This is a genomic window from Streptomyces sp. NPDC098789, assembly GCF_044759975.1.
Classification (GTDB): Bacteria; Actinomycetota; Actinomycetes; order Streptomycetales; family Streptomycetaceae; genus Streptomyces.
The window spans coordinates 57,136-169,049 of record NZ_JBIWAJ010000016.1; the positions used below are offsets into that span (position 1 = coordinate 57,136).

The 111,914-nt window shown below is 71.6% G+C and carries 111 protein-coding genes and 2 riboswitches (2 of these 113 only partly in view); of the genes, 67 read left to right on the forward strand and 44 right to left on the reverse strand.

Going from position 1 to position 111,914, the window contains the following annotated elements:
* From lipA to ACIQWR_RS28510, 3 genes are all read left to right on the forward strand, one after another.
* On the forward strand, positions 1-831 hold the 3' portion of the coding sequence (gene lipA, locus ACIQWR_RS28500) for a lipoyl synthase (protein ID WP_404015189.1). It extends 117 nt beyond the left edge of the window; 831 of the gene's 948 nt are visible here — the last part of the coding sequence; the start codon falls outside the window, past its left edge; it ends in the stop codon at positions 829-831.
* A 276-nt stretch (positions 832-1,107) separates the two neighbouring features.
* Positions 1,108-1,305, forward strand: coding sequence for a hypothetical protein (locus tag ACIQWR_RS28505; protein WP_214937012.1), 198 nt, complete (start codon positions 1,108-1,110; stop codon positions 1,303-1,305).
* Positions 1,306-1,315: 10 nt separating this feature from the next.
* Positions 1,316-2,017, forward strand: coding sequence for a DUF4191 domain-containing protein (locus ACIQWR_RS28510; protein ID WP_404015192.1), 702 nt, complete (start codon positions 1,316-1,318; stop codon positions 2,015-2,017).
* 129 nt (positions 2,018-2,146) lie between these two features.
* Here the strand turns inward: ACIQWR_RS28510 and ACIQWR_RS28515 are convergent, their stop codons facing one another.
* The gene (locus tag ACIQWR_RS28515; protein ID WP_354383732.1) at positions 2,147-2,614 is read right to left on the reverse strand and encodes an RDD family protein; all 468 of its coding nucleotides are present in this window, start codon (positions 2,612-2,614) and stop codon (positions 2,147-2,149) included.
* A 185-nt stretch (positions 2,615-2,799) separates the two neighbouring features.
* On the opposite strand from ACIQWR_RS28515, the gene glnA reads away from it, so the two are divergent.
* Positions 2,800-4,209, forward strand: coding sequence for a type I glutamate--ammonia ligase (glnA, locus tag ACIQWR_RS28520; RefSeq protein ID WP_404015196.1), 1,410 nt, complete (start codon positions 2,800-2,802; stop codon positions 4,207-4,209).
* Positions 4,210-4,230: 21 nt separating this feature from the next.
* Here the strand turns inward: glnA and ACIQWR_RS28525 are convergent, their stop codons facing one another.
* From ACIQWR_RS28525 to ACIQWR_RS28535, 3 genes are read right to left on the reverse strand one after another with little or no spacing between them, the layout of a single operon-like run.
* Positions 4,231-4,527: a tyrosine-type recombinase/integrase gene (locus tag ACIQWR_RS28525; RefSeq protein ID WP_404015606.1), complete on the reverse strand. Its 297-nt coding sequence runs from the start codon at positions 4,525-4,527 to the stop codon at positions 4,231-4,233.
* The gene (gene xerC / locus ACIQWR_RS28530; RefSeq protein WP_404015631.1) at positions 4,431-5,324 is read right to left on the reverse strand and encodes a tyrosine recombinase XerC; all 894 of its coding nucleotides are present in this window, start codon (positions 5,322-5,324) and stop codon (positions 4,431-4,433) included. Before xerC ends, ACIQWR_RS28525 begins: the two co-directional genes overlap by 97 nt.
* The gene (locus ACIQWR_RS28535; RefSeq protein WP_404015198.1) at positions 5,299-5,787 is read right to left on the reverse strand and encodes a helix-turn-helix domain-containing protein; all 489 of its coding nucleotides are present in this window, start codon (positions 5,785-5,787) and stop codon (positions 5,299-5,301) included. Before ACIQWR_RS28535 ends, xerC begins: the two co-directional genes overlap by 26 nt.
* Before the next feature lie 93 nt (positions 5,788-5,880).
* On the opposite strand from ACIQWR_RS28535, the gene ACIQWR_RS28540 reads away from it, so the two are divergent.
* The 9 genes from ACIQWR_RS28540 to ACIQWR_RS28580 all read left to right on the forward strand — a co-directional run bounded on the left by ACIQWR_RS28540 (position 5,881) and on the right by ACIQWR_RS28580 (position 12,003).
* Positions 5,881-6,066: a helix-turn-helix transcriptional regulator gene (locus ACIQWR_RS28540; RefSeq protein ID WP_404015201.1), complete on the forward strand. Its 186-nt coding sequence runs from the start codon at positions 5,881-5,883 to the stop codon at positions 6,064-6,066.
* Positions 6,063-6,368 (forward strand): hypothetical protein, encoded by a 306-nt coding sequence (locus ACIQWR_RS28545; RefSeq protein WP_404015204.1) that lies wholly within the window; start codon positions 6,063-6,065, stop codon positions 6,366-6,368. Before ACIQWR_RS28540 ends, ACIQWR_RS28545 begins: the two co-directional genes overlap by 4 nt.
* Complete coding sequence (locus ACIQWR_RS28550; protein WP_404015205.1) at positions 6,365-7,243, forward strand: bifunctional DNA primase/polymerase; 879 nt, start codon at positions 6,365-6,367, stop codon at positions 7,241-7,243. The genes ACIQWR_RS28545 and ACIQWR_RS28550 overlap by 4 nt, the downstream gene beginning before the upstream one ends.
* Positions 7,240-8,649, forward strand: coding sequence for a phage/plasmid primase, P4 family (locus tag ACIQWR_RS28555; protein ID WP_404015208.1), 1,410 nt, complete (start codon positions 7,240-7,242; stop codon positions 8,647-8,649). The genes ACIQWR_RS28550 and ACIQWR_RS28555 overlap by 4 nt, the downstream gene beginning before the upstream one ends.
* Before the next feature lie 170 nt (positions 8,650-8,819).
* Positions 8,820-9,077, forward strand: a complete 258-nt coding sequence (locus ACIQWR_RS28560; protein WP_404015210.1) for a hypothetical protein — start codon at positions 8,820-8,822, stop codon at positions 9,075-9,077.
* Positions 9,078-9,271: 194 nt separating this feature from the next.
* The gene (locus ACIQWR_RS28565; protein WP_404015213.1) at positions 9,272-9,646 is read left to right on the forward strand and encodes a hypothetical protein; all 375 of its coding nucleotides are present in this window, start codon (positions 9,272-9,274) and stop codon (positions 9,644-9,646) included.
* A gap of 85 nt (positions 9,647-9,731) precedes the next feature.
* Positions 9,732-10,217 carry a phage terminase small subunit P27 family gene (locus ACIQWR_RS28570; RefSeq protein WP_404015216.1) on the forward strand — a complete coding sequence of 162 codons (486 nt, stop codon included), beginning with the start codon at positions 9,732-9,734 and terminating at the stop codon, positions 10,215-10,217.
* A 9-nt stretch (positions 10,218-10,226) separates the two neighbouring features.
* Positions 10,227-10,505, forward strand: coding sequence for a hypothetical protein (locus tag ACIQWR_RS28575; RefSeq protein ID WP_404015217.1), 279 nt, complete (start codon positions 10,227-10,229; stop codon positions 10,503-10,505).
* Positions 10,506-10,773: 268 nt separating this feature from the next.
* Entirely contained in the window at positions 10,774-12,003 is a 1,230-nt protein-coding gene (locus tag ACIQWR_RS28580; RefSeq protein WP_404015220.1) for a phage major capsid protein, read from the forward strand.
* A gap of 62 nt (positions 12,004-12,065) precedes the next feature.
* On the opposite strand, the gene ACIQWR_RS28585 is transcribed toward ACIQWR_RS28580, so the two are convergent.
* Complete coding sequence (locus ACIQWR_RS28585; RefSeq protein WP_404015222.1) at positions 12,066-12,296, reverse strand: hypothetical protein; 231 nt, start codon at positions 12,294-12,296, stop codon at positions 12,066-12,068.
* 233 nt (positions 12,297-12,529) lie between these two features.
* Positions 12,530-12,898, reverse strand: a complete 369-nt coding sequence (locus ACIQWR_RS28590; protein WP_404015224.1) for a hypothetical protein — start codon at positions 12,896-12,898, stop codon at positions 12,530-12,532.
* Between the two features lie 100 nt (positions 12,899-12,998).
* Between ACIQWR_RS28590 and ACIQWR_RS28595 the strand changes: the two genes are divergently transcribed.
* Together ACIQWR_RS28595 and cyaB are read left to right on the forward strand one after the other, a co-directional pair.
* Positions 12,999-13,844, forward strand: a complete 846-nt coding sequence (locus ACIQWR_RS28595) for a helix-turn-helix domain-containing protein (protein WP_404015227.1) — start codon at positions 12,999-13,001, stop codon at positions 13,842-13,844.
* Positions 13,845-13,863: 19 nt separating this feature from the next.
* Complete coding sequence (cyaB, locus tag ACIQWR_RS28600) at positions 13,864-14,421, forward strand: class IV adenylate cyclase (RefSeq protein WP_404015230.1); 558 nt, start codon at positions 13,864-13,866, stop codon at positions 14,419-14,421.
* A 939-nt stretch (positions 14,422-15,360) separates the two neighbouring features.
* Here cyaB and ACIQWR_RS28605 read toward each other — a convergent pair.
* The 6 genes from ACIQWR_RS28605 to ACIQWR_RS28630 all read right to left on the reverse strand — a co-directional run bounded on the left by ACIQWR_RS28605 (position 15,361) and on the right by ACIQWR_RS28630 (position 18,523).
* Positions 15,361-15,798 carry a DUF6907 domain-containing protein gene (locus ACIQWR_RS28605; protein WP_404015233.1) on the reverse strand — a complete coding sequence of 146 codons (438 nt, stop codon included), beginning with the start codon at positions 15,796-15,798 and terminating at the stop codon, positions 15,361-15,363.
* Positions 15,799-15,803: 5 nt separating this feature from the next.
* The gene (locus tag ACIQWR_RS28610; protein WP_404015235.1) at positions 15,804-16,187 is read right to left on the reverse strand and encodes a hypothetical protein; all 384 of its coding nucleotides are present in this window, start codon (positions 16,185-16,187) and stop codon (positions 15,804-15,806) included.
* 354 nt (positions 16,188-16,541) lie between these two features.
* Complete coding sequence (locus ACIQWR_RS28615) at positions 16,542-16,832, reverse strand: HNH endonuclease (RefSeq protein ID WP_404015238.1); 291 nt, start codon at positions 16,830-16,832, stop codon at positions 16,542-16,544.
* Positions 16,833-17,049: 217 nt separating this feature from the next.
* Positions 17,050-17,361, reverse strand: coding sequence for a hypothetical protein (locus ACIQWR_RS28620; RefSeq protein WP_404015240.1), 312 nt, complete (start codon positions 17,359-17,361; stop codon positions 17,050-17,052).
* Positions 17,361-17,738 carry a DUF6907 domain-containing protein gene (locus ACIQWR_RS28625; RefSeq protein WP_404015243.1) on the reverse strand — a complete coding sequence of 126 codons (378 nt, stop codon included), beginning with the start codon at positions 17,736-17,738 and terminating at the stop codon, positions 17,361-17,363. Before ACIQWR_RS28625 ends, ACIQWR_RS28620 begins: the two co-directional genes overlap by 1 nt.
* Positions 17,735-18,523 (reverse strand): DUF6907 domain-containing protein, encoded by a 789-nt coding sequence (locus ACIQWR_RS28630; RefSeq protein ID WP_404015246.1) that lies wholly within the window; start codon positions 18,521-18,523, stop codon positions 17,735-17,737. The genes ACIQWR_RS28625 and ACIQWR_RS28630 overlap by 4 nt, the downstream gene beginning before the upstream one ends.
* Before the next feature lie 212 nt (positions 18,524-18,735).
* Between ACIQWR_RS28630 and ACIQWR_RS28635 the strand changes: the two genes are divergently transcribed.
* From ACIQWR_RS28635 to ACIQWR_RS28645, 3 genes are all read left to right on the forward strand, one after another.
* A complete protein-coding gene (locus ACIQWR_RS28635; RefSeq protein ID WP_404015248.1) occupies positions 18,736-18,960 on the forward strand; it encodes a hypothetical protein in 225 nt (74 codons plus the stop codon).
* 262 nt (positions 18,961-19,222) lie between these two features.
* Entirely contained in the window at positions 19,223-19,480 is a 258-nt protein-coding gene (locus tag ACIQWR_RS28640; RefSeq protein WP_404015251.1) for a type II toxin-antitoxin system Phd/YefM family antitoxin, read from the forward strand.
* Positions 19,477-19,734, forward strand: coding sequence for a Txe/YoeB family addiction module toxin (locus tag ACIQWR_RS28645; RefSeq protein ID WP_404015254.1), 258 nt, complete (start codon positions 19,477-19,479; stop codon positions 19,732-19,734). The genes ACIQWR_RS28640 and ACIQWR_RS28645 overlap by 4 nt, the downstream gene beginning before the upstream one ends.
* A gap of 103 nt (positions 19,735-19,837) precedes the next feature.
* On the opposite strand, the gene ACIQWR_RS28650 is transcribed toward ACIQWR_RS28645, so the two are convergent.
* Positions 19,838-20,491: a TetR/AcrR family transcriptional regulator gene (locus ACIQWR_RS28650; RefSeq protein ID WP_404015257.1), complete on the reverse strand. Its 654-nt coding sequence runs from the start codon at positions 20,489-20,491 to the stop codon at positions 19,838-19,840.
* A gap of 86 nt (positions 20,492-20,577) precedes the next feature.
* On the opposite strand from ACIQWR_RS28650, the gene ACIQWR_RS28655 reads away from it, so the two are divergent.
* Entirely contained in the window at positions 20,578-21,348 is a 771-nt protein-coding gene (locus ACIQWR_RS28655; RefSeq protein WP_404015260.1) for an SDR family NAD(P)-dependent oxidoreductase, read from the forward strand.
* Positions 21,349-21,359: 11 nt separating this feature from the next.
* Here the strand turns inward: ACIQWR_RS28655 and ACIQWR_RS28660 are convergent, their stop codons facing one another.
* The 6 genes from ACIQWR_RS28660 to ACIQWR_RS28685 form a co-directional block, all read right to left on the reverse strand.
* Positions 21,360-21,878 carry a DUF4240 domain-containing protein gene (locus tag ACIQWR_RS28660; protein ID WP_399266845.1) on the reverse strand — a complete coding sequence of 173 codons (519 nt, stop codon included), beginning with the start codon at positions 21,876-21,878 and terminating at the stop codon, positions 21,360-21,362.
* Between the two features lie 155 nt (positions 21,879-22,033).
* On the reverse strand, positions 22,034-24,718 hold the full coding sequence (aceE, locus tag ACIQWR_RS28665; RefSeq protein ID WP_404015264.1) for a pyruvate dehydrogenase (acetyl-transferring), homodimeric type: 2,685 nt from the start codon (positions 24,716-24,718) through the stop codon (positions 22,034-22,036).
* Between the two features lie 213 nt (positions 24,719-24,931).
* On the reverse strand, positions 24,932-25,555 hold the full coding sequence (locus ACIQWR_RS28670; RefSeq protein ID WP_404015607.1) for a GntR family transcriptional regulator: 624 nt from the start codon (positions 25,553-25,555) through the stop codon (positions 24,932-24,934).
* Positions 25,556-25,741: 186 nt separating this feature from the next.
* Positions 25,742-27,535 carry a 2-oxoglutarate dehydrogenase, E2 component, dihydrolipoamide succinyltransferase gene (gene sucB, locus ACIQWR_RS28675; protein ID WP_404015267.1) on the reverse strand — a complete coding sequence of 598 codons (1,794 nt, stop codon included), beginning with the start codon at positions 27,533-27,535 and terminating at the stop codon, positions 25,742-25,744.
* 58 nt (positions 27,536-27,593) lie between these two features.
* A complete protein-coding gene (lpdA, locus tag ACIQWR_RS28680) occupies positions 27,594-28,982 on the reverse strand; it encodes a dihydrolipoyl dehydrogenase (protein WP_330330062.1) in 1,389 nt (462 codons plus the stop codon).
* A gap of 338 nt (positions 28,983-29,320) precedes the next feature.
* Positions 29,321-30,850, reverse strand: a complete 1,530-nt coding sequence (locus ACIQWR_RS28685) for a leucyl aminopeptidase (protein ID WP_404015270.1) — start codon at positions 30,848-30,850, stop codon at positions 29,321-29,323.
* 396 nt (positions 30,851-31,246) lie between these two features.
* Here ACIQWR_RS28685 and ACIQWR_RS28690 point away from each other — a divergent pair, with 396 nt between their 5' ends.
* The 5 genes from ACIQWR_RS28690 (at position 31,247) to ACIQWR_RS28710 (ending at position 38,044) form a co-directional block, all read left to right on the forward strand.
* Positions 31,247-33,235: a hypothetical protein gene (locus ACIQWR_RS28690; protein ID WP_404015273.1), complete on the forward strand. Its 1,989-nt coding sequence runs from the start codon at positions 31,247-31,249 to the stop codon at positions 33,233-33,235.
* A 248-nt stretch (positions 33,236-33,483) separates the two neighbouring features.
* A complete protein-coding gene (gene pelF, locus ACIQWR_RS28695) occupies positions 33,484-35,010 on the forward strand; it encodes a GT4 family glycosyltransferase PelF (RefSeq protein ID WP_404015276.1) in 1,527 nt (508 codons plus the stop codon).
* Positions 35,007-36,539 carry a hypothetical protein gene (locus ACIQWR_RS28700; RefSeq protein WP_404015279.1) on the forward strand — a complete coding sequence of 511 codons (1,533 nt, stop codon included), beginning with the start codon at positions 35,007-35,009 and terminating at the stop codon, positions 36,537-36,539. The genes pelF and ACIQWR_RS28700 overlap by 4 nt, the downstream gene beginning before the upstream one ends.
* Positions 36,540-36,566: 27 nt before the next feature.
* Positions 36,567-37,217: a spherulation-specific family 4 protein gene (locus ACIQWR_RS28705; protein WP_404015281.1), complete on the forward strand. Its 651-nt coding sequence runs from the start codon at positions 36,567-36,569 to the stop codon at positions 37,215-37,217.
* Positions 37,214-38,044: an endo alpha-1,4 polygalactosaminidase gene (locus ACIQWR_RS28710; RefSeq protein ID WP_404015284.1), complete on the forward strand. Its 831-nt coding sequence runs from the start codon at positions 37,214-37,216 to the stop codon at positions 38,042-38,044. Before ACIQWR_RS28705 ends, ACIQWR_RS28710 begins: the two co-directional genes overlap by 4 nt.
* Before the next feature lie 18 nt (positions 38,045-38,062).
* Here the strand turns inward: ACIQWR_RS28710 and ACIQWR_RS28715 are convergent, their stop codons facing one another.
* From ACIQWR_RS28715 to cobU, 5 genes are all read right to left on the reverse strand, one after another.
* On the reverse strand, positions 38,063-39,289 hold the full coding sequence (locus ACIQWR_RS28715; RefSeq protein WP_404015287.1) for a sensor histidine kinase: 1,227 nt from the start codon (positions 39,287-39,289) through the stop codon (positions 38,063-38,065).
* Between the two features lie 6 nt (positions 39,290-39,295).
* On the reverse strand, positions 39,296-40,033 hold the full coding sequence (locus ACIQWR_RS28720; RefSeq protein ID WP_404015610.1) for a hypothetical protein: 738 nt from the start codon (positions 40,031-40,033) through the stop codon (positions 39,296-39,298).
* Positions 40,034-40,035: 2 nt separating this feature from the next.
* Positions 40,036-41,904 (reverse strand): phosphatidylglycerol lysyltransferase domain-containing protein, encoded by a 1,869-nt coding sequence (locus tag ACIQWR_RS28725; protein ID WP_404015290.1) that lies wholly within the window; start codon positions 41,902-41,904, stop codon positions 40,036-40,038.
* Positions 41,905-41,987: 83 nt separating this feature from the next.
* Positions 41,988-43,091: a nicotinate-nucleotide--dimethylbenzimidazole phosphoribosyltransferase gene (cobT, locus tag ACIQWR_RS28730; RefSeq protein WP_404015292.1), complete on the reverse strand. Its 1,104-nt coding sequence runs from the start codon at positions 43,089-43,091 to the stop codon at positions 41,988-41,990.
* 164 nt (positions 43,092-43,255) lie between these two features.
* A complete protein-coding gene (gene cobU, locus ACIQWR_RS28735; RefSeq protein WP_404015294.1) occupies positions 43,256-44,467 on the reverse strand; it encodes a bifunctional adenosylcobinamide kinase/adenosylcobinamide-phosphate guanylyltransferase in 1,212 nt (403 codons plus the stop codon).
* A gap of 117 nt (positions 44,468-44,584) precedes the next feature.
* Between cobU and ACIQWR_RS28740 the strand changes: the two genes are divergently transcribed.
* On the forward strand, positions 44,585-44,797 hold the full coding sequence (locus tag ACIQWR_RS28740) for a hypothetical protein (RefSeq protein WP_399266857.1): 213 nt from the start codon (positions 44,585-44,587) through the stop codon (positions 44,795-44,797).
* A gap of 85 nt (positions 44,798-44,882) precedes the next feature.
* Here ACIQWR_RS28740 and ACIQWR_RS28745 read toward each other — a convergent pair whose 3' ends face one another.
* Both ACIQWR_RS28745 and ACIQWR_RS28750 read right to left on the reverse strand, forming a co-directional pair.
* Entirely contained in the window at positions 44,883-45,641 is a 759-nt protein-coding gene (locus ACIQWR_RS28745; RefSeq protein ID WP_404015297.1) for a class I SAM-dependent methyltransferase, read from the reverse strand.
* 50 nt (positions 45,642-45,691) lie between these two features.
* Positions 45,692-46,291: a DUF3043 domain-containing protein gene (locus tag ACIQWR_RS28750; protein ID WP_354383710.1), complete on the reverse strand. Its 600-nt coding sequence runs from the start codon at positions 46,289-46,291 to the stop codon at positions 45,692-45,694.
* Positions 46,292-46,563: 272 nt separating this feature from the next.
* On the opposite strand from ACIQWR_RS28750, the gene ACIQWR_RS28755 reads away from it, so the two are divergent.
* Both ACIQWR_RS28755 and ACIQWR_RS28760 read left to right on the forward strand, forming a co-directional pair.
* Positions 46,564-47,349, forward strand: a complete 786-nt coding sequence (locus ACIQWR_RS28755) for a PspA/IM30 family protein (protein ID WP_404015300.1) — start codon at positions 46,564-46,566, stop codon at positions 47,347-47,349.
* A 13-nt stretch (positions 47,350-47,362) separates the two neighbouring features.
* On the forward strand, positions 47,363-47,641 hold the full coding sequence (locus ACIQWR_RS28760; protein ID WP_404015303.1) for a hypothetical protein: 279 nt from the start codon (positions 47,363-47,365) through the stop codon (positions 47,639-47,641).
* Between the two features lie 177 nt (positions 47,642-47,818).
* Here ACIQWR_RS28760 and ACIQWR_RS28765 read toward each other — a convergent pair whose 3' ends face one another.
* The gene (locus tag ACIQWR_RS28765; RefSeq protein ID WP_399266860.1) at positions 47,819-48,637 is read right to left on the reverse strand and encodes a hypothetical protein; all 819 of its coding nucleotides are present in this window, start codon (positions 48,635-48,637) and stop codon (positions 47,819-47,821) included.
* Between the two features lie 105 nt (positions 48,638-48,742).
* Here ACIQWR_RS28765 and ACIQWR_RS28770 point away from each other — a divergent pair, with 105 nt between their 5' ends.
* The 3 genes from ACIQWR_RS28770 to ACIQWR_RS28780 all read left to right on the forward strand — a co-directional run bounded on the left by ACIQWR_RS28770 (position 48,743) and on the right by ACIQWR_RS28780 (position 53,910).
* The gene (locus tag ACIQWR_RS28770) at positions 48,743-49,552 is read left to right on the forward strand and encodes an adenosylcobinamide-GDP ribazoletransferase (protein WP_404015613.1); all 810 of its coding nucleotides are present in this window, start codon (positions 48,743-48,745) and stop codon (positions 49,550-49,552) included.
* Positions 49,553-49,881: 329 nt separating this feature from the next.
* A complete protein-coding gene (locus ACIQWR_RS28775; protein WP_404015306.1) occupies positions 49,882-50,604 on the forward strand; it encodes a response regulator in 723 nt (240 codons plus the stop codon).
* 132 nt (positions 50,605-50,736) lie between these two features.
* Positions 50,737-53,910, forward strand: a complete 3,174-nt coding sequence (locus tag ACIQWR_RS28780; protein WP_404015308.1) for an efflux RND transporter permease subunit — start codon at positions 50,737-50,739, stop codon at positions 53,908-53,910.
* A gap of 77 nt (positions 53,911-53,987) precedes the next feature.
* Here the strand turns inward: ACIQWR_RS28780 and nadA are convergent, their stop codons facing one another.
* Positions 53,988-55,175 (reverse strand): quinolinate synthase NadA, encoded by a 1,188-nt coding sequence (nadA, locus tag ACIQWR_RS28785; protein WP_404015310.1) that lies wholly within the window; start codon positions 55,173-55,175, stop codon positions 53,988-53,990.
* Between the two features lie 325 nt (positions 55,176-55,500).
* Between nadA and erpA the strand changes: the two genes are divergently transcribed.
* Positions 55,501-55,857, forward strand: a complete 357-nt coding sequence (gene erpA, locus ACIQWR_RS28790; protein ID WP_214949940.1) for an iron-sulfur cluster insertion protein ErpA — start codon at positions 55,501-55,503, stop codon at positions 55,855-55,857.
* A 90-nt stretch (positions 55,858-55,947) separates the two neighbouring features.
* Here erpA and ACIQWR_RS28795 read toward each other — a convergent pair whose 3' ends face one another.
* Together ACIQWR_RS28795 and ACIQWR_RS28800 are read right to left on the reverse strand one after the other, a co-directional pair.
* Positions 55,948-57,531, reverse strand: a complete 1,584-nt coding sequence (locus tag ACIQWR_RS28795) for a hypothetical protein (protein WP_404015313.1) — start codon at positions 57,529-57,531, stop codon at positions 55,948-55,950.
* Positions 57,532-57,618: 87 nt separating this feature from the next.
* Positions 57,619-57,855 carry a hypothetical protein gene (locus ACIQWR_RS28800; protein WP_404015315.1) on the reverse strand — a complete coding sequence of 79 codons (237 nt, stop codon included), beginning with the start codon at positions 57,853-57,855 and terminating at the stop codon, positions 57,619-57,621.
* 132 nt (positions 57,856-57,987) lie between these two features.
* On the opposite strand from ACIQWR_RS28800, the gene ACIQWR_RS28805 reads away from it, so the two are divergent.
* A complete protein-coding gene (locus ACIQWR_RS28805) occupies positions 57,988-58,962 on the forward strand; it encodes a carbohydrate kinase family protein (protein ID WP_404015318.1) in 975 nt (324 codons plus the stop codon).
* Positions 58,963-59,005: 43 nt separating this feature from the next.
* Here ACIQWR_RS28805 and ACIQWR_RS28810 read toward each other — a convergent pair whose 3' ends face one another.
* A complete protein-coding gene (locus tag ACIQWR_RS28810; protein WP_404015321.1) occupies positions 59,006-60,391 on the reverse strand; it encodes a cysteine desulfurase/sulfurtransferase TusA family protein in 1,386 nt (461 codons plus the stop codon).
* A gap of 294 nt (positions 60,392-60,685) precedes the next feature.
* Between ACIQWR_RS28810 and coxB the strand changes: the two genes are divergently transcribed.
* From coxB to ACIQWR_RS28830, 4 genes are all read left to right on the forward strand, one after another.
* Positions 60,686-61,675 (forward strand): cytochrome c oxidase subunit II, encoded by a 990-nt coding sequence (gene coxB, locus ACIQWR_RS28815; RefSeq protein WP_385780881.1) that lies wholly within the window; start codon positions 60,686-60,688, stop codon positions 61,673-61,675.
* Positions 61,672-63,402: a cytochrome c oxidase subunit I gene (ctaD, locus tag ACIQWR_RS28820; RefSeq protein ID WP_399266868.1), complete on the forward strand. Its 1,731-nt coding sequence runs from the start codon at positions 61,672-61,674 to the stop codon at positions 63,400-63,402. The genes coxB and ctaD overlap by 4 nt, the downstream gene beginning before the upstream one ends.
* A complete protein-coding gene (locus ACIQWR_RS28825; RefSeq protein WP_330330035.1) occupies positions 63,399-63,797 on the forward strand; it encodes a cytochrome c oxidase subunit 4 in 399 nt (132 codons plus the stop codon). Before ctaD ends, ACIQWR_RS28825 begins: the two co-directional genes overlap by 4 nt.
* Positions 63,798-63,912: 115 nt before the next feature.
* On the forward strand, positions 63,913-65,160 hold the full coding sequence (locus ACIQWR_RS28830; protein WP_404015325.1) for an Ig-like domain-containing protein: 1,248 nt from the start codon (positions 63,913-63,915) through the stop codon (positions 65,158-65,160).
* 147 nt (positions 65,161-65,307) lie between these two features.
* On the opposite strand, the gene ACIQWR_RS28835 is transcribed toward ACIQWR_RS28830, so the two are convergent.
* The gene (locus ACIQWR_RS28835) at positions 65,308-65,709 is read right to left on the reverse strand and encodes a hypothetical protein (protein ID WP_404015328.1); all 402 of its coding nucleotides are present in this window, start codon (positions 65,707-65,709) and stop codon (positions 65,308-65,310) included.
* Between the two features lie 176 nt (positions 65,710-65,885).
* Here ACIQWR_RS28835 and ACIQWR_RS28840 point away from each other — a divergent pair, with 176 nt between their 5' ends.
* From ACIQWR_RS28840 to ACIQWR_RS28865, 6 genes are all read left to right on the forward strand, one after another.
* On the forward strand, positions 65,886-66,506 hold the full coding sequence (locus tag ACIQWR_RS28840) for a heme-copper oxidase subunit III (protein WP_354383694.1): 621 nt from the start codon (positions 65,886-65,888) through the stop codon (positions 66,504-66,506).
* A 76-nt stretch (positions 66,507-66,582) separates the two neighbouring features.
* Positions 66,583-67,392: a c-type cytochrome gene (locus tag ACIQWR_RS28845; RefSeq protein ID WP_404015330.1), complete on the forward strand. Its 810-nt coding sequence runs from the start codon at positions 66,583-66,585 to the stop codon at positions 67,390-67,392.
* Complete coding sequence (locus tag ACIQWR_RS28850) at positions 67,389-68,447, forward strand: Rieske 2Fe-2S domain-containing protein (RefSeq protein ID WP_385780896.1); 1,059 nt, start codon at positions 67,389-67,391, stop codon at positions 68,445-68,447. The genes ACIQWR_RS28845 and ACIQWR_RS28850 overlap by 4 nt, the downstream gene beginning before the upstream one ends.
* Positions 68,444-70,072: a cytochrome bc complex cytochrome b subunit gene (locus ACIQWR_RS28855; RefSeq protein ID WP_404015334.1), complete on the forward strand. Its 1,629-nt coding sequence runs from the start codon at positions 68,444-68,446 to the stop codon at positions 70,070-70,072. The genes ACIQWR_RS28850 and ACIQWR_RS28855 overlap by 4 nt, the downstream gene beginning before the upstream one ends.
* A gap of 146 nt (positions 70,073-70,218) precedes the next feature.
* A complete protein-coding gene (trpD, locus tag ACIQWR_RS28860; protein WP_404015337.1) occupies positions 70,219-71,283 on the forward strand; it encodes an anthranilate phosphoribosyltransferase in 1,065 nt (354 codons plus the stop codon).
* 116 nt (positions 71,284-71,399) lie between these two features.
* A riboswitch (SAM riboswitch) is annotated at positions 71,400-71,516 on the forward strand.
* A gap of 225 nt (positions 71,517-71,741) precedes the next feature.
* Positions 71,742-73,145 carry an aminotransferase class V-fold PLP-dependent enzyme gene (locus tag ACIQWR_RS28865; RefSeq protein WP_404015340.1) on the forward strand — a complete coding sequence of 468 codons (1,404 nt, stop codon included), beginning with the start codon at positions 71,742-71,744 and terminating at the stop codon, positions 73,143-73,145.
* A gap of 671 nt (positions 73,146-73,816) precedes the next feature.
* On the opposite strand, the gene ACIQWR_RS28870 is transcribed toward ACIQWR_RS28865, so the two are convergent.
* Positions 73,817-74,098: an Lrp/AsnC ligand binding domain-containing protein gene (locus ACIQWR_RS28870; RefSeq protein WP_352215145.1), complete on the reverse strand. Its 282-nt coding sequence runs from the start codon at positions 74,096-74,098 to the stop codon at positions 73,817-73,819.
* Entirely contained in the window at positions 74,095-74,817 is a 723-nt protein-coding gene (locus tag ACIQWR_RS28875) for a rhomboid family intramembrane serine protease (protein WP_404015343.1), read from the reverse strand. The genes ACIQWR_RS28870 and ACIQWR_RS28875 overlap by 4 nt, the downstream gene beginning before the upstream one ends.
* Before the next feature lie 173 nt (positions 74,818-74,990).
* Here ACIQWR_RS28875 and ACIQWR_RS28880 point away from each other — a divergent pair, with 173 nt between their 5' ends.
* From ACIQWR_RS28880 to ACIQWR_RS28910, 7 genes are all read left to right on the forward strand, one after another.
* Entirely contained in the window at positions 74,991-75,230 is a 240-nt protein-coding gene (locus ACIQWR_RS28880) for a hypothetical protein (RefSeq protein WP_351040472.1), read from the forward strand.
* A gap of 44 nt (positions 75,231-75,274) precedes the next feature.
* Complete coding sequence (locus ACIQWR_RS28885) at positions 75,275-76,639, forward strand: NYN domain-containing protein (RefSeq protein ID WP_404015616.1); 1,365 nt, start codon at positions 75,275-75,277, stop codon at positions 76,637-76,639.
* A gap of 252 nt (positions 76,640-76,891) precedes the next feature.
* Positions 76,892-77,923 carry an NlpC/P60 family protein gene (locus ACIQWR_RS28890; RefSeq protein ID WP_399266877.1) on the forward strand — a complete coding sequence of 344 codons (1,032 nt, stop codon included), beginning with the start codon at positions 76,892-76,894 and terminating at the stop codon, positions 77,921-77,923.
* A 241-nt stretch (positions 77,924-78,164) separates the two neighbouring features.
* The gene (locus ACIQWR_RS28895) at positions 78,165-79,202 is read left to right on the forward strand and encodes an NlpC/P60 family protein (protein ID WP_404015346.1); all 1,038 of its coding nucleotides are present in this window, start codon (positions 78,165-78,167) and stop codon (positions 79,200-79,202) included.
* A gap of 119 nt (positions 79,203-79,321) precedes the next feature.
* On the forward strand, positions 79,322-80,446 hold the full coding sequence (locus tag ACIQWR_RS28900; RefSeq protein ID WP_404015348.1) for a hypothetical protein: 1,125 nt from the start codon (positions 79,322-79,324) through the stop codon (positions 80,444-80,446).
* A gap of 19 nt (positions 80,447-80,465) precedes the next feature.
* Positions 80,466-81,608, forward strand: a complete 1,143-nt coding sequence (locus ACIQWR_RS28905) for a glycosyltransferase family 4 protein (RefSeq protein WP_404015351.1) — start codon at positions 80,466-80,468, stop codon at positions 81,606-81,608.
* A gap of 146 nt (positions 81,609-81,754) precedes the next feature.
* Positions 81,755-83,371, forward strand: coding sequence for a GMC oxidoreductase (locus tag ACIQWR_RS28910; protein WP_404015354.1), 1,617 nt, complete (start codon positions 81,755-81,757; stop codon positions 83,369-83,371).
* 50 nt (positions 83,372-83,421) lie between these two features.
* On the opposite strand, the gene ACIQWR_RS28915 is transcribed toward ACIQWR_RS28910, so the two are convergent.
* Positions 83,422-85,218: an AMP-dependent synthetase/ligase gene (locus tag ACIQWR_RS28915; protein ID WP_404015356.1), complete on the reverse strand. Its 1,797-nt coding sequence runs from the start codon at positions 85,216-85,218 to the stop codon at positions 83,422-83,424.
* Positions 85,219-85,458: 240 nt separating this feature from the next.
* On the opposite strand from ACIQWR_RS28915, the gene ACIQWR_RS28920 reads away from it, so the two are divergent.
* From ACIQWR_RS28920 to ACIQWR_RS28945, 6 genes are all read left to right on the forward strand, one after another.
* The gene (locus ACIQWR_RS28920) at positions 85,459-86,286 is read left to right on the forward strand and encodes a metallophosphoesterase (protein ID WP_404015359.1); all 828 of its coding nucleotides are present in this window, start codon (positions 85,459-85,461) and stop codon (positions 86,284-86,286) included.
* A gap of 105 nt (positions 86,287-86,391) precedes the next feature.
* A complete protein-coding gene (locus ACIQWR_RS28925; protein WP_385780933.1) occupies positions 86,392-86,832 on the forward strand; it encodes an SRPBCC family protein in 441 nt (146 codons plus the stop codon).
* Positions 86,833-86,900: 68 nt separating this feature from the next.
* A complete protein-coding gene (locus ACIQWR_RS28930) occupies positions 86,901-88,124 on the forward strand; it encodes an ArsA-related P-loop ATPase (protein WP_404015361.1) in 1,224 nt (407 codons plus the stop codon).
* Positions 88,125-88,195: 71 nt separating this feature from the next.
* Positions 88,196-88,663, forward strand: a complete 468-nt coding sequence (locus ACIQWR_RS28935; RefSeq protein WP_404015364.1) for a DUF5304 domain-containing protein — start codon at positions 88,196-88,198, stop codon at positions 88,661-88,663.
* Positions 88,664-88,725: 62 nt separating this feature from the next.
* On the forward strand, positions 88,726-89,667 hold the full coding sequence (locus ACIQWR_RS28940) for an ROK family glucokinase (RefSeq protein WP_404015368.1): 942 nt from the start codon (positions 88,726-88,728) through the stop codon (positions 89,665-89,667).
* A 72-nt stretch (positions 89,668-89,739) separates the two neighbouring features.
* Positions 89,740-90,519 (forward strand): endonuclease/exonuclease/phosphatase family protein, encoded by a 780-nt coding sequence (locus ACIQWR_RS28945; protein WP_404015371.1) that lies wholly within the window; start codon positions 89,740-89,742, stop codon positions 90,517-90,519.
* Positions 90,520-91,044: 525 nt separating this feature from the next.
* On the opposite strand, the gene ACIQWR_RS28950 is transcribed toward ACIQWR_RS28945, so the two are convergent.
* Positions 91,045-91,629, reverse strand: a complete 585-nt coding sequence (locus tag ACIQWR_RS28950) for a hypothetical protein (protein ID WP_404015374.1) — start codon at positions 91,627-91,629, stop codon at positions 91,045-91,047.
* Positions 91,622-92,401 (reverse strand): alpha/beta hydrolase, encoded by a 780-nt coding sequence (locus tag ACIQWR_RS28955; protein ID WP_404015377.1) that lies wholly within the window; start codon positions 92,399-92,401, stop codon positions 91,622-91,624. The genes ACIQWR_RS28950 and ACIQWR_RS28955 overlap by 8 nt, the downstream gene beginning before the upstream one ends.
* 150 nt (positions 92,402-92,551) lie before the next feature.
* On the opposite strand from ACIQWR_RS28955, the gene ACIQWR_RS28960 reads away from it, so the two are divergent.
* The 5 genes from ACIQWR_RS28960 to ACIQWR_RS28980 all read left to right on the forward strand — a co-directional run bounded on the left by ACIQWR_RS28960 (position 92,552) and on the right by ACIQWR_RS28980 (position 97,725).
* Entirely contained in the window at positions 92,552-93,334 is a 783-nt protein-coding gene (locus ACIQWR_RS28960) for a lysophospholipid acyltransferase family protein (RefSeq protein ID WP_404015380.1), read from the forward strand.
* A gap of 87 nt (positions 93,335-93,421) precedes the next feature.
* Positions 93,422-94,636, forward strand: coding sequence for a MacS family sensor histidine kinase (gene macS / locus ACIQWR_RS28965; protein ID WP_404015383.1), 1,215 nt, complete (start codon positions 93,422-93,424; stop codon positions 94,634-94,636).
* On the forward strand, positions 94,636-95,331 hold the full coding sequence (locus tag ACIQWR_RS28970; protein WP_404015386.1) for a response regulator: 696 nt from the start codon (positions 94,636-94,638) through the stop codon (positions 95,329-95,331). The genes macS and ACIQWR_RS28970 overlap by 1 nt, the downstream gene beginning before the upstream one ends.
* Positions 95,332-95,538: 207 nt before the next feature.
* Complete coding sequence (locus ACIQWR_RS28975; protein WP_404015389.1) at positions 95,539-96,567, forward strand: 6-phosphofructokinase; 1,029 nt, start codon at positions 95,539-95,541, stop codon at positions 96,565-96,567.
* Between the two features lie 162 nt (positions 96,568-96,729).
* The gene (locus ACIQWR_RS28980) at positions 96,730-97,725 is read left to right on the forward strand and encodes a 2-hydroxyacid dehydrogenase (protein ID WP_404015391.1); all 996 of its coding nucleotides are present in this window, start codon (positions 96,730-96,732) and stop codon (positions 97,723-97,725) included.
* 45 nt (positions 97,726-97,770) lie between these two features.
* On the opposite strand, the gene ACIQWR_RS28985 is transcribed toward ACIQWR_RS28980, so the two are convergent.
* Positions 97,771-99,696 carry an anthranilate synthase family protein gene (locus ACIQWR_RS28985; RefSeq protein WP_404015394.1) on the reverse strand — a complete coding sequence of 642 codons (1,926 nt, stop codon included), beginning with the start codon at positions 99,694-99,696 and terminating at the stop codon, positions 97,771-97,773.
* 261 nt (positions 99,697-99,957) lie between these two features.
* Here ACIQWR_RS28985 and ACIQWR_RS28990 point away from each other — a divergent pair, with 261 nt between their 5' ends.
* Entirely contained in the window at positions 99,958-101,313 is a 1,356-nt protein-coding gene (locus ACIQWR_RS28990) for a class II 3-deoxy-7-phosphoheptulonate synthase (RefSeq protein ID WP_399266894.1), read from the forward strand.
* Between the two features lie 153 nt (positions 101,314-101,466).
* Entirely contained in the window at positions 101,467-101,736 is a 270-nt protein-coding gene (locus ACIQWR_RS28995; protein WP_385780962.1) for a (2Fe-2S)-binding protein, read from the forward strand.
* 57 nt (positions 101,737-101,793) lie between these two features.
* Here the strand turns inward: ACIQWR_RS28995 and bfr are convergent, their stop codons facing one another.
* Positions 101,794-102,273: a bacterioferritin gene (gene bfr / locus ACIQWR_RS29000; protein WP_399266896.1), complete on the reverse strand. Its 480-nt coding sequence runs from the start codon at positions 102,271-102,273 to the stop codon at positions 101,794-101,796.
* Between the two features lie 165 nt (positions 102,274-102,438).
* Between bfr and ACIQWR_RS29005 the strand changes: the two genes are divergently transcribed.
* Complete coding sequence (locus tag ACIQWR_RS29005; protein ID WP_404015399.1) at positions 102,439-103,071, forward strand: sulfite oxidase-like oxidoreductase; 633 nt, start codon at positions 102,439-102,441, stop codon at positions 103,069-103,071.
* 30 nt (positions 103,072-103,101) lie between these two features.
* On the opposite strand, the gene ACIQWR_RS29010 is transcribed toward ACIQWR_RS29005, so the two are convergent.
* From ACIQWR_RS29010 to thiO, 5 genes are all read right to left on the reverse strand, one after another.
* Entirely contained in the window at positions 103,102-104,001 is a 900-nt protein-coding gene (locus tag ACIQWR_RS29010; protein WP_404015401.1) for a deoxyribonuclease IV, read from the reverse strand.
* Positions 104,002-104,003: 2 nt separating this feature from the next.
* Positions 104,004-105,917 carry a Stk1 family PASTA domain-containing Ser/Thr kinase gene (pknB, locus tag ACIQWR_RS29015; protein WP_404015404.1) on the reverse strand — a complete coding sequence of 638 codons (1,914 nt, stop codon included), beginning with the start codon at positions 105,915-105,917 and terminating at the stop codon, positions 104,004-104,006.
* A 77-nt stretch (positions 105,918-105,994) separates the two neighbouring features.
* Positions 105,995-106,813 carry a thiazole synthase gene (locus tag ACIQWR_RS29020; protein ID WP_404015407.1) on the reverse strand — a complete coding sequence of 273 codons (819 nt, stop codon included), beginning with the start codon at positions 106,811-106,813 and terminating at the stop codon, positions 105,995-105,997.
* Between the two features lie 3 nt (positions 106,814-106,816).
* Positions 106,817-107,062: a sulfur carrier protein ThiS gene (thiS, locus tag ACIQWR_RS29025; RefSeq protein ID WP_404015410.1), complete on the reverse strand. Its 246-nt coding sequence runs from the start codon at positions 107,060-107,062 to the stop codon at positions 106,817-106,819.
* Complete coding sequence (gene thiO / locus ACIQWR_RS29030; RefSeq protein ID WP_404015414.1) at positions 107,059-108,249, reverse strand: glycine oxidase ThiO; 1,191 nt, start codon at positions 108,247-108,249, stop codon at positions 107,059-107,061. Before thiO ends, thiS begins: the two co-directional genes overlap by 4 nt.
* Positions 108,247-108,358: riboswitch (TPP riboswitch) on the reverse strand. (Overlaps the previous gene by 3 nt.)
* Positions 108,359-108,424: 66 nt before the next feature.
* Between thiO and ACIQWR_RS29035 the strand changes: the two genes are divergently transcribed.
* The 4 genes from ACIQWR_RS29035 to metF form a co-directional block, all read left to right on the forward strand.
* A complete protein-coding gene (locus tag ACIQWR_RS29035) occupies positions 108,425-109,750 on the forward strand; it encodes an NAD(P)/FAD-dependent oxidoreductase (protein WP_404015416.1) in 1,326 nt (441 codons plus the stop codon).
* 78 nt (positions 109,751-109,828) lie between these two features.
* On the forward strand, positions 109,829-110,194 hold the full coding sequence (locus tag ACIQWR_RS29040; RefSeq protein ID WP_385780984.1) for an Rv2175c family DNA-binding protein: 366 nt from the start codon (positions 109,829-109,831) through the stop codon (positions 110,192-110,194).
* Between the two features lie 71 nt (positions 110,195-110,265).
* Positions 110,266-110,904, forward strand: a complete 639-nt coding sequence (gene thiE, locus ACIQWR_RS29045) for a thiamine phosphate synthase (RefSeq protein ID WP_404015419.1) — start codon at positions 110,266-110,268, stop codon at positions 110,902-110,904.
* A 108-nt stretch (positions 110,905-111,012) separates the two neighbouring features.
* Positions 111,013-111,914: the 5' portion of a methylenetetrahydrofolate reductase [NAD(P)H] gene (metF, locus tag ACIQWR_RS29050; protein ID WP_404015422.1), read on the forward strand. 13 nt of this gene lie beyond the right edge of the window; only the first 902 of its 915 coding nucleotides appear in the window; its start codon is at positions 111,013-111,015; its stop codon lies beyond the right edge, outside the window.

A 111,914-nucleotide genomic window follows, 5' to 3' on the forward strand; every position in this document is an offset into this window, starting at 1 on the left:
TACACCAAGATGCAGGCCCTGGTGAAGGGCGAAGGACTGCACACGGTGTGCCAGGAAGCCGGCTGTCCGAACATCTACGAATGCTGGGAGGACCGCGAGGCCACCTTCCTCATCGGTGGCGACCAGTGCACCCGGCGCTGCGACTTCTGCCAGATCGACACGGGCAAGCCCGAGGCGCTGGACCGTGACGAGCCGCGCCGCGTGGGCGAGTCCGTGGTCACCATGGACCTGAACTACGCCACCATCACCGGTGTCGCCCGCGACGACCTGCCGGACGGCGGCGCCTGGCTCTACGCCGAGACGGTGCGCCAGATCCACCAGCAGACGGCGGAGCGCGCCGGCGGCCACACCAAGGTGGAGCTGCTCGCGCCCGACTTCAACGCGGTGCCGGAGCTGCTGGAAGAGGTCTTCGCCTCCCGCCCCGAGGTCTTCGCGCACAACGTCGAGACGGTCCCGCGCATCTTCAAGCGGATCCGCCCCGGTTTCCGCTACGAGCGCTCGCTCGACGTGATCACCAAGGCGCGCGAGTACGGCCTGATCACCAAGTCGAACCTGATCCTCGGCATGGGCGAGGAGCGCGAGGAAGTCACCCAGGCGCTCAAGGACCTGCACACCGCGGGTTGCGAACTCATCACGATCACCCAGTACCTGCGGCCCTCGTCGCGGCACCACCCCGTGGAGCGCTGGGTGAAGCCGGCCGAGTTCGTGGAGCTGGCGAAGGAGGCCGAGGACATCGGCTTCTCCGGCGTGATGTCGGGTCCGCTGGTGCGTTCCTCGTACCGCGCGGGCCGGCTGTACCAGCAGGCGATGGACCACCGGACGACTGTGTGAATTCGCGCACAAAGTCCTACTAAGCAGTAACACCACGGCGACGCGGCCCCTAGGCTCCCTCAAGGGAGACACCTGGCGGGCCGCGTCAATGTTTCATCATCGTTTGACCAGTCGGTCACGCCCTGGTAACACCAATCAGTGACGCTGGCTCCACGCACCGCACACGGCGCGCACGCACGGCGCATGCGCGGCGCACGCGCCGCACCCGCACGGCACCCACGAAGTTCCACCTGAACCGCGAAGCTCCACCGACGAGAGCACCAGAGAGGGATCGACATGCAGGCCGCGCCCGTTCGCGCCATCGCCATCCCGTCGTTCACCGACGCCTTCCGGGGCATCGAGTCGCTGCTCATGAGCGGCGCCCGTCGCAACGCCTGGACGGCGGTGCTGGAGGACCGCCGCAGGGCCAAGGACCGCGTCGAAACCGAGCACGTACTCGAGGCCGCGGCGACCCGGACTCCGCAGGCCACGTAAACTTCGCTGCATGGCGAGGAAGTCAAACGCAGAGACTGCTGCGAACCCCGGGCGACTGAAGCAGATCGCCCTGACGTACAAGATGACCCGTAAGGCCGACCCGAAGGTCGGTCTCATCGTCGCGGGCGTGGGAATCGTCACCTTTGGTGTCGTCCTCGGGATCGGCTTCCTGATCGGTTACCCGATCTATCTGGGCATCCTGGGATTCCTGGTCGCCTTCCTGGCGATGGCGATCATCTTCGGCCGGCGTGCCGAGGCCGCTGCCTTCGGGCAGATGGAGGGCCAGCCGGGCGCCGCCGCGGCGGTCCTGGACAACGTGGGACGGGGTTGGACCACCACCCCCGCGATCGCGATGAGCCGCCAGCAGGACATCGTGCACCGCGCGGTCGGCAAGGCCGGCGTCGTGCTGGTCGCCGAGGGCAACCCGAACCGGGTCAAGAGCCTGCTCGCCGCCGAGAAGAAGAAGATGAAGCGCGTCATGCCGGAGATCCCGGTGCACGACATCATCGTCGGCACGGGCGAGGGCGAGGTGCCGCTCAAGAAGGTGCGCACGACGCTGCTCAAGCTGCCGCGCGTGCTCGCGGGCCCGCAGATCACCGAGGTGAACGACAAGCTGCGCGCCATGGGCGACCTGATGAGCAACATGCCCATCCCCAAGGGTCCCATGCCGGGACGCGGTGCCCGGGGCGGTCAGCGGCCGCCGCGCGGCTGACCCGCCCGCATTGCATACAAGACATACAAGTGGGGCGCCCCCGGTCATCGACCGGGGGCGCCCCACTTCGCGATCGGGGCCCTTCGGCTTCGCGATCGGGGCCCTTCGGGCTCCCGCTCCCGCTTCGTCTCAGATGCGGACCTGGACGGCGCGCGCGAGGCGGTCGTGCAGGCCGCGGGCGTCGCGGTCCCAGATGACCGCCGGGATGACCAGGGCGAGCAGCAGGGTGCGCAGCACCACGCGGCCGAAGCCGAGGCGCCCGCCGTTCTCCGAGATCACCCGGAGGCCGAGGATCCGCTTGCCGGGGGTGAAGCCCACGGTGCCCACCGTCAGGATCGCCAGGGCCACGAAGAGCCCCAGGGTCCAGTTGCCCGTCGCGGTCGATTCGCCGTGCGTGATCAGCCCGTACGTGATGACCAGGCAGCCGGTCCAGTCGATGGCCACGGCGGCCAGCCGACGGCCGAAGCGGGCCACGGAGCCCGGACCCTCCTTGGGAAGGCCCAGCTGCTGGCCCGGGTAGCCGAAGTCGGCGCCCATGTCCTCGGCGGCCGCGCGGGGGCCGGAGAGCCACGATCCGATTGCTTGCCTGTTGTCCACCCGACCACGGTACCCGTGGTGCTCCCACAGCCTCCGCCGGGACCCTGGTTAACTTGTGCGAAACAAATGGGTCATGCTTGAGAAATCCCGTCTGCTTATGGTCGGGTCAGCGTGCGGCACCGCACTGACGCACCACGAGCTATGCAACCCGTCCCTCCCCCGGGGCCGGGAGTAGGAGGAGTTGGATGTTCCAGAACGCCGACGAAGTGAAGAAGTACATCGCAGACAACGACGTCAAGATGGTCGACGTCCGTTTCTGTGACCTGCCCGGCGTGATGCAGCACTTCACGATCCCCGCAGGCGTCTTCAACCCGGACGATGAGCTGGCCTTCGACGGCTCCTCGATCCGCGGCTTCCAGGCGATCCACGAGTCCGACATGGCGCTGCGCGCGGACCTGTCGACGGCTCGACTGGACCCGTTCCGTCGCGACAAGACGCTGAACATCAACTTCTTCATCCACGACCCGATCACGGGCGAGGCCTACAGCCGCGACCCGCGCAACATCGCGAAGAAGGCCGAGGCGTACCTCGCCTCCACCGGCATCGCCGACACCGCGTACTTCGGCCCCGAGGCCGAGTTCTACGTGTTCGACAGCGTGCGCTTCGCGACCAGCGCGAACGAGAGCTTCTACCACATCGACTCCGAGGCCGGCGCCTGGAACACCGGTTCGGAGGAGAACAACCGCGGCTACAAGGTCCGCTACAAGGGCGGTTACTTCCCCGTCGCCCCGGTCGACCACTTCGCCGACCTGCGCGCCGAGATCTCCCTCGAACTGGACGCCCAGGGCCTCCAGGTCGAGCGCCAGCACCACGAGGTCGGCACCGGCGGCCAGGCCGAGATCAACTACAAGTTCAACACGCTGCTCGCCGCGGCCGACGACCTGATGCTCTTCAAGTACATCGTGAAGAACGTCGCCTGGCGCAACGGCAAGACCGCGACCTTCATGCCGAAGCCGATCTTCGGCGACAACGGCTCGGGCATGCACGTGCACCAGTCGCTGTGGGCGAACGGCGACCCGCTGTTCTACGACGAGGCCGGCTACGCGGGCCTGTCGGACACCGCCCGCTACTACATCGGCGGCATCCTCAAGCACGCGCCGTCGCTGCTGGCGTTCACCAACCCGACGGTGAACTCCTACCACCGCCTGGTGCCCGGCTTCGAGGCCCCGGTCAACATGGTCTACTCGCAGCGCAACCGCTCCGCCGCGATGCGCATCCCGATCACGGGCTCGAACCCGAAGGCCAAGCGCGTCGAGTTCCGCGCCCCGGACCCGTCGTCCAACCCGTACCTCGCCTTCTCGGCGCTGCTCCTCGCGGGCCTCGACGGCGTGAAGAACAAGATCGAGCCGATGGAGCCGATCGACAAGGACCTCTACGAGCTCTCGCCCGACGAGCACGCGAGCGTCCCGCAGGTCCCGACCTCCCTCGACGCCGTGCTGCGCGCGCTGGAGGAGGACAACGAGTACCTCCAGGCCGGTGGCGTCTTCACGTCCGACCTGATCGAGACCTGGATCGACTACAAGCGCACCCACGAGATCGCCCCGATCGCCCTGCGCCCGCACCCGCACGAGTTCGAGCTGTACTTTGATCTGTAAAGATCGATTGGTCTCTGACCTCTAGGTTCGTGCTGCGGACCCCTCGCCAGTCCGCGGGGGGTCCGCAGCTTTTTTGATCTTGCCCTGCATGACGGCCCCCACGGCGGCCCTGGTCGTCTCCTCCGTGTCCGGCCAGAGGTGACCGTATGTGTCCAGTGTCGTCTTCGCGGACGCGTGTCGCAGGCGATGCTGCACCGTCTTGATATCGGCGCCGGACGCGATCAGCAGCGAGGCGTAGTAGTGCCGCAGGTCGTGGAAGCGGAAGCCCTCAGGCAGCCCCGGCACCTTGTCCCGCACCGCGCGGATCTGCCGCTCGATCGCCCACGTGCTCGCCTGCTCGCCGTCCTCGCGGGCCACACAGTGACGGGCCCGCCGGCCCGCGGCCGGGGGATGGCCGCGACCAACTCGTCCGGCACGGGGATCGCCTCCCGACTCATGTCCGTCTTCAGTGGCTCGGCCGGGTACTGCACCGCCGGCCGGATCTCCCGCTCGGGAAAGGCCACGTCGGCCCGGCGAAGCCCGCACACCTCGCCCACCCGCAGGCCGGCGAACGCACCGAGCAGGACGGCCAGGCGGTACTGCTCGTCGAACGCCTCGTACAGCTGCCATACCTGCTCGGTCGTGGCGACGTAGGGCCGGGGCTTCCCGCCGCCGGGAGAGGTCCGCCGGGAGCAGGGGTTCGACGTCAGTAGCCCGTCGTGGACCGCGTCCGTCATCACCTGCGAGAGCCGGTTGTGCAGCGCGTACACGTAGGAGGGCTTCCGGCCCTCCTTCCCCAGACGGGCCAGCCATGACCGAACCGCGGTCGGCTTGACCGCCGACAACGGCAAAGGCCCGAACTCCTTGCGGATCCGGGCCAGGTGTACGCGTCCCTGTCGCACCGTGGACGGACGGTTCCCCTCATAGGCGGTAATCCAGGTGTCGCACCATTCGTCGACCGTGACCTTCCGGTCCTTCGGGTTCACATAGTTCCCCGTGACCAGGCTCGCCGTCTCCTCGTCGAGCCACCGCTGCGCGTCGACCTTCCGCACGAAGTGCCGCGCGTGCTCCCGGCCAGTGGCGTCCCGATAGCGGGCCCGGTACTTGCCGTTAGGCCTCTTCTTGATGCTGGCCATCCTGCTCCTCTCCTTCGATCTCCGCCTCATCCAGCCGCGTCATGATCTCGTCGACTTCCTCGCCCACTGTCCTATGAAGCGTCGCGCGGATGGTCTCGCGAGTGTGCGGGTGCCGCCTGAGGTAGACCGCGACGTCCCCCAGGGACCGACGGGCCGCCGCCTCCCGGACGATCCAGCGACGGACCGCCCGCTGGGCCTCGATGTGGTCCAGCTCGTTCACGTCGACAGCCATGCCCTCAAGGAGGGCCCCCGGCGTCATGTTGAAGATCGAGGCGAGGGCGACCAGCTCCGTGATTGACACGGGGCGCTTGCTCCCCTCGATGCGCGTGATGACGAGGGGATTGACCTCCTTCTCCATCGCTGCGCCCAGCCGCGCCGCGAGTTCGGCCTGTGACCAGCCGTGTAGCTCGCGAGCGCTCTTCACCTGAGCGCCGAAGGCAGCTCCCACATCCTCAGTCTTCATGTCGTGAAGCGTATGGCGCTAGACGAAGCGAGTCAACGCTGCTAGCTTCAGTCGACATCAGGTGAAGCATGCTTCATGACGCGAAGGAAGGTCATGTCTAAGCGCTATCTCAAGACGTCCGAGGTGGCCGAGCGCTACCGCACGGCTGAAAGCACGGTCCGCTACTGGCGCCACATCGGCTACATCCCGGGCGGCGTCAAGCGCGGCCGGCGGGTCCTCTACGACGAGACGATCCTCGACCGCTGGGACGCTGAGCAGGCGGGGGACGAGGCGGCATGAGCCACGACGCAAAGAAGGGCCTGCTGATGACAGGCCCTTCTCAGGAAGTCTCCGCGGCTAGCGGGGCGACTGCTGCCACGGTACCCCAGCAGCGGGGCCCCGGGCAGCAAGGCGACCTGTTCCCGACGCCCGGCCGCAAGCCCATCGCCCGGCCGCTGGTCCTCATCACCCGAGGCCGGGTGGAGTACCTCGCCCACTGCCCCCAGTGCACCGACTGGCACCGACACGTGCACCTCGGCGACGTCACCGGCCCCTGCGGCACCGAGTACGAACTGCGCAGCCGACGCGGGAGGGCCGCATGAGCAACTGGCAGAACGCCCTCGACAGCGCCATCGAGGCCGGAGCCCGTGGGTTCAGCGTCTTCCCCCTGTCCCGCAACAAGGTGCCCGCCATCCCCTCCCCGCACGACCAGGGGCACTCGTGCTCCGGCCTGCGGCAGTGCGGGGCCTTCGGGCACGGCGTGGGCGACGCCAGCAACGACGCGGACACCATCCGCGCCGCATTCGACCAGGCCCGCCACGCGGCCGGGTACGGCATCGCGTGCGGCGCCGGCCCCGTCCCCCTCGTCGGCGTCGACCTCGACCGGAAGAACGACGTCGACGGGGTCGCCACCCTCAACCAGTTGGCCGACCAGCACAGGTTCACCGTCCCCCAGACCGTGACCGTGTGCACCCCGTCCGGAGGGTTCCACCTCTGGTTCACCGGCCCCTCCGGCACTCACGTCCCCAACAGCGTCGGCCGCCTCGGCCCCGGCATCGACATCCGCGGAACCCGCGGCTACCTCGTCGGACCCGGATCCCGCGGCAAGACCGGCACCTACACCATCCACCCTCGCCTCGCGGAGCCCACCGTCTACCCCATCCCCCAACAGCTGCTCGGCCTGCTCGCGCCCCCGCCACCGCCGGCCTTCCGCCAGCCCCTCCGGCACACGGCGCGGCCCGACCATGCCAGCCGCGTCCTCGACGGACTAGTCCGCGTCGTCGCCGGAGCCGAGCAGGGCACCCGCAACGACCGCCTGTTCTGGGCCGCCGCGAAGGCGTGGGCTCACGTGAAGGACGGGCATCTCGCGGCGGGCGACGTGGAGGCCGCGCTGATCACGGCGGCTGTCGGCGTCGGACTGGGTGACCGTGCCGCCAAGGCCACCGTCGCATCCGCCAGGAAGGGAGCGGGCGTATGACCGAGCCCATCCTGCAGCCCACCACGCCCACGCTCCGCGCCGTCCCCAGCCAGCGGACCGAACAGCACCGCGGACACCTCCGCATGGCCGAACGGTTCGCCGAAGAGCACTCCGACTCGCTGCGGCACGTCCACGGCATCGGCTGGCACTACTGGACCGGAGCCCGCTGGTACCTCGACGAACAGCGCGTCGACATCCAGGCCGCCGTCCGCACCACCAAACAGGCACTCGCCGAATGCATGGCCATGGACAAGGGCGACGAGCGCAACGACCTGTACTCCGACGTCCGCAAGTCCGAGTCCGCGGCCGGCATCGAAGGCATGCTCAAACTCGCCGGAGCGCTGAAGCCCATCAGCACCGCGGCCCGGCACCTCGACGCCGACCCCTACCTGTTCAACACGCCCGGGCAGACCATCGACCTCGAGAAGGGCGAGGTGTACAACAACGACCGCGCCGACCTCATCACCAAGGTCGCCGGCGCCAAGCTCACGGGCGAGGTCAACGACGAGTGGGAAGCCTTCCTCAAACGGATCCTGCCCGACGAGGACGTCCGCGCCTTCGTACAGCGCCTGTTCGGCTACGCCATGCTCGGCAAGCAGACCGAGCACGTCATGCCGATCTTCACCGGCACCGGCGCCAACGGCAAAGGCACCATCCGCGACGCGGTCATGGCCGCCTTCGGCGACTACGCCATCGAGGTCGACCCCGCCCTCCTCATGCAGTCCAAGCACGACCGGCACGCCTCGTTCAAGATGCGCCTGAGGGGGGCCCGGCTGGCGTTCTGCTCCGAGACGGAGAAGGGCCGCAAGTTCGCCGAGGCCACCATGAAGCGCCTCGTGGGCGGCGACCCCATCGAGGCGAACTACATGCACAAGAACCCCATCACGTTCGACCCGTCCCACACCCTGATCATGCTCACCAACCACCTCCCGGAAGTCAGCGGCGACGACCCGGCCGTATGGCGGCGCATCCTCGTCGTGCCGTTCGACGTCGTCATCCCGGAAGACGAGCGCGACGGTGGGTTGCCAGGCCGGCTGAAGGCTGCGACGGGCGCCATCCTCGCGTGGGTGTACGAGGGCTGGCAGGCGTACCGCAGGGAGGGCCTCAAGCCCCCTGAGGCGGTACGGGTTCGGACGGAGCAGTACCGCACCGACAGCGACTCCCTGGGGCGCTTCCTGGCCGAGCGGACTCTGCCCAACCCGCACGGGGTAGTCCGGTCGTCGGAACTCTTCGAGGCCTGGTCCGCCTGGTGTCACAAGACCGGCATCAAAAGCGACGAGGTGGGCAACGCCGTCACCTTCGCCGCCTCCATGCAGGCCCGCGGGTTCGAGAAGAAGGACCGCAAGATCGGGCGTGTCTGGCTCGGCCTGATGCTCACCGGCACGGAGGACGACGAAAGCCCCTGACCTGCACGGGTGGAGGGTAGTGGAGGGTCTCCCGGTTATCTCCATGCGCACACGCGTAGGAAGAAGCGGAAAACCCTCCACTACCCTCCACCCTCCACCCGGCATTCAAGATCAACCACCGCCTTCCCCGCCCGCAAATGCACGTCCCCAACGATGTTCAGGAGCACGCGATGACCGACCCGAAGAACGCAGCCACTACCGCCGTCGCGCTGATCAACGCCGCTAGCCGCGGCGACCAGCAGGGCATCGAGAGCTTGCTCGGCGGCCTCGCCAACGACAGCGGCGAGGCGGACGGCGAGCTGATCGCCCAACTCATCTACTCGCTGGCCTACATGGGCGCGCAGCTCGGCGCCGCAGCCACCGGAGGTGACCCGCAGAAGGTCCAGACCCTCCTCGGACGCATCCTGGTCCGCCAGGCGGGGCTGTAGGTCATGGCCCGCCCCAGGAGGCTCTCCCCCCGGGTCTGCACGGCATGTGGGGCGGGGGTGCGCCGGGGGAGGTACCGGATGTGCCCCAGGGGGTGTGGGGCACGCCTCCACACCCTCCCCAGCGGGCCCTGCATGGACGCCCACGCCCCGGTCTGTCCCAACTACACCTCCCACCCCCTCTCCGAGGAAGCAGCGTGAACGTTGACGACACCGTCCAGCAGCGCATGGTCGCGGCCACGAGACGGACAGCAGCCCAGAAGAAGCAGCGCAAGGAGCTCGCAGCAGCACGCACGGCGGGCCTGACGGCCCGACACAGGGCCAAGCTCGCCCGTGTGCGCAGCACCGAGCAGGCAGCGATGAGCATTGCGCTGGCCGCTTTGAGGCGGGATCATCAGGGTGTAGCCCTGATCCTGGCCTCCATGTCAGCCACTCAGGGCCTCCAAGCGGCCTCTGTGGCCCTTGAAGCCGTCTCCAAGCTCGCCCTGGCAGCCTCTCCGGACCGCATTCGGACCGCGATCGAGGCCCTACGACAGGTCGAAGCGCTCCCCTCGGGGGGAGGGGAGTCGTGATCACGGACCAAGATCGCTTGGACAGCGCCGCGGTGAGCTGGGAACGCACGCGAGGGCCGAAAACCAGTTTTGGAAAGGGGCAGCCGTGGCTGCACAGCGTGACATGAAGATCCCGAAGGGCCTGCGCATCCTCGGACCGGCGCAGCGCGCGCTGACCGTCGCGAAGGACGCCGAGCTGGGCGGCCTCGGCCTGGACTTCGGCGTGGTGCCGGAGCAGCTGGACGAGGCCGGCCGTGCCCGTTGGGACCACCTGGCTCGTGAGTACGCGGGCAACCCGACCCGCTTCCGCGAGGGCGACCGGATGGCGGTCACGGCGTACTGCATGTGGTCGTCGCTGTACCTGGCGGCGTCGCAGGACATCAAGGAGCGCGGTCCGGTAGTGGCCGGCCGGTCGTCCGCAGACCGAAGCCAGGCGGTGCGCAACCCCTACGTGCAGTTTGCCCGCGAGGCGTCGCAGCAGCTGCGCTACTGGGCTCGCGAGCTGGGCTTGACGCCGGACGCCCGGGTGAGGATCGGCCTGGCGGATACGGCTGACGAGGGTCATGACCACGACGACAACCCGTTCGCGTAGGAGGACACGGTGAACACGAAGGCGATCGACGGCAGGACAGCGGGCGGGGTCCGCCTGCTGTGCGTGGTGATGCAGCACGCGCCGACCGAGGTGCTGCCGGACGGCCGGTGGCTGACCGAGGCGTCCGCGGGCCGGCTGATGGACGCGGACGGCGGCGTCTGGTTCATGGGCGACGGGGGCTTGGCGGTCGAGCGGATGCTGCAGCTGCCGTGCCCGTGCGCCTGCTGGGAGTTGACGACGTACCAGGACGGGGCGGAGATCTTCCGCGAAGTGGGCCCTACCAGCTAAAATGACCACAGGTTGATCGACGGCCAGGTCATGTCTCGTCGGCAGCTTGTTCCGGTAGCAGGAAGCCGGGGGTGCAGCGGCGGCCATCGGGGAGACCCGCCCGCCAAGTCGCTCGCCCCAGGCCAGCCTCCCGGTACAGCGCCGGCCGCGCATGTCGTCCGCTCAGTTCGGCGCCGCCCGGACCACCGTTGCAGGCCCGCCCAGCGCACTCGCGCGGCCAGCCTCCGGAGCGTGCGGGAAGTGATCACTACTTCCTGAGGACGACACCATGAGCGAGAACATCGAAGCACTGAAGGCTGAAGCCCGCACCACTACCGAGGAAGCGCGCGCGATCCTCAGCAGGGCCGACGGTGAGAAGCGTGACCTGACCGCCGAGGAAGCGTCCCAGGCGGCCGCTCTCGTGAAGAAGGCCCGGGACCTGCAGGACCGGATCATCGTGGCGCAGAACGCCGAGAAGGCGAAGAACTCCGGCGCCGGCTTCAGTGAGGAGCTGCGCAAGCTGGGCGACAGCATGGCCCGCCCGTCCGCCATGAAGGGCGGCAGCCTGCACCCGCGCGTGAAGGCCGCGGGCGGCTCGGACTGGGGCGAGCAGGTGATCCGCGCGGTGTCCGGGCCGGAGGGCTTCAAGGGCCTGCTGTCGGGCGGCGCGGTTCCGCTGACGGTTCCCCTGGACGCGGAGCCGGTCCGGAGCGGCGTGCCCGCCCTGGTGCTCCGCCAGCTCATCCCGACCGTGTCCGGGCCGTCCCGCTTCTCGTACATGCGGCAGACCGTGCGGACGAACAACGCCACCGTCGTGGCCCGCGGCGCGCTGAAGCCGACGAGCGTGTTCACGATGGAGCGGGTCGACGACCGGACGCGGACGATCGCGCACCTGTCGGAGCCGGTGGCCCGCCAGGATCTCCGGGACGCGCCGATGCTGCAGCGGTTCCTCGACATGGAGATGCGGCTGGGCGTCGAGATGGCCCTGGAGGCGCAGATCATCAACGGCTCGGGGTCGGGCGAGAACATGACCGGCATCGCGAACGTGTCCGGCTCCCAGGCGCAGGCGTGGGTGACGGACATCCTCACGACGACCCGTAAGGCGAAGACGAAGCTCGAGGTGCTGTCGTTCTCGGACGGGGCGGCCTACGTGCTCCACCCGAACGACTGGGAGGTCATCGAGCTCCTCGCCGACAACGAGGCGCAGTACTACCTGGGCGGTCCGGTGCAGACGGTCGACGTGAACGCGCGCCGGCTGTGGGGCCTGCCGGTGGTCACGACGATCGCGCAGACGGCCGGGGTCGGGCACCTGGCGAACTTCAAGCTGGCGACGGAGCTGCAGCTGGCCGAGGACGTCCGCTTCGACTGGTCCGAGAACACCTACGACCCGGACGCGCTGGGCGCCGACGTCGGGGCGTCCGACTTCCAGCGGAACATGATCCGCTTCCGCGCGGAGATGGACGCCGGGCTGAAGATCTACCAGCCGTCCGCGATCGTCGAGATCGACCTCACCGCGTAACTCCCCAGTCAGCGCACCCAGTGCCCGCCCGGCCACGTAGATCCGGGCGGGCGCTGCTGCGTCTACTCCTGGCCGCGCCGCTCGGCGAGGAACGCGACCAGGGACTCGGGCTGATGGAAGCTGTAGCCCGGGTCGGCCGTCCACTTCGTGCCGACCACCAGGACGTGGGCGTCGACCATGCTCGGGACGAACTCCGCAGGTAGCGTCTCGCTCTCGTCCAACTCCAGGAGACGCTGCCGCTTCTCCTCGTCGAGGGTGTTCCACCAGGCTTCGATGTGCTCGTTCTGTTCCATGGCCGGACAGTAGGCCTCGAGCTGGCGTTTTGTGCGTGTTCTGGCAAGTTGGGTACGGGCTTGCTCTCGCCGCTAGTGGATGTCGGGCGGGTCCGCGGGGGTGATGGGCCGACATTCTGGGGCGCCCCAGCAGTGGGCGTGCTGGTCGGGCCGACCGCCGGACGCCGAGTCGACGGGAATCGTCTCGTATTCCGAGCTACGGATCGCCCGGTCGCAGCGGCAACGGATCCGCATCAGGGGACCACTGGGCAGGCGTAGACCTCGAAGGGCAGCCCGTACCCGTCTTGGTGGACGATGACCGTGTCCCGCCATACCCGGTTCTCGGCGAGCGGTCCGGAGCACGCGATGCAGCTCCGGCCCTGGATCTGCTCCCACGACAGCGCACCGACGCCCGGCACGGGCACGTCCTGGCAGCGGGCGAGCGGCGGAGCGAGGTTGCGCTGCTCGCGGCACGGGGCGCAGGCGTACAGCGGCTTGGGCGGGCCCGAGCTCGATTCGCCCCACTGCACCACCAACGCTGTTTCCGAGGGCCCGTCATGCCAGGTGCACCAGCCGCCGGGGAGGACGGGGAACTCCACCGCGCTGGTCTGCTGCTCCGCCATGACGCAAGGATCTTCCGAACGCTGCGTGCGGCTCGATACCCGGACGGTAATCTCACCGTGGGATGACTTCCCCACAGCCTTGGGATCCGGGGGCCGGGCCATGACGACACCACTGGTACCGATCGAGCTCCCCAGCTGGGCATGGGAGCGGGCCGACGTTCGCGAAGCGCTCCGGGCCCGCGATGTCGGGGCGACGTTCCGGCACGTGCAGCAGTACGCCGGGGCCAGCCAGGCGCGAATCGCCGCCGCGGTCGGCATGACGCAGGCCCGCGTCAACGAGATCATCAACCGGCGCCGTGCAGTCTCCAGGCTGGACGTGTACGAGCGGATCGCGGACGGCCTGAACATGCCCGACGATGCACGTCACTTGCTCGGCCTGGCCGCTAGTCGCGAGAAGCGGACGGGCGGTGCGGCGTTCGACCTGGCCGCCTTCCCTGAAGTCGTGCGGGTGTACTCGTCGCAGGCGTCTGCGCGTGAGGAGATCCAGCAGCAGGCGCGCACGGCGAAGGAGTTGGACATCTTGGCCGTCCGCGGCCTCGGCCTGATCGGGCTCAACGACTCGATGCTCCGCGCCCACCTCGGCCGCGAGGGCGGGCAGCTGCGGGTGCGGGTGCTGCTTCTCGACCCTGAGTCGCCGGCCCTGGCTCAGCGGGCCGCGGAGATCGGGGAGTCCGCCGAGTCTCTCGCCGGGGGCGTGCGGCTGGCCGAGGCCCGCCTGCGGGAGCTGTCGGGGATCTGCGACATCGAGGTGTACCAGTACGGCATGCTGCCCACGTGGCGGCTCATCCGGACCGACTCCACCCTGTTCGTCGGCGCGTTCGACGCCGGCTGGGAGGGCCACGAGTCGGCGACGTACAAGGTGATGGAGACCCCGCACGGGCCGCTGTACCGCGGGTTCCGGCGGATGTTCGAGGCGGTCATCGATGGGGCTGAACGCACGGTCTGACAGGGAAAGGGGACGACAGGTGATCGAGGCAGAGCTGAAGGCCAGGGTTCAGTCACCGGAGGCGGTCATGCGCGCGCTCGACGAGCGGGCCGCCGCTCGTGTCGAGGTGTACAAGGACACGTACTACGACGACCTCGAGGGCGCCCTCGAGAAGGCCGGCCAGGAGCTGCGGGTCCGCACCGTTCACGGCGTCGACGACACCCGGACGGTGCTGACGTACAAGGGCGCGGTGGTCGACGAGGAGTCGGGCTCGAAGCCCGAGCACGAGACCCGCGTCGAGGACGCCGAGGCGGTGCACGCCATGCTCCGCGGCCTCGGCTACGTGCCGGTCATCGCGTTCGAGAAGCGGTGCCGGAACTACGACCTCGACGAGCTGGGTCGCCGCATGCTCGCCACGCTGGTCCGGGTGCCGGAGATCGACGGCACGTTCCTGGAACTGGAGACGCTCGCCGACGAGGATGACCTGGCCGCGGCTCTCAGCGACGTGCGGTCCGTCCTGGCCGAGTTGGGCATCGTCGAAGCGGACCTGACGCGCGAGCTGTACACGGACGCCGTGGCGTCCCATCGGGGTGGCTGACACCTGGGGGTGTCAGGGCGGGGTGTCAGGGGGGTGTCAGCTCGTGCGCGCGCACGCATTACCTAAGGCGGACGGGGGTGTCAGCGGCTCTGACACCCCCGCTGACACCCAATCGAGGTGTCAGCGGGTGTCAGTGCAGGTCAGATGGGTGTCAGCGGGATCAAGCGGTCCTGCTCGACGTCTGCTCGCCGCTTGCTCGGCCTGCTCGACTGCAGGTCAGCTCTTGCTCGACGCCTGCTCGCCAGCCGCTCGGAGTGATCCACGAGCAGCGGTCGAGCAGAACCTGACCTGCAACGGAGCAGGCCGAGCAGCGCCCGAGCAGGGGTGCGATCTGCGCATTTCAGGCACCGATCAGGCCCTGATCTGCGCTGCTACGTCGCAGGTCACGGGCCGATCAGGCCGCGATCAGCGGACAAATCTCCCGGAATCACCCCGGACAGTGACCGGTATGTCCTGGACATCCCCCGGACAGAATCCCTTATGTCCCGGAAATCCCCCGGACAGCAGCTGGACAGTGTCCGGGTCATTCCGCCCCCATTCCGGCCTCTGTCCGCCCCCCATGCCGGGACATACCGGTCACTGTCCGGGTGGTGTCCACCCGGCGGATGCCCGGTTTGCCCCCGGCAAGACCCCGGCTATGACCCGGCTATGATCACTGCCGCACCGGCCAGTTGCCGGGGTCTTGCCGGGCTATAACCGGGTCATAGCCGGGGTCTTGCCGGGGGCAAACCGGGGTCGTTCACCCGTTCATTCACTCGCCCTGGACGCGAACGTCACCGCTTGCTACGCGCGCACGTGCGCGCACTAGCCGCCCGAAGTGACGCGGCAGATCGAGTGAATGTGGCGCGGCACTTCGCGTCAGCGTCACCGTCAGAACCGCTGGTCGGCCAAGGTTCGGGGCGCCGGTACCGGCGTCAGTGCCGGTACCGGGCGCGGTACTCAGTACCGCCTACGGCGCTCCGCGTCGATGGCCGCGAGACGTCCCCGCAGTACCGCCAGGCCGTCGCGGTACCGGTCGACGTTGGCGAGCAGCTGGTCGACGCCTGCCAGGTCCAACTCCAGCCCGTCGTCCTTGAACTCCGACAGGTGCAGCCACACGTTCGCCGCGGCCGGCCCCGGCGCGGTCGAGTGCAGGTTCAGCTCGGCCGCCAACACCGGTACCGGTACCGGCGCCGGGTAGTTCGCCCGGTCGCGCGGCAGGGCCAGCTCGAGGACGTCGCCCTTGTGGTAGCAGTCGTCAGCGTTGTCGTCCCAGTAGCCGTGGTCGACGACGCACCAGTCGGGGCAGCGGATCGTCGCGACGGCGCCGCCGAGGGTCGGGCCCGTGTACGTCTTCGGGGGCATTTGCGATGCGGCCTGCGGTCGGATGGTCTCCATGCCGGTCACAGCCCCTTCGGGTAGGCGCGGTCCACGGCGCGGTACGCGGCCTGGATGAACGGCTTGATCGAGTCGTCGATGTCGCCCCACTCTGCGTACCCCTGGGCCGACCGCTCCAGGTGCAGGAAGTTCTCGTAGGTCATCTGCAGCTCGATGGACTCGCGGATGAACTCCACCGACCAGGAGTCGGGGCTCTCCTCGCAGTTCCCGGCCGCCAGGTCCAGGGCCGCGGCGAGCATGTCGCGGGTCATGGCCACCTGCAGCGTGATGACCGCGTGGACGTCCTCGCCGGGGTCGGTCGCGCCGAAGATGTCGGTGGGCGGCGTCGGCGTCGGATAGGTCGGACGCAGGTCCTGCGTTCCGTCGCGCTGGGTGTAGAGAATGGTCATGGTTCCGCCTCCAGTGGCGTTGGACCGGGGCCGGCTCGGGGTGCATCCCGGGCCGGCCGTTCTCGTTGTGCGGTGATCACTTGCGCGGTACCGCGAAGATCACGTTGCGGTGTCCGCGAAGCAGTGGAGCCCTTTACCGCCAAGCCCTCGGGAGGCTTGGGAGGCTTGGGCTCAGAGCCCTTGGGGGTATTGGGTGGGAGCCCCCGGGGGAGATGTGGAAGACGCTGCGGGAACGCCCCTCGCCGGGCCGACCCCTTTTGGGATTCGACCTGCAGCGACAGGCCCGCCCGTGGCCCCCTCCTGGCGCCGCCTGATTAGGGATTCGACCTGCGGCGACAAGAGGGGGGAGATGGGTCACACGCTGGGCGAACTTGCCGCCCCGCAGGCGTCCCGCCACAGCTGGTGCTGGCGCACGTTCCGCAGCAGCAGAGCCGCCACCGTCCACGGCAACCGGTCCCCCTTCGACCAGTTGCACGGTGCGCACGCCAGCACGAGGTTCCGCTGCCGCCAGGTCTTCCAGAGCGCGCGCGGCACGTAGTGGTCGAGGGTCGCCCCGACCATGTCCGCCGCGAACGGGCGCCGGCAGTGGAAGCAGCGCGGCCCGTCCCGCTCAGCCAGGTTCCCGACGATCCGCGCGCGAGTCACACGGTCCGGCCGTCCGCGGCTCATTCGCCGACCCACCCGTCCCGCGCGATCCGCTGCACCAAGCTCCGGCACAGCCGCGCCCCGCACAGGTCCCCGCGCGCCTCACAGTCCGCCAGACCCTCGAACGCGACCACGAGCGACGGAAGGGGCCGGGCCGACTTCACGACCCGACTGACGGCCGCCTGCTCCGTCGGGCGGCGGACAACCGCGGCGCCCATCACTGCGCACCGCGCTTCGACGGAACCTCGAGGTCGAACGTCTCGGGCATGAACGACACGGTCGCCTGGTTCCGGAAGCTGTACACCAGCCACGCCTCGCGCAGCCGCTCGGCCGACCGCCGGTAGGCCCGGCCCTCGGACTCGCGGCGCCACGTGGCGGCCTCCAGCTCCTTGCGCCACTGCGCGAGGACGACCAGCAGGGCCTCGACGTAGTCGCTCGCCGCGTCCATCTCGCCCGCCTCCTCCTCCAGGACGAACAGCTTGTCCGCGGTGATGTCCCGGAAGAGCAGCTCCCAGTAGTTCGAGCTCATCACTCGCCCCCGCCCTGGATGGCCTGCAGCTGCCGCCGGAGCGGGAGCAGCCCGTACAGGGCGTGCGCGGTCACCGCCGCGGCCAGGTTGGCGAGGCTCGTCGGGTCGAACTCGTGGTGCTCGCCCTCGATCTCGACGGCCACCGTCACCCCGCGGCCGCTGCTCTCGGCGAACGGGTACTGCGACAGGAACGCCGTCAGGAACGACACCCGCCCGAAGCCGGGGACGTCAACCGTGGCTGACAGCTCCTCGCCCTCGTGGTGGATATCGGCGCGGGCGGTACGGGAGAGGTGCTCCCCGCGGCACCAGGACGGCTCAGGAACCGCCAGGGTGCCGTGGTCGGACGTCTGCACCGTCACGGTGCGGCCGGCGCTCACGCTGCGCTCCGCACGTACAGGCGGTTCGCCAGCAGCTGCCGGATCGCCCGCTCGCGCATCAACGACGTCAGCCGGCGGTCCACGTTCACGGTGTGCGTGCCGTCCGGGTGCGCCAGCAGGTGATTTACCAGCGTCTCGTCCGGACTATCGAGCCCAACGACCGTCGCCCGGAACACGCGGAGCAAGTACGGGAGCGGCATCGTCTCAACGTCATCGGGCGACAGGCCGTGCCACGCACCCTCGACGGCCAGGCCGCGGGCGTTGTAGAACGCCGCGTGCTGCTCGGTGCGCGCCTCGGCCAGCTGCTCGGCCAAGCGGCCCAGGCTCGCCAGGTACGCGTAGGTGCGCTGGATCTCGGCCTGCAGCTCGGCGGCCGACAGGTAGCCGGTCTGCTCGCCGTCGTCCTCGGAGGGGACCAGGGCCGCGTGGACGCGGTCCGACTCCCCGTCGTGGGCGTAGGGGTACTGCTCGATCCGGACCGACAGCACCTCGATGGTGCTGCCGTCGGCCAGCTCGAAGGGGAGGGACAGCTTGTCGCCCTGGTGGAGGAGCTCGCCGGGGGCGATGCCGTGCTCGGCGTCGTCGGAGTGGTCCACGGTGCACCACGACGGGCACGGCGCGGTCAGGAAGCCACCGCCGACGAGCGGGTACGTGATGGTGCGGCCGGCGGCGGGCTTCAGGGACTCGCGGTCAGCGGCGGCCGGTTGCGACGGGACCGCGGCCAACTTCGGCGCCGGACGGAACATCCGCGGCAGATCAGCGGGCAGGGGTACGGTAGGGCTCATGGTTCGACTCCCTCTACTCAGGGTTCGGATCGCAGGCCCCGTCAGGTGGTGACACACCAGACGGGGCCGTTCCCGTTTCCGGGGCGGTCTGTGTAGCTACACGCTAGACCCGCGTGTAGCTACACCGCAAGCCCTTCGCTTGGGTTTCCTGTAGCTACACCTTCGACTCCCTGGTCATTGCCCCTGTAGCTACGGACCGGTACCTTGGCCTCATGGCCAAGACACCCACCAAGCCGATCCGCATCTCCCCGGAGCTGTGGGACGCGGCAGGAGACGCGGCGGCGAAAGCGACGCCCCCCACTGACCGATCCGCGCTCGCCCGCGAGTTCTTCGCCTGGTACGCCCGGCTGCCCGGAGCCAAGATGCCGAAGCGGCCGCCGCTCGACACGCAAGGTGACGGCGCGCAGTCCGCAGGCAGTCCGCAGGACGATCAATAACTCCTAGCGCGAGCCATCACGGGTCAACGCTAGAAGCTGCAGGTCAGCGTGATATGGGGACGTTCTTCCTGGTGGCAGAATCCGTGTCCGAGTTCGAGCTGTACTTCGACCTCTAAGCCGCGCCGCAGCACCCACAAGGGCCGCCACCTCCCCCGGGAGGTGGCGGCCCTTGCTGCGTGGACGGCGCGGTGAGGCGCTCGGGCTTTGGTTGCGGGGCGCATGCAGCCGGCGTACAGTTTCTTGTACGTCGAGGAGGTTGGCCATGAAGACGATGACGTACTCGGAGTCCCGGGCGCGGTATGCCGAGGTGCTCAACTCCGTCACTGACGATCGTGAAGAGGTCGTCATCACCCGCGCCGGACACGATCCCGTCGTCATAGTCTCCCTTGAGGACTACCAGTCGCTGAAGGAGACCGCGTACCTTCTGCGGAATCCCGCCAATGCGCGTCGGCTGCTCGCCTCCATCGATGAGCTGGAGAGCGGTGGCGGCGCGGTGCGCGACCTGGTGCCCGACGAGTGAAGGTCACCTTCGCTTCTCGCGCCTGGGAGGACTATCTGTGGTGGCAGATCCAGGACCGGAAGATGCTGAAGCGGATCAATGCGCTCATTGCCGACATCGCGCGGAACGGAAACGAGGGGATCGGGAAACCGGAACCGCTCAAGCACGGATTCCAGGGCTACTGGTCCCGCCGGATCAATGACGAGCACCGGCTGATCTACAAAGCCGTCGAAGACGGCGTCCTCGTCGCCCAGTGTCGCTACCACTACGAATGACCGTGCACGCGTTCCGCCGGGGCGTCGTTCGCATGACGGCCCCCGTCGCCCTCGGCTGAGGTGGCGGGGGCCGGGTGCGTCGTGAGTGCTCGCACGCGCTGCCTCAGCGCACGGCCGGCATGCCGTTCGTCAGGGCGTGGAGGGCGTGGACCGCGAGGGTGGCGGGGGAGCCCGGGCCCGTGGTGGGGCCGTCGCCCGTGGACCAGACCTCCAGGGCGACCCGGATGGCGTCGGTGGCCGCCGCCGCGAGGAGGCGTACCGCCAGGGCGTCCGCGTCCGGGCCGGCCAGCCGTGCTATCAGGGGGACCAGCTGTTCCTCGGACTCCTGGTTGACCCGGTACCAGACGGCCCGCAGGGCGGGGTCGCCGGCCGCCGCGCGCAGCAGGCCGCGGGTCACCTCCAGGCCCTCGCCGATGACGAGCGGGTCCGTGAGGGAGCGGGTGACGGCGCGCTCCAGGGCTTCGGCCAGGGGGGTGCCGGGGTGCTCCTCGGCCAGTAGGGCCCGCCACTCGTCGCCGCCGCCCGCGAGCAGCGGCGCCACGGCTTCCTGTTTGTTGCGGAAGTAGCGGTAGAACGTGCGCAGTGCGACGCCCGCGCGGTGCGCGATGTCCTCGGCGGTGGTGCCGTCGGGGCCGTGTTCGGCGAAGAGTTCGCAGGCGGCGCGGGCGATGTCCAGCTGGGTGGCGGCCTTGCGCCGTTCGGTCAGGGACTGCGCTGCGGGGCCGGGCTGGGGAGAGTACGGACGGGGAGATCTCACCCCCGAAGCCTACCTCTGCCCATCACATTGGACGGCATTCATTGTCATGCTGGCAAAACGTGCCATCGAGTCGTACGCTCGGTCCCATGAACCGTTACGAAGGACGTCGCGTCCTCATCACCGGCGGTGGCTCCGGCATCGGGCAGGCCACCGTCCACCGCATCCTGTCCGAAGGCGGCCGGGTCCACACCGTGGACGTCAGCGAGGCCGGCCTGAAGGCCACCGCCGAGCGGGCCGCGGCCGACGGGCACGCCGCAGCGCTCACCACCGCGGTCCTCGACATATCGGACGAGGCCGCCGTACGGGCCGGAGTGGCCGAGGCCGTCGCGGGCCTCGGGGGCCTCGACGTACTCGTCAACGCCGCCGGGATCCTGCGCTCCTCGCACACCCACCAGACGACGCTCGACTTCTGGAACCAGGTCATCACGGTCAACCTGACCGGCACCTTCCTGATGATCCGCGAGGCGATCCCGGCGCTGATCGAGGGCGACCAGCCGGTCGTCGTCAACTTCAGCTCCACCTCGGCGTCCTTCGCCCACCCCTACATGGCCGCCTACGCGGCGAGCAAGGGCGGCATCCAGTCGATGACCCACGCCCTCGCCGCCGAGTACAGCAAGCAGGGCGTGCGCTTCGTCGCCGTCGCCCCCGGCTCCATCGAGAGCGGGATGACCACGGGCAACGGCCCCGGCCTGCCCGAGGACACCGACTGGAGCCTGTTCACCAAGCTGGCCCCGGCCCTCGGCCAGGGCTTCGCCGGACCGCAGACCGTCGCGGGCGTCGTGGCGATGCTCGGCTCGGAGGACGGCGCCTTCATCACCGGCACGGAGATCCGCATCGACGGCGGCACGCACTACTGACGAGCGGGACCTCAGCCGCCGAAGCGGTCCCAGAGCCGGGGGAAGTGCTCCGCCAGCCCGGCCTCGTCCTCCAGGTCGAGCACGGCGCCCTCCGGCTCTGCGGCCTGCTCGGGAATGCCCAGGTCCGGCGGCTGCGCGCCGGTCAGCTGCTCGTACGCCTCGTCGGCGGCGTACCCCAGCTCCTCGCCGTCCCCGTCGATCTCCTCGTCGAAGTCGTCCAGCAGCTCCGCGAGGTGCTCCGGGTCGTGCACCGCGCCCTCGAAGACCTCCCGGCCCTGGCCGATCAGCCAACAGCGGAAGAAGTCGAAGGCGTCGTCGCTCGCCCCGTTCAGCAGGACGGCGGCCGCCCCCCACAGCTCCCAGGTGTACGCGCGGTTGTACCGCGACTCGAAGTGCCGGGCGAAGTCCAGGACGGAGTCCGGGTCGAGCCGCACCAACCGTTCCACGAGCAGGTCGGCATGGTCCTCGGGGTCGCCTCCGGCGGCCGCGCGGGTGCTGTCGACGATCTCCCAGAACTCCGTCTCGTCCATCACCGCTCCAGCATCACGGTTGCGACCCCCACCCGCCACCGCGCGTACGGCGAAAGGCCGGTGTCCGCCCCCGGAAGGGGTGGACACCGGCCTTTCGGCTCAGTGCGTCAGTGCGTCAGTGCGTCAACGCGTCGGCGCGTCGGCCGCGCCGCGGCTCAGAGGCCGTAGCGCTCGCGGGCTTCCTTCACGGACGAGGCCGGGACCTCGCCGCGGCGGGCCAGCTGGGCCAGCGCGGCGACCACGATCGACTGGGCGTCGACGCCGAAGTGGCGGCGCGCACCCTCACGGGTGTCGGAGAGGCCGAAGCCGTCCGTACCCAGCGAGGTGTAGTCCTGCTCGACCCACTGGCTGATCTGGTCCGGGACCTGACGCATCCAGTCGGAGACGGCCAGGACCGGGCCCTGGGCGCCTTCCAGCGCGCGGGTGACGTACGGCGTGCGCACCTCGCCGCGCAGCAGGGCCTCGTCGCACTCCAGCGCGTCGCGGCGCAGCTCGCCCCACGAGGTGGCGGACCAGACGTCGGCGGCGACGTTCCACTCGGCGGCGAGGAGCTTCTGCGCCTCGAGGATCCAGTGGATCGCCGTGCCGGAGGCCATGAGCTGGATCTTCGGGGCGTCGGTGGCCGGGGCCGCCTCCGCCAGGTCGGCCGCGGTGTTGAAGCGGTACAGACCCTTGATGATGCCTTCCTCGACGCCCTCGGGCATCGCGGGCTGCACCTTCGGCTCGTTGTAGACCGTCAGGTAGTAGAAGACGTCTTCCGGCTGCTCGCCGTACATCCGGCGCAGGCCGTCCTTGACGATCACCGCGATCTCGAACGCGAAGGCCGGGTCGTAGTTGAGCGACGCCGGGTTCGTGGACGCGATCAGGTGCGAGTGGCCGTCCGCGTGCTGGAGGCCCTCGCCGGTCAGCGTGGTGCGACCGGCGGTGGCGCCGACGATGAAGCCCTTGCCGAGCTGGTCGGCGAGCTGCCACATCTGGTCGGCGGTGCGCTGCCAGCCGAACATCGAGTAGAAGATGTAGAAGGGGATCATCGGCTCGCCGTGCGTCGCGTACGACGTGCAGGCGGCGATGAAGTCGGCCATGGCGCCGGCCTCGGTGATCCCCTCGTTGAGGATCTGGCCGTCCTTGGCTTCCTTGTAGTACATGAGCTGGTCGCGGTCGACCGGATCGTACGTCTGGCCGAGCGGCGAGTAGATGCCGGCCGACGGGAAGAGGGACTCCATGCCGAAGGTGCGGGCCTCGTCGGGGACGATCGGCACCCAGCGCTTGCCGGTCTCCTTGTCCCGCATCAGGTCCTTGACGAGCCGGACGAAGGCCATGGTGGTGGCCATCTCCTGCTTGCCGGAGCCCTTGAGCAGCGGGGCGAAGGAACGGTCCGCCGGCGCGGGCAGGGCCACGTGCTCGACCTTGCGGGCCGGGGCCGGGCCGCCGAGCGCCGCGCGGCGCTCGTTCAGGTACCGCACCTCGGGGCTGTCGGCGCCCGGGTGGCCGTAGGGCACCTGGCCGTCGACGAAGGCGCTGTCCGGGATCGGGAGGTCGAGCTTGTCGCGCATGCTCTTGAACTCGTCGACCGTCAGCTTCTTCATCTGGTGGTTCGCGTTCTTCGACTCGAACCCGGCGCCCAGCGTGTAGCCCTTGACGGTCTGCGCGAGGATGACCGTCGGAGCACCCTTGTGCTCCAGCGCGGCTTTGTACGCGGCGTAGACCTTGCGGGGCTCGTGGCCGCCGCGGGAGGTGTGGAAGCACTCGATGATCTTCGCGTCGGACAGTACGCCGGCCAGCTGCACGAGCTCGGCGTTGGCGCCGAAGAAGTGCTGGCGGATGTAGGCCACGTCGCGGGTCGCGTACGTCTGGAACTGCGCGTCCGGTACCTCGCGCAGGCGGCGTACCAGGGCGCCCGTGGTGTCGAGCTGGAAGAGCTCGTCCCAGGCGGAGCCCCACAGGGACTTGATGACGTTCCAGCCGGCGCCGCGGAACTGGGCTTCCAGCTCCTGCACCACGCGGAAGTTCGCGCGGACCGGACCGTCGAGGCGCTGCAGGTTGCAGTTGATGACGAAGGTCAGGTTGTCGAGCTGCTCGCGGGAGGCCAGGGCCAGGGCGGCGGTCGACTCCGGCTCGTCCATCTCGCCGTCGCCCAGGAAGGCCCAGACGTGCGAGTTGGCGGTGTCCTTGATGCTCCGGTTGTGCAGGTAGCGGTTGAACCGCGCCTGGTAGATCGCGGAGAGCGGGCCGAGGCCCATGGAGACCGTCGGGAACTCCCACAGCCAGGGCAGGCGCCGCGGGTGCGGGTAGGACGGGAGGCCGTTGCCGCCCGACTCCTGCCGGAAGAGGTCGAGCTGCTGCTCGGAGATCCGGCCGTCGAGGAAGGCGCGGGCGTAGATGCCGGGGGAGGCGTGGCCCTGGATGTAGAGCTGGTCGCCCGATCCGTCGGCCTCCTTGCCCCGGAAGAAGTGCTGGAAGCCGGTCTCGTAGAGCCAGGCCGCCGAGGCGAAGGTGGCGATGTGGCCGCCGACGCCGTACTTGGAGCCGCGGGTCACCATGGCGGCCGCGTTCCAGCGGTTCCAGGCGGTGATCCGGGCTTCCATCGCCTCGTCACCGGGGAACTCCGGCTCCGCGGCGGTGGGGATGGTGTTGACGTAGTCCGTCTCCAGCAGCTTCGGCAGCGCGAGGCCGGCGGCCTCGGCGTGCTGGAGCGTGCGGCGGAGCAGGTATTCGGCGCGGCGCGTACCGGCGGCCTGTGCGACGGCGTCGAGGGAGGCCGCCCATTCGGCGGTCTCCTCGGTGTCGCGGTCCGGGAGCTGGTCGAGCTCGCTCGGAAGCTTTCCTACGGGGTCGGACATCGGTGTGCGCCGCCTTCCGGACAAAGGAGAGGTGGTGGAGAAAATCCCTGACGGGCAGGACAGGGTCGTTGGACCCGGGTGGGGTCCGCGGATGACTGTAAATCGCTGATCGATGATCGATCAAATGAAAGTGGCGAAAAAATGGCCATGTGACAAAAGTCGGCACCGGGTGCCATGAATCAAGGCACCCGGTGCCGGGCAAATCAGGTCAATTCAGGCGCGCGGAGCGCACCCCAGGACGTGCCGCTTCACCAGCAGACCGATCTCGGGGTCGCGGTTGCGGAAGGCCTCGACGAGCGAGGCGTGCTCCTCGGCGTACGACTTCTGCACGGTTCCCAGCCAACGGATCGACAGGGCCGTGAACACCTCGATGCCCAGGCTCTCCCAGGTGTGCAGCAGCACGCTGTTCCCGGCGGCCCGCACCAGCTCCCGGTGGAAGCCCACGGTGTGCCGCACCTGCGCCGTGCCGTCCTCGCTGCGGTCGGCCTCCCACAGGGCCGCCACGTGCGGCTCCAGGGCCGTGCAGTCGGCCGCCAGGCGGGGCGCCGCCAGCTCCGCGGCGATCTGCTCCAGGCCCGCGCGGACCGGGTAGATCTCCTCCAGGTCGGTCGCGGAGAGGTTGCGCACCCGCACGCCCTTGTTCGGCGCCGACTCGATCAGCCGCAGGGTCTCCAGCTCGCGCAGGGCCTCGCGCACCGGCGTCTGGCTGACCTCCAGCTCGACGGCGATCCGGCGCTCCACGATCCGCTCGCCGGGCTTCCAGCGCCCGCTGACGATCCCCTCCACGATGTGCTCGCGGATCTGCTCGCGCAGCGAGTGCACCACGGGTGGCGTGATCATCGGGTCTTCATCTCCTGATCGGTGTACAGGGCCGTGCGGACCGGACTCGGACCGGACTCGGACCGGACTCGGGCCGCCCGAGGGGGGAGCCGCCCGATGCCCTAGAGAATACGGCGGCGCCCCCGCCCGGAAGTATTCCGGACGGGGGCGCCGACGGTGAGGCTCGTTACAACAGCGGTGCTGCTAGAGGCCGAGCTCGACCTCGAACTCGCCGGCCTCCAGGATCGCCTTCACGGCCGAGAGGTACCGGGCCGCGTCCGCGCCGTCCACCAGACGGTGGTCGTAGGACAGGGTCAGGTACGTCATGTCGCGGATGCCGATGTTCGTGCCCTCGGCGGTCTCGATGACCACCGGGCGCTTGACCGTGGCACCGATGCCCAGGATGGCGACCTGGTTCGGCGGCACGATGACGGTGTCGAACAGCGCACCGCGCGAGCCGGTGTTGCTGATGGTGAAGGTCGCGCCCGACAGCTCGTCCGGCGTGATCTTGTTGCCGCGGACCTTGGCGGCCAGCGAGGCGGTCGCCTTGGAGATGCCCGCCAGGTTGAGGTCACCGGCACCCTTGATGACCGGGGTCATCAGGCCCTTCTCGGAGTCCACGGCGATGCCGATGTTCTCCGAGTCGAAGTAGGTGATCGTGCCCTCGTCCTCGTTGATCCGGGCGTTGACGACCGCGTGGGCCTTCAGCGCCTGGGCCGCGGCCTTGACGAAGAACGGCATCGGCGAGAGCTTGACGCCCTCACGGGCCAGGAACGAGTCCTTGGCCTGGCCGCGCAGCTTCATGATCTTGGTGATGTCCACCTCGACCACGGAGCTGAGCTGCGCCTGCGAGTGCAGCGCCTTCATCATGTTGTCGCCGATGACCTTGCGCATGCGGGTCATCTTGACGGTCTGACCGCGCAGCTCCGAGACGGCGGCCGGGGCGGCGGCCTTCGGAGCGGCGGCAGCGGCGGCCGGAGCCGGCGCGGCGGCGGCCTTGGCGGCCTCGGCGGCGGCCAGGACGTCCTGCTTGCGGATGCGGCCACCGACACCGGTGCCCGTCACGGCGGACAGGTTGACGCCGGACTCCGAGGCGAGCTTGCGCACCAGCGGGGTCACGTACGCGCCCTCGTCACCGGCGGAGACCGGCGCGACCGGGGCGACGGGCGCCGGAGTCGCGACCGGAGCCGGAGCGGCGACGGGGGCCGGAGCGGCCGGGGCGACCGGAGCCGGGGCCTGGACGACCGGGGCCGGAGCGGCGACCGGAGCCGGAGCGGCGACCGGGGCCGGAGCGGCGACCGGGGCCGGAGCGGCGACCGGGGCCGGAGCCGCGACCGGAGCCGGAGCGGCGGCGGCCGGAGCGGCCGCGGGAGCCGCGCCCGCCACGCCGATGACGGCCAGGCGAGCGCCGACCTCGGCGTTCTCGTCCTCGGCGACCAGGATCTCCAGCAGGGTGCCCGAGACGGGCGCCGGGATCTCGGTGTCGACCTTGTCGGTGGAGACCTCCAGCAGCGGCTCGTCGGCCTCGACCGACTCACCGACCTGCTTCAGCCAACGGGTGACGGTGCCCTCGGTGACGGACTCGCCCAGGGCGGGGAGCACGACGTCGGTGCCGGACGCGGGGGCCGCGGCGGCGGGGGCGGGGGTCTCGGCCACGGGGGCCGGAGCCGCCGGGGCCTCGGCGACCGGAGCCGGGGCCGCGGGGGCCTCGGCGACGGCCGGCTCTGCGGCGGGGGCCGCGGCCGGAGCCGGGGCGCCGCTGCCGTCGTCGATGACGGCCAGCTCGGCGCCGACCTCGACGGTCTCGTCCTCGGCCACCTTGATGGAGGCCAGGATGCCGGAGACGGGGGAGGGGATCTCGGTGTCGACCTTGTCGGTCGAGACCTCGAGCAACGGCTCGTCGGCCTCGACGCGCTCGCCCTCGGCCTTCAGCCAGCGGGTGACGGTGCCCTCGGTGACGCTCTCACCGAGCGCCGGAAGGGTTACGGAAACCGACATGGTTTCAGTTGCTCCTAACGGAAAGTGCGGAAGTGGTCGTCGCGCCCGTGACTGTGGATTAGTCGTGGGAGTGAAGCGGCTTGCCGGCCAGGGCCAGGTGGGCCTCGCCGAGCGCTTCATTCTGGGTCGGGTGCGCGTGGATGAGCTGCGCGACCTCGGCCGGCAGAGCCTCCCAGTTGTAAATCAGCTGGGCCTCGCCGACCTGCTCGCCCATCCGGTCGCCGACCATGTGGACGCCGACCACGGCACCGTCCTTGACCTGGACGAGCTTGATCTCGCCCGCGGTCTTCAGGATCTTGCTCTTGCCGTTGCCCGCCAGGTTGTACTTGAGGGCGACGACCTTGTCCGCGCCGTAGATCTCCTTGGCCTTGGCCTCGGTGATGCCGACGGACGCGACCTCGGGGTGGCAGTACGTGACGCGCGGGACGCCGTCGTAGTCGATCGGGACGGTCTTGAGACCGGCCAGACGCTCCGCCACCAGGATGCCCTCGGCGAAGCCGACGTGCGCGAGCTGGAGGGTCGGGACGAGGTCACCGACGGCCGAGATGGTCGGCACGTTGGTCTGCATGTACTCGTCGACCAGGACGTAGCCGCGGTCCATCGCGACGCCCTGCTCCTCGTAGCCCAGGCCCTGCGAGACCGGGCCGCGACCGATGGCGACCAGCAGCACCTCGGCGTCGAAGGTCTTGCCGTCGGCCAGCGTGACGCGCACGCCGGTCTCGGTGTACTCGGCCTTCTGGAAGAAGGTGCCGAGGTTGAACTTGATGCCGCGCTTGCGGAACGCGCGCTCCAGGATCTTCGAGCTGTTCTCGTCCTCGACCGGGACGAGGTGCTTGAGGCCCTCGACGACGGTGACGTCGGTGCCGAAGGACTTCCACGCCGAGGCGAACTCGACGCCGATGACGCCGCCGCCCAGGATGATCGCGGACTCGGGCACGCGGTCCAGGACCAGCGCGTGGTCCGAGGAGATGATGCGGTTGCCGTCGATCTCCAGGCCCGGCAGCGACTTCGGCACGGAGCCGGTCGCCAGCAGGACGTGGCGGCCCTGGACGCGCTGGCCGTTCACGTCGACGGAAGTCGGGGAGGAGAGGCGGCCCTCTCCCTCGATGTAGGTCACCTTGCGCGAGGCGACCAGGCCCTGCAGACCCTTGTACAGGCCCGAGATGACCTCGTCCTTGTACTTGTGGACACCGGCGATGTCGATGCCCTCGAAGGTGGCCTTGACACCGAACTGGCCCGCTTCGCGAGCCTGGTCAGCGACCTCGCCCGCGTGCAGCAGAGCCTTCGTGGGGATACATCCGTTGTGCAGGCAGGTGCCACCGAGCTTGTTCTTCTCGATCAGGGCAACGTCGAGACCCAGCTGGGAGGCCCGCAGCGCCGCGGCGTAACCGCCACTGCCACCGCCGAGGATCACTAGGTCGAAAACGGTGCTGGCGTCGTTCGCCACGTCACGTCCTCCATGCATGTGCGCCGGGCGCCGGTCCTCTGGGACCGGGCGGCGGCTGGTAATCGGCCGCTTTTCTTCGGCCCTGTGGTGGGGGCCCTGTCCTGCCGAGAACCCATCTTCGCATTTGTCGGGGGAACACGGGACGCCGGGCCCGGGGTGGGACGGGGCGTTCCGCCCGAACCGACGGTTACCGAGGCGTAGAAACCTACGGAGCGCAGCGGATTTTCGTCGAGAGTGAACAGGGCGGAGGTGAACGCCGGGCGAAGAGCGCCCCCGGGACCTCGATCAGGTCCCGGGGGCGCGTCCTCACCATCCGTTCACCAGGGGTGAGCGGTGCGTCAGCCCAGGTCGCCCGTGGCCGTGCGCTCGGCCAGCCGCACCAGGGTGCGGACGGCGGAGCCGGTGCCGCCCTTGGGGGTGTAGCCGTACGGGGCGCCCTCGTGGAAGGCGGGACCCGCGATGTCCAGGTGCGCCCAGGTGATGCCCTCGCCCACGAACTCCTGGAGGAAGAGGCCGGCCACCAGGCCGCCGCCCATGCGCTCGCCCATGTTGGCGATGTCGGCGGTGGGGGAGTCCATGCCCTTGCGCAGGTCGGCGGGGAGCGGCATCGGCCAGGAGGCCTCGCCGACCTCCTCGGCGATCTCGTGGATCGAGGTGCGGAAGGCGTCGTCGTTGGCCATGATGCCGAAGGTCCGGTTGCCCAGGGCCAGCACCATCGCGCCGGTCAGGGTCGCGACGTCGACGATCGCGTCCGGGTTGTCCTCGGAGGCCTTGGTCAGCGCGTCGCCCAGGACCAGGCGGCCCTCGGCGTCCGTGTTGAGGACCTCGACGGTCTTGCCGCTGTACATGCGCAGCACGTCACCGGGGCGGGTGGCGGTGCCGGAGGGCATGTTCTCGGCGAGCGCGAGCCAACCGGTGACGTTGACCTGGAGGCCCAGCTTGGCGGCCGCGACGACGGCGGCGAACACGGCGGCGGCGCCGGACATGTCGCACTTCATCGTCTCGTTGTGGCCGGCCGGCTTCAGCGAGATGCCGCCCGAGTCGTAGGTGATGCCCTTGCCGACGAAGGCGAGGGTCTTCTCCGCCTTGGCGTGGGTGTAGGAGAGCTTCACCAGGCGCGGCGGGTTCGCGGAGCCCTGGCCGACGCCCATGATGCCGCCGTAGCCGCCCTTGAGGAGCGCCTTCTCGTCCAGCACCTGGACCTTGATGCCGTTCTCCTTCGCGGCCGCGGAGGCGACCGCGGCGAAGGCCTCGGGGGTGAGGTCGTTCGGCGGGGTGTTGATCAGGTCACGGGCGACGTTGACCTCGGCGGCCACGACCGCGGCGCGCTCGGCCGCGGCCTTGTGCTCCTTGTCGCGGGGCTTGGCGCCGAGCAGCGCGATCTCGGCGAGGGGCTGCTTGGGACCGGAGCCCTTCGCGCCCTTCTTCTCGCCGCCCTGGTACGCGGTGAAGGCGTACGCGCCCAGCAGCGCGCCCTCGGCGACCGCGGTCACGGCGGAGGCGTCGTCCAGGGGCAGCGCGAAGGCGGCCTTCTTGGTGCCGTGCAGCGCGCGCGCCGCGGCGCCGGAAGCGCGGCGCAGCGCCTCCTCGTCGTAGGACTCGTCCGTGTCCGGGACCGAGCCGAGCCCGACCGCCAGCACGACCGGGACCTTCAGGCCGGCCGGGGCGGGCAGCTTGGTGATCTCGCCTTCGGCGCCGGAGGCACCGAGGGCTTCGAGCACGGTGCCCAGCTTTCCGTCGAACGCCTTGTCCACGGCCTCGGCGCCGGCGGCGACTACGGGGCCCTTGGGGCCCTTCGCCACGCCGACCACGAGGGCGTCGGCGCGCAGCGTCGCAGCGCCGGCAGTGCTGAGAGTCAGAGCAGTCACGGTGGTGAAGTCTCGCTTCCGTCTATGTGGTGTGGGGCTGCGGTCGGGTCGGGGTCGCCGGCCGTTCCGGCAGCGATCGTATTCCGGCTCGGCGGCCGCCAGAAATGAGCCTACGCGTACGCACTCGTCCGTACGCCACTCGAAGGTTTGGCAAGTTGTTCGATCAAGGCGCTGGACGGTTCACCCATCTGTGGCCTGTGTTACAGGTTTGCCGATTAGACCTGACGAGGTCCGAGAGACTCGAGCCACTCTCGCAAGGGGACGCGGGGTCCCTTTGCATGATTTCCACAGAGCCTCCTCGATTCGGCCGTCCGCCATGGCCGTGGTCGTGGGGAGCCTGCGGGGGGAAAGGCCGAAATGGTCAACAAGAACCGGATGAACAGGGTTGCCGCCGCCATGGCTGCGACCGCCCTGATGTCCGTCGTAGTACCCGCCGCGACCGCCCAGGCGGCCACGGCACCACGGATCGACCTGAAGGTGCTGGTCGTCGACGACGGCGGCAGCTCCGTCCAGGCGATCACCGCGGAACTCACCAGCACCGGGGTTCCGTTCACCCGCGTCGACCTGGGCAGCAGCAGCCGCCCGGTGATCAACGCGGCGTACCTCGCCGATACGGTCGACGGCCGCCCGCGCGCCAAGTTCCAGGGGGTGGTGCTGCCGAACGAGAACCCGTTCGGAGCGGGCTCGGCCGAAATGACCGCGCTCAGCGCCTACGAGACGACGTACGGCATCCGCCAGGTGGACGCCTACACCTGGGCGCACCCGGAGGTCGGTCTGGAGTACACGGACAACGGCGGTTACGGCGGGACGCTCGACGGCACCCAGGCGGCCGTCACGACGGCCGGCAAGGCCGGTCCCTTCGGGTACCTGGGGGGCCAGGTCGCCTTCGAGGACAACTCGCCGCTGATCCCCGAGAGCTACGGCTTCATGGCCAAGCCGCGGGCCGGCTACACCAGTTACCTCGACGCCCCGGTCGGCTCCGGGCGGGCCTCGCTCCTCGGCGAGTACGCCCACGACGGGCGCAAGGAACTGGTGGTCACCTTCGGGTACAACCAGTACCAGCAGCAGTTCCGGCTGCTGGCCCGGGGCATCGTCGAGTGGCTCACCCAGGGCGTGCACCTCGGCCAGAGCCGGAGCTACTTCGCGGTCCACGTCGACGACGTGCTGGCACCGGACGCGCGCTGGAGCAAGGACCTCAACTGCACGCCGGGCGACTACGCCTGTGCGGGCGGCGCGGGCCAGGAGAGCACCATCCGGATGACCGCCGCCGACGCGCAGTACCTCGCGCAGTGGCAGACGAGCAAGAGCTTCAAGCTCGACATGGTCTTCAACGCCGGCGCGGGCGAGGAGTGGAAGAGCGAGCACGCGGGCGCCGACCCGCTCGCCACCCAGCTGATCGCGGACAAGGCGAAGTACCGCTGGGTGAACCACACCTACACGCACCTCTTCCTCGGGTGCCTGCAGAACGTCGACACCAACCCCTGGACCTGCAGGACCACCGCCCAGGGCGCGATCCAGTGGACCACCCGGGCCGACATCTCCAAGCAGATCAGCGACAACAACAACTGGGCCGCGTCCAAGGGCATCACCACCGACCGCTCCGAGCTGGTCACCGGCGAGCACTCGGGCCTCAAGGTGGCGCCCCAGCAGCCCGTGGACAACCCCAACCTGGCCGGGGCGCTCGCCGACAACGGCGTGAAGTGGACCGCGAGCGACAACTCCCGCGAGCCGGAGATGCGGGCCGTCGGCGCCGCCCAGACCGTCCCCCGGTACCCGATGAACGTGTACTACAACACGGGCACCAACGCGGAGATGGCCGACGAGTACAACTGGATCTACACCAGCCGTGCCGACGGCGGCAGCGGCCTGTGCGAGGACAACCCGGCGACCTCGACCTGCCTGCCGGCCCCCCTCGACGCGAACACCGGCTTCCTGAACTACATCGTTCCCCAGGAGACCCGGACCGCCCTGCGGCACGTGCTCTCCAACGACCCCCGGCCGCACTACGTCCACCAGGCCAACCTCGCCGAGGACCGCACCCTCTACCCGGTGCTCAACCAGGTCCTGGACACCTACCGGACCCTGTACGCGCCCAGCACCCCGATCGTGAACCAGAGCCAGAAGGACTCCGGCGTCGAGCTGGGCCGCCGGACCGCCTGGGCCAAGGCGATCGCCGCGGGCCAGGTCACCGCCTACCGCATCGGCACCGACGTGACGGTCAAGGCCCCCAGCGGGGTCGTCGCGCCGGTCACCGTCCCCGAAGGCACGAAGAAGCAGCTGCTGCTCGGCACCTCCGTCTTCGGCACCGCCTACGCGGGCAACCGGTCCGACTGGACCGCGCCGGAGGCCCTCCAGTCCGCGGTGACGCTCAAGCTGCCCAGCTGAACCGTTCCGGCCGGCTGAACCGCTCCGGCCGCTCGGTCCGGCCCACCCGGCCGGACCGGCCCGCCCAGCCGACCTGCCACGGCTGAACGGCGCCCGCACGACACGCGGCACGCACCACGCGACAAGCACGCAGCACGCCGCACGCAGCACGCAGCACGCAGCACACGACAAGCACGCCGCACCACAGCGCCGGCGCTCCGCGAACCCACGGGCGCCGGCCCCTTTTCCGTCCTGGGGGGACACACCGCATGAGCCATGGGCGTCATGTCACCATGCTCACCGAAGGCACCTATCCGCACGTCCACGGGGGCGTCAGCACCTGGTGCGACCAGCTCGTCCGGGGGATGCCGGAGGTGGACTTCAACGTCATAGCCCTCACCGGCTCCGGTCGCGAGCCGGTCACCTGGGAACTGCCGCGCAACGTCTACCGGCACACCGCCGTACCGCTCTGGGGCCAGACCCCCGTCCGCGGCCGCCACTGGGCCCCGCGGGGCAAGGGCCACCGCCGTTTCACCGAGACCTACGAACAGTTCCTGCTCTCCCTGCTCGATCCCGGACCCGGCCCCGGCAACGCCGCCTTCTCCGCCGCCCTGCGCGAACTCGCCGTGCACGCCCGGGCCGGCCGGCTCACCACGGCCCTGCGCTCCGAATCCGTCCTGCGCACGCTCATGACCGTGTGGACCCGCCCGGAGCTGCCCACCGCGGGCGCCGCCCCCACCATCCACGACGCGCTCACCGCGACCGACCTGCTGGAACACGCGCTGCGCCCGCTCGCCGTCCGGATCCCGCCCGACAGCGTCGCGCACGCCGTCAGCAGCGGCCTCGCCACCCTCCCGGCGCTCGCCGCCAAACGCCTGGACGGGGTCCCGTTCCTGCTCACCGAGCACGGCATCTACCTGCGCGAGCGCTACCTCGGCTACCGCACCGCCGCCCAGAGCTGGCCCGTCAAGGCCCTGCTGCTCGCCTTCTACCGCGAGCTGAACGGCGAGGGGTACCGCCAGGCCGACCTGATCACCCCGTGCAACCAGTACAACCGGCGCTGGGAGGAGCGCGGCGGGGCGCCCTCCGAGAAGATCCGCACGGTCTACAACGGCGTCGACCCGCACGCCTTCCCCGACGCCGGACCCGAACCCGCGGTCCCCACCCTCAGCTGGTGCGGGCGCATCGACCCGATCAAGGACCTCGAAACCCTCATCCGCGCCTACGCGTTCATGCGCGAGGAGCTCCCCGCCCTGCGGCTGCGGCTCTTCGGGCCCGTCCCCGCGGGCTGCGAGGACTACCGGCTGAGCCTGGAGAAGCTCGCGGTCGAACTCGGGGTCACCGACGGGATCTCCTACGAGGGCCGCATCGACGACGTCGCCCGGGCGTACGCGGCGGGCAGCATCGTGATGCTCTCCAGCATCAGCGAGGGCTTCCCCTTCAGCATCATCGAGGCCATGTCCTGCGGGCGCACCACCGTCTCCACCGACGTCGGCGGGGTCCGCGAGGCCGTCGGCGACACCGGCCTCGTCGTACCGCCCCGCGAACCGGAGCTGATGGCCAAGGCCACCCTCGCGCTGCTGCGCGACGACGGCCGCCGCGCGGAGTTGGGCCGCAGGTCGCGCAAGCGGGTCGTGGAGAAGTTCACCCTCCACCGGTCCGTGGACGGCTTCCGGCACATCTACCGGGAGCTCGCCGGCCAGCCCGTGCTGCCCGTCCGCGCCGGCGACGACTGGACCCAGCGGCTCGCCGACCCCTGGTACCGCGAACTCGCGTCCGACGGGAGCCTGTGGTGAGCGGCTCCCTCTGGCTCAAGACCCCGGGCGGCGACACCCTGCCCGCGATCCCCCGGCCCCGGCGCGCCGGGGCGGGGGCGCCCGCCGGCGACCCGATGGAGGAACTCGCCGAGCGGCTGGCCCCCTTCATCGCGGCGGCCGTGCACCCCGACGAGATCGCCGCCGTCCTCGAATCCGACGGCATGACCGACGAGCACATCCGGCTCGCCTACGGCCGCCACGACTCCTTCGGCCTCGCCGAGGAGCTGTACGCCCGGGTGCCCCGGTCCTTCCCCGAACCCGCCGAGACCCCCGACCCCTGGAAGGTCTCCCTCACCGCCTGCCTGCTGCGCGGGCTGATCTTCGCCCTGCCCGGGCTCGCCTACGTCCTGGGCGCGCCCCTGTTGGAGGGGCCGCCCGACCGGCTCGGGCTGCCCGCCGGGACGCTGACCCTGCTCGCCGGGGCCCTGATCGGCTGGGTCTGGGACCAGACCCTGTCCCACCGCGCCTACTCCTGGCTGGGCCTGGGCGACCGGGCCGCCGCCGGGCGGACCCTGCTCGTCGGCGCCCCGGCGGGCGCCCTGCTGGGCGGTGCGGCGGCCCTGGCGGTGCCCGGCGGCCCCGCCTTCTCCTACGCCTTCGCCGCCGGGCAGGCGCTCTACGTCGGGGCCGCGACGGTCCTGCTCGTGCTCGGCCGGGAACGGCTGCTGCTGTGCGCGCTGGCGCCGATGGCGGTGGGCGCGGTGGTGTCGCTGGTCGTGGGGCTGGCGACGCCGCTGCGGGTGGCCCTGCTCCTGCTGTCGCTGCTCGGGGCCTGCACCCTGGCGCTGCGGGAGCTCCCGCTGGTCGAGGGGGTGCGGACGGCGGCCCGCCGGGTCCGCGACCGGCTCCGGCGGGGGCCCGGCGAGGGGACGGTCCGCTGGCGGATGCTGCGGGGCGCCGAGGAGGAGTTCGCGCCGCGCGGCCCCCGGCTCGGGGATTCGGTGCCCTTCGGTGTCTTCGGCCTGGGCACCGGCCTCCTCGTGCTCTACGCCGCCCTCGGAGAGGTGCTCGCGGGCGGCCCCGCCGAGGCGGTCGCGGCCCCCTCGGCGGTGGCCCTCACGCTCAGCATGGGCCCCGCCGAATGGCTGCTCCACCGCTTCCGCAGCGGCTCCCTCGCGGGGCTGCGGGCCGCCCGCTCGCCCCGGGCGTTCTGGGGGCGGATGGCGGCGACCCTGGCCGAGTGCCTGGCCTCGTACCTGACGGTGCTCCTCGCCCTGGGCATCGCCGGAACCCTGCTGTGGACCGGGGCGCCCGGGCTCACCGGGGTCCGGGTGGCGACCTTGCTGCTGCTCGGCACCGTGATGTGGACCGGGCTGCTGCTCCAGTCCTTCGGCGCGGTCCGGGCCGCCGCCGGGGTGTGCGCGAGCGCGGCCGGGGCGCAGAGCCTGGCCCTGCTGACCGGCTTCGGCCAGCCCCGGCTGGTCCAGCTGGTGGTGGCGGGGGCGGCGGCAGCGGCGCTGGCCGGGCTGGTCTGCGTACTCCTCGGCCGTGCCACGGCGCACCGCTGACCCGACCAGAGGGAAGTGAAGGAAGACATGTTGCTGGTGCCCCTGTACGAGCACCCCGCCGACCGGCCCGAGGCCTGGGAGGCCCTGATCCGCTCCGCGGGCCGGCTGCACTCGGTGGTGCTCAACCCCGACAGCGGTCCGGGCGCCGCTCCCGACGAGCGGTTCGCCGCGGTCGCGGAGCGGCTGCGCGCGGCGGGCGTGCCCGTCCTGGGCTACGCCGACACCGATTACGGACGGCGCCCGCACGCGGCCGTCGTCCAGGACCTGTTGCGCCACCGCGAGTGGTACGGAACGGACGGGGCCTTCCTCGACCAGGCGTCCGCCGAGGGGGACCAGCTGGCCCACTACCGGCGGCTCGCCGTCGCCTCCCGGGCCGCCGGTGCCCGTACGCTCGTACTCAACCACGGCGTGCACCCGCACCCCGGGTACGCCGAACTCGCCGACCTGCTGGTCACCTTCGAGGGTCCGTGGGACGCCTACCGGGACGCGGCGGCGGTCCCGCCGTGGACCGCCGACCATCCCGCCCAGCGGTTCTGCCACCTGGTGTACGCGGTCCCGCCGGGCGCCCCCGCGGCCGAACTGGCCGCGCAGCGCGGGGCGGCGGTGCACTGCGCGGTCCCGGGCACCGGGGCGCACCCGTGGGGGACCTTGCCGTACGCGTTGGAGGCCGCAGGATGAGGAGACCGCTGCTCTGGCTCGTGCTGCCGCTGCTGCTCCTCGCGGCCTGCACGGCGGGCTCGGACGACGACGGCGGGGACGGTGGGGACGGTCCCGGCCCGGGCCCGGCGCCCAGCCGGGCGCCGGGGGAGCGGTGGCAGCCGAAGCCGGGCCTCGGCTGGCAGTGGCAGCTCACCGGGAAGCTGGACACCTCGGTGGACGCGCCGGTCTACGACGTGGACGGGTTCACCACGACCAAGGAGCAGGTCGCGGGGCTGAAGAAGGACGGCCGGGAGGTCATCTGCTACCTGTCGACCGGCGCGTGGGAGGACTTCCGGCCGGACGAGGGGGACTTCCCCAAGGACATGCTCGGCAAGGGCAACGGCTGGGAAGGGGAGCGCTGGCTCGACGTCCGGCGGCTGACCGAGCTGGAACCGCTGATCGCCAAGCGCTTCGACATGTGCCGGGACAAGGGCTTCGACGCGGTGGAACCGGACAACATGGACGGCTACCGCAACGCGTCCGGCTTCCCGCTGACCGCCGAGGACCAGCTGCGCTACAACCGGCTGATCGCGAAGCTGGCGCACGACCGGGGGCTCGCGGTCGGCCTCAAGAACGACCTGGACCAGATCCCGCAGCTGGTGGGCGACTTCGACTTCGCGGTCAACGAGCAGTGCGCGCAGTACGGGGAGTGCGAGCGACTGAGCCCCTTCGTGGCGGCGGGCAAGGCGGTCTTCCACGTGGAGTACGAGCTGCCGCTCGGCCGGTTCTGCGCGCGCTCCAAGGAGCTGGGGATCAGCTCGCTGCAGAAGAAGTACGACCTGGACGCCTGGCGCAGGACCTGCTGAGCCGGCCCGGGGCCCCTCTCACATCGGCAGGATGACGTGCACCCGGTAGCCGCCCCCGTAGCGGGGCCCGGCGAAGCAGGAGCCGCCCAGCGCGCCCGCCCGCTCGCGCATGCCGAGCAGCCCGTGGCCGCCGCCCGGGTCCACGGGCTGCGGCGAGGGGTCCGCGCCGCTGCCGCCGTCGTCGAGCACGGTGACCTCGGCCGAGGCCCCGACCCGGACCACGCTCACCTCGGCGCGGGCGCCCGGCCCGGCGTGCTTGCGCACGTTCGTCAGCGCCTCCTGGATCACCCGGTACGCCACCAGGTCCACGGCGGCGGGCAGCGCGGGCTCGGGGTCCGGGCCCAGCTGGACGATCACGTCCACCGGCAGCCCGGCGTGTCGGAAGGTGTCCACCAGCGCGTCCAGCACGGCGAGTCCCGGCGCGGGCTCGGTCGGGGCCTCCGGGTCGCCGGACTGGCGCAGCAGCCCGACGGTGGCCCGCAGCTCGTTCAGTGCGGAGCGGCTGGCCTCGCGGACGTGCGCGAGGGCCTCCTTGGCCTGGTCGGGCCGCTTGTCCATGACGTGCGCGGCCACCCCCGCCTGCACGTTGACCAGTGCGATGTGGTGCGCCACCACGTCGTGCAGGTCACGGGCGATCCGCAGCCGCTCCTCGGCCACCCGGCGCCGGGCCTCCTCCTCGCGGGTGCGCTCCGCGCGCTCGGCCCGCTCGCGGATCGCGTCGATGAAGGCGCGCCGGCTGCGCACGGCGTCCCCGGCCGCCGCGGCCATCCCGGTCCAGGCGAACACCCCGAGGTTCTCCTGCGCGTACCAGGGCAGCGGCCCGGCGAGCATCGCCACGCCCGTCAGCGCGGCCATCGTGAGCAGGCCGACGCGCCAGGTCGTGGGCCGGTCGGTGCGGGAGGCCAGCGTGTACAGGGCGACCACCGCGCCCATCGCGACGGGCGCCCGCGGCTCCCCGGTGACCAGCTCGGTCAGGGTGAGCGCACTGGTCGCGGCCAGCACGGCGCGCGGGTGGCGGCGGCGCAGCACCAGGGCCGCCGCCGCCAGGACCATCAGGACCAGGGACAGCAGGTGGGGGACGCGGGTGCCGAAGGTGGGCTGCCCGTGCGGTCCGTGCGGGTCGGCGAAGGACCCGAGGAGCATCGTCGCGAACGCCCCGAGGGCGACCAGGGAATCGGTGACGAGGGGGTGCGCGCGCAGCCACTGCCGGGTGCCGGCCACGGACGGCCCGAAGGGTGTGGTCACGGGAACCTACGGTACGGCCTGCGGCCCGCCCGAAGCGGAACGGGCGGGCGGGGCCGGGGGCCTACGGCCCGGAGGGACGTTTCGCCGGTCCGGGCCCCACTTCGCGCGGACCAAGCACACCACCATCACGGCGGCGATGGCCGCCAGGTGTTCCTTGCCCGCCAGGTTGTTCTTCACGATCACCTCGATGATCATGACGGCGATCACCAGCCCCCCGGTGACGTACGCCCGGTAGCGCCAGCACACGAACACCGCGAGCCCGACCACCGCCGCCGACGGCCCGGTGTCGTTCACCACCCGGTCCGTCAGCGGCAGCCCGAAGGGGTGCTCGGGGCTCAGCGACAGCCCGATCCGCGCGTACGTCGTACCGGCCAGCGTGGCCACGTACCCGATCAGCAGCGTCCGCCACCAGCCGATGCAGATCTCCGCGATCCCGAACACCAGCAGCATCTGGGCCAGCGCGCCCCACACCGGCAGGTCGAGCGCGGGCACGAACAGCGACAACGGGGTGCGGATCAGGCCCAGCCACATGGGGTCGGCGGCCTTCACCGACCCGAGGTTCTGCACCGGCTGGAAGCCCCACGACTGGTTCTGCACGATCTGGAAGATCGAGGTCAGCGCGACCGCGCCGAGCGACATCGGGACCGCCCGCCACCTCTTGGCGACGAGCGTGTCCCGAACGGTCCAGTACAGGGGCCCCCACTCGCGGCGGGCGAACCGCCTCAGGGAGGCTGTGGTCGGCAGGGTCAACGGCGCGTCTCCAGGTGTCTGCGGTGCAGCCACTTCGGCAGGCCGGGAGCCTCCAGGAAGCCCTCGGCGCGGCCCGCGGCGATACCGATCCGCAGCAGGTCCGAACTCTTCTCGAAGAGCATGAACCGCGGTTCCCAGATCGGCCGGTATTTGGCGTTGGCCCGGTAGAGGGACTCGATCTGCCACCACCGCGAGAAGAAGCTGAGCAGCGAGCGCCACATCCGCAGCACCGGCCCCGCGCCGAGCTTGGATCCGCGCTCGAAGACGGAACGGAACATCGCGAAGTTCAGCGAGACCTGGGTGACCCCGATCTCCTTGGAACGCTCCAGGAGTTCGATGACCATGAACTCCATCAGGCCGTTCTCGGAATCCCGGTCACGGCGCATCAGGTCGAGCGAGAGGCCCTTGGGCCCCCACGGGACGAACGACAGCACGGCCCGCAGGTCGCCGTTGCCGTCGGTGCACTCCAGCATCACGCACTGGCCGTCCGCCGGATCACCCAGCCGGCCCAGCGCCATCGAGAAGCCGCGCTCGGTCGCACCGTCGCGCCAGTCGTCGGCCCGCCGGAGCAGGACGTCCATCTCGTCGGCCGGAATGTCCGCGTGCCGCCGGATCCGGACCTCGTACCCGGCCCGCTTGACCCGGTTGTAGGCCTGCCGGACGGTCCGCATCGCGCGGCCCTCCAGCGTGAAGTCGGCGGTCTCCACGATCGCCTCGTCGCCCAGCTCCAGGGCGTCCAGACCGTGCCGGGCGTAGATCGTGCCCGCTTCCTCGCTCGCACCCGTCACCGCGGGCACCCAGCCGTGCTCCCGGGCCTCGGCCAGCCACGGCTCGATCGCCCCGGGCCACGCCTCGGGGTCGCCGATCGGGTCGCCGGAGGCCAGCGAGACCCCGCCGATCACCCGGTAGGTGACCGCGGCCTTGCCGGTGGGCGACCAGATGACGCTCTTCTCCCGGCGCAGCGCGAAGTAGCCCAGCGAATCGCGGTCGCCCTGCTTGGCGAGCAGCGCGCGCAGCTGCTCCTCGTCGGCCTCGGTGATCGGATCCACCGCCCGGCGGGAACGGAAGGCGGCGAAGAGCACCGCCAGCAGCAGCACCGTCGACATCACGTTGATGAAGACGTCCACCCAGCCGGGCGTGGTGATCCCGCTCAGCGCCTGGTCGTCGGGGGCCAGGGTGACCAGCCGCATCGCGCCGTAGCGCCAGCGGGTCAGGAACGTCACCCCGGACTGGTCCGGAGCGTGGTTGGTCGCACCCACCAGCAGCGCCGCGATCAGCGAGGTCAGCAGCAGGCCCACGGCGCCGACCACGGTCGCGAGCTTCGGGTTCGAGCGGTCACCGCGCGCGTAGAACTCCTTGCGCCCCAGCAACAGCGCCCCGACGAAGGCGGCGGTCAGCGCCAGCGACACCCAGTTCTGGGTGTGTTGACGGAACTCGGGGTAGTACGAGGTGAAGGTCACCAGGGCGAAGGCGAGCAACAGCAGCCCGCTGAGCACCAGGTTGAGGATCCACGCGGCCCGCTTGCGGCGGCCCATCGTCACCGCGAGCAGCAGCGAGAACAGGCCGGACGCGAAACCGGCCGTGAGCAGGTACGGCGTGTAGAAGTCGGCGGTGTTGTGGTCGCGCAGGTCCTGCCCGAGCGAAAGCCACACCGCACTGAGGAAGTTGACGAAGGTGACGGCGCGCAGGTACCACACCGCGAACGCGGCACTGCGCCGTGATCGGGCGCTCCCCCTGCCGGTCTCCCGGCCGCCCCCCGATTTTCCGGCGTCCGCGCCGGAGTCTTTCCTGCCGCTCGGATCGCCGCCGGGTCCTCGGTCGGTGTTCCGGACGGAATCTGCGCTGGTCAAACGGACCTCTCCCATGGAAAGCGATGATATGGGGCCCGCCTTCCCCTGGAGCGTCGGAAGACCCCGGCCTGGTCAGGGCGCTGAGGTTTCCCGACCCCTTACTCCGGCAACGGACCGGGCGACGGCACGGCCTCTTCGGCCGGCCCGTCGGACCCGGTCGTCCGCTCCGGGAGGTCCGCCGCGAGCGCGGCGGCCGCCTGGACCAGGGGGAGGGCGAGCAACGCCCCGGTTCCTTCTCCCACGGAGACGCCGTGGTCGAGCACCGGGTTGAGTGCCATCCGGTCCAGTGCCTTCGCCTGTCCCGGCTCGCCGCTCGCCTGTCCCGCCAACCACCAGTCCGGGGCCCGGAAGGCGGCCCGCTGGGCCACCAGCCCGCAGGCCGCCGAGACGATCCCGTCGAGGATCACCGGCGTGCGCCGCACCGCGCACTGGAGCAGGAACCCGGTCATCGCGGCGACGTCCGCCCCGCCGACCGCCGCGAGCAGCGCCACCTGGTCCCCCAGGACCGGGCGGGCCCGGCGCAGCGCGTCACGGATCGCCGCGCACTTGCGCATCCAGGTCAGGTCGTCGATGGGCGCGCCACCGCGCCCGGTGACCACGGAGGCGTCCGTGCCGCACAGCGCGGCGACGAGGGTGGCGGCGACCGTGGTCCCGCCGACGCTGAGGTCACCGAGGACCACGAGGTCCGTACCGGAGTCGGCCTCCTCGTCGGCGATGGCGATGCCGAGGCGGATGGCGTCCCGGGCCTCCTCGACCGTCAGCGCGTCCTCGGTGTCGATGCGACCGCTGCCCCGCCGGACCCGGTGCTTGACCACGTCCTCGGGCAGCAGCCCCGGATCGCAGTCCAGGCCCGCGTCCACGACCCGCAGCCCCGCGCCGAAGCGGGCGGCCAGGATCGACACGGGGCTGTTCCCGTCGAGCACGGACCGCACCAGCAGGTGGGCGGAGGAGGCGGGGCGCGCCGAGACGCCCTGGGCCGCGATCCCGTGGTCGGCGGCGAACAGCACGACGCGCGGCCGCACGATCGGAGCGACCGGTACGCGGCCCTGCGCGGCCGCCAGCCACTCGGCGAGCTCGTCGAGCCGCCCGAGCGCCCCGGCGGGCACGGCCAGCCGTTCGCGGCGATCCTCGGCGTCACGCCGGACGCCCCCGTCGGGGCGCTCGATCAGATCGGAGAAGTCGTCGAGATTCAGCGTGGTCATCTGCCGAAGGGTACCCGTGCCCGCGCGCCGGTTCGTGCCCCGCCCGCCCGCGGGTCCGCGCCCCGCCCGGCGGCTCCGGCGGGCGGCCCCCGGGGGCCCTGGCCGAGACCTGACGGGGCCTTGGCCGAGACCTGACGGGACCTCGGCCGAGACCTGGCGGAGCGTCAGTCCTTGAGGGTCAGTGGCTGGCCCGACACCACCAGCAGGACGTGCTCGCACTCCGCCGCGACCGCCGCGTTCAACCGTCCCAGCTCGTCGCGGAACCGCCGCCCCGAGGAGGTCGCCGGGACGACCCCGGCGCCGACCTCGTTGCTGACCAGGACCACCCGGCGCCGGGTCGCGCGGACGGCCGCCACCAGCGCGGCCGTGCGCCGGCGCAGCTCCTTCTGCCCGCCGCCCGCCCACGTCCCGTCGTCCCAGGCGCCGGCCCGGTCCATCGCGTCCGTCAGCCACAGCGCCAGGCAGTCGATCAGCAGCGCCGGGCCCTGCGCGTCATCGGCTTCGAGCAGCTCCACCAGCTCGCAGGTCTCCACGGTCTGCCAGCTGCCGGGCCGCCGCTCCCGGTGCAGCCCGACCCGGGCCGCCCACTCCGGGTCGCCCTCGCGGGTGCCGCTCGTGGCGACGTAGAGCACCTCGGGGAAGGCGGCCAGCCGCCGCTCCGCCTCCAGCGACTTCCCCGACCGGGCCCCGCCCAGCACCAGCGTGCGCCGGGGCAGGTCCGGCACCGGGTGGTAGGCGCCGACGGTCAGCGTGGTCCCGTCCGGCACCGCCCGCGCACCGGTCGCCGTGCACCGCCGGGCCAGCTCGTGGCCCGGCGGCACGTCGTGGTCGAGGTGGACGGCGATCACGTCGGTGGCCGGGCCGACCGCGCCGCTCGCCCGCAGCCGGGCCAGCGCCTCGGGCCGCCCCAGCACGTCCAGCAGGACCATGTCGTACGGCTGCTCCGCCGTCCCGTTGGTCCCGGCCGGCGCCCCGCCGGGCGGCAGGTACAGCATCCGGTCCCCGTGGGGTCCGATCACCTCGTACCCGGTGCCCGGCGCGTCCATCGCCACCGCCCGCACCCGGTGCCCGCTGATCACCGACAGCCGCTGGCCGTCCGGCACCCGGCCGGCGGCGGGCAGCCCCGGCGGCAGCTCGACCGCGGGCCCGTCGTGCGGGTGGCTCAGCAGCACCTGACGGACGCCGCCCAGGGAATGTCCGGCCCGGGCGGCGGCCAGCACGGCCCCGGGGGTGAGATCGAGCAGGAGCGCACCGTCCACCAGTACGGCGGTCGCGGCCCGCACCCGGGTGCCCACGGAGACGGCGCAGGCCGCACAGGGACAGCCGGGGCGGGGCAGTCCTTCGGGTGTGCCGGTGCCCAGCAGAGTCAGTTCCACACGGATGATCCTCCCGCGTCGGCGGGAGTGGTGCGCGCCCGGCTACTCTGCGGGCAGACTCACGGGGAGCACCCGGACGCGTACCGGACGGGTGCCGGACGAGCAACGGAGGCGGACATGGCGTGGACGTGGCGGTTCGAGACGGCCGAGGGCAGCGAGTCGACCCCGGCGGTGGCGCCGGAGGAGTTCACCACGCAGGGCGACGCGGAGTCCTGGATCGGTGAGTACTGGAAGGAACTGCTCGAAGGCGGCACGGAGAAGGTGAAGCTGTCCGACGACGGCGGCACCGAGCTCTACACGATGAGCCTGCGCGAGGCCCTGAACGCCTGAGGCCGGCCGTCCGGTCCGGGGGAGACCCCCCGGACACGGACGCTGACACGGACGCTGACCCGGATCGGGCTCCGGCCCGCGGGGGTCAGCCCCGGACCCCGCACAGGTGCAGCAGCGCCGCGACCCCGCGGTAGGGGTCGGTGCGCCCGGCCCGGTCCTCGGCGGCGAGCAACAGCTCCAGCTCGCCCTCGGGGGGCAGTACCTCGCCGGCCTCGCTGCCGTCGGTGAAGACCCGTACGCCGTACCAGGACTGCAGCGGCGCGCCGATCCCGGACAGGGTCCCGGTCAGCGCGGACAGCCGGTCGGCGCGTACGTCCAGGCCCAGCCGGTTCGTGTAGTCGACGGTGTCGAAGGCGGCCAGCGCGGCCTTCCAGTCACCGGTGAGCGCCGGGCGCATCGCGAGGGCGTCGCCGTTGCGCACCAGCAGGGACAGCAGTCCGCCGTGCGCCAGCATCCGGGCCAGCCCGGCGAGCATGCCGTCCGACTCCGGTACGTACATCAGCACGCCGTGGCAGAGCACCACGTCGAAGCTGCCGGGCAGGAAGTGCGCGCCGGTCTCCCGGCCGTCGCCCTCCATCAGCCGGACCCGGTCCCGGATCCCGGCCGGCTCGGCGTCCAGCGCCTCGCGGGCCACGGCCAGCATGCCGGGGTCCTGCTCCAGGCCGGTCACCATGTGCCCGGCCCGGGCGAGGCGCAGGGCCTGGGTGCCCTGGCCCATGCCGACGTCCAGGACGCGCAGGCGCTGCCCGACGGGGAAGCGCTGGGCGATCTGCTCGTCGACCTGACGGCCCACGAGCTCCTGACGGACCGCGTTGCGCAGGCCCCCCAGTCCCTCCAGCCACATCCGGGCACCGCCCGCGAAGCCGTCGCCCGCGGCTGCGGGCGACGCTCCGGTCAGGGCCGTTCCCCGCGCTTGACCTGCGGCTTCGGCAGGCGCAGCCGGCGCATCTGGAGGGTGCGCATCAGGCCGTAGGCGACGGCGCCGCGCTTGGGCTCGTCCGGGAAGCGGGTGTTCAGCGCCTTGCGCAGGCGGATGAACAGGCCGATCGAGTCGACGATGATCAGCGCGATCACGCCGAGCCACAGGAGCAGGGCGATGTTCTGGATCGACGGGACCCGGACCATGCTCAGCACCAGGATGATCACTGCGAGGGGCAGGAACATCTCGGCGACGGAGAAGCGGGAGTCGACGAAGTCGCGGGCGAACTTGCGCACCGGGCCCTTGTCACGGGCGGGCAGGTAACGCTGGTCGCCGTTGGCGAGCGCCTCGCGCTGCTTGGTCATCGCCTCCCGGCGACGTTCACGGTTGCGCTTGGCATCCTCCTTGCGGTTGCCGGTCGAGGCCACGACGGCCTTGCGCTGCGACTGGGCCACAGCACGCTTCGGCGTCGGGCGGCCCTTCGGGGCCTGCGGGTCACGGGTCTGCGAGAGGTCGGCGCTCACCTTGTCGGTGGCGGCGGCCTTCTCTTCCTTGGAGGAGCGGCTACCAAACACGAAACCAAGCCTACGTGGTTGCGGGCATGGCCCCCACCCCGGCGGGGAACGATCCCGCAACGGCGGGCGTCTTAACCGGTGACGGGTCCGCCCGCCGCGCCCGCCTCCCGGGGGGTCACCTACTCCTTCAGCCTGACGGTGGGGAGCGGAGGTCGTCCTGGAGGAGGAGCGCAACCGCACTCGAACAGTGCGGTAATGGAGACAGGGCCCGTAGTGTGGGTTCTGTAGGTCACCACGAGCCGAAGTCCTTCAGAAGGGGGCGCGCGAAGCCCATGAGCGGTGTCATGAAGCGTATGGGGATGATCTTCCGCGCGAAGGCGAACAAGGCCCTTGACAAGGCCGAGGACCCGCGCGAGACCCTCGACTACTCGTACCAGAAGCAGCTGGAGCTGCTCCAGAAGGTGCGCCGCGGAGTCGCCGACGTCGCGACCTCCCGCAAGCGCCTGGAGCTCCAGCTCAACCAGCTCCAGGGACAGTCCGCCAAGCTGGAGGACCAGGGCCGCAAGGCCCTCGCGCTCGGCCGCGAGGACCTGGCCCGCGAGGCCCTCTCCCGTCGCGCCTCGCTCCAGCAGCAGGTCAGCGACCTCGAAGTGCAGCACCAGACCCTCCAGGGCGAGGAGGAGAAGCTGACCCTCGCGGCGCAGCGCCTCCAGGCCAAGGTGGACGCCTTCCGCACCAAGAAGGAGACCATCAAGGCCACCTACACCGCGGCCCAGGCGCAGACCCGGATCGCGGAGTCCTTCTCCGGCATCTCGGAGGAGATGAGCGACGTCGGCCTCGCCATCCAGCGCGCCGAGGACAAGACCGCGCAGCTCCAGGCGCGCGCGGGCGCGATCGACGAGCTGCTCGCCTCCGGCGCCCTGGACGACCAGAGCGGCCTCGGCTCCAAGGACGACATCCAGCTCGAACTGGACCGCCTCTCCGGCGGTACGGACGTGGAGCTGGAGCTCGCCCGGATGAAGCAGGAACTGGCGGGCGGCCCGTCCGCCCAGCAGCAGGCCATCGAGGGCGGCGGCGCGGGCAACGCGCAGCAGCCGCACCGCTTCGACAAGCAGTAGAACGGGGTCCGTCATGATCGTCCGCATCATGGGGGAAGGCCAGGTACGGCTCGCCGACGAGCACCTCGTGGAGCTCAACGCGCTGGACGACGAGCTGCTGTCGGAGATGGAAGCGGGGGACGAGGAAGGCTTCCGGCGGACGCTGGGCGGCCTCCTCGACGCCGTGCGCCGGCTCGGCAGTCCGCTGCCGGACGCGGAGCTGGCGCCCTCCGAGCTGATCCTGCCCGCGCCGGACGCGAGCCTGGACGAGGTGCGGGAGATGCTCAACGACGACGGCCTCATCCCGGGCTAGGGAGAGGCCGTCGATCGGCGTCCCCGCGTCAGGGTGGTGGGGCCCGTGCCGGGGTGGGGTGTCCCCGCAGGACGAGCGGTCACCACCGGACGCAGTCTCCGACCGGCCCGCAGCCGCGAGCCGAGGAGACACCCCACCCCGGCACGGCACCGCCGCCCTGACCCACCCCGACCCGGCTCAGGACTTCGTGTCCTTCGTTCCCTTGATCCGGGCCCGCACGGCTCGGGTGACCTTGCCGGGGCCGTGGCCGGGGCCGTGGTCGGGGTCCGGCGTGCCGCCGATGAAGTTCTCGAAGCGACGCCGGGGCGCCGCCCAGCGCCGGTCGTGATGGAACGCCCGCAGCCCGGCCTTGGCCCGGGCCCGCGGGCGGTTCGTGTAGAAGCGGCGCGCGTACGGCGAATCCGGCCGGGCCAGGCGGACCGCGCCGACCAGCGCCACGAACGGGATCACCGTCCCCAGCAGCGCGGTGCGCGGTTTGCCCTTCCACAGGGCGACCAGGGCCAGGAAGAAGTTCGTGGCCGTGTTCATCACGACCAGCCCGCGGTTGTGCCGCTCGTCGACGGTCAGGTCGTTGACCCCGAAGGGCAGGAACCCGCCGAGCACCAGCGCCACCAGCGCCGCCGTCAGCACCACGATCTCCACGCTCTTGCGGCCCTGCTCGCTCCAGTACACGTCGTCCAGGTGCAGGACCAGCGCGAACTCGTCCAGCACCAGCCCGGCGCCCAGCCCGAAGAGCACCGCCGAGATCAGCGCCCCCACGCCGTGCCGGCCGCTGCCCACGGCGCCGAATCCGCCGATGATCGTCAGCACCACGCCGGGCACCACGTGGTGGACGTGCACGCCGCCCGGGGTGATGTTCTTGAAGGGGCCCCGGCCGGCCCGGATCAGGCGGGTGATCGTGCGGGTGACCAGGAAGGACAGCACGAAGGAGAGCAGGGCGAGGAACAGCGGGAGCTTCCCCGGTTCCACGATGTTGCGGTACCACCAGTGACCCATGACACCAGCTCCCCATTTGGCATGTATTGGGTAATTTACCTTCCGTGTTGAGCGGGTACCGTTCCGGCGGTGAACGATCCGCTCCCCGAACCGCCCCCGGAGCCCCTGCCGGGCCCGCCGCTGAGCCCGCCCGACGAACGCGCCTCGCTCCGCGACGGCCTGCGCTTCGCCTTCGGGACGCTCACCGTGCTGCCCGCCCGCATCACCCGCTGGGACCGCCCGGCCGCCCGCACCGGCATGGCCTGCGCCCCGCTGGTCGGGCTGGTCGTCGGGCTCTGCGCGGCCGTGCCGGGCTGCCTGCTCCTCCTCCTCGGGGCGTCGCCGCTGCTGGCCGCGGTCGTCACCGTGGCCGTGCCCGCCGCCCTCACCCGCGGGCTGCACCTCGACGGCTTGGCCGACACCGCCGACGGCCTGGGCAGTGCCAAGCCCGCCGACACCGCGCTGCGCATCATGAAGCAGTCCGACATCGGGCCGTTCGGCGTCATCTGCCTGGTCCTGGCCCTCCTGGTGCAGAGCGCCGCGCTCGCCCAGGCCTACGCCGACGGCTGGTTCCGCGGCGCCCTCGCCACCGTGGTCGCCGCCGTCGCCGCCCGGACCGCCCTGACCCTGGCCTCGCGCGACGGGGTGCCCCCGGCCCGCCACGAGGGCCTCGGCGCGGCCGTCGCGGGCGTGGTGCCGATCCGGTCGGCGGCCGCGGTCGCCGCGCTCGCCGTCGCCGCCGCGGCGGTCGCCGCCCTGCCGTCGGGGCTGCCCGCCGCCGCGCAGCACGCCGTGGCCGTCCTCGCCGGGCTCGGCGCCGCGGAACTCCTGCTGCGCCGGTGCGTGCGGCGCTTCGACGGGGTCACCGGTGACGTCTTCGGGGCGCTGGCCGAGGTCGCGGCGACCACGACACTCCTGGCCCTGTCCCTGGGCTGACCGCCCCGAAGTCCCGTCAGCCCCGCCAACCCAGCCTCGCCGGAGCCCATCCAGCCTCGCCGGCGTTTGAGGCGCGGGTCCGGGCGGAGCCCCGCCGGGCCCCTGCCGCCTCAGCCTCGCCGGCGTTTGAGGCGCGGGGTCTGGGGCGGAGCCCCGGGAGCCCCGCAGGGGGCAACGGCCCTGGCGGGCCGCCCCGGGCTCCGCCCGGACCCGCGCCTCAATCGCCGGCGAGGCTGAGGCGGGCTCCGCCGGGCCCGCGCCGCAAAGGCCGGCGAGGCTGGGCAGGCCACGGACCGCCGGACGGGCCAGGCGACGTACGCTCTCTTCCCGTGGAACACACGCCGAGCGACCCGCAGCCCCCCGCCGCGCCCATCCGGGTGCTCCTCGCCGACGACCAGGCCCTGCTGCGCAGCGCCTTCAAGGTGCTGGTCGACTCCGAGCCCGACATGGAGGTCGTCGGGGAGGCCGCCGACGGCGCGCAGGCCTACGCGCTGGCCCGCGAGCGGCGCGCCGACGTGGTCCTCATGGACATCCGGATGCCCGGCACCGACGGGCTCGCCGCCACCCGGATGATCAGCGCCGACCCGGAACTCTCCGGCGTGCGCGTGGTGATGCTGACGACCTTCGAGGTCGACGAGTACGTCGCCGCGGCCCTACGGGCGGGCGCCTCCGGCTTCCTCGGCAAGGGCGCCGAGCCCGACGAGCTGCTCAACGCCATCCGGATCGCGGTCGCCGGCGAGGCGCTGCTCTCCCCGGCCGCCACCAAGGGCCTCATCGCCACCTTCCTCGCCCAGGGCGGCGGGGCCCCGCCGGCCGCCGCCGCGGGCGCCCACGCCGAACGGCTCGCCGCCCTGACCGGCCGTGAGCGCGAGGTGCTCGGCCTGGTCGCGGGCGGCCTGTCCAACGACGAGATCGGCGGCCGGCTGGAGGTCAGCCCGCTCACCGTGAAGACCCACGTGAACCGCGCGATGGCCAAGCTCGGCGCCCGGGACCGGGCCCAGCTGGTCGTCATCGCGTACGAATCGGGGCTCGTGCGGCCCCGTGCGGAGTAGTTCCGAGTGGGCGCGTGTACTGCGGACGCGGTACACGCGGGATAAGGACGGGACCTGCGGGCGACGTCCGGGCGCCGCCGCGGGGGAGAAGGTGGGACGACCCTCGCTCAACTCGGCAGAGAGATCTCATCCATGTCCTGGCTGTCCCGCTTCAGCCTTGCCCAACGGGCACTGGTCGGCCTCGTGTCGATCGTCGCGCTCCTGTTCGGCGCCATAGCCATCCCCCAGCTCAAGCAGCAACTGCTGCCCTCCATCGAGCTGCCGATGGTGTCCATCCTCGCGCCGTACCAGGGCGCCTCGCCCGACGTGGTCGAGAAGCAGGTCATCGAACCGATCGAGGCCACCCTCAAGGGCGTCGACGGCATCACCGGCATCACCTCCACCGCCAGTGAGGGCAACGCCCTCATCATGGCCAAGTTCGACTTCGGCGACAGCGGCACCAAGCAGCTCGTCGCCGACGTCCAGCAGGCCGTCAACCGGGCCCGCGTCCGGCTGCCCGCCGACGTCGACCCGCAGGTCGTGGCCGGCTCCACCGACGACATGCCCACCGTCGTCCTCGCCGCCACCTCCGACAAGGACCAGCAGGCCCTCGCCGACCAGCTTCAGCGCAGCGTCGTCCCCGTCCTGGAGGACATCCCGGGCGTCGGCCAGGTCAGCGTCAACGGCGTCCAGGACCTCCAGGTCACCGTGACCCCGGACCGGGCGAAGCTGGCGGCCGCCGGCCTCGACACGGCCGCGCTCGCCAAGGGCCTGGAAGCGGGCGGCGCCACCATGCCCGCCGGTTCCTTCGACGAGGAGGGCAAGAACCGCACCGTCCGCGTCGGCGGCGGCTACACCTCCCTCGCCCAACTGGAGGACCTGCGCCTGAGCGTGGGCGCGGGAGCCGCAGCGGGAGCGGGCGGCGCGGCGCCGAGCGGCAAGCCGGCGGTCCGCCTCGGCGACGTCGCCACCGTCAAGCAGGAGCCCGCCAAGGCCGTCTCCATCACCCGCACCAACGGCAAGCCCAGCCTGGCCGTCGTCCTCACGATGGACAAGGACGGCAGCTCCGTCGCCATCTCCGACGCCGTCAAGGACAAGCTGCCCGAGCTGCGCACCGCCCTCGGCGCCGGCGCCGGCCTCACGATGGTCAGCGACAACGGCCCGGCCGTCGCCACCGCCATCTCCAGCCTCACCACGGAGGGCCTGCTCGGCCTGGTCTTCGCGGTGATCGTGATCCTGGTCTTCCTCGCCTCGATCCGCTCGACCCTGGTCACCGCGGTCTCCATCCCGCTGTCCATCGTGCTCGCGCTGATCGTGCTGTGGACCCGCGACCTGTCGCTGAACATGCTGACGCTGGGCGCGCTCACCATCGCCATCGGCCGCGTGGTCGACGACTCCATCGTCGTCCTGGAGAACATCAAGCGGCACCTGTCCTACGGCGAGGAGCGCGAGGCCGCGATCATCACCGCGGTCAAGGAAGTGGCCGGCGCGGTCACCTCCTCGACGCTCACCACCGTCGCCGTCTTCCTGCCGATCGGTCTGGTCGGCGGCATGATCGGCGAGCTGTTCAGCTCCTTCTCGCTCACCGTGACCGCGGCCCTGCTGGCCTCGCTGCTGGTGTCCCTGACGGTCGTACCGGTCCTGTCCTACTGGTTCCTCAGCGCTCCCAAGGGCGTGGGCGGCGCCCCGGTCGATGTGGAAGCCGTCCGGCGGGCCGCCGAGGAGAAGGAGTCGCACAGCCGGCTCCAGACCTTCTACGTGCGGGTGCTGCGCTTCGTGGCGCGCCGCCGCCTGGCCACCGTGGCCGTCGCGTGCGTGCTCCTCGTCGCCACCTTCGCCATGGCCCCGTTGCTGAAGACCAACTTCTTCGACAAGGGCGAGCAGGACGTCCTGACCATCAAGCAGGCGCTGGCCCCCGGCACCTCCTTGTCCGCCTCCGACGAGGCGAGCCGCAAGGTGGAGAAGGTCCTCGCCGACACCGCCGGCGTCAAGGACTACCAGGTCACCGTCGGTTCCTCCGGCTTCATGGCGGCCTTCGGCGGCGGTACGGGCACCAACCAGGCGTCCTACCAGGTGACCCTGAAGGACGCCAAGGACGGCGAGGCCGTCCAGAAGCGCATCGAGACCGACCTGGCCAAGCTCGACGGCATCGGCCGCACCACGGTCTCGGCGGGCGCCGCCTTCGGCAACACGGACCTCAGCGTGGTCGTCAAGGCGGGCGACGCCGGTGTCCTCGCCAAGGCCGCCGAGCAGGTCCGCGCCGAGGTCGCCAAGCTCAAGGACGTCAGCGACGTCCAGAGCGACCTCTCCCAGTCGGTGCCCCGCATCTCGGTCACCGCCAACTCCAAGGCCGCCGACGCGGGTCTGAACCAGGCCGCCCTCGGCGGACTCGTCGCCCAGGCCGTCCAGGGCACCCCTGCGGGCAAGGCCTTCCTCGGCAACACCGAGCGCAACGTGGTCATCGCCTCCGGGCAGCCCGCCAAGACCCTCGCCGAACTCCAGGCGTTGCCGGTCGGCCCGGTCAAGCTCGGTGACATCGCCGACGTCAAGGTGGTCCCGGGCCCGGTCGCGATGACCCGGATCGACGGCGCCCGCGCCGCCACCATCACGGCCAAGCCGAACGGCGACAACACCGGCGCGGTCAGCACCGAGCTCAGCGCCAAGCTCAAGGCCCTGCACCTGCCCGACGGAGCCACCGCCACCATCGGCGGCGTCTCCTCCGACCAGGACGACGCCTTCGGCTCGCTGGGCCTGGCCATGCTCGCGGCCATCGCGATCGTGTTCATGCTGCTGGTGGCGACCTTCCGCTCGCTCGTCCAGCCGCTGATCCTGCTGGTCTCGGTGCCCTTCGCGGCGACCGGCGCGCTCGGCCTGCTCCTGGTCACCGGCACTCCGATGGGCGTGCCCGCGATGATCGGCATGCTGATGCTCATCGGCATCGTGGTGACCAACGCGATCGTCCTGATCGACCTGGTCAACCAGTACCGCGCCCAGGGGCTCGGGGTCGTCGAAGCCGTCGTCGAGGGCGGTCGCCACCGCCTGCGCCCGATCCTGATGACGGCCCTGGCGACCATCTTCGCCCTGCTCCCGATGGCGCTCGGCGTCACGGGCGGCGGCGGCTTCATCTCGCAGCCGCTCGCCGTGGTGGTCATCGGCGGCCTGGTCAGCTCCACCCTGCTGACCCTCCTCCTGGTCCCGGCCATCTACACGATGGTGGAACTGCGCAAGGAGCGCCGCGCGGCGAAGCGCGCCTCGAAGCGCGCGTCCCGCCCGACGGTCGTCGCCCCCGCCACCACGCAGGACGACGAAAGCCCCGTCCGGGTCTGATCTCACGGACGCGCATCCATGCCGAAGGGCCGCCCCCCACGTGGGGGGCGGCCCTTCGGCGTCGGCGGGGGGCTCGGTTACGGGAGGGCGAGCATGCGCTCCAGGGCGAGCTTGGCGAAGCTCTCGGTCTCCTTGTCGACCCGGATCTGGTTGACGAGGTTGCCCTCGGCCAGGGACTCCAGGGTCCACACCAGGTGGGGGAGGTCGATGCGGTTCATGGTCGAGCAGAAGCAGACCGTCTTGTCGAGGAAGACGACTTCCTTGTCCTCGGCGGCGAATCGATTCGCCAGGCGGCGGACCAGGTTGAGCTCGGTGCCGATGGCCCACTTGGAGCCGGCCGGGGCCGCCTCCAGCGCCTTGATGATGTACTCCGTCGAGCCGACGTAGTCCGCGGCGGCCACGACCTCGTGCTTGCACTCGGGGTGGACCAGCACGTTCACGCCGGGGATGCGGGCGCGGACGTCCTCGACCGACTGCACGGAGAAGCGGCCGTGCACCGAGCAGTGCCCGCGCCACAGGATCATCTTGGCGTTCCGCAGCTGTTCGACGGTCAGGCCGCCGTTCGGCTTGTGCGGGTTGTACAGGACGCAGTCGTCCAGGGACATGCCCATGTCGCGGACGGCGGTGTTGCGGCCGAGGTGCTGGTCGGGCAGGAAGAGGATCTTCTCGCCCTGCTCGAACGCCCAGTCCAGGGCCCGCTTCGCGTTGGAGGACGTACAGATCGTGCCGCCGTGCTTGCCGGTGAAGGCCTTGATGTCGGCGGAGGAGTTCATGTACGAGACGGGCACCGTGACGTCGGCGATGCCGGCCTCGGTCAGCACGTCCCAGCACTCCGCGACCTGCTCGGCGGTGGCCATGTCGGCCATCGAGCAGCCGGCGGCCAGGTCCGGCAGGACGACCTTCTGGTCGTCCGTGGTCAGGATGTCCGCGGACTCGGCCATGAAGTGGACGCCGCAGAAGACGATGTACTCGGCCTCCGGCTTGGCGGCCGCGTCCTTGGCCAGCTTGAAGGAGTCGCCGGTGACGTCGGCGAACTCGATCACTTCGTCGCGCTGGTAGTGGTGGCCGAGGATGAAGACCTTGTCCCCGAGCTTTTCCTTGGCCGCGCGGGCGCGGGCCACCAGGTTGGGGTCCGAGGGCGAGGGCAGGTCGCCGGGGCACTCCACTCCGCGCTCGCTCTTGGGGTCGGCCTCACGGCCGAGCAGCAGCAGGGCAAGGGGCGTCGGCTGGACGTCCAAAGGCTGGGCGGTGGTCACGACACGCACCCTTTCTGTTCTGCGACTAGGGACTTCTGGAGAGAAATCGCCGATGAGTACTGCGGGGCACTGCGGCACGCTGCGGGGTACTGGTTGGTACGACTTCTCGTCTATTTGACGTTATCTATCATAACCGCTTCACGTCACTTTGACGATGCCGATAGTGTCGATGTGACGCATTCGCCCGGCCGACGGGTGTGCGAGCATGAATGTCTGGAACAAGCGCCGGACCCGGAATGAATCGGCGGCCGCGCTCGTTGCCACCGACGGCAAGAGTCCGACCGACGTTTCCCTGCCCCCGCCGGGAAGCCGCCCACTTCGGGAGTGAATGCAGATGTCCGTTCAGGACGAAAAGACCACTGTGAGCGACGGCATCCTCCTGTCCGACGCCGCCGCCGAGAAGGTCAGGACGCTGCTGGAGCAGGAAGGCCGCGAGGACCTGGCGCTTCGCGTCGCCGTCCAGCCCGGCGGTTGCTCCGGCCTGCGCTACCAGCTCTTCTTCGACGAGCGCTCGCTCGACGGCGACGTGGTCAAGGACTTCGACGGCGTCAAGGTCGTCACGGACCGGATGAGCTCCCCGTACCTGCACGGTGCGTCGATCGACTTCGTCGACACGATCGAGAAGCAGGGCTTCACGATCGACAACCCGAACGCCACGGGCTCCTGCGCCTGCGGCGACTCGTTCAGCTAACCCCTGAGCCGTCAGGCACACATGCACGGAGGGGCCCGACCGCCTGATGACGGTCGGGCCCCTCCGTGCATATGGGTGGCCGGTCCCCGGCTACTGGCGGGGCAACGGCTTGCCCGTGGTCCCGTCGACCACCTTCCGGGCGCCCAGCGGCTGCTCCAGCGTCACCGACACGGACCTGTCCTCGGCGAGCAGGATGCAGGCCCCGCCCGGGTTCGTCGGGGTGTCCGTGATCTTCACCGTCACCGCGTCGGCGCTCTCCCGGGCCTCGGCGGCGTAGGTACTGCACGCCCCGCCCCAGAAGTTCACGGTCAGCTTCCGGTCGGCCGCGGAGTACGAGAACCCCGGCACCGTACGCCCGGTCCGGGGCGCGGGGGCCGCGTCCCGCGCCGCGGGCTGGGCCACCGTGCGACCCGCGCCGCCCCCGGTGCCCGCCACCTCGAAGAGCCAGGCGGGCACCAGCCCGCGGGCGCCGTCCACGGTCCCCCCGACCAGGCCCAGCACCGCCGTGCGGACCGTCTCCGTCCGCGGCGGCTTCATCGGGCGCGGCTCCGGGTTGCACGGCGGGGTCTCGCCCGGCGCGATCGGGGCCTCCGGCTCCAGCGGCACGGACGTGGCGCACCCGCTCGGCCCGGTCCCGGGACCGGGGGCCGACGCGGCGTTCAGCCGGTCCAGGGCCTCCTGCGCGCCGACCACCTGCTGCTCGGTCGACCGCACCGGGGCCTTCAGCTCGCCGCCGGCGGCCACCACCTGGCCGTCCGCGCCCACGCTCACCGTGCTCTGCCAGCCCTGTGTGGGCAGCCCGCCGACCACCGGGTCCGCGGTCACCACCCGCACCGAGCCCTTGAGCTGCCGGGCGTCCAGCTTCGCGCCCTGCTGGCCCACCGCCGCGAGCAGCGGAGCCGCCGCGGCCTTCGCCGCCTCCTCGCTCACCGGCTTGCCCGCGTCCGAACCCGCTCCCGCTCCCGCTCCCGTACCCGCACCCGCGTCCGAACCGGACACCGCGGCGGGGCCGGGGCCCTGGCCCCCGCTGGGGGCCTGCGCGCCGCCGCCGGGCAGGGTGGCGGGCCCGCAGGTGTCCTTGCCGCGCCGGCAGTCGTCCGAGCCGCCCGCCAGGTGGCGGGTGAAGGTCCAGGTCCCGGGCGCCTTGAGGTTCACCTGGAGGCGCGGGCCGGACGGATCCCCGACCACCCCCGCCTGCCAGAGCTCGCCCACGAGCCGCGGGGCGGCCGTGATGCCCAGTGAGCTCGCGAGCCGGGCCACCTCGGCCTCGGTGACCTCGCCGCCCGCGGCGAAGGTCGGCGCGGCGGCCGGACCCTGCGGGAGGGGCCCTTCGGCCCGGTAGGTCACCCCGGACCCGTTGGGGTTCGGCTCACCCGGCGCGATGCCGGGGGCCGATGGGCCGACGGAGTCGGGGGCGCCGGGGGAGGCCGCCCTGGCGGCGTCGGCCGCGGACAGCGACGCCGCGGCCGCGCCCGTGCCGCCGTGGGCCGTGGTGGCCCAGTACGCCGTACCGCCGCCGGCCAGCAGGACGGCGGCCGCGACCGAGGCGACGGCCCAGCGGGGGCGCCGTCGCAGGGCGCCGCCCGGCCGCGCCGCGACGTCGGCCGGTTCGGCCGAGCCGGCCGCTTCGGCCGGTTCGGTGTTGTCAGTCGGACCGGAATGCTCGGTGGTCACCGGATCGCTCCTTCGCCTGCCTCGCCGTGCGTGATGCGAGTGGGACGGAACAGGAGCGAAACCGGTTCCCCGGACCCGCGGAGGGGATCAGTACCCGTACTGCGCGGTGGAGGCGATGAGCTGCGCGGAGGCCGGCGGCACGCGGACCCCGTGGATCTGCGAGGGCGCCACGGGGGCCGGCCGGGGGACCGCCGGGACCGACCAGTGGGGCGCCATCCGGGCGCAGTCGCCCAGCAGCCGGGCGAAGCCTGGCTGGCGCGAGACTTCCGTGGTCCGCCCGGGAGCGGTGTACTGCGGGTACCCGAAGCCATCGGTATAGGTCATGGGGGCACCGTAAGCAGCGGTCCGGGTGCGAAGAAAGACCTACTACGGGGTAGTTTCGGCCGGTCGGCCTCGCGGCGTCTACCGGGTAGGTTTGATTGTCAGCCCGCCGCCCTCCGCAGGAGCATCCACGCCGTGCGTATCGCAGTCACAGGCTCCATCGCCACCGACCACCTCATGACCTTCCCCGGCCGCTTCGCCGACCAGCTGGTCGCGGACCAGCTGCACACGGTCTCCCTCTCCTTCCTCGTCGACAACCTCGACGTGCGACGGGGCGGTGTCGGCCCGAACATCTGCTTCGGTATGGGGCAGCTCGGAAGCCGCCCGGTCCTCGTCGGCGCCGCCGGCTACGACTTCGACGAGTACCGTGCCTGGCTCGACCGCCACGGCGTGGACACCGAGTCCGTCCGGATCTCCGAAGTGCTGCACACCGCGCGCTTCGTGTGCACCACGGACGTCGACCACAACCAGATCGGCTCCTTCTACACCGGCGCCATGAGCGAGGCCCGGCTGATCGAGCTGAAGGCCGTCGCCGACCGCGTGGGCGGCCTGGACCTCGTCCTGATCGGCGCCGACGACCCCGAGGCGATGCTGCGCCACACCGAGGAGTGCCGGACGCGCGAGATCCCCTTCGCCGCCGACTTCTCGCAGCAGATCGCGCGGATGGACGGCGAGAACATCCGGACGCTGATGGAGGGGGCGACGTTCCTCTTCTCCAACGAGTACGAGAAGGGCCTCATCGAGGCGAAGTCCGGCTGGACCGACGCGGAGATCCTCACCAAGGTCGGCACCCGCGTCACCACGCTGGGCTCGAACGGCGTCAAGATCGAGCGGGTCGGCCACGACCCGATCGTCGTCGGCTGCCCCGAGGAGACCGCGAAGGTCGACCCCACCGGTGTCGGCGACGCCTTCCGCGCCGGTTTCCTGACGGGCCTGGGCTGGGGCGTCGGGCTGGAGCGCGCGGCGCAGGTCGGCTGCATGCTGGCGACCCTCGTCATCGAGACCCTCGGCACCCAGGAGTACACCCTGGCCCGCGCCCACTTCATGGAGCGCTTCGCCAAGGCCTACGGTCCGGAGGCCGCGGCCGAGGTCCAGGCGCACCTGGCGTAGCGCCCGCGCGCCGACCGTACGGGCGGCCGCGCGCGGCCACCCGTCACACCAGGCGCCGCACCGTGTGAGCGACCCCCACCCCGCCCGGGGCGGGGGTCGCTCCCACGTACTCCTGGCCCCGCATCCCGCACCACGCCGGAATGTCCAGCCGCGCCACCTCGTCGTCCGACAGGACCGTGACCGTCCCGCCGACCGCGACGCCCCCGATCGCGTTCCCCAGCTCGATCACCGGCTGCGGGCACCGCAGCCCGAGCGCGTCGACGACCAGCGAGTCGGCCGACCCCGCCGGCCCGGGAGCCGGCGCCACGCCGAGCCGCGTCCGCACCCCGGCCACCACCCCCGGCAGCACGTCCAGGAAGCCGTTCACCTCCTGCGCCGTCGTGCCCACCGGCAGCGAGATCCGGACGTTCCCCTCCGAGAGCACCCCCATCGCCTTGAGCACGTGGCTCGGGGTCAGCGTCGAGCTCGTGCACGAGGACCCGGACGACACCGAGTACCCGGCCCGGTCCAGCTCGTGCAGCAGGATCTCCCCGTCGACGTAGAGGCAGGAGAAGGTGACCAGGTGCGGCAGCCGCCGCAGCGGATCGCCGACCACCTCGACGTCTGGCACCAGCCGCGCCACCCGCCGCCGGATCCGGTCCACCAGGACCGCCAGCCGCTCGGACTCGGCCCGCGCCTCGGCCCGTACGGCCCTCAGCGAGGCCGCGGCCGCCACCACGGCCGGGATGTTCTCGAAGCCGGGGGAGCGGCCCGACTCCCTTTCCCCGCCCGGGCCTTGGGGAGCGAAGCGGACCCCCTTGCGGACGGCCAGCAGGCCGACCCCGGGCGGGCCGCCCCACTTGTGCGCGCTCGCGGTCAGCAGCGACCAGCCCTCGGGCGCCGGACCCCAGGGCAGCGACTGCGCCGCGTCCACGAGCAGCGGGACCCCGGCCGCCCGGCAGCGCTCGGCCACTTCCGGCACCGGCTGGACCGTCCCCACCTCATGGTTGGCGGACTGCAGGGCGGCCAGCGCGGTGTCGGGGCGCAGCGCGCGTTCGAACACCTGCGGATCCACCGCTCCGGTGCGATCGACCGGGACTTCGGAGAAGGAGCCCCCGCGTGACTCGACTGCCGCCGCCGAATGGAGGACAGAACTGTGTTCGACCGCGGACACCACGAGGTGCGCGCCGACGCGCCGACGGCCCGCCAGGGCGCCTTCGACGCCCGCGTGAACGGCGTGCGTCCCCGAAGGAGTGAAGACGAGTTCGTCCGGGCGGCACCCGACGGCCTCGGCCGCCGCCTCCCGCGCCGCGTCCAGCAGCAGCCTGGCCCGCCTGCCCTCCCGGTAGAGCCGGGCCGGGTCGGCCCAGCCCTCGTCCAGCGCGGCCTGCAGGGCCTGCCGGGCGACCGGGTGCAGCGGAGCGGCGGAGGCGACATCGAAGTACGGCATCCGCCCACGCTATCCGGCGGCCCCGCGCGGCCGGACGTCCGCCGAGGTCAGGGGCCGTCAGATGCCGTCCGGACACCGCCATTCAGGTGTACGGAGGCCTTCCCCCGTACGGCGGATCCACCCCTTCGGGCGCAGTAGCGGCGCGTTGGGCACCCTCCCCGCGCGACCCCAAATAGCGTCCAGTAGGGTTTGGTCCGCATAAACATCCAAACCCCTGCCTGCGTCAGGGCCGGCGACCGACCCGAACACGGCCGCGGCCGACCGCGCGGGCCGAGACTCTCGGGAAGGCGCTACGTGAGTCCCTACGGCTCCGACCGCTCGCCGCGGCGCCCGATGCGGCGGAAGCTGCTGCAGGCGCTGACTGCGGGCGTGGTCCTGGCGACCGCCACTGGTTGCTCGTATTCATATAAGAACTTCCCCAACCTCGGTATGCCGGACCCGGTCACCAAAGAGGCGCCGATCATCCTGTCCCTGTGGCAGGGGTCGTGGGCGGCAGCGCTGATCACGGGCGTCCTGGTCTGGGGCCTGATCATGTGGAGCGTCATCTTCCACCGGCGTAGCCGGACGAAGATCGAGGTTCCGCCGCAGACCCGGTACAACATGCCGATCGAGGCCCTGTACACGGTGGTCCCGCTCATCATCGTCTCGGTGTTGTTCTACTTCACCGCGCGTGACGAGTCGAAGCTGCTCTCCCTCTCCGCCAAGCCGACGCACACGATCAACGTGATCGGCTACCAGTGGAGCTGGGGCTTCAACTACATCGAGAACGTCGACGGCGACGCGGCGACCCCGAAGGCGGGCACGGTTCCCAAGGAACTGGCCTCCATCCCGGACCGCTTCACCAAGGACTTCCCCGCGGGCGCCGAAGGCGTCTACACCAAGGGTGTCCCCGGAGACGTGAACCCGGACAAGGCTGCGGAGGGCGTCAAGTGGCCCGGCCCGACGCTTTGGCTGCCCAAGGGTGAGAAGGTTCGCTTCATCCTGTCGTCCAACGACGTCATCCACTCCTTCTGGGTGGTCCCCTTCCTGTTCAAGCAGGACGTCATCCCGGGCCACACCAACGTCTTCGAGGTCACCCCGACCGAAGAGGGCGTCTTCATGGGCAAGTGCGCCGAGCTGTGTGGCGTCGACCACTCCCGGATGCTCTTCAACGTCAAGGTCGTCTCCCCCGAGGAGTACCGCAAGCACCTCAAGGACCTGGCGGAGAAGGGGCAGACCGGTTACCTCCCGGCCGGCATCAAGCAGACCGACCCGGCCCGCAACGCTGAGGTGAACAAACTGTGAGCATCCTCAACCAGCCTCAGGGTGCCGCCGCCGACTCGTATGAGAACGAGCTCCCGGTACGGCGCAAGCAGCCGGGCAACGTCGTCGTGAAGTGGTTGACCACCACCGACCACAAGACGATCGGCACGATGTACCTGGTCACGTCGTTCGTGTTCTTCATCATCGGCGGGATCATGGCGCTCTTCATGCGCGCCGAGCTGGCCCGTCCGGGCACGCAGATCATGTCGAACGAACAGTTCAACCAGGCGTTCACCATGCATGGCACGATCATGCTGCTGATGTTCGCCACCCCGCTGTTCGCCGGCTTCGCGAACTGGATCATGCCGCTGCAGATCGGCGCGCCCGACGTGGCGTTCCCGCGGCTGAACATGTTCGCGTACTGGCTGTACCTCTTCGGTTCGACCATCGCGGTGGCCGGCTTCGTCACCCCCTCGGGTGCCGCCGACTTCGGTTGGTTCGCCTACTCCCCGCTGTCGGACGCCGTCCGCTCGCCGGGCATCGGCGCCGACATGTGGATCATGGGTCTGGCCTTCTCCGGCTTCGGCACGATCCTCGGTTCGGTCAACTTCATCACCACGATCATCTGCATGCGCGCTCCCGGCATGACGATGTTCCGCATGCCGATCTTCGTCTGGAACGTCCTGCTGACCGGTGTGCTGGTCCTGCTCGCGTTCCCGGTCCTCGCCGCCGCGCTCTTCGCGCTGGAGGCCGACCGGAAGTTCGGTGCGCACGTCTTCGACGCGGCCAACGGCGGCGCCTTGCTGTGGCAACACCTCTTCTGGTTCTTCGGGCACCCAGAGGTGTACATCATCGCCTTGCCCTTCTTCGGCATCATTTCCGAAGTGATCCCGGTCTTCTCGCGCAAGCCGATGTTCGGTTACATCGGCCTGATCGCCGCGACGATCGCGATCGCCGGCCTCTCCGTGACCGTGTGGGCCCACCACATGTACGTCACCGGTGGTGTGCTGCTGCCGTTCTTCTCCTTCATGACCTTCCTGATCGCGGTACCGACCGGTGTGAAGTTCTTCAACTGGATCGGCACCATGTGGAAGGGCTCGCTGTCCTTCGAGACCCCGATGCTCTGGGCCGTCGGCTTCCTGATCACCTTCACCTTCGGTGGTCTGACCGGCGTCATCCTGGCCTCGCCCCCGATGGACTTCCACGTCTCCGACTCGTACTTCGTCGTCGCGCACTTCCACTACGTCATCTTCGGCACCGTGGTCTTCGCGATGTTCTCCGGCTTCCACTTCTGGTGGCCGAAGTTCACGGGCAAGATGCTGGACGAGCGCCTGGGCAAGATCACCTTCTGGACGCTGTTCGTGGGCTTCCACGGCACGTTCCTGGTGCAGCACTGGCTGGGTGCCGAGGGCATGCCGCGTCGTTACGCGGACTACCTCGCCGCCGACGGCTTCACCGCGCTGAACACGATCTCGACGATCAGCTCGTTCCTGCTCGGCCTGTCGATGCTCCCCTTCATGTACAACGTCTGGAAGACGGCGAAGTACGGCAAGAAGGTCGAGGTCGACGACCCGTGGGGCTACGGCCGCTCGCTCGAGTGGGCGACGTCCTGCCCGCCGCCGCGGCACAACTTCCTCACCCTGCCGCGGATCCGTTCCGAGTCCCCGGCGTTCGACCTGCACCACCCGGAGATCGCGGCCCTGGACCACCTGGCGGACCACGGCACGGCTCCCTCGGCGGTCACCGGCGGCAAGGAGTCCGGCAAGTGAAGATCCAGGGCAGGATGTTCCTCTGGCTCTCCCTGTTCATTCTGATCATGGCCGTCGTGTACGGCGTCTGGTCGAAGGAACCGGTCGGGACCACCGCTCTCTTCCTGGCCTTCGGCCTGAGCGTCATGATCGGCTACTACCTGGCCTTCACGGCCCGGCGCGTGGACGAGATGGCCCAGGACAACCTGGAGGCCGACGTCGCGGACGAGGCCGGCGAGCTGGGATTCTTCTCCCCGCACAGCTGGCAGCCGCTCTCCCTGGCCATCGGTGGCGCCTTCGCCTTCATGGGCGTCATCTTCGGCTGGTGGCTGATGTACTTCTCGGCGCCGCTGATCCTGATCGGTCTGTGGGGCTGGGTGTACGAGTACTACCGGGGCGAGAACGCCAACCAGTAGTCGGACCCGCCGCGTGACCCACTTGGGGCCCGGACACCTCGTCAAGAGGTGTCCGGGCCCCTCGTTTGCATGCACCCCGCGCGCCGTAATAGTCATATCTTCATAGCGTGGACTCATGAACCACTCACCGCGTCTTTGGACGGTAGTCGGCTGCTCCCTGCTGGTCGCGTCCCTCGGGGCCGGCGCCACCGCATGCGGGTCCGGCGACAACAACCCGCTGTCCGCCCGCCCCTACGACGCGGGCGACGAGGTCGCCTTCAATCAGGCGTCGGGCGGCCGGCCGGTCGACCCCGACCGCCCGCTCGAAGTCACCGCCAAGAAGGGCGACGGCCGGATCACGGACGTGAGCGCCGTCGACACCCACGGCCGTCACCTCGCCGGCGAGCTCTCCGCCAAGGGCGACCGCTGGCACAGCACCGCGCCGATGGCCGCGGGCGTCCGTTACACCGTCACCGTCGGCACGGAGGACGAGCGCGGCGCCCAGGGTCAGCGCACGCTGAACTTCGAGACCACCCCGGCCAAGAAGGTCGTCCACATCGAATTCGGCCCGGAGGCGGGCAAATACGGCGTCGGCCAACCCCTGACGGCCGAGCTCACCGAACCGGTCAAGGACAAGGCCGCCCGCGCCGTCATCGAGCGCGGCCTGGTCGTGGAGTCCGCGGGCAACGTCCAGGGCGCCTGGCACTGGGTGGACGACAAGAAGCTGCACTTCCGGCCCAAGGACTACTGGCCCGCCAACACCGAGGTCTCCGTACGGAGCAACCTGGAGGGCATCAAGATCGCGGACGGGCTCTACGGCGCCGCCGCGGGCTCCCTCAAGCTGGAGATCGGCGACCGGGTCGAGGTCACCACGGACGCCTCCTCGCACTACCTGACCTTCAAGCGCAACGGAGAAGTGATCAACACCATTCCGGTCACCACCGGAAAGCCCGGCTTCTCCACCCGCAACGGCGTCAAGGTCGTGCTGGGCAAGCAGTACTTCGTCCAGATGCGCGGCGACACCGTCGGCATCGGCGGCAGCGAGTACTACAACCTCCCGGTGTACTACGCCACCCGGGTGACCTGGAGCGGTGAATACGTGCACGCCGCGCCGTGGTCCGTCGGCTCCCAGGGCTACGAGAACGTCAGCCACGGCTGCACCGGCATGAGCACCGGCAACGCCGCCTGGTTCTACGAGAACATCAGCGAGGGCGACATCGTCCGGGTGATCAACAGCATCGGCGACGACATGGACCCCTTCGGCAACGGATACGGCGACTGGAACCTCGAATGGAAGGAGTGGCGCGAAGGCAGCGCCCTCCTCAAGGGCACCCAGGACGGCCGCAGTCCCGTCGACGCGGCCCGGCTGCGCCCGCAGGTCTGAGGCACCGTCGGATCCCGCGGGACGCCCCTGAGAGCCCGACCGGCGCCACGAGCGACACAGCGGCCCCTGGAAGCCCGTAGGACGGCTTCCAGGGGCCGCTGTGCGATCTCCCGGCCCGAGCGGGCCCGTTTGCGGGCGCTCGGGTGCTCAGGCGTTCAGGGACAGGCGCGAGCGCAGCACGTCCGCCAGGGCCTCGGGGAAGTCCACCGGGTCGACCGGCAGCGTCACCGCGCGGTCGGCGCGGCTCCAGGTGGCCAGCCAGGCGTCCTGCGGGCGCCCGATCAGCAGCAGCACCGGGGGACACCGGAAGATCTCGTCCTTGATCTGGCGGCACACGCCCATGCCCCCGGCCGGTACGGCCTCGCCGTCCAACACGCAGGCGTCGATGCCGCCCGCGTCCAGCTCCTTCAGGACGGCGTCCATGGTGGCGCACTCCAGGAACTCCACCGGCGGCAGGTCCGCTGCGGGCCTGCGCCCGGACGCCAGCCGCACCTGCTCCCGGGTGTTGGCGTCATCGCTGTAGAGCAGAACCCGCGCAGTCGCCCGCATTTCGTTCCTCCACGTGTCACATGAATCACGTTGATGATGTCGCGGATGCTACTCCGTCCGACACCCTGTCAACATCGGTTCGCAGGGGCCTCCGATGGGCCGTTCGGGCCTTGCACACGCCCCGGACACTCCGAACGGCACCCCCCGGGGTGAGGGCGGGATAAGCGACCGACATAATGTCGGTCGTGGCGACAGCAACGACAGTAGATACCGGGCACGCGCACCCGACGGTCAACAGGCCGAACCTCGTCAGCGTCGGAACGATCATCTGGTTGAGTTCCGAGCTGATGTTCTTCGCGGCCCTCTTCGCGATGTACTTCACCCTGCGATCGGTGATGGGCGCCGAGCATTGGGCAGAACAGGCCGAGGCCTTGAATCTGCCCTTCTCGGCGACGAACACCACGGTCCTGGTGCTTTCCTCGCTCACCTGCCAGCTCGGCGTATTCGCCGCCGAGCGCGGTGACGTGAAGAAGCTCAGGACGTGGTTCATCATCACGTTCGTGATGGGTGCGTTCTTCATTGGCGGGCAGGTGTTCGAGTACACCGAGCTGGTCAAGAAGGACGGCCTGAGTCTCTCGTCAGACCCGTACGGCTCGGTGTTCTACCTGACCACCGGCTTCCACGGGCTGCACGTGACGGGCGGCCTCATCGCCTTCCTCCTGGTCCTCGGCCGGACGTACGCGGCCAAGAGGTTCACCCACGAACAGGCCACGTCGGCCATCGTCGTGTCCTACTACTGGCACTTCGTCGATGTCGTCTGGATCGGCCTCTTCGCCACGATCTACCTGATCAAGTAGCGAACACGTCGCCGGGCCGGGCCCGGCACTCCATCCAGACACACCGACGCAGAAGATCCTGACACCGGGGTAATCCGTGAAAAAGCTCTCCGCACGACGACGCCATCCGCTGGCGGCGATCGTCGTTCTACTCTTCGCACTGGCGGTCACTGGGGGGCTGTACGCCGCCTTCGCGCCCGCGGGCGACGCGCAGGCAGACGAAACCTCCCAGTCCCTCGCCATCGAGGAGGGCAAGAAGCTCTACGCCGTGGGCTGCGCAAGCTGCCACGGAACCGGCGGTCAGGGTTCCTCTGACGGCCCGAGCCTGGTGGGCGTCGGCGCCGCAGCCGTCGACTTCCAGGTGAGCACGGGCCGTATGCCCGCCCAGCAGCCCGGCGCGCAGGTGCCGAAGAAGCCCGTCATCTACTCCCAGGCGCAGACCGACCAGCTGGCCGCGTACATCGCGTCCCTCGGTGCCGGTCCGATCACGCCGACCGAGAAGCAGTACGACCCGGCGGGCGCCGACATCGCCGCAGGTGGTGAGCTGTTCCGCAACAACTGCGCGCAGTGCCACAACTTCACCGGTGAGGGCGGCGCGCTGACGCACGGCAAGTACGCCCCGAACCTTGAGGGCGTCGAGCCGAAGCACATCTACGAGGCCATGCTCACCGGCCCGCAGAACATGCCCTCCTTCCCGGACAGCACCATGCCGGAGAAGCAGAAGAAGGACATCATCGCGTACCTCCAGAACGTGAACGGCGAGAAGTCGACCAGCCCCGGTGGGCTCAAGCTCGGTGGCCTCGGCCCCGTTTCCGAGGGTCTCTTCGGCTGGATCTTCGGACTGGGTGCGCTGATCGCTGTCGCCGTCTGGGTCGCGGCCCACACCGCTAAGGCCAAGAAGTCATGAGTAGCCAAGACATTCCCGAAGAGAAGCACCTGCCGAGCGAGCAGGGCGACGCGCACCACGGTGGCGTAGCGCTGGCGGACGACCCGTTCGCCGACCCGGGCCTGCCGGCCCACAAGCCCCGTATCCAGGACATCGACGAGCGGGCGGCCAAGCGCTCCGAGCGCACGGTCGCGATGCTGTTCACGCTGTCGATGCTGGCCACGGTCGGCTTCATCGCCTCGTACGTGACCCTGCCGGTCGACAAGATCGTGTACATCTTCCCCATCGGGAAGGTGAGCGCGCTCAACTTCGCCCTCGGCATGACCCTGGGCACGGCGCTCTTCTGCATCGGCGCGGGAGCGGTCCACTGGGCCCGCACCCTGATGTCCGACGTCGAGGTCGCCGCCGAGCGTCACGAGATCGCCGCTCCGGCGGAGGTCAAGGCGCAGGTCCTGCAGGACTTCGCCGACGGCGCCAAGGAGTCGGCCATCGGCCGGCGCCCCCTGATCCGCAACACGATGCTGGGCGCGCTGGCCATGCTGCCGCTCTCCGCCGTCGTGATCCTGCGCGACCTGGGTCCGCTGCCCGAGGACAAGCTCCGCAAGACGCTGTGGGCCAAGGGCAAGCTGCTCATCAACGACAACACCAACGAGCCGCTGCGTCCCGAGGACGTCATCGTCGGCTCGCTGACCTTCGCCCGGCCCGAGGGCCTGGAGGAGGACCAGCACGACTTCCAGACGCAGATCGCCAAGGCTGCCCTGATGATCGTCCGCATCAAGCCGGAGGACATCAAGGACAAGCAGGAGCTGGAGTGGTCCCACGAGGGCATCGTGGCCTACTCGAAGATCTGCACCCACGTCGGCTGCCCGATCAGCCTGTACGAGCAGCAGACCCACCACGTGCTCTGCCCGTGCCACCAGTCCACCTTCGACCTCTCCGACGGCGCCCGTGTCATCTTCGGCCCGGCCGGCCACGCGCTTCCGCAGCTGCGGATCGGCGTGAATGCCGAAGGCTTCCTCGAGGCGCACGGCGACTTCGAAGAGCCCGTCGGTCCTGCATTCTGGGAGCGCGGATGAGCACTGCCACTGAAACGACGGAGCGCAAAGCGCCTGCCGGTGAGCGCGTAGCCGACTGGGCGGACGGTCGCCTGGGCATCTACAGCCTCGCCAAGGCGAACATGCGCAAGATCTTCCCGGACCACTGGTCCTTCATGCTCGGTGAGATCTGCCTCTACAGCTTCATCATCATCATCCTCACGGGTGTGTACCTGACGCTGTTCTTCCACCCGAGCATGAACGAGGTCGTGTACCACGGCTCGTACGTGCCGATGCAGGGCGTCCAGATGTCCGAGGCCTTCGCCTCGACCCTGGACATCAGCTTCGACGTGCGCGGCGGTCTGCTGATCCGCCAGATCCACCACTGGGCGGCGCTGATCTTCGTCGCCGCGATGGTCGTGCACATGATGCGCGTGTTCTTCACCGGTGCGTTCCGCAAGCCGCGTGAGGTCAACTGGGTCTTCGGCTTCCTGCTGCTGTTCCTCGGCATGTTCACCGGTTTCACCGGTTACTCGCTGCCGGACGACCTGCTCTCGGGCACCGGTGTCCGCTTCATGCAGGGCGCCATCCTGTCCGTCCCGGTCGTCGGCACGTACCTGTCGATGTTCCTGTTCGGCGGGGAGTTCCCGGGCGGCGACTTCGTCGCGCGCTTCTACTCGGTGCACATCCTGCTGCTGCCGGGCATCATGATGGGCCTGCTGGTGGCCCACCTGATCCTGGTCTTCTACCACAAGCACACCCAGTTCGCGGGCCCCGGCAAGACGAACAACAACGTCGTCGGCATGCCGCTGCTGCCGGTCTACATGGCCAAGGCCGGAGGCTTCTTCTTCCTGGTCTTCGGTGTCATCGCGGCCATCGCGGCGATCGCCTCGATCAACCCGATCTGGGCGCTCGGCCCGTACCGCCCGGACCACGTGTCCACCGGTGCGCAGCCCGACTGGTACATGGGCATGCCGGAAGGCCTCATCCGCGCGATGCCGGGCTGGGAGATCAACCTCTGGGGCCACACGCTGGTCCTGGGCGTCTTCATCCCGCTGCTGCTCTTCCCGCTGGTGCTGTGCTCGATCGCGGTCTACCCGTTCATCGAGTCTTGGGTCACCGGGGACAAGCGCGAGCACCACATCCTGGACCGCCCGCGCAACGTCCCGACCCGGACGGCCTTCGGTGTCGCCTGGATCGCGGAGTACATCGTGCTCCTCGTCGGCGGCGGCAACGACATGTTCGCCCAGTACTTCCACCTGTCGATCAACTCGATCACCTGGTTCGTCCGGATCGGCTTCTTCGCCGTCCCGGTCCTCGCCTTCATCGCCACCAAGCGGATCTGCCTCGGCCTCCAGCGCCGGGACCGGGACAAGGTGCTGCACGGTCGCGAGACCGGCATCATCAAGCGCCTGCCGCACGGTGAGTTCGTCGAGGTCCACGAGCCGCTCTCGCAGGGCAAGCTGCACACGCTCACCTCGTACGAGCAGTACAAGCCGGTCGAGATCGGCCCGACGGTCGACGAGAACGGTGTCGAGCGCAAGGTGAAGGGTCTGGAGAAGCTCCGCGCGAAGCTGAGCAAGGGCTTCTACGGCGAGAACAACCAGATCCCGAAGCCCACGGCTGAGGAGTACAAGGAGATCCAGAGCGGCCACGGCCACCACTGACTCCGCATGACGGACTGATTCCGGTCAGTCTTCGCGTCGCCACGGCAAGAGCCCCGTCCAGTCACTGGACGGGGCTCTTTGCCGTCCGCTCCGGCTGGATAGGCTGGGGCCTCACCCATCGACTGTGGACCCATCAGGAGCGGACCATGAACGTTGTGACCCCGGCAGGCGGCGACAGCGTGGCGGCCCGTACCTGGCCGGGCGTACTGGACGCCCTGCTGGACGGCCGCGACCTCGGCGCGGACGACACGGCGTGGGCGATGGACCGGATCATGAGCGGCGAGGCCACCGACGCCCAGATCGCGGGCTTCGTGGTCGCCCTGCGGGCCAAGGGCGAGACCGTCGCGGAGATCAGCGGCCTCGTGCGGACCATGTACGAACACGCCAACCTGATCGAGGTACCCGGCCGCACGGTCGACATCGTCGGCACCGGTGGCGACGGCGCCAAGACGGTCAACATCTCGACGATGTCCGCGATCGTGGTCGCCGGTACGGGCGCCAAGGTGGTCAAGCACGGCAACCGCGCCGCGTCCTCCTCCAGCGGCGCCTCGGACGTCCTGGAGAAGTTGGGCGTCAACCTCGAACTGACCCCCGCGCGGGTGGCCGAGGTGGCCGAGGAGGCGGGCATCACCTTCTGCTTCGCCGTCAAGTTCCACCCGGCGCTGCGCCACGCGGCCTCCGCCCGCAAGGAACTGGGCATCCGCACCACCTTCAACGCGCTGGGCCCGCTGACCAACCCCGCGCGGGTACGGGCCCAGGCGACCGGTGTCGCCGACGCCCGGCTGGCCCCCATCGTCGCGGGCGTGCTCGCCGAGCGGGGCTCCTCGGCGCTGGTCTTCCGCGGCGACGACGGCTTCGACGAACTGACCACGACGGCGACCTCCCGGGTGTGGTGGGTGCGCGACGGCGCGGTCACCGAGCTGGGCTTCGACCCGCGCGACATCGGCATCCCGCTGGTGGACGTCTCCGCGCTGCGGGGCGCGGACCCGGCGTTCAACGCGGACGTGGCCCGCCGCCTGCTGGCGGGGGAGACCGGGCCGGTGCGCGACGCCGTCCTGCTGAACTCCGCGGCCGCCCTGGTGGCCCTGGACCCGGGCAGCGGCACGCTGGAGGAGCAGCTGGCGGCGGGTGTGGCCCGCGCGGCGCAGTCGATCGACTCGGGCGCCGCCCAGGCCGTCCTGGAGCGGTGGGTGAAGGCGAGCAACGCCTGAACGGCCGCGCGCCCGCCCGCACGGCTCCCGTCGAGCGGCGATTTTCCGCCAAGCCCCGGTCCCGACATGCGGACCGGGGCTTGTGCGTGGCGGATCTTGTGGCAGGATGCTGACCAGGTCACGAGTGACAGCGTTTAGGCCCCGGCTTGCTGTCCGGCAACCCTCCTTCCGTGGCGGGGTGCCCCGGGTGATGACCAGGCCGTAGGCAGCGAGGCTTACGGCAAGCGCGGATCCCTCGACACCAGGGGTCCTGGTCTCTCGAGGAGCTTTTTCCGTGAGCAAGCGAATGCGATAGGGCGACTCGCCCCTTCTTCACCCCCGGAAACAGGGTCCTGTCCGCGTACCCCCAGGTACCGCCGGCGCCACCCCTTCCTCCCGGGGCCTTTCCGTACCCCGCCGCACCCGGCCGCGTACGGCCCCTTGAAGCCATTCACCCCTGCCTGCCGGGAGATTCCGCCATGTCCGCTTCCCTGAACACCGCCGCTGCCGCTGCCACCGCCACCGCGACCGCCGACGCCGCCTGCGACGCCGCTTGTGTCGAGCCGCTCCAGGTGCTCGGCCGGGACGTCACCGTGCCGCTCGTCACCGGCGGCGAGGTCACCTACGCGGCCCTGGACTACGCGGCCAGCGCGCCGGCCCTGCAGCGGGTCTGGGACGACGTGGCCGCCTACGCCCCGTACTACGGCAGCGTGCACCGCGGGGCCGGATACCTCTCGCAGCTCTCCACCGACCTCTTCGAGCAGAGCCGGGCCACGGTCGCCGAGTTCCTCGACTGCCGCCCCACCGACCAGGTCGTCTTCACCCGGTCCACCACCGACTCGCTGAACCTCCTCGGCCAGGTGCTCCCGGCCGACTGCCAGGTCTTCGTCTTCGAGACCGAGCACCACGCCTCGCTGCTGCCCTGGCGCGACGCGCAGGTCACCTACCTCAACGCCCCGCGCACCCCGGGCCAGGCCGTCGCCACGCTGGAGCGCGCGCTGGCCGACCGCGAGCCCTACGGTCCGGCGCTGGTCTGCGTGACCGGGGCGTCCAACGTCACCGGTGAGCTGTGGCCCGTCAAGGAGCTGGCCGCCGCGGCGCACGCCCACGGCGCGCGGATCGTCCTGGACGCCGCCCAGCTCGCCCCGCACCACCCCGTGTCCGTCCAGGAGCTGGACGTCGACTGGGTCGCCTTCTCCGGGCACAAGCTGTACGCGCCCTTCGGCTCGGGCGTGCTCGCCGGGCGGGCCGACTGGCTCCAGGAGGCCGAGCCGTACCTCGCGGGCGGCGGTGCCTCGCGCAAGGTGGCGCGGCGCGAGGACGGCGGCGTGGACGTCGAGTGGCACACCACCGCGGCCCGCCACGAGGCCGGTTCGCCGAACGTCATCGGCGTCTACTCCATCGCCTCCGCCTGCCGTGCGCTGACCGAGGCCGGCTTCGACAGCCTGGTGGCCCGGGAGCAGCACCTGATCGCCAAGGTCCGCGAGGGCCTGGCCGAGGTCCCGGCGGTGCGGATCCTGTCGCTCTTCGGCGACGACGCCCCGCGGGTCGGCGTCATCTCCTTCGTGGTGGACGGGTGGAACAGCTCGCACTTCGCCGCCGCGCTGTCGGCCGAGTACGGCATCGGGGTCCGTGACGGGCTCTTCTGCGCCCACCCGCTGGTGCGGACGCTGCTGGGCAGTGCGCCGCAGGAGCCGGGCGAGTGCGGGGCGCCGGAGGCGGAGCCGGGCGAGCGCTCGCTGAACGCGATCCGGGTCAGCTTCGGTGCGGGTACGCCCGACGAGCACGTGGAGCGGTTCGTGGGGGCCGTGCGGGAGCTGGTGGCCCAGGGTGCGCAGTGGACGTACCGGACGGAAGAGGGCCGCTGCGTCCCGGCCGTCTGACGGTCCGCCTCAAACGCCGGCGGGGCTGGGGTGTGCACCCCTGACCGGGGGTGGGGTGGGCGGGGCGGGGGCGGGGCGGGGGGGGGGGCGGGGGGGGGGGGGGGGGGCGGGGGGGGGGGGGGGGGGGGGGCGGGGGGGGGGGTGGGGGGGGGGGGGGGGGGGGTGTGGGGGGTGGGGGGGGTGGGGGGGGGGGGGCGGCGGGGGTGGGGGGGGGGCCCCCCCCGGGGGGGGGGGGGGGGGGGGGCCCCCGGGGGGGGGGGGGGGGGGGGGGGGGCCCGCGTCCGGGCCGGTGGCACGCACGAGTGTCTCCTCGGCTCGCGGCAGCGGCCCGGTCGGACAGTGCGTCCGGCGGTGACCGCTCGTCCTTGCGGGGACACTCCTGCGTGCCCCCGTCCCGGCCGCGCCCCGCGCGGTGGCCGCGCGTCAGGGTGGTGGGGTCGTGACGGGGTGGGGTGTCCCCGCAGGACGAGCGGTCACCACCGGACGCAGACTCCGACCGGGCCGCAGCCGCGAGCCGAGGAGACACCCCACCCCGCCGCGGCACCGCCACCCTGACCCACCCCGACCCCGGTCAAGGGTGGACATCCTCAGCCCCGCCGGCGATTGAGGCGGTCCGACCGGGCCGAGCCCGCGAGCCGAGGAGACGCCCCCCCCCGGCTCACCGCTAGGTGTTACGCGTCGAGGCCGATCGCGAACGCCGCTTCCAGGTCGTGCTGGGAGTACGTGCGGAACGCCACGTGGGTGTCCGTCGCCTCCACGCCCGGGATCTTGCTGATGCGGCCCGGGATGATGTCCGCCAGGTTCTCGTGGCGCGGCACCCGGACGAGGGCGATCAGGTCGTAGGTCCCCGTGACGGAGTAGACCTCGCTGACGTTGTCCAGCGCGGCGATCGACTCGGCGATCTCGGGGATGCGGTCCACGCTGGTCTTGATGAGCACGATCGCGGTGATCACGGCTGGCTGTCTCCCTCGGTGGCCGTCGCTGGTCGCCTCACTCTAGTCGTACGCCGATATCGCACCCACGCGTAGAGGAACCCGAGCGAGAAGCCCACCACGTGGGCCAGGTAGGCCACCCCGGGCCCGCTCCCCGCGCGCTGCGCCGCCAGCCACTGGAGGCCGAACCAGAACATCAGCACGATCCAGGCGGGGAAGCGCAGCGGGACGAAGAAGAGGAACGGGAAGAGACTGGTGACCCGGGCCTTGGGGAAGAGGCACAGGAAGGCCCCCAGGACGGCCGAGATGGCCCCGGAGGCGCCGACCAGGGTCTGGTCGGAGGAGGTGTTGGCCGCCGCGTACGCGGCCAGGGCGAGGTAGCCGGTGGTCGTGTAGAAGACGAGGAAGTGCAGGCGCCCCATGCGTTCCTCGGTCATCGTGCCGAAGACGTACAGGAAGAGGCAGTTGCCCAGCAGGTGCAGCCAGCCACCGTGGACGAAGAGCGCGGTCAGCGGGGTGAGGGCCGCGCGCAGGGTGCCGGTGAAGAGTTCGTCCGGTACGACGCCCCAGCGGCGGAAGTACGCCGTCCCGGTCGCCACCAGGTCCTCGCCGGTGCCGTAGACCGGGTTCATCCCCGAGGCGGGGGACAGGATGAAGACGACCGCGCAGGCCGCGATCAGCGCGTACGTCACCACCGGGCCGCGGGTGACCTCGCGGACGGCCGGCCACCTTGCGCTCATGGGACAGAGCATGGCGTAAGAGGAGGGATCGGGACGGCTCGCCCCGCCGCGTCTCGCATGGAGGACTGCACCCCACGCGAGGGGGACGTCAGGCCGTAGGGTTACGAACCACGGTCCCGCCGAGAGGCGCGGACCGCTTTAATTGAAAGAGCGACGAAGGAGTGAGCGGCCTGATGACGGTTCCCCTGCCGACGGAGACGACCCGGTGGCGCTGCACGCTGTGCGGCAACCTCACGCGGTTCGACGTGACCCGTTCGTCGAAGGTCGTGGAGTACGTCCACCTGGACCTCGCCGGGGAGCCCAAGGTCGAGGAACGCGAGGTGGTCAATGAGACCATCGAGTCGGTCCGCTGCCGCTGGTGCAACGCGGTGGACCAGATCGAACTCGTGGACCGGCCGGGTACGGACTCCTGAGGGAGCCGGTGCCCGCGGTCGAGAAGTAACGGTAGGGGTGACGGATTGTGGAGCCAGCAAGCGGCGCTGAGCCGGCCGACGCGGCCGGCGACGCCGCGGAGGTGCTCGACCGCCCGCTGCCCGAAGGCGTGCGGCGCCGGGTGGTCGCGCTGGTCTCGGACGCCTTCGGCGGGTTGACGGTCGCCGACCTTCCGGGCCAGTTGCGCCAGTACGCCCGGTTCACCCCCACGCGGCGGGCGAAGTTCGCGGGCAACGCGATGGCGGCGGCCGTGGAGACGGACGCCGTCTTCCGCGGCCGGGTCGCCGAGAAGCTGCGCGAGGCCCAGCCGGAGCTGTCGGCCGCGCTGGAGTCCGGCGCGCCGCCGGCGGCCGCGGACCCGCTGGACGTGGCGGCCGCCGCGTACGTCCTGCGGCCCGCGGGTTGGGTCAAGCTCGTGGCCGCGGCCGGCGAGGAGGCGCAGCGCGCCGACGCCGAGCGGGTCGGCGAGGAGACCCAGCGCGAGCTGGAGCGGCTGCGTGAGGAGCTGGCGCAGCTGCGCGAGCAGCAGCGCACCGGCGGCGAGCAGGTGCGCACCGAGCTGGAGGCCTCCCGCAAGGAAGCGGAATCGCTTCAGCGCAAGCTGCGCAGCGCCCTCAACGACGTCAAGCGCGGTGAGGCGGCCCTGCGCAAGGTGATCGCCGAGATCGACGGGATCCGCAGCGAGACCGGCGCCCGGGTGGTGGCGGCCGAGAGCGAGTCCCGGCGGCTCAAGTCCCGGCTGGCGGAGGTGGAGTCGGCGCTGGAGACCTCGCGCCGGGCCACCCGCGAGGGCCGCAGCATCGAGGACATGCGGCTGCGGCTGCTGCTCGACACGGTGCTCGACGCGGCCCAGGGGCTGCGCCGGGAGCTGGCGCTGCCGCCGGTCTCGACGCGTCCGGCGGACACGGTGGAGGCGGTGGAGCCGGGCCGGATGACCCCCAAGGACATCGCGGCGCGGGCGCTGTCGGAGACGGATCCGGCGCTGCTGGACCAGCTGCTGGCGCTGCCCCAGGCCCATCTGGTGGTGGACGGCTACAACGTCACCAAGACCGGCTATCCGACGATGCCGTTGGAGAAGCAGCGGCTGCGGCTGCTGGGCGGGCTGTCGATGTTGGCCGCCCAGAGCGGCGCCGAGATGACGTGCGTCTTCGACGGGGCCGAGCTGGCCGCGCCGGTGCTGCTGGCGCCGCCGCGCGGGGTCCGGGTGCTGTTCTCCAAGGCGGGCGTCACGGCGGACGAGTTGATCCGCCAGCTGGTGCGCGCGGAGCCGCCGGGGCGGCCGGTGGTCGTGGTCTCCACCGACCGGGAGGTCGCCGACGGCGTGGCCAAGGCGGGGGCGCGGCCGGTGACGTCCGCCTTGTTGCTGAAGCGGCTTTCGCGCGTTTCGTAACTCCTGGCCGTGATTGGTTGTTTGTCGGGATTTTCGGAACGTACCGTCAAGTGACCGCTACGGGGCGTGCGATGTAGGTAAAGAAGCTGGTCGGTGACCGATTTTTTTCTCGTCAGGATTTGAACTGATCACGGGAGGGTCACTAGGGTCGGCCCAAACCTTCGTGCGATGGATCACTCATTCGGGGTGCCGGGCGGAGGGGCTGCCGAGTGTGCGTACTGCGGTGGCTCTAGGAAGAAGGAGCTCGCCCCCGTGGCGTCCCACCGTCGACCCAAGCAGCCGAGCCGCCTCCGCGTGACCGTCCTGACGGCCACCGCCGCCGCGGCCGTCGTCCTCTCCGCCAACGGCGCCTCCGCCGCCCCGCAGCCGAGCAAGGACGAAGCCAAGGCCAAGGTCGACGCGCTCTACGAGGAGGCCGAACAGGCCACCGAGAAGGCCAACGGGGCCAAGGAGCGCCAGGACAAGCTGGAGAAGGAGATCGGCCAGATCCAGGACCAGGTGGCGAAGGGGCAGGACGAGCTCAACACCCTGCGCACCGCACTCGGTTCGATGGCCAGCGCCCAGTACCGCACCGGCGGCATCGACAACTCGCTGGCGCTGTTCCTCTCCGCGAACCCGGACGACTACCTCGACAAGGCGTCCACCCTGGAGCAGTTGAGCGGCCAGCAGGTCGAAGCCGTCCAGAAGATCCAGGCCAAGCAGCGCAGCCTGGCGCAGAAGCGGCAGGAGGCCTCGGGCAAGCTCACCGACCTCGACGCCACCCGCAAGGAACTGAACGAGAAGAAGAAGGCCTCCCAGGACAAGCTCGCCGAGGCGCAGGCGGTCCTCAACTCCCTCTCCGCGGAGCAGCGCTCGCAGCTCGGCACCGACGAGAAGCGCGCCAGCGGCGGCGCCGCCGACAAGGCGAACGCCGGCGGCGGGGCGAAGGGCTCGGGCCGGGCCGGAGCCGCCCTGGAATACGCCAAGCAGCAGCTCGGCGACGCCTACCACATGGGCGACACGGGCCCCGACTCGTGGGACTGCTCGGGGCTGACCCAGTGGGCCTACGGCCAGGCCGGTGTGGACATCCCGCGCGTCACCTACGACCAGGCGAACGCGGGCCGCCGCCTGAGCCTGAGCGAACTCCAGCCGGGCGACCTGATCCTCTTCTACGACGACCTGCACCACGTCGGCCTGTACGCGGGCAACGGCATGACCCTGCACGCCTCCAACCCGCGCGGCGGCGTGAAGTACGAGGCCGTCGCCAACATGCCCTTCCAGTTCGGCGTCCGGGTCTCCGGCTAGACACCCACTGACTTCGCGGCGCGCCCCGAACACCGCCCATCCGGGCGAATTACCGGGGCGCGCGCCGCCCCCTCGCCCCGCCGGTGACCTGCGTCATAGGCGGGGCGTCACTGTGCGTGCCCACCGGCGGTCGTTGGTCGGGGCGTGGTCGCGCCGCTACTGTCTGCCAGCGCGGAACCCGGCACACGGCCGTCCACGGGGGGCGGACCCGGGCCCCGCGCTAGCGGAAGGGCGGCTCCACGTGGCATCCCATCGCCGGCCCGCGCCCACGGGCCACGACCGGAACAGCAGGGTCACGGTCCTGACCGCCGCCGCGGCCACCGCCGCGGTCGCGATGACCGGCGTACCGGCCAGCGCGGCCCCCGCCGACCCGCCCGGCGGGAGCCGGGCCCAGGTGGACCGGCTGTTCGAGGAGGCCGAGCAGGCCACCGAGCGGTTCAACGCGGCGGGCGAGCGCAGCGCGAAGCTGCGCGCCGAGGTGCTGCGCGCCCAGGACGCCGTGGCGCGCGGCCAGGACCGGATCAACACCATGCGCGGGGTGCTCGGCAGCTTCGCCGGGGCCCAGTACAAGTCCGGCGGCCTCGACCCGGCCGTCGAGCTGATGCTCTCCGAGGACCCCGACGAGTACCTCGACAAGGCCAGTGCCCTCGACCGGCTGACCGGCCGCCAGACCCGCCAGCTCGACGAACTGCGCGAGGAGCAGCGCAAGCTGGACCAGGAGCGGCACGTCGCCTCGGGCAAGCTCGCCGAACTCGACGAGCTGCGGGCCGACACGGCGCGCCAGAAGCGCTCCGTGACCGCCAAGCTCGCCGCGGCCCGGCGGCTGCTGAACGCGATGCCGACCGAGGAGCGGGCCTCCTTCGAGCGCTCTTCGCGCTCCGGCGGGCGCGCCGACGCGCTGCCCGAACTCCCCGGCTCCGGCGCCGCCTCCTCGGGACGCGCCGCGACCGCCGTGATGGCGGCCCGGGCCGCGGTCGGGCGCCCGTACGTCTGGGGGGCCACCGGGCCCTCCGGCTTCGACTGTTCCGGGCTGATGGTGTGGTCCTACCGGCAGGCGGGCGTCTCGCTGCCGCGGACCTCGCAGGAGCAGCGGCACGCGGGCCGCAGGGTCTCCCTCTCCGAGGCCCGACCGGGTGACCTGGTGACCTACCGCTCGGACGCGAGCCACGTGGGCATGTACGTCGGCAACGGCCAGGTGGTGCACGCCCCCTACCCGGGGGCCGCCGTGCGGTACGACCCCGTCGGGATGATGCCGGTGTCCTCGGTGACCCGACCCTGAGGTGACCGCGTCCCGGGGGTGAGCGGCTCCCGGGGCGCCGGTGCCTGGGGCGCCGGCGCCCGTGGTGCCCGTGGTGCTTCCCGTGCTCGGGGTGCGTGGCGCGCGCGTACGATCGCCGGATGGTCCGGGGTCCCCTACGCGCGCTGCTCCCGCTGCTGGCCGTGCTGCTGTTGGCCTGCGGGTCCGGCTGCACCCGACCCGGGGCGCCGCCCGACGGCGCCGAGCGGGCCGTCAGGGCGGCGGTGTCCGCCTGGTCGGCCCGGCCGCCCGCGGCGCTCGCCGCGGTCCCGCTGGAGGGCTGGAGCTACGAGGTCACCTCGGTGCGCCGGGACGGCGCCCGGGCCTCCGTGCGCGCGGAGCTGCGCTACCGGCTCACCGGCTACGACTCCGCCCCGGCGGGCTCGGCCCGCTCCCTGACGCTGGGGGAGGACTCCGGCGGCTGGCACGTCACCGGTGACCGGCCCGCTCCCGGGGCCCTGCCGCAGCTGTGGGACCAGGGGCCGGTGTCCGTGGTGCGCGGGGAGCGGGCGCTGGTGCTGGGCGGTCGGGGGCGCTCCCGGGAGAGCCTGGAGGAGATCGCGGTGGTCGCGGGGCGGGCCGTGCCCGCGGTCGGCGCGGCCTGGCCGCGGCCGTGGGCGGGCCGGCTGGTGGTCGTGGTCCCCGCGGACGTGGACGCGATGGCCGCCCTGTTGGGGCGGCCCGCCGACGCCTACCGGGGACTGGCGGCGGTGACCAACGGGCTGGTGGGCGTGGACCCGGCCCCGGCGGACCGGGTGGTGGTCAACCCGCAGGCGTACGAGGGCCTCAGCGAGCTGGGTCGCCAGGTGGTCATCACCCACGAGAGCACGCACGTCGCCACCCGCTCCGCGACCACCGCCTCGACCCCGCTGTGGCTCTCCGAGGGCTTCGCGGACTGGGCGGCGTACCGCTCGACCGGGCGCACCCCGGCGGAGGCCGCACCGACCCTGCGCCGGTCCGTGGGCCGGGGTGAACTTCCGTCCGCGCTCCCCCCGAACGAGGCGTTCACCTTCGGGGGTGACGCGCAGGCGATGGCCCGCGCCTACGAAGGGGCCTGGTTGGCCTGCCGCTTGATCGCGGACCGCTGGGGCGAGGCGGCCCTGGTCAGGCTCTATGTCGAAGCCGGCCGGAATCCGCTGTCGACGGCCCTGCGGAGCAGCCTGGACACCGACCTCCCAAACCTCACCCAAACGTGGCAATCGACCCTGCGGGAGGAGCTGCGGTGAGCGGTAGCCTCGCCGCACGATGCACAAGACGCTGATCGTGACCAACGATTTCCCGCCACGCCCGGGTGGCATCCAGGCCTTCCTCCACAACATGGCGCTGCGCCTGGACCCGGACCGGGTCGTCGTCTACGCCTCCACCTGGAAGCGGGGCGCGGAGGGCGCCGCGGCCACCGCCGCCTTCGACGCGGCGCAGCCCTTCCCCGTCGTGCGGGACGGCGCGACGATGCTGCTGCCCACCCCCCGGGTCACCCGCCGGGCCACCGTCCTGCTGCGCGAACACGGTTGCGAGTCGGTCTGGTTCGGGGCCGCCGCCCCCCTCGGGCTGATGGGTCCGGCGCTGCGCCGGGCGGGCGCCCGCCGGGTGGTGGCGACCACGCACGGGCACGAGGCGGGCTGGGCCCAGCTGCCCGGCGCCCGCGGCCTGCTGCACCGGATCGGCGAGGGCACGGACACGGTCACCTACCTCGGCGAGTACACCCGGTCGCGGATCGCGGGCGCGCTGAGCGCGGCGGCGGCGGCGCGGATGGTGCGGCTGCCGCCCGGGGTCGACGAGAAGACCTTCCACCCCGGGTCGGGCGGCGACCTGATCCGGGCCCGGCTGGGGCTGACGGACCGCCCGGTGGTGGTGTGCGTGTCCCGGTTGGTGCCGCGCAAGGGCCAGGACACCCTGATCCGGGCGCTGCCGCTGATCCTGGCCGAGGTGCCGGGCACGGTGCTGCTGATCGTGGGCGGCGGCCCGTACGAGGGCGCGCTGCGGGCGCTGGCCGCGTCGAGCGGGGTCACGGACTCGGTGCGGTTCACCGGGGCCCTGCCGTGGGGGGAGCTGCCCGCGCACTTCGGGGCGGGGGACGTCTTCGCGATGCCGTGCCGGACCCGGCGGGGCGGGCTGGACGTGGAGGGCCTCGGGATCGTCTACCTGGAGGCCTCGGCGACGGGCCTGCCGGTGGTCGCGGGGGACTCCGGGGGCGCGCCGGACGCGGTGCTGGACGGGGAGACGGGCTGGGTGGTCCGGGGCGGCTCCGCGACCGACGCGGCGGAGCGGATCGTCACGCTGCTGCGCGATCCGGCGCTGGCCCGGGCGATGGGGGAGCGGGGCCGGGCCTGGGTGGAGGAGCGGTGGCGCTGGGACCTGCTGGCGGACCGGCTGCGCGGGCTGCTGTGACACCGAAGTGATCGAGGCGATCGAGGCGATCGCGATGATCGCGTACAGGCCGTAACAAGGCCGGTCCCGGCCATATCTGACTGTCACTCAGAAATCTGTCAATACGACGTCTGGGTGGACGATAGCATTCCGCCCATGATGCGACCATGACATCACAGCTGACGCGCCGTCACCTCCTGGGGATCGGCGCCCTCCAGACCGCCGCGGCACTCGGGTTCACCAGGATCGGACTGTCCTCCGCGGCCGCCGCCGAACCCGCCGCCGCGCAGTACGCCCCCGCCATCGTCGTCGGCTCCGGCTACGGCTCCGCCGTGGCCGCCCTGCGGCTCGGACAGGCGGGCGTGCGCACCGTCGTCCTCGAAATGGGCCGGCTCTGGGACACCCCGGGCCCCGACGGCAAGGTCTTCCCCTCCACCTCCGCGCCCGACCAGCGCTCCATGTGGTACCGCACGCGCACCGAGGCCCCGCTCGCCCAGTTCCTCTGGCTCGACGTGGTCAACCGCGACATCAGCCCCTACCCGGGCGTCCTGGACCGGGTGAACTACGGCGACATGTCCGTCTACGTCGGCCGCGGCGTCGGCGGCGGCTCCCTCGTCAACGGCGGCATGGCGCCGACCCCCAAGCGCTCGTACTTCACCGAGGTGCTGCCCCGGGTCGACGCCGACGAGATGTACGGCACCTACTACCCGCGGGCCCGCCAGATGCTCGGCGTCAACGACATCGACCCGTCCTGGTTCGAGTCCACCGAGTGGTACCGCTTCGCCCGGATCTCCCGCAAGCACGCCCAGAACACCGGCCTGAAGACCACCTTCGTGCCCAACGTCTACGACTTCGAGTACATGAAGCGCGAGGCGGCGGGCACCGCCACCAGGTCCGCGCTCGCGGGCGAGGTGATCTACGGCAACAACCACGGCAAGAAGAGCGTCGACAAGACCTACCTCGCCGCCGCCCTGGGCACCGGCAACGTCACCATCGAGACCATGCAGCGCGTGGTCGCCGTACGCCCGGACCCGGCCGGGGGCTACGTCCTGACCGTCCAGAGCAGCGACCTGACCGGGCGGGTCACCCGGACCCGCGAACTGGGGTGCAGGCAGCTCTTCCTGGGCGCGGGCAGCCTCGGCACCACCGAGATCCTGCTGCGCGCCCGCGAGACCGGCGCGCTGCCCGCGCTCAGCGGGGAGGTCGGCCGCGGCTGGGGCCACAACGGCAACGTGATGACCGCCCGGGCCAACCACCTCTGGGACACCGTCGGCGCCAACCAGGCCACCATGCCCGCGCTGGGCATCGACGACTGGGACAACGCCTCGAACCCGGTCTTCGCCGAGATCGCCCCGCTGCCGATGGGGTTCGAGCACTGGATATCGATGTACCTGGCGATCACCAAGAACCCCGAGCGCGGCCACTTCACCTACGACGCGGCCAGCGACTCGGCGAAGCTCCAGTGGACCCGGGACCAGAACACCCCGTCCGTGAACGCCGCCAAGCGGCTCTTCGACCGGATCAACCGGGCCAACTTCACGATCTACCGCTACGACCTGTTCGGCGACAACAAGAACTTCGCCGACAACTTCACCTACCACCCGCTCGGCGGCTGCGTGTTGGGCGCCGCCACCGACGACTACGGCCGGGCCAAGGGCTACCAGGGGCTGTACGTCGTCGACGGCTCGCTGGTGCCCGGCTCGCTCGGGGTGAACCCCTTCGTCACCATCACCGCGCTCGCCGAGCGGAACATGGCGCGGATCCTCGCCGAGGACCCGCGCTAGCACCGCCACCGCCACCGCCATCGCGGCCAAGGGCCGGCCCGGCCGGGGGATCAGCCCCGGTAGAGGGCCTCGACCTCGTCCGCGAAGTCCTTCGCCACCACGTTGCGCTTCAGCTTCAGCGAGGGCGTCAGGTGGCCCGACTCCTCCGTGAACTGGGAGGGCAGAATGCGGAATTTCCGCACCGATTCCGCCTTGGAAACCGCCGCGTTGCCGTCGTCCACGGCCTGCTGGACGGCGGCGTTGAGGTCCGCGTCCTCACGCAGCGAAGCCGCCGTCGAACCCGCGGGCTTGCCGTGCTCCGCGGCCCAGCGGCCGAGGAACTCCTCGTCGATGGTCACCAGCGCGGCCACGAACGGCCTCGCGTCGCCGACCACCATGCACTCGGCGACCAGCGCGTGGGCACGGATCCGGTCCTCGATCACCGCGGGAGCGACGTTCTTGCCGCCCGCGGTGACGATGAGTTCCTTCTTGCGCCCGGTGATCGTGAGGTAGCCGTCCTCGTCGAGGGTGCCGACGTCGCCCGTGCGGAACCAGCCGTCGGCCAGCGCCTCGGCGGTCGCCGTCTCGTTCTTCCAGTACTCCTGGAAGACGTGCTCGCCGTGCAGCAGCACCTCGCCGTCGTCCGCGATGCGCACGACCGATCCCGGCAGCGGCTGGCCGACCGTACCGATCTTCGTCCGGTCCCACGGGTTGAAGGCGGTCGCGGCGCACGACTCGGTCAGGCCGTAGCCCTCCAGCACCGTGAAGCCGATCCCGCGGAAGAAGTGGCCGAGCCGCTCGCCCAGCGGGGCGCCGCCGGAGATCGCGTACTCGCCGCGCCCGCCCAGCACCGTGTGCAGCTTGCTGTAGACGAGCTTGGCGAAGACCTTGTGCTTGAGCTTGAGCCCGAAGGACGGGCCGCCCGGGGTGTCCAGCGCGCGGCTGTAGGCGATGGCGGTCTCGGCCGCCGCGTCGAAGATCTTGCCCTTGCCGTCGGCCTGCGCCTTGGCGCGCGCCGAGTTGTAGACCTTCTCGAAGACCCGCGGCACACCCAGGATGAGGGTCGGCCGGAAGGACTGGAGCTCGTCGGTCAGGTTCTTGATGTCCGGTACGCAGCCCAGCCGGATGGGGGCCAGTACGGCGGCCACCTCGACCAGGCGGCCGAACACGTGGGCCGCCGGGAGGAAGAGCAGGACCGAGCACTCGCCGGTGCGGAAGAGCGGGCTGAGCCGCTCCACCACGTTGCCGCACTCGGCGAAGAAGTTGCGGTGGCTCAGCACGCAGCCCTTGGGGCGGCCGGTGGTGCCCGAGGTGTAGACGATCGTGGCCGGGTCGTCGGCGTTCGCGAGGCCGCTGCGCTCGTCGACCTCGGCGTCGGTGACCCCGGCGCCCGCGGCGCGCAGGGTCTCCAGGGCGCCCGCCTCGATCTCCCAGACGTCGCGCAGCTCGGGGAGCCGGTCGCGCAGGGCGTCGACGGACGCGCTGTGGCCCGGGCTCTCGACGATCACGGCGCTCGCGCCGGAGTCGCCGAGGATCCACTGGATCTGCTCGGGCGAGCTGGTCTCGTACACGGGGACCGTGACGGCGCCCGCGCTCCAGATCGCGAAGTCGATCAGCACCCACTCGTAGCGGGTGCGCGAGATGAGCGCGACCCGGTCGCCGGGCCGCACGCCGGCCGCGATCAGGCCCTTGGCCGTGGCCCGGACCTCGGCCAGGAACTCGGTGGCGGTCACGTCCTGCCAGCCGCTGCCGACCTTGCGCGCCATGACGGCGGTCTGCGGATGCTGAGCGGCGTTGCGGCGGATGAGATCCGTCAGGTTCCCGTCCGACGGGACCTCGTACAGGGCCGGAAGGCTGAACTCGCGCAAGACTGCTGCTCCTCTGGGCGCCATCGCCACCATGTGGACCGACCGGACGTTACCCACGAGTAGTGGGTTCCCGATAGGGGGAACCGGCCAGATGTTCCGTGCGTCACATGACACGGCCATACCGGGCCGACATTAGTCGACGCCTTCCACGACTCGGAAGTAACCGCAGGTCCGGGCAGCTGTACGAGATCCTCCCCACCCCGTCTATGCCCCGTTCCCGCACGCCCCTAGGGTGACGTCATGGGTGGTACGAAAAGCGGCAACGAGCGCACGGAGCGCAAAGGGATCAAGAGCGGCACACGGGTCAGCCGGGTGCACGTCGTCAGTGACGTGCACGGCAACGCGGAGGCGCTCGCCCGGGCCGGCGAGGGCGCGGACGCCCTGATCTGCCTGGGCGACCTGGTCCTCTTCCTGGACTACGCCGACCATTCGCGCGGCATCTTCCCGGACCTCTTCGGCGTGGAGAACGCCGACCGGATCGTGGCCCTGCGCACCGAGCGCCGCTTCGACGAGGCCCGCGCGCTGGGCCGCGAGCTGTGGGCCGGCCTGGACCGCGAGCAGGTCATCGAGGGCGCGGTGCGCCGGCAGTACGAGGAGATGTTCGCCGCCTTCCCCACCCCCACCTACGCCACCTACGGCAACGTCGACATCCCCGCGCTCTGGCCGCAGTACGCCCGCCCCGGCACCACCGTCCTGGACGGCGAGCGCGTGGAGATCGGCGGCCGGGTCTTCGGCTTCGTCGGCGGCGGCCTGCCCACCCCGATGCGCACCCCGTACGAGGTGGACCTGGAGGAGTACGCGGCCAAGGTCGAGGCGATCGGCGAGGTCGACGTGCTCTGCTCGCACATCCCGCCCGAGGTCCCCGAGCTCTGCTACGACACCGTCGCCCGCCGCTTCGAGCGCGGCAGCGCGGCCCTCCTCGACGCCATCCGCCGGACCCGCCCCCGCTACGCCCTGTTCGGGCACGTGCACCAGCCGCTGGCCCGCCGGATGCGGATCGGCGCCACCGAGTGCGTGAACGTCGGGCACTTCGCGGCCACGGGGAGGCCATGGGTCCTGGAGTGGTGAGGTCCACCCGCGCGGTAGCCTTCACGCGGCGGCCGTAGGCCGCCACACTTCTGAACTTCCCCAGCTGCCGCTGGGAGGTGAGACCAGCCCGGAGGAGCGCCCGCGATGGCGGAACACACCAGCTCGAGCATCACGATCGAAGCGGCGCCGGCTGACGTCATGGCCGTGATCGCGGACTTCGCGCGCTATCCCGAGTGGACCGGCGAGGTGAAGGAGGCCGAGGTGCTGGCCGCCGACGCCGCGGGCCGTGCCGAGAAGGTGCGCCTGCTGCTCGACGCCGGGGCGATCAAGGACGACCACACCCTCAACTACACCTGGAAGGGTGCGGACGAGGTCAGCTGGACCCTCGACAAGTCGCAGATGCTGCGCCAGCTCGACGGCTCCTACCGACTGGCCCCGCTGGACGGGGGCAAGCGGACCGAGGTCACCTACCAGCTGACCGTGGACGTCAAGATCCCGATGCTCGGCATGATCAAGCGCAAGGCCGAGAAGGTCATCATCGACCGCGCGCTGGCGGGCCTGAAGAAGCGCGTCGAAGCCGTCTGAGCCCGCCGGCCCCTCCGCGGCCCCGCCGTACCTGACGTAGTCGCCGTACCGAACCGGAGCCGTCGCTCGTGCACACCTTGCTGATCACCGGCCCCGGCGGGGCGGGACGCACCACCGTCGCCGCCGCCACCGCCCTCGCGGCGGCCCGGCGCGGCCGGCGGACGCTGGTCCTCTCCGGGGACCCCGGCGACCCGCTGGGCGCCCTCCTGGGCCCGGCCCTCGGGGCACCGGTCGAGGCGGCCCCCGGACTCACCGCGGTCCCCGTCGCCGAGGACGGCCTGTGGGCCGCCCGGATCGACTCCGCGGACGAGTTCCGCGCCGAGCTGGTCAGCCTCCAGGAGCGCGGCTCCACCGTTCTCGGGATGCTCGGGGCACGGCCGCTGGGCGGCGAGGAGCTCACCGAACTCCCCGGCGCCGAACAGTTCGCCCTGCTGCGCGCCCTGCGGCGGGCGGCCGGGGCCGCCGCGGCGGGCGCCTTCGACCTGGTCGTGGTCGACATGCCGCCCGTCCACCAGGCCATCGCCACCCTCGCGCTCCCGGCCCAGCTGCGCCGCTACCTGGCCCGGCTGCTGCCCGCCCAGCGGCAGGCGGCCCGGGCGCTGCGGCCCGTACTGGCCCAGCTGGCGGGCGTACCGATGCCCGCGCAGTGGCTGTACGAGGCGGCCGCGCGCTGGGACGAGGAGCTGGCCGGCGTCCAGGCCGTGGTGGAGGCGGACACCACCTCCGTACGGATGGTCGCCGAGCCGGGACCGGGCGCCGACGGCGCGCTGCGGCTCGGGCTGCTCGGCCTGGCCCTGCACGAGCTGCCCGTCGGGGCGGTCGTGGCCAACCGGCTGGTCCCCCGTGACAGCGCGGACCCCTGGCTGGCCGGACTGGCCGCGCAGCAGGACAAGTACGTCACCACCTGGGCCGGGGACCTCCCCGACGCGGCCCGGCCCGCCCTGGAGCACCTGGGCGCGGACCCGCGGGGGCCGCGGGACCTGGCCGCGCTGGACGCGCGCGGCGAGCTGGCGGACGTACCCGCGGGGCCGCGCGTGCCGTGGGCGGTCGAGGACCGGCTGACCGAGGACGGGGTGCTCGTCTGGGTGGTGCCGCTGCCGGGGGCGACCAAGCGGGACCTGGACCTGGTGCGGCGCGGGGACGAGCTGCTGCTGACGGCGGGCCCGTTCCGCAGGATCGTTTCGCTGCCGTCGGCGCTGCGCCGGTGCACCGTCACGGGCGCGGGCCTGCACGAGGGGACCCTGCGCATCCGCTTCACCCCGGACCCGGGTCAGTGGCCGCTTACGCCCTGAACGCGGTGCCGCCGTTCGGGTACCGTCGAGAGTGTTCCCACCGCCCCGCAGCCTGCCCAGGAGAGTCCGCCATGAGCGAGGCCACCGACCGTCCCGCAGACGACGACGCCTGGGCCAGGGCGTGCGCCGAGGACCTGGCCGCCGAGCGCGAACGCCGCCGCTCGCAGGGCGGGGGAGGTTCCGGGACCGGGAGCCCCGCCGAGGAACTCTTCAAGCTCTTCGAGGCCGTCGCCGACAAGGTCGCCGGGCTGGGCAACCCGCTGATCGGCACGGCCGCGCAGGGCGCCGCCCGCCAGTTCGTCAGCCAGGCCAAGAGCGCCGTCAAGCCCGTGATCGAGCGCAACCCCGAGGTCTTCGACCACCTGGCCGCCGCGGGCTCCGAGCTGCTGGCCGCCTACCGCACGGCCGTCGAGGGCCACGAGCGCCGCTGGACGCGGGACGAGCCCTCGCCGCGCACGGACCCCGGGGCCGGATCCGGCCCCAAGGGCGAGGACGGCGGGGCCGGATCCGGTCCCGGCGAGCGCATCGATCTCGACTGACTCTCGTCCAGCGCTCGGGTACCGTGGGCCCCGGCGGGGTTTGACCGGAAACCGAGGGACTAATGGGACTCACCATCGGCGTCGACATCGGCGGCACGAAGATCGCGGCCGGCGTGGTCGACGAAGAGGGCACCATCCTTGAGACGTACAAGGTGCCCACCCCGCCGACCGCGGACGGCGTGACCGACGCGATCTGCGCCGCAGTGTCCGAAGTCGGCAGCAGCCACACCATCGACGCCGTCGGCATCGGCGCCGCCGGATACGTCGACGACAAGCGCGCGACCGTGCTCTTCGCACCCAACATCGACTGGCGCCACGAGCCGCTCAAGGACAAGGTCGAGCAGCGCATCGGCCTGCCGGTCGTCGTCGAGAACGACGCCAACTGCGCCGCCTGGGGCGAGTACCGCTTCGGCGCGGGCCAGGGCCACGACGACGTCATCTGCATCACCCTGGGCACGGGCCTGGGCGGCGGCATCATCATCGGCAACAAGCTGCGCCGCGGACGCTTCGGTGTCGCCGCCGAATTCGGCCACATCCGGGTCGTCCCCGACGGCCTGCTGTGCGGCTGCGGCAGCCAGGGCTGCTGGGAGCAGTACGCCTCCGGGCGCGCGCTCGTCCGGTACGCCCGGCAGCGGGCCAACGCCACCCCCGAGAACGCGGCGATCCTGCTCGCGCTCGGCGACGGCACCCCCGAGGGCATCGAGGGCAAGCACATCAGCGAGGCCGCGCGTGCGGGCGACCTGGTGGCTATCGACTCCTTCCGCGAGCTGGCCCGCTGGGCCGGAGCCGGTCTGGCCGACCTGGCCTCCCTCTTCGACCCGTCCGCCTTCATCGTGGGCGGCGGCGTCTCGGACGAGGGCGACCTCGTCCTCGACCCGATCCGCAAGTCCTTCAAGCGCTGGCTGATCGGCGGCGCCTGGCGTCCGCACGCGCAGGTCCTTGCCGCCCAGCTCGGCGGCAAGGCCGGACTCGTCGGCGCGGCCGACCTGGCCCGCCAGGGCTGAGCCCGCACCGCACGTACGTCTGCCCGTCGCGCCCCCTGGGGGAGCGGCGGGCAGCTGCGTAGGTTGGCCCGCATGGACCTGCCTGTGGACCTGCCCGCGGCCGTGGCGCCGTTGCCGTGCTCGCGCACCGAACCGGACGGCTCCGCCGTGGTCCGGGTGCTCGGGTACAACGTGCGCTCCTTGCGCGACGACGAGGAAGCGCTGGTCCGGGTCATCCGGGCGTGCGCCCCCGACCTGGTCTTCATCCAGGAGGCCCCGCGGTTCTTCCGCTGGCGCAAACACGCGGCGCGCCTCGCCTCGAAGACGGACCTGGTGGTCCTGAGCGGGGGCGCGACGGCGGCCGGGCCGCTGCTGCTGTGCTCGCTGCGGGCCTTCGTCGAACGCACGCAGGACGTGCTGCTGCCGCTGCGCCCCGGGGAGCACCGGCGGGGCTTCGCGACGGCCGTGGTACGGATCGGGGGCGTGCGGGTGGGGGTGCTCAGTGCGCACCTGTCCCTGCGGGCGGAGGAGCGGTACGCGCAGGCGGGGATGCTGCTGGAGCGGCTGGCCGGGATGGACGTCCCCTACGTGGTGGCCGCCGGTGACATCAACGAGGGGCCCGAGGGGTCCGCCTTCCGGCGGCTGGCGGGGGAGCTGCAGGACTGCTGGGCGGTGGCGCCGTGGGGCGGGGAGCACACGTGGGTGCGGGCGGGGGGTCCCGGGCGGCGCATCGACGCGGTGTTCGCTTCGCGGGGGGTGGAGGTCCTGGGGGGCGGGGTCCCGGTGGGGCTGCCCGGGGTCAGCGTCGCGGACCTCCGCGCGGCGACGGACCACTACCCGGTCCTGGCCGCCCTTCGCCTGCCGGCGGGGTAGCCGCCCCCGTCCGGTGCCCCGACGACCTCCCTCGGGCCCCGGCCCCGCGCCGCCCCTGCCCTCAATCGCCGGGCGGGCTGGATCGGGCCCGGGCTCTCGTGCATGCCCCCGGCCGGTGGTGCCCTCAATCGCCGGGCGGGCTGATACGTGCCCGGGCTCTCGTGCATGCCTGCGGCCGCGGGGGCGCCTCCGGCGGGTGCCCTCAATCGCCGGGCGGGCTGGATTGGGCTCGGGTTTTCGTCCCTGCCTGCGGCCCGGTGGCGCCCTCAAACGCCGGGCGGGCTGATCGTGGCGGGGGTCTGCGGTGCCCTCAGACGCCGGGCGGGCTGGGATCGGTCGGGGTTTGTCGTTGCCCGCGCGGCGCTCCGGGCTGATTCAGCCTGCCCGGCGTTTGAGGGCGCCACCGGGCCGCGGGCTTCGGGGCAGCCGGAGCGAATTCAGCCCGCCCGGCGATTGAGGGCGGTCGGGCAAGGGGTGCCGGGCCAGGGGTGAGCCCGCCCGGCGGTTGAGGGCGACCGGGTGGGGTCAGACGACCGCGCCGCGACCCGGGTGGTCGTCCTCGTCGTCGTCACCGCGAGTCATCCGCGCCACCAGCGTCGCGAACCCGCCCAGGAAGCCGCCGATGCCCAGGGCCGTCAGCCACCACGTCATCTCCCACTGCAGCAGCACCGCCACCAACAGCAGCAGCGGCCCGCCCACCACCGCCAGCCACGCGAAGCGGGACGTGACGTCGCCCGACGGGAGCGGCGGCGGCTCCGGCGGCACGAAGTGCCCCTCGTCCGCCGCGTCCCCGGTCCCGTCCGCCGCCGTCGGCTCCGGCTCCGCCAGCGAGTGGTCGCGCGGGCCGACCCCCACGCCCGGGGCGAAGACCACCGAACTGCCCAGGACCGGCGGCCCGGCCGGCCCCGCGTCCTTCTCCGGCGGCTTCGGCGCCACGGCCGGTTCCGGCTGGACGTCCTCCTCCGGCAGCATCAGGTTCTCGATGGGTCTGAAGGGCCGCGCCCCCGGCGGGTCCGGCGGCTCCTGCCCGTACCCGGCGACGATGGCCGCCCACGCCGCCTCTTCGTCCAGCGGCGGTACGCCTCCTGACGACTCCTCGTGCTCAGCCACCGCTGGCCGCCCCCTCCCTGCCGATGCTCTCCGCGAGCCGCCCGATGAACGCATAGCTGTCCGCGAAGATCTGCTCCGCGTCATGGTCCAACGTCGCGACGTGGTAGCTCTGTTCCAGCAGGGTTTCGGTGACGTCGGTGGACGACACCCGGGCGAGGATCCGGGCCGAGTCGACCGGCGGGACGACGTGGTCCTGGGGGCTGTGCAGGAGCAGCACCGGCTGGGTCACCTGCGGCAGCTCGGTGTCCACGATCCGCAGGAACTGGCGCAGCGAGTGCGCGGCGCGGGTCGGCACCCGGTCGTACCCGACCTCCTCCGAGCCGCCCTTGGCGATGTCGCTGGCGATGCCCGGCGTGGAGCGCAGGAAGTGCTGCGCGACGGGGAGCGCGAAGGCCAACGGGTCGTGCACCTTGTTGGCCGGGTTGACGAGGACGACACCGCTGATCGCGTCCCCGTGCTTGGCGGCCAGCCGCAGCGTGAGCGCCCCACCCATCGACAGGCCGAAGACGAAGACCTGCTCGCACCGCTCCAGCAGCTCCCGCAGCGCGCGGTCGACCTCCGCGTACCAGTCCTGCCAGCCGGTGAGCTGCATGTCCTGCCACCGCGTTCCGTGCCCGGGGAGCAACGGAAGCGACACCGTCAGCCCGCGCTCGGCCAGATACTCGGCCCAGGGGCGCAGGGACTGCGGGGAACCGGTGAAGCCGTGGCAGAGCAGGACGCCGACCTCTCCGCCCTCGTGGCGGAACGGCTCGGCTCCAGGGAGGACGGGCACCTGAATCTCCTTGATCATCACGTTCTGGGGGTGGGTGCGGTGTGCTACTTCACCGTACGCGACCGCGCTGACACCGACCAGGGTCGTCGGGCCGCCACAGGGGCGGTCACGGGTTAAGGTCTGTTCGACGGACAAAGGAAGGCTTTCGAGTTGATCTACGGCGCAATGAAGTTCTCCATCGGCGGTTCCCTGAAGCTCGCCTTCAGGCCGTGGGTGGAGGGCCTCGAGAACATTCCCGCCGAGGGGCCGGCGATCCTCGCGAGCAACCATCTGTCCTTCTCCGACTCCTTCTTCCTGCCTGCGGTGCTGGACCGGAAGGTCACCTTCATCGCCAAGGCGGAGTACTTCACTTCGCCCGGCGTCAAGGGCAAGCTCACGGCCGCCTTCTTCAAGGGCGTCGGCCAGCTCCCGGTGGACCGCTCCGGCGCGCGCGGTGCGGGCGAGGCCGCCATCAAGAGCGGCATCGAGGTCATCGAACGCGGGGAGCTGTTCGGTATCTACCCCGAGGGGACCCGTTCACCCGACGGGCGCCTGTACCGGGGCAAGCCCGGTGGGCTGGCCCGGGTGGCGCTGGCCACCGGCGCCCCCGTGATCCCCGTGGCGATGATCGACACCGAGAAGATCCAGCCGCCCGGCAAGGTCGTCCCGAAGCTGATGCGCCCGGGCATCCGGATCGGCAAGCCGCTCGACTTCAGCCGCTACCACGGCATGGACGGCGACCGCTTCATCCTGCGTTCGGTGACCGACGAGGTCATGTACGAGATCATGAAGCTCTCCGGCCAGGAGTACGTCGACATCTACGCGACCGCCGCCAAGCGGCAGATCGCCGACGCGGAGAAGGCCGCCAAGGCCGACCACGCGGCCCTTGCCAAGGACGCCAAGGAAGCCAAGGACGCTCAGGACGCCAAGGAAACGGGCGCCGAGCAGAGCTAGCGCGCGGCCCGGGCGAGGGGCCGGGGGCCGGGGCGAGGGGTGCGGGGCGGAGCGGGCGGTGCCCGCCGCCCGTGAGGGGTGGGGGAGATGGCGAAGCGCGAACGCGTCGTACGCATGTCGGTCGAGCTGCCGCTGTGGCGGGCGCTGACCGCCTACCGGCTGCTCACCGCGGTCTACGCGGTGCTGCTCTTCGGCTTCGCCCACCGGGAGTTCGAACACCCCTGGGTCGCGGCCTGCTATCTCGGCTTCCTCGTGCTGTGGACCCTGGTCACCTTCTCCAGGGTCTCCAGCGCGGCGAGCTGTACGAAGCCCTTCCTGGCCGCGGACCTCACGGTCGCGGTCGTCGGGATCCTGCTGACCCCGCTCGCCGACGCCCAGGCGCGGATCGCCGACGGCGGCCCGACCCTCCCGTCGATCTGGAGCGCGGGCGCGGTCCTCGCCTTCGCCATCAAGGGCGGTTGGCGCTGGGCGGGATTCGCCTCCTCCTTCGTCGCCGTCGCCAACATCGTGATCCACGGCGGCGAACCGACCCGGGACACCTTCCACAACGTGCTGCTGGTGTGGGTCGCCTCGATCGCCATCGGGTACGTCGTCGAGGTCGCCCGGGCCAGTGAGGCGACCCTCGCGCGCGCCCTGGAGATCGAGGCCGCCACCCGCGAACGCGAGCGCCTGGCCCGGGACATCCACGACGGGGTCCTCCAGGTCCTCGCCATGGTCCAGCGGCGCGGCGCGGAGGTCGGCGGCGAGGCCGCCGAACTGGGCCGGATGGCCGGGGAGCAGGAGGTGGCGCTGCGCACCCTGGTCTCCAGCGGCCTGGTGCCGCCCTCCCGGATCTCCCGCGACGAGTCGCGGGGCGCGTTCGTCGACAGCGTGGACGTGGCGGAACCCGGCGCGGACGAGGGGGAGCTGGACCTGCGTTCCCTACTCGCCCCGCACGCCGGGTCGCTCGTGAGCTTCGCGGAACCGGGCGCCCCGGTCCCGCTCCCGGCGCCGGCGGCCCGGGAACTGGCCGCCGCCACGGCCGCCGCCCTCGACAACGTCCGCAAGCACGCGGGAGCCGGGGCCCGGGCCTGGATCCTGGTCGAGGACTGGGGCGACGAGGTGATCGTCACCGTCCGGGACGACGGTCCGGGCATCGCGGCGGGCCGGCTCGACCAGGCCGCGGGCGAGGGCCGCCTCGGAGTGGCCCAGTCGATCCGGGGACGGTTGCGGGACCTCGGCGGCACGGCCGAGCTGGTGTCCGTACCGGGCCAGGGCACCGAAGTGGAACTGAAAGTACCGAGGGGGAGGACGGGTTCGTGATGAACACCGAACACAGCGCGGGGGACCGGTCGGCGGCCGACATCAAGGTGATGGTCGTCGACGACCACCCCATGTGGCGGGACGCGGTCGCCCGCGACCTCGCCGCCGCGGGCTTCGACGTGGTCGCCACGGCGGGCGACGGACCCGAGGCGGTCCGCCGGGCCCGCGCCGCCGCGCCGCAGGTCCTGGTCCTCGACCTCAACCTGCCGGGCATGCCCGGGGTGCAGGTCTGCAAGGAACTGGTCGGCGCCGATCCCGCCCTGCGCGTGCTGGTGCTGTCCGCCAGCGGCGAGCACGCCGACGTGCTGGAGGCGGTCAAGTCCGGTGCCACCGGCTACCTGCTGAAGTCCGCGGGCGCCGGTGAACTCATCGACGCCGTGCACCGCACCGCGGTCGGCGACCCGGTCTTCACCCCGGGCCTCGCCGGGCTGGTCCTCGGCGAGTACCGCCGGCTGGCCACGGACCCGGCCCCGGCCGCCGCCGATCTGCCGAAGGCCCCGCAGCTGACCGACCGGGAGACCGAGGTGCTGCGCCTGGTGGCCAAGGGTCTGTCGTACAAGCAGATCGCGGAGCGGCTCGTCATCTCGCACCGCACGGTGCAGAACCACGTCCAGAACACCCTGGGCAAGCTCCAGTTGCACAACCGGGTGGAGCTCGTCCGCTACGCCATCGAGCGCGGCCTCGACGACGCGTAGGGCGCGGGTGGGGCGCGGGCGGGGCGTGGACGGGCCGCGGGTGGGTCGCGCGTAGATCGTACGAATTCCCGTACGAGTGAACGAGAGCGCGCAACCACCCTTCAATTCACCGGAATTGACTCTTTCGACGTGGGTCGGGTGACCTGCGTCACCACTAGCGTGGCCGCCGTGCGGGCTCAGCGGGCCCCTTGGCGAAGGGAAGATTCCATGAAGGTCGGAGTGCTGACCGGCGGCGGCGACTGCCCCGGACTCAACGCGGTCATCCGCGCGGCGGTGCGCAAGGGCGTCCAGGAGTACGCGTACGACTTCATCGGCTTCAAGGACGGCTGGCGCGGGGCGGTCGAGGGCGACACCGTCCCGCTCGGCATCCCCGAGGTCCGCGGCATCCTGCCCCGCGGCGGAACGGTCCTCGGCTCCTCGCGCACCAACCCCTTCAAGGTGGAGCAGGGGGTCCGCCGGATCAAGGAGAACCTCACCAAGTACGAGGTCGACGCCCTGATCGCGATCGGTGGCGAGGACACACTCGGGGTCGCGGCCCGACTGTTCGACGAGTACGGCATCCCCTGCGTCGGCGTGCCGAAGACCATCGACAACGACCTGTCGGCGACGGACTACACCTTCGGCTTCGACACCGCCGTCGGGATCGCCACCGAGGCCATCGACCGGCTGCACACCACCGCCGAATCGCACATGCGGGTCCTGGTCGTCGAGGTCATGGGCCGGCACGCGGGCTGGATCGCCCTGCACTCGGGACTGGCCGGCGGCGCCAACGTCATCCTCATCCCGGAGCAGCGCTTCGACGTGGACCAGGTGTGCGCGTGGGTGACCTCCCGGTTCAAGGCGAGCTACGCGCCGATCGTGGTCATCGCCGAGGGCGCCATGCCCAAGGACGGCGAGATGGTGCTCAAGGACGCCACGAAGGACTCCTTCGGGCACGTCCGGCTGTCCGGCGTCGGCGAGTGGCTGGCCCTGGAGATCGAGAAGCGGACCGGCAAGGAGGCCCGTACGACGGTGCTCGGCCACGTCCAGCGCGGCGGCACCCCGAGCGCCTTCGACCGCTGGCTCGCCACCCGCTTCGGCCTGCACGCGATCGACGCGGTGCGGGAGCGGGACTTCGGCAAGATGGTCGCGCTCCAGGGGACGGACATCGTCCGGGTGCCGATCGCCGAGGCCACGGCGAAGCTGAAGACCGTGGATCCGGCGCTGTACGCCGAGGCCGGGGTCTTCTTCGGCTGACCGGCCACCGCCGGCCACCGCTCGCGCCCGGCGGCCACCGGTCGGCGGACGGCGGGCGGGCGGGCCCGGAGCATGGGTCGTATCGTGACGAAAGGTGTGCGGGGCACCCGGCGCCCGGTACACGGCACGGGTGCGACCCATGGTCCGGCGGACGGAGCGAGCGTGGAGATCCTGGCATTCGGTGTGACGGCCGACGAGAAGCCGCTGATGGAGCGTGCCTTCGCGGGGGACCACGAGGTCCGCTGTCTGGACGTCTTCCTGAGCGAGGACACCGCGCCGATCGCGGCGGGCTACGAGGTGGTCTCCACCAGCGTGAACGCCGACCTGAACGGGCGGGTGCTGCGCACCCTCGCCGCGGGCGGCACGCGGATGATCGCCCAGCGCTCCACCGGCTTCAACAACATCGACCTGGAGGTCGCGGGCCAGCTGGGCCTGACCGTCGGCCGCGTCTCCTACTACTCGCCCTATTCGGTCGCCGAATTCGCCTGGGCCCTGGCGATGGCGGTCAATCGGCGGATCGTGCGCGCCTCCAACCGCACCCGCGACTTCGACTTCCGGCTGAACGGTCTGATGGGCCGGGACCTGCGGGGCCGTACGGCGGGCGTGCTGGGCACCGGGAAGATCGGCGAGGCGTTCACCCGGATCGCCCACGGGTTCGGGATGAACCTGCTGGGCTGGGACGTCGCGCAGAACCCGGCGTGCGTGGAGCTGGGGATGAAGTACGTCGAGAAGGACGAGCTGTTCGCGGCGGCGGACCTGATCAGCCTGCACGTGCCGCTGCTGGACTCGACGCACCACATCATCGACTCGGCGGCGCTGCGGACGATGAAGGACGACGCGATCCTCGTGAACACCAGCCGGGGCGGGCTGGTGGACACCGACGCGCTCGTCAGCGAGCTGCGGGCCGGGCGGTTCTCGGGGGTGGGGCTCGACGTGTACGAGGCGGAGGCCGGGGTGTTCTTCCTGGACAAGTCCCTGGACGCGGTGGAGGACGACACGCTGGCGCGGCTGGTGACCTTCCCGCACGTGGTGGTCACCTCGCACCAGGCGTACTACACGCGGGACGCGGTGGAGCAGATCATCACCACGACCGTCGCCAACGTGCGCGACTACCTGGCGGGCCGCCGCTCGGAGAACACCCTGGTCCCCCGGGCCTGAGCGGCCCCGGGGCCGGGCCCCGGGGCGGCCCGACCCGGGGGCCGTTCAGGCGCCCCCGGGTGCCCCTGCGCCCCCGGCGGCCACCGGGCGCATGGCCGCCAACAGGTCGCGGACCACGTCCGCGCCCCGCAGGCTCAGCACCGACTCCGGGTGGAACTGGACCCCGGCGAAGCCGCCCGCCGCGCTGCGCAGGGCGTGCACCTCGTACGTCGCCGGGTCGCGGGAGACCTCCACGCCCGCCGCGGCCAGCCGGGCCGCCGCCGCGTCGTCGCAGCGGGCGGTGTAGGTGTTGTAGAAGCCCACCACCTCCGGGCTGCCGAACAGGTCGACGGTGGTCTGCGCCCCCTGCGCCGGCTCGGCCTTGCGCACCAGCGGCAGTCCCAGCTCGGCGGCCAGCAGCTCGTGGCCCAGGCAGACGCCCAGGATCCCGCCCCGGTGCGTGGCCAGCAGCTCCCGGGCCAGACCCCGCAGGAGCCGCATCCGGGGGTCGGCGGCGTCCGCCGGGTCGCCCGGGCCGGGGCCCAGCACGACCGGGCCCGTCCACGCGAGGGCGGCGGCGCGCAGCCCCGGATCGTCGTAGCGGCGTACGGTCACGTCCAGCCCGCAGACCCGCAGCACGTGCGCCAGCATCGCGGTGAAGGTGTCCTCCGCGTCGATGACCAGCGCGTGCCCCGCGGCCACCGCGGGCCGGTCCTGCATCCGGAGCCAGAACGGCGCCAGGTCCCGGCGTCGAGCCGCCAGCGCCGCCTGCACCCGGGGGTCCTCGCCGAGCCGGACCGGGCCGGCGACGGGCCGGGGCGCCGCCGGTCGCACCCCGAGGGCGGCCAGTACCCCGGCGGCCTTGGCGTGCGTCTCGGCCACTTCGCCCGCCGGGTCGGAGTGCCGCACCAGCGTCGCGCCGACCGGGACGCGCAGGGCGCCGTCGGCGTCGATGTCGGCGGTGCGGATCAGGATGGGGGAGTCCAGGCTCTGCGTCCCGTCGGCGTCGCGGCCCAGCAGGGCGAGCGCGCCCGCGTAGTAGCCGCGGCCGCCGGACTCGTAGCGCTCGATGACGCGGCAGGCGTTCTGCACCGGTGAGCCGGTGACGGTCGCCGCGAACATCGTCTCGCGCAGCACCTCCCGCGCGTCCAGGGTCGAGCGTCCGCGCAGCTCGTACTCGGTGTGCGCGAGGTGGGACATCTCCTTCAGCCGCGGTCCGACGACGACCCCGCCCCGGTCGGCGACCGTGCACATCATCTTGAGCTCCTCGTCGACGACCATCGACAGCTCCTCGGTCTCCTTGCGGTCGCCGAGGAAGGCGAGCAGGGACTCGGCCGTGGGTCCGCCGGCGGGATAGCGGTAGGTCCCGCTGATCGGATTCATCACCACCGTGCCGCCGGTCATCCGCACGTGGACCTCGGGGCTGGCCCCGACCAGGGTCCTGGTGCCCGTGTGCACGACGTACGTCCAGTACGCGCCCCGCTCGGCCACCAGCAGCCGCCGGAACAGCGCGAGCGCGTCGGCCCGGCCGAAGTCCGGGATGCTGCCGCCGTAGGTGCGCCGGATGACGAAGTTGGCGCCCTCGCCGCGGCCGATCTCGTCCTCGATGACCCGCCGCACGGTGGCGGCGTAGTCCTCGTCCGATACGTCGAAGCCGCCGCCCTCGACCCGCACCTCGTGGTCGGGCAGGGCCGCCAGGGCCTCGGCGAGCGGGACCGCGTGCAGCTGCTCGGCGACCAGCACGCTCAGCGGGGTGCCGTCGTCGCGCACGTCGAAACCGCGCTCGCGGATCTGCCGGAACGGCACCAGGGCGAGCGTGGGCAGGTCCCCGAGCGGGAGGTCGGCGAGCCGCTCCACCTCGTGGACCGGGCCGGTCAGCACCTCGACGGTGTCGTGGTCCAGGCCGGGGGTGCGCCGGCGCAGCAGGGCGAAGGGCGGGGCGTCGTCGTCGAGCAGCCGGTCGAGCAGCTGGCTGAAGGGGTGGTGGTTCATGGGTCGGGCTTCCTTCCGGTGGGGTACGTGGAGGGAGCGGCCCGGAAAACACCGAAGGCCGCCCCCGGGGGCGGCCTTCGCGTCTGTTCGGTGGGTACGCGAGTCAGTGGGCCGCCAACGGAGCGGTCCACCACCAGTTCTGGTTCGAGTGCGCGTACATGTCCGGCACCCTAGCCCATGCCCCGCGGCGCGCGGCAGATCTCCGTCTCACGATCTGATCGCCGGGCTGGACGGTGCGTGTGACGACGTAATGTGTACGAGGTGACCGTGAACGCTGAAAACCAAGCCCCCGCCGCCAAGGCGACCTGGCGAGACCTTCCCGCGGCGCAGCAGCCTTCGTACCCCGATGCCGAGGCTCTGCGCGCTGTCGTCGCGGACCTCGAGTCGTATCCTCCGCTCGTCTTCGCGGGCGAGTGCGACCAGCTGCGCGCCCGACTGGGAGCCGTCGCCAAGGGCGAGGCGTTCCTGCTCCAGGGCGGCGACTGCGCCGAGGCATTCGACGGGGTCTCCGCCGACCACATCCGCGCCAAGCTGAAGACGCTGCTCCAGATGAGCGCCGTCCTGACCTACGCGGCCTCGGTGCCCGTGGTCAAGATCGGCCGCATCGCGGGCCAGTACTCCAAGCCGCGCTCCAAGGACACCGAGACCCGCGACGGCGTCACGCTGCCGACCTACCGCGGCGACTCGGTCAACGGCTTCGCCTTCACCGAAGAGGCCCGGATCCCGGACCCCGAGCGGCTGAAGCGGATGTACCACGCCTCCGCCTCGACCCTGAACCTCGTGCGCGCCTTCACCACCGGTGGTTACGCGGACCTGCGCCAGGTGCACGCCTGGAACCAGGACTTCGTGAAGGCCTCCCCGTCCGGGCAGCGCTACGAGCAGCTCGCGCGGGAGATCGACAACGCGCTGAACTTCATGAAGGCCTGTGGCACCGACCCGGCCGAGTTCAAGGCCGTGGAGTTCTACGCCTCCCACGAGGCGCTGCTCCTCGACTACGAAGGTGCGCTGACCCGCACCGACTCGCGCACCGGCAAGCTCTACGACACCTCGGGCCACATGGTCTGGATCGGCGAGCGCACCCGCCAGCTGGACCACGCCCACATCGAGTTCTGCGCGCAGATCGCCAACCCGATCGGCATCAAGCTCGGCCCCACGACCACCGTGGACGAGGCGCTGACCTACATCGACCGCCTCGACCCGGAGCGCATTCCGGGCCGGCTGACCTTCGTCGTCCGCATGGGCGCCGACAAGGTCCGCGACAAGCTCCCCGAGCTGGTCGAGAAGGTCACCGCTTCGGGCACGACCGTCGCGTGGATCACCGACCCGATGCACGGCAACACCTACGAGGCGGCTTCCGGCCACAAGACGCGCCGTTTCGACGACGTGCTCGACGAGGTCAAGGGCTTCTTCGAGGTGCACAAGGAGCTCGGCACGCACCCGGGCGGCATCCACGTCGAGCTGACCGGTGACGACGTCACCGAGTGCGTCGGCGGCGGCGACGAGATCTTCGTCGACGACCTGCACCAGCGCTACGAGACGGCCTGCGACCCGCGGCTCAACCGCAGCCAGTCGCTGGACCTGGCGTTCCTGGTGGCCGAGATGTACCGCGACCAGTAGGGGTCGCGATCAGTAGGTGGCTTCCCATGAGGGTGGGGCGCGGATCGATGTGATCCGCGCCCCACCGTCGTATCCAGGCCTTTTAGGGAACCCTAAGTTTGGGTAGGGTTAGGTAAGCCTCACCGAATCGGGGGGTTGCCCCAGGTCCGGGAGGTGAACCGCGTGTACGTCTGCTCTTGCTTCGGCATCACGGACAAGCAGGTCAAGGCCCACGCGGACGCGGGCGCGTGCACGCCCCGCCAGATCGCCTCGGCCACCAAGGCCGGAACCGACTGCGGCTCGTGCGTACGGACCATCCAGGGCATCCTCGGCCGGGGCGCGTGCCCCCGCCGCGAGCTGCTGGAGAAGGGCGACGCCGCCGCCGTGCTGGCCGCCGACCCGATCCTCACCGTCGCCGACGAGGTCCTCGCCCCGGCTGCGTGACGCCCGCGGCGTTTTTCCCCTCCGCGGTGCCCGTTCGGTCCGCGCCACCCGTTCGGGCTAGCTCTCCGGCTGCTCCAGCAGCTGCGCGATGTAGAGCGGCTCGCCGATCTGCTCGATGATCTCCAGCTGGGTGTCGAGGTAGTCGATGTGGTGCTCCTCGTCCTCCAGGATCTCCTCGAACAGGCGCGCCGAGGTGATGTCGCCCTTGCCGCGCATGACCTCGGCGCCGCGCTTGAGGCGGTCGATCGCCTCGACCTCGACCTGGCGGTCCGCCTGGAACATCTCCGTCAGGGTCTGGCCGACCCGGACGTGGAAGAGCCGCTGGTAGTTCGGCAGGCCGTCGAGCATCAGGATGCGCTCGGTGATCTTGTCCGCGTGCTTCATCTCGTCGATGGACTCGGCACGGGTGTACTTGGCGAGCTTGGTCCAACCCTTGTTGTCCTGGATGCGGTAGTGCAACCAGTACTGGTTGATCGCGGTCAGCTCGCCGGTCAACTGCTCGTTCAGGAATTCGAGAACCTCGGGGTCGCCCTGCATGGCAGCGGGCTCCTTCCAAGTGGTGTGACGGGGCAGGTGCGCGCATCCTCGCACCGCCGTCCGGGGGCGTCCAGTAAGTGCCTCCTTAGTGGGAGTTACTCGGACTTGCCCGAATCGGTCCAGACCTGGTCATGACCACCCCGGCCAGTCTGTCACCATGGAGTCATGGGTCAGCCGGAAAGCCGCGAAACTGCGGAAGCAGCGCAGCTTGAGCTTCCTCCGGGACAGCGATTGCAGCGGGGCTGGCCGGTCACCCACTACGGTCCCGTGCCCAAGTTCAAGCCGGACCGCTGGGAGTTCAGGGTCTTCGGCGCCACCGCCGACGGTGACAAGCACTGCTGGAACCACGAGGAGTTCTCGGCCCTGCCGTTCTCCTCCGTGACGGCCGACCTGCACTGCGTGACGAAATTCAGCATGGCCGGAGCCGAATGGGGTGGTGTGCTCACCCGTGCGCTGCTGGAGCTGGCGCCGCCCGCGCCGACGGCCACCCACGTGATGGTGTGGGCCGAGTACGGCTTCAGCTCGAACCTGCGGCTCGCCGATTTCGCCTCCGAGCGGGCCCTCTTCGCCACCCACCAGGGCGGCGAACTCCTGACCGCCGAACACGGCTTCCCGCTGCGGCTGGTCGTCCCGCACCTGTACGCCTGGAAGGGCCCCAAGTGGGTCCGCGGCATCGAGTACATGACCGCCGACCGGCGCGGTTTCTGGGAAGAGCGCGGCTACCACAACATCGGCGACCCCTGGCGCGAGCAGCGCTACTCCTACCAGGAGGAGCCGGGCGACGGCCCGGAGCTCTGACCGAAGAGCGGGTCCCTCGACCCCCGCGCGTCAGTGCAGCTCGCGCAGCTCCTTGAGCAGCGCGACGTCCGCCGCGTGCCCCTCCTTGCCGCCCGGCGTCTCGATGACCAGCGGTACGCCGTCCATCGCCGGGTGCGAGAACAGCTCGGCGAAGGCCTCGCGCCCGATGTGCCCCTGGCCGATGTTGGCGTGCCGGTCCTTGTGGGCCCCCACGCCCTCCTTGGAGTCGTTCGCGTGGATCAGCTTCAGGCGGCCCTCGCCCACCGTGTCCACCAGCAGGTCCAACGTCTGCTTCGTCCCGCCCGGTTCCGCCAGGTCGTGTCCGGCCGCGAAGATGTGGCAGGTGTCCAGGCAGATCCCGAGCTTGGGGTGGGCGTCGAGCGCCTCGAAGTACGGGCCGAAGTCCCAGGTCCGTGAGCACAGCGAGAAGCCCTGCCCGGCCGTCGACTCCAGCAGCAGGAAGGGGTCGTCGTCGTGCGTCAGCTCGTCCAGCAGCGGCAGCATGTGCTCCCTGACCTGCGCGTACGCCAGCTCGCGCGGGCGGCCGCCGGTCGCCGAACCGGTGTGGACGACCACGCCGCGGGCGCCGATCTCGCGCCCCCGGCGCAGCGAGTGGCGCAGCGACTCCACCGACTTCTCCACCGTCGCCTCGGTGTGCGAGCCGAAGTTGATCAGGTACGGGGCGTGCACGTAGACCGGGATCGCGTCCTGCGCGCACCCCTCGCGGAACAGCTCGTCCTGCGCCGGGTTGCCGACCGGGGTCGCCCAGCCCCGCGGGTTGGCGACGAAGACCTGGACGGCCTCGGCGTCCATCTCCCGGGCGTACGTCAGCCCGACCGAGGCGAGCCCGCCCGCGACGGGCACGTGCCCGCCCACCGGATTGCGCACCGCGCCCGGCGCGTGCGTCCGCTGCGTCCCGGTCCCGCTCATCCCTACAGCCCCTTGGTCTTGACGGTGATCGTGCTGCCCTCGGGGGCGCTCTGGCCGGCCGGCACCGACTGGGTGTCGACGGTGTTGCTGAAGGAGAGGAACGGCCGTTCCACCTTCACCTTGAAGCCCGCGCCCTCCAGCGCCCGCTTCGCGGCGTCCGCGTCCTGGCCGACGACGTTCGGCACCGGGACCTGACGCGGCCCCTTGGAGACCGTCAGCGTCACCGTGTCGCCCGCGGCCGCCTGGGCGCCCGCGCTCAGCGACTGGTTGGCGACCGAGCCCGCCGGGCTGGCCGAGTTGACCTGCTCCGGCGCGACCTCGACCTTGAGGCCGAGCCCTTCCAGCCCGGCGCGGGCCTGTTCGACGCCCGCGCCGACCACGCTGGGCACCTGGACCGGGCGGCCCTTGCTGACCACCAGCGCCACCGCCGCGTCCGGGGCCAGCGGCTTGCCGCCCTCGGGGTCGCTGCTGATCACCGCGCCCTGCGGGAGGTCCTGGCTGAAGGCCTGGCTGACGATGCCGGGCGCGAGGCCCGCCTTGGTCAGCTCCGCCTTCGCGGCGTCGAGCGGCTTGCCCTTGACGTTGGGCACGAGGACGACCTGCGGGCCGCGGGAAATGACCAGCGTCACCGCGCCGTTGCCGCGGATCCGCGCGCCGCTCTCCGGGTCGCTGTTCATCACGGTGCCGCGCTCGACGGTGTCGCTGAACTTGCGGTCGACCCCCTTCACCCCGAGGCCCGCCGCCGACAGCTGGGCGCGGGCCTGCTCCTCGGTCTTGCCGAGCAGCCGCGGGACCTGGGTGAACTGACCCGCGCTTATGTACCAGACCCCGGTGCCCAGGCCCAGGGCCAGCAGGATCCCGGCGATGACCAGGTACGTGCCGCGCCGGGGGCGGGATCGGCGCACCGCGCGCGGGCGCCCGGTCCCGGGCGGCGGGCCGGGGTGCTCCAGCCGGGAGGTGTGCTCCGCCGGCGCGGCCGTCGGGGCGGTGCGCGGGATCACACCGGTCCGGTCCTCGGCCGCGGTCCGCTCCTCGGCGCGCGCCTGCGGCGGTACGGTGTCCAGCTCGCCGTCGGTCAGCGCGGACCGGGCCTCGCGGACCAGGGCGAGCAGCGCCACCGCGTCGTAGGGGCGCAGCTCGGCGTTGCGGGCGCAGGCGGTGGCGACCAGCTCGTCCAGCGCCACCGGAAGCCCGGGGACGGCGGCCGACGGGGGCGGCACGTCCTCGCCCAGATGGCGGAAGATGACCTCGGCCGGGGTGCCGCCGGTGTGCGGCTTGGTGCCCGTGAGCATCTCGTACAGGACGACGCCGCAGGCGTAGACGTCGACGCGGGCGTTGGTGAGCCCGTTCTCGATCTGCTCGGGGGCGAGGTAGGAGACCGTGCCGAGGACCGAGCCGGTGGTGTCGGTGACGGAGTCGACGCTGCGGACCAGGCCGAAGTCGGCGACCTTCACCCGGCCGTCGTCGCCGATCAGGACGTTCTCGGGCTTCACGTCCCGGTGCACCAGCGCGGCGCGGTGGGCCGCGCCGAGTGCGGCCAGCATCGGCTCCAGGATGTCCAGCGCGGCCCGCGGCCGCAGCGCGCCGCGCTCGCGGAGCACGTCGCGCAGGGTGCAGCCGGAGACGTACTCCATGGCGAGGAAGACGAACGGGCCGTCCGTGCCCTGGTCGAAGACGCCGACCACGTTGGGGTGCGCGAGCCGGGCCACGGACTTGGCCTCGCGGATGAACCGCTCGACGAAGGCGCCGTCGGCGGCGAGGGCCGGGTGCATCACCTTGAGCGCGAGCACGCGGTCGAGGCGGGTGTCCACGGCCCGGTAGACCGTGGCCATCCCGCCGACCGCGATGCGGGCGTCGATGCGGTAGCGGCCGTCGAGCACGCGCCCGACGAGGGGGTCGTCCAGGGTCGTATCCACCCGGCGATTCTACGAGGGCCCCGCCGGCCCCGATCGCCGGTCCCTTCCTCTTGCGCACCTGTGACGGTGCGGCCCCCTCAGAACGCCGGGCGCTCCGGGTCCAGGGTCGCGCGGCCCTCGGCGGGGGAGGAGGCTTCGGCGAAGTGGCGGCGCGGGATCCGGCCGGCGCGGTGGGCCAGGCGACCCGCCGTCACGGCGTCCCGCATGGCCGCCGCCATCAGCACCGGCACCTGCGCCCGGGTCACCGCCGAGGCCAGCATCACCGCGGCGCAGCCCAGCTCCATCGCCAGGGCCGCGTCGGACGCGGTCCCGGCCCCGGCGTCCAGGACCACCGGCACCCCGGCCCGCTCCACGATCAGCTCGAAGTTGTGCGGGTTGCGGATGCCCAGCCCGGACCCGATCGGCGAGCCGAGCGGCATGATCGCCGCGCAGCCCACGTCCTCCAGCTTGCGGGCGAGCACCGGGTCGTCGTTGGTGTACGGCAGGACCGTGAAGCCCTCGTCGACCAGGGTCTCGGCGGCGTCGAGCAGTTCGACGCCGTCGGGCAGCAGGGTCCGCTCGTCGGCGACGACCTCCAGCTTGATCCAGTCGGTGCCGAGCGCCTCGCGCGCGAGGCGCGCGGTCAGCACGGCCTCGCCCGCGGTGAAGCAGCCCGCGGTGTTGGGCAGGACGGCGATGCCGAGCCGGTTCAGCACGGACAGCACGGATCCCTGGACGGTGGGGTCCAGGCGCCGCATCGCGACGGTCGTGAGTTCGGTGCCGGAGGCGATCAGGGACCGTTCCAGGACGTCGAGGCTGGGAGCGCCGCCCGTACCCATGATCAGGCGGGACGAGAAGGTCCGGCCGCCGAGGACGAAGGGGTCGTCGGTCGTGGTGGCCGTCGTGTCGGGGGTCATGGTTCAGCCTCCCTGGACCGCGGTGAGGACCTCGACGCGGTCGCCGTGGCCCACCGGGGTGGCGGGCCACTGGCCGCGCGGGACCACGGTCTCGTTGAGCGCGGCGGCGACCCCCTTGGGCGCGGCGGTCAGGGTGGCGACGACCGCGTCGAGGGTGGTGCCCGCGGGGAACGCGCGGGGCTCGCCGTTGACGGAGACGACCGGGGCGCCGGGGGTGCCGGGGGTGTCTGAGGTGCCGGAGACGGTCATGCGGGGGACTCCTCGCGTACGGCGTAGAAACGGCGCGGGCTGAAGGGGCGGGCCACCTCGGGCAGTTCCCCGGTGGTCAGTACGTCGGCCAGCACGTCGCCGGTGATCGGGGTGAGCAGCACGCCGTTGCGGTAGTGCCCGGTGGCCAGGTGCAGCCCCGGCAGCTCGGTCGGGCCGAGCAGCGGGGCGTTGTCGGGGGAGCAGGGGCGCAGGCCCGCGCGGGTCTCGGTGAGCGGCAGCTCGGTGATCCCGGGCACCAGCTCGTGCGCGTCGCGCAGCAGCTCGTACACCCCGCCCGCGGTGACGGTGGTGTCCCAGCCCAGCTCCTCGCTGGTGGCGCCGACGACGAGCTCGCCGTTCTCGCGCGGGACCAGGTAGACGTGGCTGCCGCGGACCACGGCCCGCACGGTCCGGGACAGGAAGGGCGCGTAGGCGGGCGGCACGGAGAGCCGCAGCACCTGCCCCTTGACCGGGCGTACGGGGGGCAGCGCCCGCGGCGGTACGCCGGCCAGCCTGCCGCTGAGGCTGCCCGCGGCCAGCACCACCTGGTCGGCGGCCAGCGCGGTGCCGTCGTCGAGCAGCGCCCCGGCGGCCCGGTCGGCGGTGACGGTGAGCCGGGTGGCGGCCGCCCGGTGGATGTCCACGCCGGCCCGTTCGCAGGCGGCCAGCAGGGCGGCCGCGAGCCGCCGGGGGTCGACCTGGTGGTCGCCGTCCACGCGCAGCCCGCCGCGCACGCCCGGCGCCAGCATCGGCTCCAGGCGGCGGCACTCGCGGCCGGTCAGCCACTGCGCGTCCAGGCCGCAGCGGCGTTGGAGGGCGTGCAGCTCGCGCAGGTGGACCCGGTCGTCGGCGTCGAGGGCGACGGCGAGGGTGCCGCAGGCGCGGTAGCCGATGTCCAGGCCGCCGCTCGCGTCGGCGAGCTCCGCGGCGAAGGCCGGGTAGCGCTCGGCGGAGGCGAGGTTCAGGCCGAGCAGGGTCTCCTCGCCGTAGTGCAGCTCGGTGACGGCGGCGAGCATGCCGGCCGCGACCTGGGCGGCGCCGCCGCCGGGCGCCGGATCGGCCAGGGCGGTGCGCAGCCCGCGCCGGGCCGCCCGCCAGGCGGTGACCAGGCCGATGATGCCGCCTCCGATGACGAGGACATCACGTCCCCGGCCGGAATCTCCGCCGGAATTTCCGTAAGAATGCATGGGCGTCCAGCCCCTCCCTTCGCCGGCATGACCCGGATCAGGTTCGTACGGTCGGAGGCCGTCCAGCCTCCCTCTCAGCCCGGTCCGCCGGACTCCCGCGATAGGTACGGTGGCCAGACTAACCCCGCTGCCGGGGCCCGGTAAGGCTGCCTCCCTATTCCTGACGGACCGTCAGATGATTAGGCTGGGCGCCGTGAACGAGCAGACGTACGAGCAGGCGCACGAGCAGACCGAGCGGACGCGGGAGCGGACGGACCCGGCCCGGGCGGCCGCGGCCCCACCCGCCGTGGTGATCGTCGGCGCCGGCATGGCCGGGGTGCAGACCGCGGTGGCCCTGCGGGAACAGGGCTTCACCGGCCCGGTGACCCTGCTGGGCGCCGAACCCCACCAGCCCTACGACCGGCCCCCGCTCTCCAAGGCCGTCCTCCTCGGCAAGGCCGAGGGCGCCGCCTTCGACGTGGACTTCGAGGGCCTCGACATCGACCTGCGGCTCGGCGTCGAGGTCACCGCCCTGCGCGCCGCCGACCACGCGCTCGACACCACCGCGGGCCCCGTCCCCTACGGCGTCCTGGTCCTGGCCACCGGCGCCGAGCCGCTCACCCTGCCCGGCACCGAGGGGGTCCCCGGCGTCCACCTGCTGCGCACCCTCGACGACGCCGAACGGCTGCGGCCGGTGCTGGCCACCGGGCCCGAGGTCGTGGTGGTCGGCGCCGGCTGGATCGGCGCCGAGTTCGCGACCGCCGCCCGCGGGGCGGGCTGCTCCGTCACCGTGGTCGAGGCCGCCGACCGGGTCCTCGCCGGGGCCCTGCCCGCCGAGGTCGCCGCCCCCATGGCCGACTGGTACGCCCAGGCCGGGGCCCGCCTGATCACCGGGGCCAAGGTCGCCGGCATCGAAGCGGGCGCGGCCGGCGCCCCGGGCCGGGTGCTGCTCGCCGACGGCCGCGAGCTGCCCGCCGCCGCCGTGGTCGTCGGCATCGGCGCCCGCCCCGCCACCGGCTGGCTGGCGGGCACCGCGGTGGAGCGCGGGAGCGACGGCTCGATCACCGCCGACGCCCACCTGCGCACCTCCCTCCCCGACGTGTACGCCGTCGGGGACTGCGCCTCCTTCCCGTCCGCGCGCTACGGCGCCCGGCTCCTCGTCCACCACTGGGACAACGCCCTGCAGGGCCCGCGCACGGTCGCCGCCCACATCCTGGCGGAGCTCGCCGGGGAGCCCGCCGCCGTCTACGACCCCGTCCCGTACTTCTGGTCCGAGCAGTTCGGCCGCTTCGTCCAGTACGCCGGGCACCACGCCGGGGCCGACGCCCCGCTGTGGCGCGGGGACCCGGCCGACGCCACCTGGTCGGTGTGCTGGCTGCGGGCCGGGGCGCTGGTGGCGGTGCTCGCCGTGGGCCGCCCGCGCGACCTGGCGCAGGGCCGCAAGCTGATCGAGTCCGGGGCGCGGGTGGATCCGGACAAGGTGGCGGACCCGACCGTTCCGCTCAAATCCACGGTCCTGTAGCGCGCCGGAGGGCCGGGCGGGCCCCCACCCGGCCCGCCCGACTACCGACTGTCAGCCCCGGATGGCAGGCTTGTCCTCGTGACCGAGATTGACGCAAAGATCGAAACCCTCGTCCCCGCCTGGCTCTACCTCCCCGACATCGCGGAGATGCTGGGCGTCGAGGTGACCAAAGTCCGACAGATGGTGAAGGAAGGCCAGCTCATCGCGGTGCGCCGCGGCGAGAACCGTTCCCTCCAGGTGCCGGCCGCCTTCATCGACGGCGACAAGGTCGTCAAGGGCCTCGTCGGCCTGCTGACCGTGCTGCGCGACGACCGCTTCTCCGAGGACGAGATCCTGGAGTGGCTGTTCACCGCCGACCCCACCCTGCCCGGCACCCCCGTGCAGGCCCTGAGTGAGAATCGGGGCACGGAGGTGAAGCGCCGCGCTCAGGCGCTCGCCCTCTGACCTGATCCGCTCCACGTGGCGTGCGGGCCCGCCCACGGCCCGTACGCCACGACCATCACGGGGGTTTTCCCATGCAGCAGCTGTCCGATGCCCGGCTCTACCTGTGCACGGACGCCCGCAAGCGGCAGGGTGACCTCCCCGAGTTCCTCGACGCCGTCCTCGCGGGCGGGGTCGACATCGTCCAGCTGCGCGACAAGGGCATGGAAGCGGGCGAGGAGCTGGAGCACCTCCAGGTCTTCGCCGAGGCCGCCCGGCGGCACGGCAAGCTCCTCGCCGTCAACGACCGCGCCGACGTGGCCCACGCCATCGGCTCCGACGTCCTGCACCTGGGGCAGGGCGACATCCCCGTCCCCGCCGCCCGCGCGATCCTCGGCGCCGGCGTGCTGATCGGCCGCTCCTGCCACGCCGAGTCCGAGGTGGACGCGGCCGTCGCCGAGCCCGGGGTCGACTACTTCTGCACCGGTCCCTGCTGGCCCACCCCGACCAAGCCCGGCCGCCACGCGCCGGGGCTCGACCTGGTCCGCTACACCGCCTCCCTCGGCCAGGACCGCCCCTGGTTCGCCATCGGCGGGATCGACGCCACCAACCTCGACGAGGTGCTGGACGCGGGCGCCGACCGCGTAGTGGTGGTCCGCGCGATCACCGGGGCCGACGACCCGGGCGCGGCCGCCGCGGCCCTCGCCCAGCGGGTCCGCGCACGCCTGAGCTGACGTACTGCCCGCCGCCGCCCCGCCATTTCGCCCCGACATCTGTCCAAAAACGTGTCCAATCGGTGGACACCGCTTCGGTCGCCGCGGGACCGCGTCTAACCTGCGCGTATGGCCCTAGGTACCGCTTCCACCCGCCCGGACCGCGCTCGCACCGTCCGCGACATCCTCGCGTCCGGGGGCCCGTCGTACTCCTTCGAGTTCTACGCGCCCAGGACCGAGCGGGGTGAGCACAGCCTCTGGAACGCCCTGCGCCGGATCGAGGCCGTCGCGCCGAGTTTCGTCTCCGTGACCTACGGGGCCGGCGGGTCCACCCGCGGCGGCACGGTCAAGGCGACCGAACGGATCGCCGCCGACACCACCCTCACCCCGGTCGCGCACCTCACGGCCGTCGACCACTCGATCGCCGAGCTGCGCAACGTCCTGGGGCAGTACGCCGACGCCGGGATCCGCAACATGCTCGCGCTGCGCGGCGACCCGCCCGGCGACCCGCTGGGCGAGTGGATCGAGCACCCCGAGGGCGTGCTCTACGCCGCGGACCTGGTCCGGCTGATCAAGGAGTCCGGCGACTTCTGCGTCGGCGTCGCGGCCTTCCCCGAGATGCACCCGCGTTCCCCGGACTGGGACACGGACATCCGGCACTTCGTGGACAAGTGCCGTGCGGGCGCCGACTATGCGATCACACAGATGTTCTTCGATCCGGAGAACTACCTGCGGCTGCGCGACCGGGTCGAGAAGGCGGGTTGCGAGACCCCGATCATCCCTGAAGTCATGCCTGTTGTGAACGTGAAGACCTTGGACCGGCTGCCGGAACTGAGCAACGCAGTCTTCCCCGCGGAGTTGAAAGAGCGCATGCTCGCCGTCAAGGACGATCGCGCCGCTGTACGCTCCATGGGCATCGAGTTCGCCACGGAGTTCTGCGCGCGGCTGCTGTCCGAGGGTGTCCCGGGACTGCACTTCATCACGCACAACTCCACGGCGACGCTGGAGATCTACGAGAACCTGGGCCTGCA

Bases quoted from the DNA above. Each gene is read 5' to 3' on its own strand.
- ACIQWR_RS28555 (WP_404015208.1), top strand. From the start codon at position 7,240: ATGACCGAGCCCATCCTGCAGCCCACCACGCCCACGCTCCGCGCCGTC.
- ACIQWR_RS28550 (WP_404015205.1), top strand. From the start codon at position 6,365: ATGAGCAACTGGCAGAACGCCCTCGACAGCGCCATCGAGGCCGGAGCC.
- ACIQWR_RS28935 (WP_404015364.1), top strand. From the start codon at position 88,196: ATGAGCGAGGCCACCGACCGTCCCGCAGACGACGACGCCTGGGCCAGG.
- ACIQWR_RS28985 (WP_404015394.1), bottom strand. From the start codon at position 99,696: ATGAACCACCACCCCTTCAGCCAGCTGCTCGACCGGCTGCTCGACGAC.
- ACIQWR_RS28610 (WP_404015235.1), bottom strand. From the start codon at position 16,187: ATGACCATTCTCTACACCCAGCGCGACGGAACGCAGGACCTGCGTCCG.
- pelF (WP_404015276.1), top strand. From the start codon at position 33,484: ATGAGCCATGGGCGTCATGTCACCATGCTCACCGAAGGCACCTATCCG.
- ACIQWR_RS28780 (WP_404015308.1), top strand. From the start codon at position 50,737: ATGTCCTGGCTGTCCCGCTTCAGCCTTGCCCAACGGGCACTGGTCGGC.
- macS (WP_404015383.1), top strand. From the start codon at position 93,422: ATGGCGAAGCGCGAACGCGTCGTACGCATGTCGGTCGAGCTGCCGCTG.
- ACIQWR_RS28970 (WP_404015386.1), top strand. From the start codon at position 94,636: ATGAACACCGAACACAGCGCGGGGGACCGGTCGGCGGCCGACATCAAG.
- ACIQWR_RS29035 (WP_404015416.1), top strand. From the start codon at position 108,425: ATGATTAGGCTGGGCGCCGTGAACGAGCAGACGTACGAGCAGGCGCAC.
- ACIQWR_RS28740 (WP_399266857.1), top strand. From the start codon at position 44,585: ATGGCGTGGACGTGGCGGTTCGAGACGGCCGAGGGCAGCGAGTCGACC.
- ACIQWR_RS28865 (WP_404015340.1), top strand. From the start codon at position 71,742: ATGTCCGCTTCCCTGAACACCGCCGCTGCCGCTGCCACCGCCACCGCG.
- ACIQWR_RS28595 (WP_404015227.1), top strand. From the start codon at position 12,999: ATGACGACACCACTGGTACCGATCGAGCTCCCCAGCTGGGCATGGGAG.
- trpD (WP_404015337.1), top strand. From the start codon at position 70,219: ATGAACGTTGTGACCCCGGCAGGCGGCGACAGCGTGGCGGCCCGTACC.
- ACIQWR_RS28510 (WP_404015192.1), top strand. From the start codon at position 1,316: ATGGCGAGGAAGTCAAACGCAGAGACTGCTGCGAACCCCGGGCGACTG.
- ACIQWR_RS28855 (WP_404015334.1), top strand. From the start codon at position 68,444: ATGAGCACTGCCACTGAAACGACGGAGCGCAAAGCGCCTGCCGGTGAG.
- sucB (WP_404015267.1), bottom strand. From the start codon at position 27,535: ATGTCGGTTTCCGTAACCCTTCCGGCGCTCGGTGAGAGCGTCACCGAG.
- ACIQWR_RS28640 (WP_404015251.1), top strand. From the start codon at position 19,223: ATGAAGACGATGACGTACTCGGAGTCCCGGGCGCGGTATGCCGAGGTG.
- ACIQWR_RS28875 (WP_404015343.1), bottom strand. From the start codon at position 74,817: ATGAGCGCAAGGTGGCCGGCCGTCCGCGAGGTCACCCGCGGCCCGGTG.
- ACIQWR_RS28620 (WP_404015240.1), bottom strand. From the start codon at position 17,361: ATGAGCTCGAACTACTGGGAGCTGCTCTTCCGGGACATCACCGCGGAC.
- ACIQWR_RS28690 (WP_404015273.1), top strand. From the start codon at position 31,247: ATGGCTGCGACCGCCCTGATGTCCGTCGTAGTACCCGCCGCGACCGCC.
- glnA (WP_404015196.1), top strand. From the start codon at position 2,800: ATGTTCCAGAACGCCGACGAAGTGAAGAAGTACATCGCAGACAACGAC.
- ACIQWR_RS28905 (WP_404015351.1), top strand. From the start codon at position 80,466: ATGCACAAGACGCTGATCGTGACCAACGATTTCCCGCCACGCCCGGGT.
- ACIQWR_RS28705 (WP_404015281.1), top strand. From the start codon at position 36,567: ATGTTGCTGGTGCCCCTGTACGAGCACCCCGCCGACCGGCCCGAGGCC.
- ACIQWR_RS28585 (WP_404015222.1), bottom strand. From the start codon at position 12,296: ATGGAACAGAACGAGCACATCGAAGCCTGGTGGAACACCCTCGACGAG.
- ACIQWR_RS28975 (WP_404015389.1), top strand. From the start codon at position 95,539: ATGAAGGTCGGAGTGCTGACCGGCGGCGGCGACTGCCCCGGACTCAAC.
- ACIQWR_RS28605 (WP_404015233.1), bottom strand. From the start codon at position 15,798: ATGGAGACCATCCGACCGCAGGCCGCATCGCAAATGCCCCCGAAGACG.
- ACIQWR_RS29020 (WP_404015407.1), bottom strand. From the start codon at position 106,813: ATGACCCCCGACACGACGGCCACCACGACCGACGACCCCTTCGTCCTC.
- ACIQWR_RS28745 (WP_404015297.1), bottom strand. From the start codon at position 45,641: ATGTGGCTGGAGGGACTGGGGGGCCTGCGCAACGCGGTCCGTCAGGAG.
- ACIQWR_RS28535 (WP_404015198.1), bottom strand. From the start codon at position 5,787: ATGAAGACTGAGGATGTGGGAGCTGCCTTCGGCGCTCAGGTGAAGAGC.
- ACIQWR_RS28635 (WP_404015248.1), top strand. From the start codon at position 18,736: ATGGCCAAGACACCCACCAAGCCGATCCGCATCTCCCCGGAGCTGTGG.
- ACIQWR_RS28660 (WP_399266845.1), bottom strand. From the start codon at position 21,878: ATGGACGAGACGGAGTTCTGGGAGATCGTCGACAGCACCCGCGCGGCC.
- ACIQWR_RS28505 (WP_214937012.1), top strand. From the start codon at position 1,108: ATGCAGGCCGCGCCCGTTCGCGCCATCGCCATCCCGTCGTTCACCGAC.
- aceE (WP_404015264.1), bottom strand. From the start codon at position 24,718: ATGTCCGACCCCGTAGGAAAGCTTCCGAGCGAGCTCGACCAGCTCCCG.
- thiE (WP_404015419.1), top strand. From the start codon at position 110,266: ATGCAGCAGCTGTCCGATGCCCGGCTCTACCTGTGCACGGACGCCCGC.
- ACIQWR_RS28910 (WP_404015354.1), top strand. From the start codon at position 81,755: ATGACATCACAGCTGACGCGCCGTCACCTCCTGGGGATCGGCGCCCTC.
- erpA (WP_214949940.1), top strand. From the start codon at position 55,501: ATGTCCGTTCAGGACGAAAAGACCACTGTGAGCGACGGCATCCTCCTG.
- ACIQWR_RS28880 (WP_351040472.1), top strand. From the start codon at position 74,991: ATGACGGTTCCCCTGCCGACGGAGACGACCCGGTGGCGCTGCACGCTG.
- ACIQWR_RS29010 (WP_404015401.1), bottom strand. From the start codon at position 104,001: ATGAGCGGGACCGGGACGCAGCGGACGCACGCGCCGGGCGCGGTGCGC.
- cobT (WP_404015292.1), bottom strand. From the start codon at position 43,091: ATGACCACGCTGAATCTCGACGACTTCTCCGATCTGATCGAGCGCCCC.
- ACIQWR_RS28810 (WP_404015321.1), bottom strand. From the start codon at position 60,391: ATGCCGTACTTCGATGTCGCCTCCGCCGCTCCGCTGCACCCGGTCGCC.
- ACIQWR_RS28655 (WP_404015260.1), top strand. From the start codon at position 20,578: ATGAACCGTTACGAAGGACGTCGCGTCCTCATCACCGGCGGTGGCTCC.
- ACIQWR_RS29005 (WP_404015399.1), top strand. From the start codon at position 102,439: ATGGGTCAGCCGGAAAGCCGCGAAACTGCGGAAGCAGCGCAGCTTGAG.
- ACIQWR_RS28800 (WP_404015315.1), bottom strand. From the start codon at position 57,855: ATGACCTATACCGATGGCTTCGGGTACCCGCAGTACACCGCTCCCGGG.
- thiS (WP_404015410.1), bottom strand. From the start codon at position 107,062: ATGACCGTCTCCGGCACCTCAGACACCCCCGGCACCCCCGGCGCCCCG.
- ACIQWR_RS28760 (WP_404015303.1), top strand. From the start codon at position 47,363: ATGATCGTCCGCATCATGGGGGAAGGCCAGGTACGGCTCGCCGACGAG.
- ACIQWR_RS28765 (WP_399266860.1), bottom strand. From the start codon at position 48,637: ATGGGTCACTGGTGGTACCGCAACATCGTGGAACCGGGGAAGCTCCCG.
- ACIQWR_RS28755 (WP_404015300.1), top strand. From the start codon at position 46,564: ATGAGCGGTGTCATGAAGCGTATGGGGATGATCTTCCGCGCGAAGGCG.
- ACIQWR_RS28835 (WP_404015328.1), bottom strand. From the start codon at position 65,709: ATGCGGGCGACTGCGCGGGTTCTGCTCTACAGCGATGACGCCAACACC.
- ACIQWR_RS28710 (WP_404015284.1), top strand. From the start codon at position 37,214: ATGAGGAGACCGCTGCTCTGGCTCGTGCTGCCGCTGCTGCTCCTCGCG.
- ACIQWR_RS28545 (WP_404015204.1), top strand. From the start codon at position 6,063: ATGAGCCACGACGCAAAGAAGGGCCTGCTGATGACAGGCCCTTCTCAG.
- ACIQWR_RS28630 (WP_404015246.1), bottom strand. From the start codon at position 18,523: ATGAGCCCTACCGTACCCCTGCCCGCTGATCTGCCGCGGATGTTCCGT.
- bfr (WP_399266896.1), bottom strand. From the start codon at position 102,273: ATGCAGGGCGACCCCGAGGTTCTCGAATTCCTGAACGAGCAGTTGACC.
- thiO (WP_404015414.1), bottom strand. From the start codon at position 108,249: ATGCATTCTTACGGAAATTCCGGCGGAGATTCCGGCCGGGGACGTGAT.
- xerC (WP_404015631.1), bottom strand. From the start codon at position 5,324: ATGGCCAGCATCAAGAAGAGGCCTAACGGCAAGTACCGGGCCCGCTAT.
- ACIQWR_RS28580 (WP_404015220.1), top strand. From the start codon at position 10,774: ATGAGCGAGAACATCGAAGCACTGAAGGCTGAAGCCCGCACCACTACC.
- ACIQWR_RS28540 (WP_404015201.1), top strand. From the start codon at position 5,881: ATGTCTAAGCGCTATCTCAAGACGTCCGAGGTGGCCGAGCGCTACCGC.
- ACIQWR_RS28920 (WP_404015359.1), top strand. From the start codon at position 85,459: ATGGGTGGTACGAAAAGCGGCAACGAGCGCACGGAGCGCAAAGGGATC.
- ACIQWR_RS28830 (WP_404015325.1), top strand. From the start codon at position 63,913: ATGAACCACTCACCGCGTCTTTGGACGGTAGTCGGCTGCTCCCTGCTG.
- ACIQWR_RS28900 (WP_404015348.1), top strand. From the start codon at position 79,322: ATGGTCCGGGGTCCCCTACGCGCGCTGCTCCCGCTGCTGGCCGTGCTG.
- ACIQWR_RS28560 (WP_404015210.1), top strand. From the start codon at position 8,820: ATGACCGACCCGAAGAACGCAGCCACTACCGCCGTCGCGCTGATCAAC.
- ACIQWR_RS28945 (WP_404015371.1), top strand. From the start codon at position 89,740: ATGGACCTGCCTGTGGACCTGCCCGCGGCCGTGGCGCCGTTGCCGTGC.
- ACIQWR_RS28590 (WP_404015224.1), bottom strand. From the start codon at position 12,898: ATGGCGGAGCAGCAGACCAGCGCGGTGGAGTTCCCCGTCCTCCCCGGC.
- ACIQWR_RS28725 (WP_404015290.1), bottom strand. From the start codon at position 41,904: ATGGGAGAGGTCCGTTTGACCAGCGCAGATTCCGTCCGGAACACCGAC.
- ACIQWR_RS28940 (WP_404015368.1), top strand. From the start codon at position 88,726: ATGGGACTCACCATCGGCGTCGACATCGGCGGCACGAAGATCGCGGCC.
- ACIQWR_RS28850 (WP_385780896.1), top strand. From the start codon at position 67,389: ATGAGTAGCCAAGACATTCCCGAAGAGAAGCACCTGCCGAGCGAGCAG.
- ACIQWR_RS28840 (WP_354383694.1), top strand. From the start codon at position 65,886: ATGTCGGTCGTGGCGACAGCAACGACAGTAGATACCGGGCACGCGCAC.
- ACIQWR_RS28925 (WP_385780933.1), top strand. From the start codon at position 86,392: ATGGCGGAACACACCAGCTCGAGCATCACGATCGAAGCGGCGCCGGCT.